The sequence below is a fragment of the Halodurantibacterium flavum genome (assembly GCF_042681825.1).
GTDB lineage: Bacteria > Pseudomonadota > Alphaproteobacteria > Rhodobacterales > Rhodobacteraceae > Halodurantibacterium > Halodurantibacterium flavum.
In genome coordinates this window covers 55,798-169,251 of the sequence record NZ_JBHUGH010000006.1, presented here as the reverse complement: position 1 = coordinate 169,251, position 113,454 = coordinate 55,798, and the positions used below count along the sequence as shown (strand labels likewise).

Here is a 113,454-nt window from a genome sequence, read left to right as displayed (position 1 = left end):
GCAGCGTCCTTGTGCCCGCCATGGTACAGCAAGAGGGGCTGGAAGCGCGCGTCGTCTATCACGGGCCCGTTCAGGCGCCGATCGCCGCCGGGCAGAAGGTCGCGGATCTGGTGGTATCGCACCCGGAGATGAACGAGTTGCGCATCCCGCTGGTGGCGGAAACCGCGGTGGAACGCGGCGGTTTCGTGGCGCGGTTGCGTACGGCTGCGACGGTGCTGTTCCATCGGGCTGCGGGTGGGGCGCTCAACGGATTGACCGGCAGCTGATGCCCGCGCCCGGACGCTTCATCACATTCGAGGGGATCGACGGTTCCGGAAAATCGACGCAGGCCCATGCGCTGTCCGAGGCGCTGCGCGCCGAGGGGCGCGACGTGCTGCTGACCCGTGAACCCGGCGGGTCCGAGGGGGCGGAGGAGATCCGCCGCCTGCTGGTGCAGGGCGATGCGGCCCGCTGGTCGGCGGAAACCGAGATACTTCTCTTTACCGCCGCGCGGCGCGATCATCTGGAAAAGACCATTGAACCCGCGCTGATCGCCGGGCGGACGGTGATATCCGACCGCTTTGCCGACAGCACGCGCATCTATCAGGGCGCGGCCCGGGCGGATCTGCGCGGCGTCGTCGATCAGTTGCACGACACGATGATCGGCACCGAACCGCATCTGACGCTGATCATCGATGTCGAACCGGCGGTAGCGCTGGCGCGCGGGCTAGCAAGAAACTCGGGCGAGGACCGGTTCGAGGATCTGGGTCTTGCCTTCCAGACGCGGCTCGCGACAGGGTTCCGCGCGCTGGCACGGGAATATCCCGACCGCTGCCACCTGATCGACGGCAACCGCAGCGTCCACGCAATTCAGGCGGAAATCCGGACGCTCGTCCGCGGGGCGCTGGCATGAGCGGGGCGGATGCCCCCCTGCCCGAACCCGACCGGATCGAAGGCGCCCCCCATCCGCGTGAAACGACCGCCCTTCTGGGCCAGGATGCCGCCGAGGCGCGGTTCCTTGATGCGCTGCGGCAGGGCCGGCTGCACCACGGCTGGCTGCTGACGGGTCCGCGCGGGGTGGGCAAGGCGACGCTCGCCTGGCGGATCGCGCGCGCCCTGCTGGCCGGTTCGTCGGGTGAGAGCCTCGACGTGCCGCCGGACCATCCGGTCGCGCGGCGCCTGCTGGCACAGTCCGAACCGGGGCTCTTCCTGCTCCGCCGGGCCTGGGACGCGGATAAAAAGCGGCTGAAGACCGTCATCACGGTGGATGAGGTGCGCCGGCTCAAGGGGTTCTTCAACCTTTCGGCGACCGAGGGCGGGCGCCGGGTCGTCATCGTGGATACCGCGGACGAGATGAACGTCAACGCCGCCAATGCCCTTCTCAAGGCGCTGGAGGAACCGCCCGCAGGCGTCACCATGTTGCTGGTCAGCCATCAGCCCTCGCGCCTCTTGCCGACGATCCGGTCGCGGTGCCGGGAACTGCGGCTGACGCGGTTGCACCCGCCCGAGATGGCGGCGGCGCTTGGGGCGGCCGGTGCGGAAACGGACGACATGGCCGCGCTCGCCGAGCTTGCCGACGGGTCGGTGGGCGAGGCGATCCGCCTGACGCAGCTTGACGGGCTTGCCACTTACCGCGCCCTGATCGCGCTTTTCGCGACGCTGCCGCGGCTGGACCGGCCACGGGCACTTCGGCTGGCCGAAACTGCCGCAGGCAGGGGCGCCGAACCGCAACTCGACCTGATGCTGACGCTGTTTGACCTGTTCCTGTCGCGTCTGGCCCGAACCGGCGTCATGGGCCCGCCCCGGACCGAGGCCGCCCCGGGCGAGGCAACCCTTCTGGCGCGTCTGGCGCCCGATCCTGCGGCGGGACGCGTCTGGGCGGACCTGCATCAGGCGCTCGGGGCACGGGCGCGGCATGGCAGATCGGTGAACCTTGACCCTGCCGCGCTTCTGCTGGATATGGTCCTGAAAGTGGATGAAACGGCGGCCCGCGTGACCGCCCCTGCGCAGGTCGGGGCCTGACCCGCTGCGCCAGACCAAAGGGCCGCGGATGACGTCAAGCAGAGCCGAAATCGTCGACAGTCACTGCCATCTCGATTTCCCCGAACTGATCGCCGACCTGCCAGAGATTCTCGCCCGTGCCAACACGGCGGGCGTCACGCGGATGGTAACGATCTGCACCAGCCTGCCGCGCGAACCGGAGGTCCGCGCCATCGCCGAGGCGCATGACCCGGTGTTCTACGCCGCAGGCACGCATCCGATGCGCGCGGCCGAAGACCCGCTTGCGCGCGTCGAGGATCTGGTCGCCCTGACCCACCACCCCAAGATGGTCGGCATTGGCGAGACGGGGCTCGACTACCATTACACGGCGGAGTCGAAGGCCATTCAGCAAGAGAGCCTGCGCATCCATATCGAGGCCGCGCGCCGGACCGGCCTGCCGCTGATCATCCATGCCCGCGACGCCGACGACGACATGGCGCGCATCCTGTCCGAGGAACATGCGGCGGGCGCCTATTCCTGCGTGATGCACTGCTTTTCCTCGGGTGCGGCGCTGGCCGAGACTGCCCTTTCGCTGGGCTTTTACCTGTCGATGTCGGGGATCGCGGCCTTTCCCCGCTCATCCGACCTGCGCGCGATCTTTGCCTCGGCGCCGCTCGACCGTATCCTTCTGGAGACCGACGCCCCCTATCTGGCGCCGCCGCCGCATCGGGGCAAACGGAACGAGCCGGCCTACACCGCCTTTACCGCCCGCACCGGCGCAGAGGTATTCGGTATCGACTATGACGCCTTTGCCCGCGCGACCTCGGCGAATTTCGACCGGCTTTTTGCCAAGGCCGCAGCCTGGCGGCCGGAATGACCGCGCGGCTCTCTGTCACCATCCTGGGCTGCGGATCGTCGGGCGGGGTGCCCCGGCTTGGCGGCCATTGGGGCGATTGCGATCCGAACGATCCGCGCAACCACCGCCGGCGCTGCTCGATCCTTGTGACGCGAGAGGAGAATGGCGCCGCGACCCGCGTGCTGATCGACACCTCGCCCGACATGCGGGCGCAACTGCTCGATGCGGGGGTCGGCGAACTTGACGGCGTGGTCTATACCCACGCCCATGCCGATCATGTCCACGGCATCGACGACCTGCGCCAGATCGTTTTCAACATGGAACGGCGGCTTGCGGTCTGGGCGGACGGGCGCACGCAGGATTCGCTCTTGTCGCGGTTCGGCTATGCCTTTGTGCAGCCGGCCCATTCGCCCTACCCGCCCATTCTGGACCTCAACACGATCGACGGCCCCTTTGCCGTGTCAGGCGCGGGGGGCGAAATCACCTTCCAGCCCTTCGAGGCCGGGCACGGATCGGTTCAGGCGCTGGGGTTCCGGATCGGGCCGGTCGCCTATCTGCCCGATGCCGTCACCATCCCCGAGGCGAGCTGGCCCCTGCTGAACGGCCTGGACTGCTGGATCGTCGATGCGCTGCGCCGCAAACCGCACCCGACCCACGCGCATCTGGACCTTACGCTGGACTGGATCGCCCGGGCGCGCCCCCGGAGGGCGGTGCTGACCAACATGCATATCGACCTCGACTACGCCACCGTGGCCGCCGAGACGCCCGATCACGTCTCGCCCGCCCATGACGGACTGACGCTGAGCTTCGATCTCTGACATGCAGGCGCTGATCCAGATCATCCTGCCTGTCTTTCTGGTCATCGGTTTCGGTTACGTCGCGGTCTGGCGCAAGCTTTTCAGCGATGCGGCGGTGGACGGGCTGGTCCGCTTTACCCAGAACTTCGCGATCCCCTGCCTGCTGTTTACCGGCATCTCGCAACTCGACCTCAGCCAGAATTTCGACTGGAAGCTGCTGACGAGCTTTTATTCCGGCGCGCTGATCGGGTTCATCACGGGGCTTTTGGGGGCGCGGTTCTTCTTTGGCCGCAGCTGGGAGGATGCCGTCGCCATCGGGTTTTGCGGGCTCTTTTCCAACTCGCTCCTCCTCGGCATCCCGATTGCCGAACGTGCCTACGGGACCGATGCGCTTGCGGTGAACTTTGCCATCATCGCGGTTCATTCACCCTTTTGCTATGCGATCGGCATCACTGCGATGGAGATCGCGCGTAACCGCGGCGGGTCCGTCCGCGGCCTGGTGCCCCGGGTGTTGCGGGCGATGTTCTCGAATGCGCTGGTGATCGCGATCGCCCTTGGCTTTGTCGTCAACCTTGGCGGCATCCCGCTGCCCGGCGTGATGTGGGACGCGCTGGGGCTGATGACGCAGGCGGCGCTGCCGGCCGCGCTCTTTGGACTGGGCGGCGTGCTTTATCGCTACCGACCCGAAGGCGACCTGCGCGCGATCCTCTTCATCGTCTCGGTCTCGCTGATCCTGCATCCGACGATCGTCTGGCTGATGGGCAACTGGCTGGGCCTTGACCGGGGGGCGTTGCGGGCGGCGGTGCTGACAGCGGCCATGGCACCCGGGGTCAACGCCTATGTCTTTGCCAACATGTATGGGGCCGCCCGGCGCGTCGCAGCTTCGGCCGTGCTTTTGGGGACGGCGGGGACGATCCTGACCGCCTGGGGCTGGATCGCCATTCTGGGCTGAGCAGTAACGCGGGCCTCAGGCCGGCGTTACCCCGCGCAGCCGCTCGGACCGGCGGCGCAGCAACTCGACCGTCGCCAGAAGCGCGACCGAGATCACCACAAGGATCGTCGCCACCGCAAGGATCGACGGGCTGATCTGTTCGCGGATCCCGTTCCACATCTGGCGCGGAATCGTCTGCTGGTCATGGGCGGCGACGAACAGCACCACGATAACCTCGTCGAACGAGGTAACGAAGGCAAAGAGCGCGCCGGAAACCACCCCCGGCGTGATCAGCGGAAGCTGGACCTTGAAGAAGGCGCGCACCGGCCCTGCCCCAAGGCTCGCAGCCGCCCGCAACAGCGAATGGTCGAACCCCATCAGCGTCGCGGTCACGGTGATGATGACAAAGGGGATGCCCAGGGTCGCATGGGCCAGGATGATGCCCGCATAGGTCCCCGCAAGCCCGGTGGCCGAGTAGAAAAAGAAGAGCCCCGTCGCCGTGATGATAATCGGCACGATCATCGGCGAAATGAGGATCGCCATGATCGGCTTGCGCCAGGGCATTTCAGGCCGCGCCAGCCCCAGCGCGGCAACCGTTCCCAGCACCGTCGCCAGCAGCGTCGAGAAGAAGCCGATGATCAGGGAGTTCTTGGCCGCGTTCACCCAGGTCGCGTTGCGCCAGACATCCGCCCACCAGGCTGCGTCGCGCGGCGCATTCGGGTTCTGCATCCCGAAGGTCAGCAGCCGGTCATACCATCGCAGCGAATACCCCTCGGGGTCGAGCGCGAGCATCCGCGCCGTAAAGGTGAAATAGGGCTCCACGTTGAAGGAAAGCGGGATGATCACAAGGATCGGCGCGATCAGGAACAGGAAGATCAGCGCGCAGAGGATGCGATAGGTCCAGTGCCAGATGCGTTCGAGCGGCGATGCGTAGATGGGCAGGGCCATGGCTTATCCCAGTTTCATGTTGTCGATGCCGACCAGCCGGTCGTAAAGCCAGTAAAGCAGCAGGACCGCGCCCAGCAGGATCGCGGCCAGCGCCGCCGCCAGCGACCAGTTGAGCGAGTTCTGCATGTGGAACGCGATCTGGTTGGAGATGAGCTGCCCCGTGGCACCCCCGACCAGCGCCGGCGTGATGTAATAGCCGATGGCGAGGATGAAGACGAGGATACAGCCCGCCCCGATCCCCGGCACCGTCTGCGGCAGGTAGATGCGGCGGAAGGTCGTCCAGCTGGTCGCCCCAAGCGACTGCGCCGCGCGGGCATAGCTGGGCGGGATGGTCTTCATCACCGAGTAAAGCGGCAGGATCATGAACGGCAGCAACACATGCGTCATCGCGATGATCGTGCCCGCCTGGTTGTACATGAGCGAAAGCCGTCCCGAATCCGATATGATCCCCAGCGCCACAAGGACGTTGTTGACCACCCCCTGCCCCTGCAACAGCACGATCCAGCTTGTCGTGCGCACCAGAAGCGAGGTCCAGAACGGCAGCAGGACAAGGATCATCAGAAGATTCGAGGTGCGCAGCGGCAAGCTCGCCAGAAGATGCGCGACCGGAAATCCGAGCATCAGGCAAAGGACCGTGATCGCCGCCGACAGGATGAAGGTCCGGACGAAAAGCTGTACATAGACCCGGCTCTGCGGATCGACCTGCACGATATTGCCGTCGAGATCGCGCTTGCGGTCGACCGAAGCGAGGTAGAAATTCGCGGTATAGGCATCCGAGGCCCCGCGCATCGCGGCCCAGATATCCTCTCGGCCCCAGGCCGCGTTCAGGTCGAGCAGCGCCTCGCGATAAGGGGGTTCGAGGTCCGCGGCGTTCCGCGCCGATGAGGTAAAGAGCGACCGTGTCCCCGGCACCTCATAGTTGATACGGGTGCCGGCAGAGCCCACGGTCCGGTTCGCCGCCGCATTGGCAAGATCGCTCGCGAGGGCGGCAAAGGCGGCCTCATCCGGGTCGGTGCCGGGCGGGTTTTCGTCGAACCATTGCACAAGTGCAGGCATGTTCGCGGCGAATTGCGTGTTGTGAACCGACCGAAACAGCATCTGCCCGATCGGCAGCAGGAAGGTCACGACGATGAACAGCACCAGCGGCAGCACCAGCGCCGCCGCCCGCATCTTTCTGCGCCGTGCTGAGCGCGCGAGCGCGAGCTTCAGCGGCGTTCCGTCGGCGGTCGTCAGGCCCGACCCGCGCCGGCCAGGGCCGGATCGCGCGGCGGGATCGGCGGGGGTGGGCATCGTCGCATCGGCCATGGTCGGGTCCAGTTCCATGCGCCGCTGGTCCGGCGCGGTCGTGATTTCCCGGGCACGGCGTTTACCACCCGCCCGGGTCATTGCTTCAGGTCCCCCGGCGCAAACGCGCAAGGGGGGCTGCGATCAGTTGGCCAGAAGCCATGCGTTGAACCGCTCGTTCAGTTCGGTGTCGCGGTCCACCCAGAACTCATAGGACGAGGCAAGCGCGTTCGTCATATTTTCCGGCGAGGTGGGCAGGTTCGGCGCCATCTCGGTCTCGCCATCGACCTGGAACACACCCACCAGCGGCGCCGAGGACTGGCGCGTCGGGCCATAGCTGATCCATTCGGCGGCACGGGCCAGCGGCTCGGTGCTGGTGGCGAAGGCCACGAATTGCAGCGCCTCTTCCATGTTCGGGGCACCGGTGGGGATCACGAGGCCTTCGGGCTCATAGACCTGACCGTCCCAGACGATCTCGAACGGGCGGCCTTCGCCCACGGCGGCGTTGAAGATACGTCCGTTCCACGCGATGGACATCACCACCTCGCCGTCCGCGAGCAGCTGCGGCGGCTGCGCCCCGGCCGACCACCAGACGATATCCGACTTGATGCTGTCGAGCTTGGCAAAGGCGCGCTCCAACCCTTCGTCGGTCGCAAGCAGGTCATAGACCTCGGCGGCCGGAACGCCATCGGCCATCAGCGCCATTTCCAGCGTGGCCTTGGGGTTGCGGCGCACGCCGCGCTTGCCCGGGAAGGCCTCGGTATCAAAGAAATCCGCGATGGTGGTCGGCGGATTGTCCGGGAACTGCGACGCGTCATAGGCGAAGATCGTCGAGAAGACATCCGTGCCGACCATGCATTCGGTCAGGGTGCCAGGCAGGAAATCCTCCTCGGCGGGGGTGCCGTCGGGCGCGGGTTCCAGCAACGAGATGTCGATCACCTCCAGCAGGCCCTCGTCGCAGAGCCGCACCGCGTCGGCATATTCGACTACCGCCACATCGACGGTGACGTTGCCGGCCTCGACCTGGGCCTTGATCGGGGTGGCCGGGTTATCCGCATCGACCGAGTTTACCCGGATGCCCGTCGCCTCGGTGAAGGGCTTGTGATAGGCCTCGACCTGGCTGCGGGTATAGTCGCCGCCCCAGCCGAGCACCGTCACCTCTTGCGCCGCGGCGGCGCCGCCCGCGATGATCGCTGTCGTTGCCAGCAATGCTCTGATCTTCATGGTCTTCTCCTGTTGGACTTGGTCTTGTTACCCGGCTGCCGCCTTGATGCGGCGCTGTTCTGTCTGCCGCATCAACCAGCGGCACCCTCGCATCCGCCACACCTGACGGCGCGGCCACCTTGTCTGTGCCGCGGGCCTATGCCGCATCGAGGGCACGGCAATCCTCGGCCAGCCAGCCGATGTTGAGCGTCTGCCCCGGCGAAAGCTTCGCCTGACCCACGCTGTTGCGGCATTTGATCACGAAATTGTCGTTGCCCGCGACCCGCAGGCGCGTGCGGAACATGTCACCCATATAGACGAATTCCAGCACCTCGGCCTGGATGGTATGCGCGCCGGGCGGCAGGCGCGCGGGCTGGAACTCGACCCGCTCGGGCCGGATCGAGATCACGGTACGTTCGCCCGGACGGCTGACATTGACCGGGGCGGCGTCGATCACCTCACCATTGGCCAGCCGGACGGTGCAGCGGGCCCCGTCGAGCGTTTCGACCACGCCTTCCAGCCGGTTGTTCTCGCCGATGAACTGCGCAACGAAGGAATTTTCGGGCCGTTCATAAAGCGTCTCGGGCGGGGCAAGTTGCTGGATGCGCCCGTCATTGAAAACCGCGATCCGGTCGGACATGGTCAGCGCCTCGCCCTGATCATGGGTCACATAGACGACCGTGACGCCCAGACGTTCGTGCAGATGCTTGATCTCGAACTGCATATGTTCGCGCAACTGCTTGTCGAGCGCGCCGAGCGGTTCGTCCATAAGCACCAGCTCGGGCTCGAAGACCAGCGCACGGGCCAGTGCGATACGCTGCTGCTGCCCGCCCGAAAGCTGCGCCGGACGGCGATTGGCAAAGGCGCCCATCTGAACCATGTCGAGCGCGCGCAGGATCTTTGCCTCGCGCTCGGACTTGCCAATCCCGCGCACCTCCAGCGGAAAGGCGAGGTTTTCCCCCACCGTCATGTGCGGAAAAAGCGCGTAGTTCTGAAACACCATCCCGATGCCGCGCTTGTGCGGCGGGATGTGGTTGATCGGCCGGCCGCCAAGCCGAATATCCCCATGGGTCGCGGTCTCGAATCCCGCAAGCATCATCAGGCAGGTCGTCTTGCCCGACCCCGACGGCCCCAGCATCGTCAGGAACTCGCCCTTGCCGATGCTCAGGTTCAGGTCTTTGACGACAAGCGTTTCGCCATCATAGCTTTTCTGCACATGATCAAACACGACGAACCCATCGCCCCGGTCGATCTGCGCCTCGATCTGCGCTGCGTCCTGCGCCACGTCGGTCTCCCCTTCTCGGTCGCGGTTATGGCCCGCGTTGGACTGACTAAAGCGAATGCCTGAAGATGTTGCAACTCACTTGTCTGATTTTGAGGCATCCGACTGTTCGGCCCCGGGCCGCGATCAAATTTTGCCCGAATTGGCGCTTCTTGCGGCAGAAATTGCCCGGGTGGCTTGCCCGGGGCCCAACCAGCCGCCCAAGCGTTCAACCGAAGGGCGAAACCGGCTCGGAATCACAAGCGCGACTGAGGCAGGGCGCGCAGCGTCAGCATACCGATAACTCGGCGAGAGGCCCGGTTCGCCCTACCGGAAGGCACCGGTAAAACACAGTGCGCCTGGTGACACTTCGCAGCAATATCTTCTTCTTTGAGTTGTGAATAGCATGATGTAGTGGAGATCGGGATTCGAGGGTCTGGGATGGCCAGGTGCCCCAGTCTCCCGGATCCTTGGCATCACATCAGGAGACAGCATGCAGCATGTGACGTTCCCGGATGTTACCGCCACGGTTTTGGCGGTCGCACCAGATTACCAGATCACAGCGCATCTGCATCGCGAGCCGACGAAAAAGGTCATAATTACGTTCAGCGCTATTAACGTCGGGAAATCGCAATTAGGTTTCGGCACCGAGTTTGCTTTAAAATCCGGCCACGATACTGTTTTCGTCGCACAGTCGAGGAAATCTCAGTATCAGGGTCTGAGCCTGGAGCAGTTCGCTGAGGCCGTGTCACCTGTGTTGGGCAACCGTGAGATTTTTACATACGGTTCGAGCTTGGGCGGGTACTGCGCGGTCTACTACGGCGGCATTATTAACGCTCGGATAATAGCCTCCGCGCCGCTGAACTCTGCTCATCCTTCGATCAAAGCCCGGAATTTTCGCGGCTTCAAGTTCAACCACATTGATATTATCGACGCACCCAAGTCGAGCTACTCACCGATCATACTGTTCGATCCGCATCGTCAGGTGGATAAGATGTTCATCGACCGGTGCATCCGGCCCGCCTATCCGGATGGCCAGTATTGCGAGTTTCCGTTTGCCGGGCACACGGTTCTGGAAACGATGCGAAATTGCGGAGTCCTCAAGGAATTCATATCCTCCATCCTCGAGACCGGCGTGGCGCCTGAGATAAAACTGCAGAGCGAGGGGAATTTCGTCTGGCACGCGGAGCGAGGCCAATATTTTCTTGCGCAGGGGCGATCGGAGGAAGCCGAGCAGGAACTTCGCAAGTCGCTGAGCATCGGTGTTTCGAGAATTGCTCTCGGCGGCCTGTTCAGGATCCTTTTAACTGACAAGCGGAAGGCAGAGATTTTGACCGTGCTTGTTGATGTTCTAAACAGGACGGAAAAGGGCGAGCGCGCTGGATTGTTCAAACCTCGGCTCAAGGATGAACTGAAGAGGGCTGGCGTAGACTGGGACCTTCTATCGTCCTGACATAATGGAAGGGACGACCCACATTTCTTAAGCCGGAGCGGCGGAACGCCAGAGTGGCCCAGGGATCTTGCAGGACAAGCGCCCGGGCGGACAGGCTTTTCGATAGCTTGGAGAGCCGCGCGACCTCGGCGCTACCGGAGGCGCCCCGTTCACGACTCTTTGCGTCACCCGTCATGGAAAAGAAGAGGGTGCCGGCGCGGGCGGTTCCATGGCCACCTGGTCGTCGCATAAGGACGGCGGCAGGTGTGGACGGTATCGTCCTGCGTAATGTCGCGGAAAGAAGCCGAGGCAGAGGTAAACGCAGCCACTACTCGCCGCGGCACCTGTCACGGCAGGCCGAGGCCATGACCGCTGAGATATGCTGAAGGTTCAGCGAACCGCGGCGCGATCAGCCATTTTCGACAATTTCCATTTAAACATGGTGGGTCGTGACGGACTCGAACCGCCGACATTCTCGGTGTAAACGAGACGCTCTACCAACTGAGCTAACGACCCGATGGGCGCTCTTTAGCGCGGGCCGAGGGGCCATTGCAAGGCCCCCCGGCGTTACAGGATCATCACAGGATCACTCGGCGCCGTTCAGTGAAAAGACGACCGTGGCGTTCACGGCAATCGTCACCTCGCCGGCCGCGACAGGCACGTCGCCCGCCGACATTGCGGATTCCATGCGGTAGAAGGGACGCGGCGGATCATAGGCCTCGGGCTCATAGATCGCGACCAGATCGCCGAGGCTCAGGCCCGCGGCCTCAGCATAGATTTCCGCCTTGCGGCGCGCGTCAACGATCGCGTTGCGGCGTGCCTCATCCTCCAGCGGCTGGGGGTCGGCGATGCCGAAGGACAGCCCGCCAAGCGTATTGGCGCCGCTCTCGATCACCTCATCCAGAAGCCCGCCAAGGCTTTCGAGATCGCGCACGCGGACAGTCACGTTGTTCTGCGCGATATAGCCGGTGATGCGCTGCTCTTCGCCATCCGAATAGTTCCAGCGTGGCGTCAGCACCAGACCCGAGGTCTGCATGTCGCGCGCCTCGATGCCTGCGGCTTCCAGCTGCGAGAGAACTGCGGCAACCTGGGTCGAGACATCGGCCATGGCGACGGCTGCCTCTGCATCCTCGGCGGTGACGCCTAGTGTGATCGTCGCCATGTCCGGCGCCGCATCCACCCGGCCCTGCCCGCTGACACGGATCTGGCCCTGCTGAAGCGCGGAGGCCGTCACATCCTGCGCCCACGCGCCCTGCGGCTGGACCGCAAGCGCCCCGAGTCCAAGCGCCACACCGAGGGCAAATGCTGAAAATCCGGGACGAACGGGACGCACCGTCCCCTTGAAGCTTGTCCCATTGAAAACAGTCATCGCACATCCTTTTCGTTCGTCGTGCTTCCTGCCATCAGACTTGCCCATATTTCGAGACGCTGCCAAGCCACTGAAACAAAAGCGCACAAGAACGTGCACCTGCACGCTGTCTCCTCGATGGCAAAGCCTGCCGGGCCGAAAGCCGCGCCCGGGCGATAGCGCGGGTTTTCATGTGCCCTCTCCTGCGGTAGGCTCGGAAAAACCAGTGCGGTCGGGGCCCAGACGCTCTGCCGCCCCTTCCGACCGAGCAGTGCATGAAACCCGATTTCGCCCTCTCCCTCTCGCCTGATGGCCTGAGCCTTCTGCAGCGAAGCCCACGCGGCTGGTTGCTGGTGGGCGAGGTGCCGCTGGACCACCCGCGCCTGCCGCAACGCCTACGCCGGTTGCGCCGGATCGCCATCGCGCTGGCAGGCCGTAAATTCACGACCAAGCTTGTGCTGCCCGGCGATCTGCTGCGCTTTGCGACGCTGCCGATCAGCGATCCCGCCGAAATCGCGAACCATATAGACGGGCTCACCCCCTATCCGCCCGAGGATCTGGTCTGGGACTGGGTTCGGACGGATGACGGACTGCGCGTGGCGTTGGTGGCGCGGGAATCTCTCGCGGAGGCAGAGGCTTTTGCCGCCGAACACGGACTTGCCCCGGCGGGCTGGGTCGCCCTGCCCGAAACCGACGGCCCATTTGAGAACGAACCGTTCTTCGGCCTGAGCGATGCCGGACGATCCGCCGGGCTGGCCGAGGATGTCCTGCGCGGGGACGAGCCGGCGCATATCGTCGGACGCGCCACCCTGCCCGAGGAATTCGCCCGGCAGGAAGCCCAAGCGGCCGCCAAGCGCGCCGGAAAGGCGCCCCGAGCCGCCGCCAGGGATCAACGGCACCAACCCGACACGGCAGCAAAAGCCCCGCAGGAGGTCGCGCCAGCAGGATCAGGCGGGCCGGCCGAAAAGGCAGGAACAGCCGCCCGCGAAAATCCGGTGACGACCGAGCCCGAAGCAGGCCCTCCGTCGGCGGAGAGACCGCAAAGCGATCCGCCCGCATCCCCAGACAGAGCCGCGGCGCGGCCCTTGGGCCCGGCTGACGCAGAGCCGGAAGCGGGGACAAAGCCCGGGACAGTCACCGAGGCAGAGGCCCGGCCCGCGCACAGTTCACCTGCCCCCGGCCCCGCGGCGGACGCGCCAGACGAACATGACGGCGCGACCATTGCCGGCGTTGCGGCCGAAGCGGCGCCGCAACCCGCCCCCGCCCCGCAACCGGCCCCGTCAGCGGCAGATGCGCCCTCAGTCGCATCCACCGAGCCACATCCTAGTTCCACGACCTCCGCGCCCGCTGCCAGGGACGATGCCGCCGCACCTTCGACCGGTTCTGCCGCGCCGCGTCCGGGCAGCTCCCGGGCAGGCATCCTCCCGGAGGATGAGCGTCAGCGCGTCGCCGCCGCGGTGCGCAGCGCTTCCCAGAAAACGACCCCGACGCGGACCGGACATGCGGAGACGCGGCAAGACAGTCCTGTGGTGGCCGCGCCAGGCACAATCCCTCTTTCGCCCAGCCCCAGCCTTGCGCGCAATCTTTCCGCCACGCGGCACGCAGAGAATGATGGTCTTCGACCCGAGGGGGTCACGACACCCCGGATAGCTATGCCGGATGCATTCGCGGATGTGCCCCGGTTCGAACCGGGCGAAACATCGCCCTCTGCGGCGGATGAGTCCTCGGGCAATGGCATCGAAATAGAGGCAATCCCGGATGCCGCGCCAAAAACCGGCCCCAGGATTCTGCGCACCGATACCGCACGACCGCCGCTTGTGGCGCAGCGCCCGGGCCCACACAGGCTGGACGGCACAGAAGGCGACCCGACGACGATCCCGGCGAGGGGCCAGGGGGCAGCCCTCGAGACCGGCCCCGAAACTGGCTCACGCGCATCGCGCACCGTACGGGACCCCTTTGCCGTGCAGGCGGCCCGCGATGCAGCCTCGTTGCGGGGCAATGCAGAACAGTCCGGGACAGACTTCGGGGTCTACGGCCGTCTTGGCAACAGCGGGCGCCGCGCGTCGCTTGGCCTTTTGGCGGTCGGGGCAGTGGTGCTTGTCCTGATCCTGCTCGTCTTCTGGTGGCTGACCGGATCGCGGCAAGACGCAAGGTTGCCGACAGACCCGGCAATCTCCGTTGTCGAGGGCGCATCAGAGACCGCCCTGGAAAACACGGATGCCGGATCGCAGGCCGTAGCTTCGGCCCCGACTGCGCCGCCCTTGGACCAGGATCCGAACGACGCTGACCTGAATATGACAGGCGCAATCGCCGATGAGGCCGCGCCTTATGCCAGCAGTCAGGAGCCGGACGCGCCCGATGTCGCAGATCAGACCCGGACCGCGGCCATGGTCGCCGACTTTCCGACCGACCAGCCGGAAAGCATGACAGCCGGCGCGCCGCCCCGCGGGCCTGTTCCGCCGGCACCGCAGCCTTTGCAGGCGCCCGCGCTGGCCGATGCGGCCCCGGCTGCGCCTGCTGTTCCCCCGAGCCCTGCCGAAGTTTCGGCCGCGCTGGCGGCGGGTGCCCGGCAGCACGCCGTCAACCTGATCGCAGCCGCCGGCGGTGCAACTGCGCTCGCCGAAGTTGAAACCCCGGTTGTCGCTGAGAGCATCGCAGATACCGCCGCCACAGAAACGCCCGCAGAAACGCCCCCAGAAACCACCACAGGCGAAGCGGAGAACGCTGGCGCGACGCTGTCGGCGGCAGCCCCGTCCCCCACGGCCGGCGAGGCGCCGGAAGAGGTAGCCACAACGCAGACGCAGGCCCTGTCCACCCCGGCCGAGCCGCTTGCCGAAGCCGCAGAGAGCACACCCGCCGCCGATCTTGAATTCACCCTGATCGATGGGCCGCCCCCCGTCATCCCGCCCGCCCGGCCCGAAAACCTGGTCCCGGAGGATGCGGCACTCGACCCCACAGCCGACCCCACGACCCAGGCCGGAACCGCCACTGCCGCCGTTACTGACGCCTCTCCGGTCCCGCTCCCCGCAATCCCCGGGATAGAGGATGCCGTAGCCAGCGCGGTTGCCGAGGCGGTCCGCGACGTGGCTGAGGTCACCGCGCCTGACGCACCCAGTGCTGCTGTTCTGGCCGCGTTCCGTCCCCGTCCCCGCCCGGCCATCGAAGGCGGAGCGCCGAGCCTCGTGACGCTGCCCGCTGCAGCGGATGCAAGCGCAGAGGCGGTCACCGGCCTTCCCGGGGATGAAGTTGTTGCCGGCGCTTTCAGTTTGTTGCCAAGGGCGCGACCTGCCGCATTCGCCGCTCTCGCGGCGCCCGATCTGGCAACCGATCCGACGCAGGCGGAAACGCCAGCCGCGCTCGACCCCGGTGCGACCGAGCTTGCCATCGCCGCCTCGCCCGTGCCGCTGATCCGCCCCGAGCGGCTGGCGGTGAGCAATGCGCCTCTGCCCCAGCCCCCCGCAGCACCGACGCCACAACCCCAGGCACAGCCCGAGCCGGCGCCGCAGGTGGCCGCAGCCCCTGTGCGCACGCCCGTCGACTCCGCCGCGGTCGAGGCTGCGCTGAACGCCGCCCTTGCCGCCCCCGCACCTGCGGCGGCCGCGCCCCTGCCGGAGGCCGATGACGAGCCGGAGATCACGACCGCAGCGCCCAGCCTGCCGACCTCTGCCTCGGTCGCGCAGCAGGCGACCGTCTCGCGGGCGATCAACCTGCGTCAGGACAACCTGATCGGCATTTACGGCACCGCTTCGAACCGGCGGGCGCTGGTGCGGACCTCACGCGGGCAGATGATGCAGCTTCGCGTCGGCGACCGCTATGACGGGGGGCAGGTCGCCGCGATAAACGAGCGCGAACTGCATTACATCAAGAACGGGCGCACCTTTGCCCTTGCGATGCCGCAGGGCTGACAGCCGGATTAACCTGGCCCGTCCGCCACGCCGGCCTCTGCAAAGGTCGCCATGCCGGAATGACAGGCGATCGCCGCCTTCAGCACACCAAGCGCGACGGCGGCCCCCGACCCCTCACCCAGACGCAGTCCGAGCGTCAGGACCGGCCGTTTTCCGAGCGCGCCAAGAAGCCGCGCATGGCCCGGCTCTTCGGACTGATGTCCCGCAATGGCGTGATCCAGCGCACCGGGCGCGATCCGTTCAAGCACCGCCGCCGCCGCCGTGCAGATGAACCCGTCGAGGATCACCGGAATCCGGTGACTGCGCGCGGCGGCAATCGCGCCTGCCATCGCGGCCAGCTCCCGCCCGCCCAGACGTCGCAGCGCCTCCAGCGGATCGAGAAGCTCACCCCGGTGTCGGGCCAGTCCCGCCGCCACCGCCGCCGCCTTGCGCGCCAAGCCCTCGTCATCGACGCCTGTGCCGCGCCCTACCCAGTCGCGGGGATTGCCGCCGAACATGGCCGCCGCCAGCGCCGCCGCCGATGTCGTGTTACCGATCCCCATCTCGCCGGCAATCACCAGATCAGCCGCCGGATCGACGGCGGCCCAGCCGAGCGACAGAGCCTCCAGAAGCTCGGCCTCGGTCATCGCGGGGCCTTCCGTGAAATCGCCGGTAGGGCGGTCGAGCGTGATCGGATGCACATCGATCCGCGCCCCGAAACACCGGGCGAGCTGGTTGATCGCCGCGCCGCCCGCGTTGAAATTCGCCACCATCTGCGCCGTGACCTCAGGCGGAAAAGCGGAAACGCCTTGGGCCGTCACGCCGTGATTGCCCGCGAAAATCAGAATCTGCGGCGCTTCGAGCTTCGGCCGCTCGCCCCGCCACCCGGCATACCAGATCGCCAGATCCTCCAGTTGCCCCAGCGATCCCGGCGGTTTCGTCAGCGATGCGTCCCGGCTGCGGGCGGCGTCCAGTGCGCCCGCGTCAACGGGCGGAAGCTGCCCCAGCGCAGCGCGGAACTCGGCCAGCGATTGAAACGGGGATCTGGTCATGGGGGCCTCTCGTTGATTTGCGCTGCCGCCTTGTTTAACCATCAGCGCAGCGGCGCAAAAGCAGAGAGGCGACAGAATGCGGATCAAAGCCGAAACGATGCAGCCGTCGGACGTGCTGGCGGCGTTGATGCTGCTGAGCCGGATACCGGTCTTCCGGAACCCGTCGGTCAACGCAGGACGCGGCGCCGGGGCCGCCTGGGCCTTTCCGCTGGCGGGATTCGTTCTCGGCTTCGGGGCGGCGCTGGCGGGGTGGCTCGCGCTTTGCCTCGGATGGCCGCCGGCGTTGGCGGCAGTGGTGATCCTTGGCGCGCAGGCCATGCTGACAGGCGCGATGCATGAGGACGGGCTGGCCGATTGCTGCGACGGGTTCTGGGGCGGCTGGACGCGCGCCGCGCGGCTGCGCATCATGAAGGACAGCCGGATCGGCACCTATGGCATGCTCGGACTGGGGCTGGTGACGCTGTTCCGCTGGGCCGCGCTGGTCACGATCCTCGAGACCGGGGCGATCTGGGCGCCCGTCATCGCGGCGGCGGTCGTGTCGCGCGTGCCGATGGTGGCGCTGATGGCCGGAATGCGGAACGCGCGCGGCGGCGGCCTTTCGCACAACGTCGGGCGCGCCGCCTCGGGGGCCGCCCTGATCGCGGCGCTGATCGGGCTTATCGCGCTGGTGCTGGCGGGCGGGCCGGTGATCGCGCCGCTCGCGCTGGTGGTGGCGGTCACGGTTGTGCTGGCGGTACTGGCGCAGGCCAAGATCGGCGGCCAGACGGGCGATGTGCTGGGCGCCTCGCAGCAACTGGCCGAGGCGGTGCTGCTTGCAAGCTTTGCCGCGGCTGTCACGCCCGGGCTCTAGCCTTTGAACAGCAAAAAACCGCAGCCCTGAGGCTGCGGCATAAAGCGATCCCATTCGGCCTCGGCGCCGACGCCTCAGGCGGCGCGGGAAACGAGCACCTCGTCCACGGCCTTCTGCGCGCCGGCCTCGTCGGTGCCGCTTACGGCTGCGACTTCGCGGGTCAGACGCTCCAGCGCCGCTTCATAAAGCTGACGCTCGGAATAGCTCTGCTCGCGCTGGTCGTCGCTGCGATGCAGGTCGCGGACCACCTCGGCGATCGACAGAAGGTCGCCCGAGTTGATCTTTTGCTCATATTCCTGCGCGCGGCGCGACCACATCGCCCGCTTGACCCGGGCCTTGCCCTTGAGCGTTTCAAGCGCCTTGCTGACCACATCCGGGGTAGAGAGCGAACGCATCCCGATCTCGGTCGCCTTGTGCGTAGGTACGCGCAACGTCATCTTGTCTTTCTCGAACGAGACCACGAAGAGTTCGAGGCTGATGCCCGCGATCTCCTGCTCTTCGATCGAGACGATCTTGCCCACGCCATGCGCAGGATAGACAACGAACTCGTTGGGACGAAACTCGGCTTTCTTGGTCTTGGTCATGCGGTCGCTTTCCTCACAGAGCCCTGCCGACCGCGACAAAAAAACCGCTACGGGGCGCATAACCCCGTATCCGGCCTTTGCAAACACGTTATAAAGCCGCAGATGGCAGTCTGCGGCGGCGGCAGCAGGCATCACGTTGGTTATCTTTGTGACAAGTGTATATCACAAATTAACAGCGAATCAAAGCGTCGCGTGAACGCCCCACCGGCCAGAGGCGCGGTCGATTCGCAAAGCGGCCATGCGTCAAACGCAGGCCGGGGAGAATCTTCAGCCGCCCTCGCCCGCGGCTTCAGAGAAATACTTCTCCAGCTTGCCGGTTTCGCCGTCGCGGTCCTTGGCTTCGGGCAGCGGGTCCTTGCGGGTCACGATCACGGGCCAGAGCTCGGAATACTTGCGGTTGAACTCCACCCAGTTTTCCATGTCGGGCTCGGTGTCGGGGCGGATCGCGTCGGCCGGGCATTCCGGTTCACAGACGCCGCAATCGATGCATTCGTCGGGGTGGATCACAAGCATGTTCTCCCCCTCGTAGAAACAGTCGACCGGGCAGACCTCGACGCAGTCGGTATATTTGCACGCGATGCAATTATCGGTGACGACGTAGGTCATGCGAAGCCTCTCTGACTGGAACCCGGGCGTTAGCTAGACCAGCGCCGGGGATCATTCAAGCCCGCCCGGTGCCAGAAAGACCAGCCGTCTCGTGACACCGCCCGCCGCCGGACGCTATTCTGAAAGCGGGGCGTCATCCGGAACGTTGGGGGCAGGAACATCGGGGGCCCGGACGTCGGCGTCGGAAACGTCAACCGCATGCGCCGGCGCGTCTAGATCGAAGTAAAGCGCCTGCGCCTCGGTTGCGGGGCCGCGTCGCATCCCCGTCGCTGCGACCTGCACGACGCGCACCCGTCCGCCCAAGGGAAAGGTCAGCACATCCCCTGCCCCGACATGCGCCGAGGTCTTGGCGACCGGCTGGCTGTTGATGCGGATCTTGCCCGTTTCAATGAAACGTGCGGCCAGCCCGCGCGTCTTGAAGAAGCGCGTGAACCAGAGCCATTTGTCCAGCCGGACCGTTTCACGCACAGGGTGCGGGGCTGGTCCGGGTCTTGCCACCTATTTCCGGTCCCGCAGGGCCGCAAGAACGGCAAAGGGGTTGTCGGGGTCGATCCGGTCCTCACGCGGGGGCCGGGCCGAAAAGCTGCGTGCGCCTTCCGGCTTGGACGGAGGCTTGCCCTTGCCCTTTTTGCCGGGGCGGTCGCCCTTGGGTCCGTCATGCCGGGGGCGATCACCCTGACCCTGGCCTTGGCCCTGGCCGGAGTCACGCCGGTTCTGGCCCTGCGATTGGCCCTGCGACTGCCCGTCGCGCGTTCCGCCCGACCGGTTGCCGCGACCCTGGGGCCGATCCCCGCGATTGCGGTTTTCGCGCGGGCGCGGCGCCCAGGTGAAGGTAAAGAACACTTCGGTCTCTGCCGCGATGGTCGCCTCGGCATCCGTCGAAGGTTCGGCAGGCGGGGTAGCGCCCGCATCCGCATCGACAACCGGGGTTTCGGCCGCAGATGCCTCTGGGCTCACCTCCTCGGCGGCAGGGGCTGCGGCGCCTTCGGTCGCGTCAACGTCAGCGGCTTCCGCCTGCGCTGCGTCCGTTGCATCACCGGCTGTGGCTGCGGGCTCGGGCTCTGCGACCGGTTTGATCTTCGCCCGCTCGCCCCGTTCGGCCTTGTAGCCCAGCCCCTGCATGAGGTCCGCGAACTGTTCCAGCGTCATGCCGGTGATCGAGAGCATCTCGGGTGTCGCCTCGAAACCGGCGCGGCTGTCCTTGGCGCGCAGAAGGTCCGCGAGCCGTTCCAGCATGTCGATCCGGATGGCGCGGGCCCCTGCGGGACGATAGCCGGCAAGGATGTAATGTTCCCGCGGAACCTCGCTCAGGTTCGGGATCGTCACCAGACCCGGCGGCGGGCTTTCGGGAAATTCCTGCAACCCCTGCGCCAGCGACCAGAGCACAAGACGCAGCCGGGTCGGCGCGGGTTTCAGCAGCAGCGGCAGGAAGATCGTGAACTGGCCAAACCGCAGCCCGTGCTTGCGCAAGACGCCCCGCGCGTCCTGATCGAGATCCTTGACCTCTTGCGTGACCTGATCGCGCGGCAGGATGCCCAGCGATTCAACCATGCGGAAGGCAAAGCCGCGGGCGAGGCCGGTCAGCGTCTCGTCCCGCTGCAGGTTCAGAAGCGGCTCGAAAAGCGCGTTCACCTTGCGGTCGATGAAGTGCTGCAGGCGGCGGCGCACCTTTTCGGCGACCTCGGGTCCGGCCTCTTCGTCGACAAAGGCCTCGACCTGCGGGCGCATCGCCTCGGGGCCTGGGATCAGCTTGCCCACCGCCTGCGTGCCCCACATGAGCCCGCCCTGTTCGGTAAAGTCGATCTCGGTATCCGGCGCGTTGTAGAAACGGTCGGCGCGCAGATGGAATTCGGGCCGGAGCGCCTGAAGGCTCGCCTGCCGCAGGGTGCGGGCCTCATCCGGGCTCGCGCTGGCATCCTGCCGGAACCGGAACCCTTCCAGACGGCCGATGAATTCGCCCTCAACCGTCACTTCGCCCTTGTCGTTCACCTCGGCCACGAGGGTCTCCTTCTGCTTCAACCGCCGCAACAGAATGCTTGTCCGCCGGTCAACAAATCGCTGCGTCAGGCGCGCGTGCAGCGCATCCGACAATCGGTCTTCTACAGCGCGCGTCTCGTTCCGCCAATGGGTTTCATCACCCGTCCAGCCCCGACGCTGCGCGACATAGGTCCAGGTGCGGATATAGGCGAGCCGCTTGGACAGCGCGTCGATATCGCCGTCTGTGCGGTCGATCCGTGCGATATTGCGCGCCAGCCAGTCGTCCGGCACCGGGCCGCCCTGCCGCAGGAACTCGAAGATCCGCGCCAGAAGCCCCGCGTGTTCCGTGCCCGAAATGCCACGGAAATCCGGAATTCTGCACACGTCCCACAGCAACCGCACCTCGTGGCCGGCGCTGACGGTGCCGCGAATCTCCGGCATCTCGGACAGGGTCTTGAGCGCCGTCAGATCGTCCGCGTCCCGCACCCGCGTCAGCCAGTCGTGATGCGTCTGCTTTTCCAGCGAGCCGATCAGCCGGTCCACAGAACCAAAGGCAAGATCCGCGTTGCGCCATTGCAGCTTGCGCACCGGCTCGAACCGGTGGTTCTCGATCGCGTCGATCACCTCTTCGGACAGGGGCCGGGCCTCGCCGGTCACGCCAAATGTGCCGTTGTTCATGTGCCGCCCGGCCCGGCCCGCGATCTGGGCAAGCTCGTTCGGGATCAGGGGGCGCATCCGCCGTCCGTCGAACTTGACGGTCGAGGAAAAGGCGACGTGGTTGATGTCGAGGTTCAGCCCCATCCCGATTGCATCGGTCGCGACCAGATAATCCACATCGCCGTTCTGATAGAGCGCGACCTGCGCATTCCGCGTCCGGGGCGACAGCGCGCCCATGACGACGGCACAGCCGCCTTTCTGACGCCGGATGAGCTCGGCGATGGCATAGACATTTTCAACCGAGAACCCGACAATGGCCGAACGCGGCGGCATCCGGCTGATCTTTTTCGACCCGGCCCAGCTCAGCTGCGACAGGCGCGGGCGGCTGATGAAGCTCGCCTTGGGCTCCAGCGCCGCGATTGCCCCGCGCATCGTGTCCGAGCCGAGGAAAAGCGTCTCGTGCAGCCCCCGCGCGTTGAGCAGCCGGTCGGTAAATACATGGCCGCGTTCGGGGTCCGCGCAAAGCTGGATTTCGTCAACGGCCACGAAATCCGCGCCGATCTCCAGCGGCATCGCCTCGACCGTGCAGACCCAGTATTGGGTGCGCTCCGGCACGATCCGTTCTTCACCCGTCACCAGCGCCACGACCGAGGGGCCGCGCTGCGCCACGATCCGGTCGTAGACCTCGCGCGCCAGCAGACGGAGCGGCAGCCCGATCACGCCGGTCCGGTGCGCCAGCATCCTTTCGATGGCATGGTGGGTCTTGCCGGTATTTGTCGGCCCGAGGACCGCAGTGACCCTCGACTGCGCGCGCATCACGTCTGGTTAGCCTTATAATGCCTGGCCCGAAACCTGACGTTCCAGATCCTCGATGGCCGTTTTTATATCCGGCTGATGCGGATGTATAGCACCGGCCGCGCGAAAGGCCGCCAGCGCGCGTTCGGGTTCGCCCAGTTCCTCCAGGATCACGGCAACGCCGGACAGGGCCTGAAAATGCCGGGGATTGAGTTCCAGGGCACGGCGCAGATCGGCCAGGGCCTCACCGGGGCGGTCCGAGAAATAGAACGCCTCGGACCGGGCATACCAGCCTTCCGCGAACTCCGGTGCATGATCGGTCAGCGCGGTCAGATGCTCGATCGCCTGCGGCCAGTCGCGCACCGCCATCGCGGCCCGCCCCCGCTGCAAAAGAAGGTCCGCGGCGGCCGAACCCGATCTGGACCATTCCTCGATCAGTTGCCGTTCAAGGCGGGGCCACATCGGCTGGTCGGGTTCCTGAAGCTCTGCCAGCAGGTCATCCACGCGGTCCGCACGGGCGACGCCTGCGCCCCCCGCGACGATAAGTGCCGCAACGACAAGATTGAGAAAGGCTACGCGAGTATCCATAACAGAACCGAATGTAGCGCAACCGTGCGAAATTGCGAGAGGGCGCGCGGTCAAACCAAAGGGATGAGACAGATGAGCGACGTGATCACCGGTGCCGTTGACGCACTGAACGAGAAACTGGGCGGCCGGGGCTTTGACGGGCTGGCCAAGTTCGTCATCCGCGACGAGGGCGCGGTGATGATCGACCAGTCGGGCGCGCGCGCCGGCGACGAAGAGGCCGACGTGACCCTGATCGCCAGCGAAGAGACCTTTCGCGGCATCCTCGACGGCGATGTGAACCCGACCACTGCCTTCATGATGGGCAAGCTGAAGGTCGAGGGGAACATGGGCCTTGCGATGAAGCTCGGGTCCGTCCTGAGCTGACGTGGTGACGCCCGCCCCGTTTCATGAGGACATCGCCGATGGTCCCCGGGGCGGGCGGGCCGTCTGGATCACGACCGGGGACGCGGCGCGGCTGCGGCTGGTTTTCTGGCCGCAGGGCGAGAAGGGCCGCGTCCTGATCCTGCCGGGGCGCAGCGAATATGCCGAGAAATACGGCCCCGTCGCCCGCGCCCTGGCTACGCACGGTTACGGCGCCGCGATCCCCGACTGGCGGGGACAGGGCCTTTCCGACCGCCTGATCGCCGATCCCCGGGCGGGACATATAGTTCATTTCTCACAGTATCAGAATGACTTGCAGGCGACGCTTGATGTTGTGAGAGAGCTTGACGGCACGCCGCCGACGCTGATGCTTGCCCATTCGATGGGTGGCGCGATTGGCCTGCGTGCAATGACCTCGGGGCTTGTCATGCGGGCTGTGGCCTTCAGCGCCCCGATGTGGGGTATCCGCATCTCGGCCCGGGCGCTGCCCATGGCCTGGGGGCTTTCGACGGCCGCAAGCTGGCTCGGGCGGCTGGGCCATCGCTACATCCCCGGCCGTGGCGGGCCCGACAACTGGCTGCGGGCCGAGATCTTCAACGAGAACACCCTGACCGGAGATCGCGAGAGGTTCGACTGGATGATCGCACAACTGGGGGCGCATCCCGAACTGGGTATCGGCGGTGCGACGCTCGGCTGGCTCAACGCGGCGCTACGGGAAACGGCGGCGCTGCGCCGCCTGCCATCGCCCGCCGTGCCCGCCTATGTCGCCCTGGGCAGCGAGGAACGGATCGTGTCGGACAGCGCGATCCGGGCCCGCGTCGCGCGCTGGCCCGGCGCCGTGCTGGAGGAATATCCCTCTGCCCGGCATGAGATCATGATGGAACGCCCGCACCTGCGCGACAGGTTCCTTGGCCATGTCGCGGCGCTGTTCGACGCCCATGTCTGAACGATCAGATCCGGATTCGCGTGAATCCGTCGCGCAGCGCGTCCGACCAGGCCTCTGACATCTGCGCGAATTGAGGATCGCCCGCCTCGATCCGCCGGCGGTCGCTCACCCGGCAGTCGTCGCGCCGGATCACCGCGAGATCGAGCGGCATCCCCACCGAAAGGTTCGACCGCAGCGTCGAATCCATCGAGAGAAGAACCGCCTTCTGCCCGTCCACGAGGCTTGTGGCCGGCGTCACCACCCGGTCGAGGATCGGCTTGCCGTATTTGTGCTCGCCGATCTGCAGATAAGGCGTGTCCTCGATCGCCTCGATGAAGTTCCCCTCGGGGTAGACAAGGAACATCCGCATCGCCCCGCCGCGCCGCTGCCCCGCGACGATCATCGAGGCCGTCGCGGCCTGTTTCATGCGGTTCATCTTGTCGGTGATCTCGGCGCTGACATCCGACAGGGTGCGGCCCACGATCTCGGCCACGGCGAGCATCGAATTCGCCCGAAGGATCGAGTCTGCCCCCTCGCCCTCGGGCGACTCGGCGGCCTCTCGCAGCCGGGCAATGGCGGTCTGCGTCACCGACAGGCTGCCCGCCGTCATGATGACGATGACCCGTTCGCCCGGGTCTTCGAAGGTGAACATCTTGCGATAGGTCGCGATATTGTCGACCCCCGCGTTGGTGCGGGTATCCGAGAGGAGGACCATCCCCTCTTGCAGCAAGAGACCCACGCAATATGTCATCCGTCACTCCCGGGATTCGGCCAGAAGGCCGACATTATTGCTGCGCCTGCTGCACCGCAACGGTCACGTCGAGATGTTCCTGCCCGCCGCCGCGCGCGGTCCCGCGGATCGGCGCGGCCTCTCTTGCGTCGAGGCCCGAGCCGAGCCGGATATAGCGCTCATCGGGGCAGCAGTTGTTGGCGGCATCGAACCCGACCCAGCCCAGCCCCTCTACATGCAGCTCGGCCCAGGCATGGGCGGCCTCATGCGGCACACCCTCGGCATCGGCGTGCAGATAACCCGAGACATAACGCGCAGGGATACCTTCGTTTCGCGCGATGGCCAAAAGGGCATGAGTATGATCCTGGCAGACGCCTGAGCCCAACGCCAGCGCCTCGGCGGCGGTCGTATGGGCGTCGGTTGTCGATGGGTCATAGATGATTGCCGCTGCGACCGCCGTCGCCAGCCTGTGCGCCCGGTCCAGCGGATCGCGCCCCGCCCGTGCTGCGTCCCGGCCGAGTTCCACAAGCGCCACATCGCAGCGCGTGACAAGCGTGTCGCGGAGATAGGCCATCGGCGGCACGGTTTCACGATAGCCACGCAAGACCCCGGCCAGATCCCGCGTTTCGACGGTGCCGGAAACGCGCACCTCGATCTGCGACACCGGGCCGGGCACCGAACAGCCCTGCACCCAGTCGCCCGCGCCATCGCGGAACCCACCGCCGGCAAGGGAATCACTGACCGAGATATCCCACGCGAGCACGCTCTGCCCCTCATACGAAGATGGCGTGAGCCGGTGGCTCTGGACCACGCCGCGCACCGGCAGGTCATAACGATAGGTCGTCACATGCTCGACCGTCAGGATCATCGGACATCTCCGCTCAGATAAGCCTCATGCACCAGCGCGGAGAGACCATCGACCTCGCGTATGAAGCGGGTCAGAAATTCGTGCAGCCCCTCATCAAACACATCGACGACCGAAAGTTCCGCCAGTTCACCCAGAAGTGTGCGCGCCCGTGACTGCGCCGGCGTGGTCCGGTCATAGCCGCGGGCCAGACGGTCGAGATGCGTGTTCATCCCCTGAACCGAGGCCATCAACGACCGCGGGCTTTGCGGGTTCAGGATCAGGAAATGCGCGATCTTGGCCGCCGTGACCTCGCCCCCATAGGCCCAGTGAAACGCGCGATGCGCCGAGAGCGCGCGCAAAAGCGTCGACCACTGGTAATTGTCCAGCCCCGATCCCACGAAATCGACCCGGGGCAGCAGGACATAGTATTTAACGTCCATCAGACGCGCCGTGTTGTCCGCACGTTCCAGAAAATAGCCGAGGTTCAGGAAATCGTAGCCGTCATTGCGCAGGAGCGTCGCCTCGATCGCACCGCGCACCATGGCGGAATGGCGCATCGTCCATTCGGTCAGCGTGCTCAGGTCCAGTTCCGACCGGGGGGTACGCTCCAGTTCGCGCATTTCCTGAAACGCGGTGTTGAGCGCGTCCCACATCTGCGTCGTCAGCGCCGTTCGCACGATCCGGGCGTTTTCCCGCGCCGCCGTGACGCAGGACGCAACCGAAGACGGGTTGTCACGGTCAAAGAACAGATAGCTCTCGATATTGCGCTGCACCGGATCGCCGTATTTGTGGGCAAAGCCGTCGGCGGTACCGCTGGCGCGCAGGATACTGTCCCATTCGCTGCGGAACCCGTGACCCGCATTGGGGATCAGCGCGATGCGGGCGCCGACCTCCAGCAGGCGCGCGGCGGTTTCGGCGCGCTCCAGATAGCGGGCGATCCAGTAAAGGTTGTCGGCGGTCCGGCTCAGCATGTCATCACTCCGCCAGCACCCAGGTATCCTTGACCCCGCCTCCCTGGGACGAGTTGACGACAAGGCTGCCTTCGGTCAGCGCCACCCGCGTCAGACCGCCGGGCATCAGCTCGATCCGTTCCCCCACCAGGCAATAGGGCCGCAGATCGACATGGCGCGGCGCGATGCCGTCGGCCACAAAGGTCGGGCAAGTCGAGAGCGCCAGCGTCGGCTGGGCGATGTAGTTGCCGGGATTGGCCGTGATCCGCTGGCGGAAGGCTTCGATCTGCTCCGAGGTGGCACACGGACCGACAAGCATCCCGTAGCCGCCGGAGCCATGGACCTCTTTCACGACCAGTTCGGGCAGGCGTTCCAGCACGTATTTCAGGTCGTCCCCGCGCCCGCATTGCCAGGTCGGCACGTTCTGCAGGATCGGCTCCTCGCCCAGATAAAAGCGGATCATCTCGGGCACGAAGGTGTAGATCGCCTTGTCATCGGCCACGCCCGCCCCCGGCGCCGAGGCGATCGTCACCCCGCCCGAGCGATAGACATCCATCAGGCCCGGCACGCCCAGCATCGAATCCGGGCGGAAACACAGCGGGTCCAGATAGGCATCGTCGATCCGCCGATAGATCACATCGACCCGGCGCGGGCCTTCGGTGGTGCGCATCCAGACATATTCGCCCTCGACGAACAGGTCCTGCCCCTCGACCAGCTCAACGCCCATGAGGTCGGCCAGAAAGCTGTGTTCGTAATAGGCGCTGTTGAAATGCCCCGGCGTCAGGATCACGATGGTCGGATCGCGGTCGCATTTCGCCGGCGCGACCGACACGAGCGTCCGGCGCAGCGCCGCCGGATAGCCGTCGACCGGCTCGATCCGGTTCTCGCGAAAGAGATCGGGGAACATCCGCATCATGATCTCGCGGTTTTCGAGCATGTAGCTGACGCCCGACGGGGTGCGGCAGTTGTCCTCCAGCACAAAGAACTCATCCCGGCCGGTCCGCACCAGGTCGATCCCCACCACATGGCTGAAGACGCCCCTCGGCGGCACGAAGCCCAGTGCCGCGCGCTCGAACGCCTCGTTGCAATAGACCAGCCGGGCGGGGATGCGGCCCGCGCGCACGATCTCGCCGCGACCATAGACATCCGTCAGAAAGGCGTTGAGCGCCCGCGCCCGTTGCCGGATGCCCCGTTCCAGTCGCCGCCATTCGTGATGGGTGAAGACGCGCGGGAACATGTCGAACGGGATGAGCCTGTCCGGATCGCCCCCTTCCCCGTAGACCGCGAAGGTGATGCCGATGCGGCGAAAGAGCGCCTCGGCCTCGGCCTGCTTGAGACTGCGAAGACTGTCGGGCATTGCCCGCATCCAGTCCTCAAGCCGCGCATAGGGGGAACGCACACCCCCGTTGTCGAACATTTCATTGAAATACTGCACGGGCTCTACCTGACGAATTTAACAGCATGTGAGCAAATGGCGGGCAGCCTGACAAGGGCGCCGATAGGTCATGTGCCGGGGTCGCGCGTTCCAGCCTCCGGATTAATCATTGCGCACAGGAATTCAGCAGCCCGTGCTCTGGCAGGGGCGCTGCCGCGTCCTATCATGCGCCTGATGGCAGTGCTTTCCTTTACCGATCGCGGCATTCATTGCCCGGCAGGCGATTTCTACATCGACCCGTGGCGCCCCGTGGACCGGGCGCTGATCACCCATGGCCATTCGGACCACGCCCGCCCGGGCCACAACCGCTATCTTTGCACCGATCTTGCCGCGCCGGTCATCCGCCACCGGCTGGGCGAGATCCGGCTGGAGACGATCCGCTATGGCGAGGCGCGGCGGATCGGCGATGCGACCGTCTCGTTCCACCCCGCTGGCCATGTGCCGGGTTCCGCGCAGATCCGGGTCGAGGTCGCGGGCGAGGTCTGGGTCGTTTCCGGCGATTACAAGCTGCACGCCGATGCGCTCTCGGACGCGTTCGAGCCGCTGCGCTGCCATGCCTTCATCAGCGAGTGCACCTTCGGCCTGCCGGTCTTTCGCTGGGAAGATTCGGCCCGTGTGTTGGGGCGGGTCGATGACTGGTGGGCCGCCAACCGGGCCGAGGGGCGGTTTTCGGTGATCGGGGCCTATGCCTTTGGCAAGGCGCAACGGCTGCTTGCCGGGGTGACGCCGTTGGGCCCGATCCTGACCCATGGCGCGGTCGAGGCCACGAACCGCGTGATGCGCGATCAGGGTCTGCCCTTGCCGGATACGGTGCAGGTCACGCCCGAGCTCGACCTGAAGGCCCATGCCGGGGCGCTGGTGATCGCGCCACCCTCGGCGCTGGGGGGGCCATGGATGCGCCGCTTCGGCCCCGTCTCGACCGCCTTTGCCAGCGGCTGGATGGCCCTTCGGGGGGTGCGGCGCAGGCGGGCGGCCGACCGGGGCTTCGTCATCTCGGACCATGCGGATTGGCAGGGGCTCAACGCGGCGATCCGCGAAACCGGCGCGGAGCGGGTTTTCGTGACCCATGGCTACACATCCGTCTTTCGCCGCTGGCTGGCGGAACAGGGCTATGACGCGCAGGTCGTCGCCACCGAGTATGAGGGCGAGGCGCTGGACCCGCCCGAGGTCGTCGAATGAAACGCTTCGCCTCGCTCTTCACCGCGCTGGACCGGACCACGCGCACCAATGCCAAGGTCGCGGCCCTTGCCGACTATTTCCGCGAGGCACCGGCGGAAGACCGGCTCTGGACCATGGCGCTTTTGTCGGGGCGGCGCCCACGCCGGGCGGTCAGCGCGACACAACTGCGGCTTTGGGCGGCGGAACGGGCGGGCATCCCGCTCTGGCTCTTTGAGGAAGCCTATCCGGTGGTGGGCGATCTGGCCGAAACCATCGCGCTTGTGCTGCCGCCGCCCGCGCGGGAAACCGACGCACCGCTGGCCCATTGGGCGCGGGTCCTGCTGGACATCGCCAATGCGCCAGAGGCCGAAAAGAAGGCCGTGATCCTCGATGCCTGGGACCGGCTGGACGAAACCGAAAGGTTCCTCTTCAACAAGCTCGTCACCGGGGGCTTTCGCATCGGGGTCAGCCAGAAGCTGATGACCCGGGCGCTGGCCGCCGCAACCGGGCAGGATGAGGCCGTTCTCGCCCATCGCCTGATGGGCGACTGGACGCCCCAGACCACCAGCTTTGCCGCGCTGGTCCTTGCGAATGACCCCTCGGCCGATCTGTCGAAACCCTATCCGTTCTGCCTCGCCCATGCGGTCGAGGGCGATCCGGCGGCGCTGGGGCCGGAGGCTGACTGGCTCGCGGAATGGAAGTGGGACGGCATCCGGGCGCAGCTGATCCGGCGCGGGGGCGAACATTACCTCTGGTCGCGGGGTGAGGAACTGATGACGGACCGCTTTCCGGAATTCGCGGCCCTGCGCGATTTCCTGCCCGACGGCACCGTGATCGACGGCGAGGTTCTGGCCTGGGGACAGGACATCCCCCTGCCCTTTGCCGCCCTGCAGAAACGGATCGGGCGCAAGACCGTGCCGAAGAAGCTGCTGGCCGAGGCGCCGGCGATGATGCTCGCCTATGACCTGCTGGAATGGGAGGGGCAGGACATCCGCAAGCAGCCCTTCTGTGAACGCCGGCGGCTGCTGGAGGGCGCGCTGGCATCGCTGCCGCCCGCGCTGCCGCTTCGCCCGTCGCCGCTGGTCGAGATCGCCGATTGGCAGGCGCTGGCCGAACGGCGGGCAGAGGCGCGCACCGAACTGGCCGAGGGGCTGATGCTCAAGCGCCGCAACGCCCCCTATCATGCGGGGCGCAAGCGCGGCGACTGGTGGAAATGGAAGCTCGACCCGCTGACCATCGACGCGGTGATGATCTATGCGCAGGCGGGCCATGGGCGGCGCGCGACGCTTTACACCGACTTCACCTTTGCCGTGTGGGACGGCCCCGACCTCGTGCCTTTTACCAAGGCCTATTCGGGTCTCACCGATGCCGAATTCAACCAGATCACGAATTGGGTCCGTCGCAACACGCTGGAACGGTTCGGCCCCGTCCGTCGGGTGAACCCCGAACTCGTGTTCGAAATCGCCTTCGAGGGCATTCAGGAAAGCACGCGCCATAAATCGGGGGTGGCGCTGCGGTTCCCGCGCATGGCGCGCTGGCGGCTCGACAAGCCCGCGTCCGAGGCGAACACCCTTGCCGATCTGCGCGAGATGCTGGCGACTTACGGCTAGGTGCCTTGCAGCCGGGCGACCCAAGGACATATGTTCAGGCGAACGCAAGAATGAGGTTTCCTGATGTTGTCCCACCTGCCCCGCCCCGTCTTTGACGCCAATGCCAGCGCCGGTGGGGGTCTGGGGCAACTGCCCGAGTGGGACCTGACCGACCTCTATCCCGCCCCCGACGCGCCCGAAGTTGCGCGCGACATGGAGTGGCTGGAAAAAGCCTGTGCCGATTTCGCCGCGGATTACGAAGGCAAGCTGGCGACGCTGGACGCGGACGGGATGCTCGACTGCGTCAAGCGCTATGAGGAAATCGACATCATCGCCGGACGGCTGATGTCCTATGCTGGCCTGCGCTATTACCAGAACACGATGGACAGCGAGCGTGCCAAGTTCATGGCCGATGCGCAGGACCGTATCACCACCTTCACCACGCCGCTGGTCTTCTTCAGCCTGGAATTCAACCGGTTGGAGGATGCACATCTGGAACGGCTGCTGGAAGCGAATGACGACCTCGCCCGCTACCGTCCGGTGTTCGAGCGGATGCGCGCCATGCGCCCGCACCAGTTGTCGGATGAGCTTGAACGCTTTCTCCACGACCAGTCCACCGTGGGCGCGGCGGCGTGGAACCGCCTGTTCGATGAAACGATGGCCGGGCTGACCTTTCAGGTCGTGGGCGAAACGCGGAACCTTGAGGAAACGCTGAACCTGCTGACGGACCCCGACCGTTCGCGGCGCGAGGATGCGGCAAAGGCACTGGCCGAAGTCTTTCAAAAGAACGTCCGGCTGTTCGCCCGCGTCCACAACACGCTGGCCAAGGAAAAGGAAATCAGCGACCGCTGGCGCAAGATGCCGACGCCGCAGACCGGCCGACACCTCTCGAACCACGTCGAACCCGAGGTGGTCGAGGCGCTGCGCAATGCCGTCGTCGCGGCCTACCCGAAGCTTTCGCATCGCTACTACGCGTTGAAGGCCAAATGGATGGGTCTGGACAAGCTGGAGGTATGGGACCGGAACGCCCCCCTCCCGATCGAAACGCCCAGGACCGTCGGCTGGGATGAGGCCCGGAAGCTGGTGAGCGACGCCTATGAAGGCTTCGATCCGCGCATGGCCGAACTGGCCGAGCCCTTTTTCACCAAGGGCTGGATTGATGCAGGCGTCAAGCCAGGCAAGGCGCCGGGGGCCTTTGCCCACCCGACGGTGACGACTGTCCATCCCTATGTGATGCTCAACTACATGGGCAAGCCGCGGGACGTGATGACGCTGGCGCATGAACTTGGGCACGGCGTCCATCAGGTGCTGGCGGCAGGCCAAGGTGAGCTTTTGTCATCCACCCCCCTGACGCTGGCGGAAACCGCAAGCGTCTTTGGCGAGATGCTGACCTTCAAGACGCTGCTGTCCCGCGCGAAAACCGAAGGCGAACGGAAGACCCTGCTCGCCGGCAAGGTCGAGGACATGATCAACACGGTCGTGCGCCAGATCGCCTTCTACGACTTTGAATGCAAGCTGCACGCCGCCCGGCGCGAGGGCGAACTGACCCCCGACGACATCAACGCGCTGTGGATGAGCGTACAGGCCGAAAGCCTCGGCGACGCGTTCAACTTCATGGACGGGTATGAGACGTTCTGGACCTATGTTCCGCATTTCGTGCACTCACCCTTCTACGTCTATGCCTACGCGTTCGGCGACGGGCTGGTGAACGCGCTCTACGCCGCTTATGAGGAAGGTCTGCCCGATTTTCAGGAGAAGTATTACGAGATGCTGAAGGCCGGCGGATCGAAGCACCACAAGGAGCTTCTGGCCCCCTTTGGCCTCGACGCAAGCGATCCGAAATTCTGGGACAAGGGCCTCAGCATGATCGCCGGCATGATTGATGAGCTCGAGGCGATGGGCTGAAACAGCCCCCCTCATCTGATCCATGAAACGAAAAAGGCCGCCACCCTGGGGGGATGGCGGCCAACTCGTTACGTTACACGCTTCAGAAGCTGAAGTTGACGCCTACACGAACGCTGTGGAAGTTCATCGTGGTAGCGGTTGTATAGCCGTTGGGGCCGGTCAGATCGTCGCGGCCCAGATCCACGTAGTTCCATTCGCCGCGGACCGACCAGTTGGGGTTATAGGCATATTCGACGCCCAGACCCGCGATCCAGCCGGTGCGCGACACGGATCCGTTGATATCGACCGGGCCTGCGCCGGGGCCGGAACCGGGGGTACCGGTCACGCTGTAATCATAGTCCCCGTGGGCCACACCACCCAGCGCATAAATCAGCAGGTCCGGACGGGCCAGAACACCTGCCGTCGCCTTGGCGGTGACAAGGTAGTTGAGGCTTACGTCGGAATCGACCCCGTCAACCGAGACATTGTCGCTGATATCGGTGCCGTCGAGGCCGAGTTCCCCACCCAGAACGAAGTTCTGGAACGGGAAGCGATAGCCCACATGCACGCCCCCGATAAAGCCTTCGGGTTCCAGCGTGCCGTAGTCGACCGGCCCTGTTCCCGGCTGGCGAAGTCCCACGATATCGTCCCCGGCGAAACCCCATCCGAGCGAGGCACCAGCATAGGGACCGGCAAAATAGGTGGCAACAGGGGCCACCACGACCGGCGCCGGCGGGGCGATGGTCGGTTCCATCGGCACGGGCGTAATACCACCAGCAAGTGCTGCTGCAGGCGAAATAAGCGTGGTTCCAAGGATTGCTGCCGCAACGCGGCCTTTGATCAAGTGCATCGGCATATTGTTTACTCCTGAATGCGGCCACACGGCCGCCCGGTATACTCACGAGATCCGGAATGGATCCCCTGCCAAGCTGTTTTCAAACCATGGCACAAAAAGGACGCGCGACCAACGAAACGGATCCTTCAGAACGGTTTTTCCCAACTCTTCTAGCCGCAGTGCAGCATTTTTAACACAACGTTAATCTTTGCATGAACTGCACATATTGAGCCGATTCTCCGCTCGATCAGGGGCTTATGGTTCCCGCACCCGGTTCCGACTGTCCGGCAGCCAGAATGGTGTCCAGCATACGTTGATTGGCCCTTGAATATTCCAGCGGGCAGGCAAACGACTCACCCCCCGTGGCGCGGGCGAATGCCTCGATCATCAGGCGGTACTGGTCGATGTTGGAATAATCCTCGACCACCAGCTGCCCGTCCTCACGCATCCAGTGCAGTTGCGTCGGCCCATAGACATTGGCATTGAACGGTGCCGTCAGGCGCAGCCAGCCGGTTTCGCCGTGAAAGACCATTTCCTGACGGGGCCGCAGGCGCATCCCGCAATAGAACGCCAGGCTGAAGCCGGGGAACTCGGCCCAGACGCGGGCCATCGCATCGATCCCCCCCTCCATCTCAAGCCGGGCCTCGACATGCATGGGCTCCGCGCCGCTGGCAAAACGCGCGCCGATGCAGGGATAAAGGCCGATGTCATAAAGACTGCCGCCGCCTGTTTCGGGGCGATTGCGGATATTCGCCGTATCGGTGTTGCGAAAGGTAAATGCGCCATCGACATGCCGCAGTGGGCCAATCGCCCCGTCGGCGATCAGCTCGCGCACCCGTTGCCATTGCGGATGATGCACGATCATGAAGGCTTCGGCGGCGAACCGCCCCGTTTCATCCCGCACTGCGATCAGCCTGTCGATCTGCTCGGCCTTCAGCGCGACGGGCTTTTCGCAGAGCACGTGCTTTCCCGCCCGCAGCGCGCGTTCCGTCCATTCGACATGCAGGTGGTTCGGAAGGGGGATGTAAACCGCGTCGATGGCATCGTCGGCCAAAAGCGCGTCATAGCCCTGATGAACCCGCAGGCCGGGGTAGCGCGCGACAAACGGTTCCGCCCGTGCAGGGTCAGAGGTTGCGATGGCGGCAAGGGCGTTGCCCTCGGCCTGATGGATGGCGGGGCAGACGAAATTGCGGGCAATACGGGCGGCGCCCATGACCCCCCAGCGAAGATGCGGCATCGTGTTCCTCCTCAAGAAGGGGAATGTTAGCGCAATCAGGGAAGGAGGCAAAGGGCGCACATACCCGGCAACGGCTTCCATCTGCTATTGCTGCCCAAAGCGCAGAACCGCGGGCCGCCCTGAATGAAAAGGGCGCGCAACCGAATTGCGCGCCCATGGAAGAAGGCCTTGGCCAGAACGATCAGGCGTTCGCCAGCATCCCCTTGTCACGCGCCAGTTCGCGCATCCGCTTTTGGAGCTTTTCGAACGCCCGCACCTCGATCTGGCGGATGCGCTCGCGGCTGACCTCATAGCGCGACGAAAGATCTTCGAGCGTGACCGGCTGGTCCTCCAGCCGCCGCTGCATGAGGATGTCCTTTTCGCGGTCGTTCAGAACGTCCATCGCCTGCAGCAGCAGCCCGCGGCGGGTTTCCAGTTCTTCCCGCTCGGCATAGTCGCCGGCCTGGTCGGCATCCTCGTCCTCCAGCCAGTCCTGCCACTGGCTCGCGCCCTCGCCATCGCTGCCGATCGTCGCATTGAGCGATGCATCGCCCCCCGACATCCGCCGGTTCATCGCGATTACCTCGTCCTCGGAAACCGAGAGATCGCGGGCGATCTGGGCGACATTCTCCGGGCGCAGGTCGCCCTCTTCCAGCGCTCCGATCTTGGACTTGGCCTTGCGCAGGTTGAAGAACAGCTTTTTCTGCGCGCTCGTGGTGCCGAGTTTCACAAGGCTCCAGGACCGCAGGATATATTCCTGAATGCTCGCCCGGATCCACCACATCGCATAGGTCGCGAGGCGAAAGCCCTTTTCCGGATCGAACCGCTTGACCGCCTGCATCAGGCCGACATTCGCCTCGGAGATCACTTCGGCCTGCGGCAGGCCATAGCCGCGATAGCCCATCGCGATTTTCGCAGCGAGCCGGAGGTGAGACGTCACGAGCTTGTGCGCCGCATCGGTGTCGTGATGATCGACCCAGCGTTTCGCAAGCATATATTCCTCTTCCGGTTCCAGCATCGGAAACTTGCGGATTTCCTGCAGGTAACGGTTCAGACCCTGTTCGGGGCTCGGTGCGGGAAGGTTGGTGTAACTGCTCATGCCTTTTGTCCCCCTCGTGACAAGCGCGTGACCGTGCGACGCGCGGGCCGCAGCCATGACGTCACAGTTTTAACATCAGATGTCCATTGAACGGAGCGGACTCCAGTTTTGTGTCAGGGCCTCACGCTTATGTGTGGTCAGGTGATCTTGATTGCCACCCCAGCGCACCCAGCAGCGCCTCGAAATCAGACGGCAGAGGCGCGGAAAACATCAGCCGTTCGCCGGTGACGGGATGGTCAAAGCCCAGTTCGGCCGCGTGCAGCGCCTGCCGGGGGAATCCGGCGATAGCCTCGGCAGCCGCGGTCCCCAGCGCCTTTGCCGGGGGTTTCCGGCGCCCGCCATAGACCGGATCGCCGACCAGCCCGTGCCCCGCATGGGCCAGATGCACCCGGATCTGATGGGTGCGTCCCGTTTCCAGCCAGCATTCCAGCAGCGCCGCGGCCGCCGGGTCACCGAACCGGTCGAGCACCCGGGCCCGCGTCACCGCATGACGCCCGCCCTGGAACAGCACCGCCTGACGCTGACGGTCGGTCTTGTGCCGGGCGAGTTGCGTCGTGATCTTGAGGATGTTGCCCGCCTCAAAGCTCACGCCCCGCACGCCCCTCAGCCGGGGATCGGCGGCGTCAGGCACCCCATGGCAAAGCGCGAGATAGCGGCGGTGGACGCTGTGACGTTCGAACTGCACAGCCAGCCCGTGATGCGCCCGGTCCGATTTCGCGACGACCAGCAGGCCCGAGGTCTCCTTGTCGATCCGGTGCACGATGCCCGGACGCCGTTCGCCGCCGATGCCCGACAGCGTATCGCCGCAATGATGCAAAAGCGCGTTCACCAGCGTCCGGTCGGGCGAGCCGGGCGCCGGATGCACCACCATCCCCGCGGGCTTGTCGATGACGATCAGGTCGTCGTCCTCCCAGATCACGGCCAGCGGGATGTCCTGCGCCACGGTTTCCACCGCCTCGGGTGCGTCGAGCGTGATGGTGATCACCTCGCCCTCGGCCACCCGCGCCTTGCCGTCGGTGATGACCTCGCCGCCCCGCGTCACCGCGCCATCGGCGATCAGCCGCGAAAGCCGCGACCGCGACAGGGCCGCCGCCTCTGGCACATCTCGGGCAAGCGCCTTATCAAGACGGTCGGGTGGGTCGGCGGCGATCGTCACCTGAAGCTGCGGCATGGATATCTCGATGACTGACAAGGACGCCCCCGGGCCTCTGCCCCGGGAACTCCGGTTTCTGAAACGGCTGGTCACGGCGCTGACCGGCGTGATGATTGCGGGGCTTTTAATCATCATCGTGCTGCTTGTCACCCGGCTGACGCAGATCCCCGAACAAGCGGGCATCGCCCTGCCAGAAACCATCGCCTTGCCGGAGGGCACGCGCGCCACGGCCTTTACCCAAGGCCAGGGCTGGTATGCGATCGTGACGGATACGGGCGAGATCCTGATCTACGATGCGCAAACCGGCGCGCTGCGACAGCGCATCGCTATCGAGTAGACCTAGCCTTTGTCACGGGTCCAGTAGGCGGCCACCTGCATCCGGTCGCGTGCGATGCCCCGGGTGCGCAGGTCGGCCCGGGCGGCGTCGGCCTCTGCCTTTTCCGCCGCGAACCAGACCGTGGCGCCATCGGGCAGCCCGGTTTCGCGCAGGGCCGCCACAAGATCCGGGACAACCCGCAGCAGGACGCCCGGCGGCGCCTTGATCGCCGCCACATCCTCGGGCGCGGCGCGCAGGCAGGCGATGCCGGTGGTTGCGCGGTCCGCGCCTTCCAGCATCCGGGCGATGGCGGGCAGCGCCGTTTCATCGCCAAAGAGGCCGAGCCACCCGCCCGACAGCGGCTCGCCGCCGCCCGGGCCGATCATGCCGACCTCGGTGCCAGGGGCGACGGTGGCGGACCAGTCTGTCGTCCGCCCGCCCTCATGCACAAAGATGTCGAGGTCCGCCCAGCCCGCCGCCGCATCCATCCGCCGGATGGTGTAGACCGGGCGATGCAGCCCCTCGGGCCAATGGGTGCGCCCGCGCGCGTCGATCCGCGGCCAGCCGGGATCGCCTGCCAGTGCAAAGACCAGCCGCACATGCATCCCGCCTAGGGCAAAGCGTGCGAGATCGGGCCCTTCCACCCTCAGCCGGCGGAAGTCGCGACTGATGCGCCGGCAGCCTGCGACGCGAAACAGGCTCAGGTTCGGGGCGGGCGCGCCTTCGTCCACGCTGTCCCAGACGGGGACACAGCCTGCCGCATCAAACGCATAGCTCGCCGCCTCTTGCAGGATGAAGAGCGTGCGCATGTCGGGCGCCTGCAACAGCAACCGTGCCCCTGCAAGCCGCAGGACACCGCCCCAAAGTTCAAGCTCCAACCCCGCCGCGGTATCGCGACAGGTCAGTTCATAGGCCGCCGCCTGCCGTTCAAGCGCCTCGCGGGCGGCATCGGGGCCAAGGCCGGGAAGAAGGGCGCTCACACTCTCGGTCATTTCGGCACCACCAGCGGGGTTCCCGCAACCGGATCGGGGATCACGACGGCCTCCAGCCCGAAGGCCGCCCGCAGCGTGTCAGGGGTGACGACCTCGGCGGGCGGGCCCTCGGCCAGAATCGCGCCCCCGGCCACCACCACCACATGATCGGCGAAACGCGCGGCCAGCCCCAGATCGTGGAGGACGGTGACGACGGTCCGGCCCCGCCCGGCCCGCAGCCGCTGCAACAGCGACAGAAGCTCCACCTGATGCGGCAGGTCAAGCCATGTGGTCGGTTCATCCAGCAGCAGGAGCGGCGTGTCCTGCGCAAGCGCCATCGCGATCCAGGCGCGCTGCCGCTGACCGCCCGATAGCGCCGAGAGGGGCCGCGCGCCATGCGCCGCAAGCCCCGTCACCGCCAGCGCATGGGCCACCGCGTCGCGGTCGGCGGGGCCAAGCCCGAACGGCCCGCGCCACGGCGCCCGCCCCCGCGCCACCAGATCGGCGACGCTGATCCCCTCGGGCGCGATGGGCGACTGCGGCAACAGCGCCAGCCGCCGCGCCACCTGCCGCGTGGGCAGGGCGTTGATATCGCAGCCCTCCAGCAGCACACGCCCCGCCATGGGCCGCAAGAGCCGCGCCAGGCCCCGCAGCAATGTGGACTTGCCGCAGCCGTTCGGCCCGATGATCGCCGTCATCTGCCCGGCAGGCAATCGCAGCGACAGCCGGTCGATCACCACCTTGCCGGCAAAGCCGAGCCGAAGATCCTGCGCTTCCAGCATCATATGCTGCCCCTCTCCATCTCTCGGGTCAAAAGCCACAGGAGGTAGGGCGCGCCCAGAAGGCCCGTCATCACCCCCAGCGGCAGTTGCACGCCCGGGACCGCGATCCGCGCCGCCAGATCGGCCAGCACGGTGACCGCCGCCCCCACCAGCGCAGCACCCGCCAGCGCCGCACCGCCCTGCCCGCCAAGCCGCCGCGCGACCGGCGCCGACAACAGCGCGACGAACGGAACCGGGCCCGCCACCGCGACCGCCGCAGCCGCCATCAGCACCGCCAGTGCCGCCAGCCCCGCGCGCGCCGCCGCGACCCGCGTTCCAAGCCCCGCGGCAAGGTCGTCGCCCAGTTCCAGCAGGCGCAAGGCCGGAGCAAGCCACAGAAGCAGCGGCACCAGCAGCCCAAGGCACAGCGCGATCTGCGCCGCATGTCCCCAGTTACGCGCCGCCAGCGAGCCCGAAAGCCAGCGCGAAATCTCGGCCGCCTGCTGCCCGTTCGCCCGGATCAGCAGGAACTCGGTCCCCGCCTGAAGCGTGATGGCCGCCCCGATCCCCACAAGGATCAGGCGCAGCGGCACAAGGCCCCCGCCGCCCGCAGCCAGCGCGCCCACCAGCAGCGCCGCCAGAATACCACCCATCGCGGCCCCCAGCGTCACCGACAACGCCGCGCCCCCAAGGAAGGTCAGCGTCACCGCGACGCCCAGCCCCGCCCCCGAGGTGAAGCCGAGCACGTCCGGCGCCGCGAGCGGATTGCGCAACAGCGATTGCAGGATCGCCCCCGACAGCCCCAGTGCGGCGCCAGCGAGCGCGCCCGTGACCACACGCGGGCCACGCAGGATGCGCACGAACATCTCGGCCGGGCCGCCGCCACCGGTCAGGCCCTGCCAGATCGCGCCCGGCCCCAGCGGCACATCGCCAAGCGCGACCCCTGCCAGCATCGCCAGCAACAGGATCACGGCAAGCGCCGCCAGCCCCCTGATGCCCGTGATGGTCATGCCCAGGCCCCCGGCCGCAGGCGCCGCACGATCAGGACAAAAAGCGGTCCGCCCAGGAGCCCCGCCATGGTGCCCAGCCGCAACTCTTCCGGGGCGATGACCAGCCGGCCCGCCGTATCCGCCAGCATGAGCAACACCGGCCCGAGAAAGAGCGCGAGCCACACACAGCCCCGCACCCCCGGCCCGGCCAGAAACCGCGCCAGATGGGCGACGGCAAGCCCCACGAAGGCCACCGGCCCAGCCACCACAACCGCCGCGCCGCAAAGCGCCGTGACTAAAAGCAGCGCGATCGCGCGGACCGCTCCGGGATGCGCACCCAGACCGCGCGCGGCGTCGTCACCCATGGCGAGCAGGTCGAACCGCCCCGCCGTCAGCAACGCCCCGGCCCCCGCGGCGGCGACGATACCGCCCATGAGCGCAAGCGGCCTCTCGCCCGCGCCGCTCAGCGCGCCGACCACCCAGAAGCGGTAGAGCTCCAGCGTCTCGTTCCGGGTGAGGACCATGCCGGAAATCGCCGAAACGAGCAGCGCATTGATTGCGACCCCCGCAAGCGCGAGCCGCGCCGGGCTGGTCCCGCCCTGGGTCACCTGCCCGCCACCGCCGAGCATGAAGACCGCGATGCTCGCCAGCGCGGCGCCTGGAAAGGCCAGAAGCGCAAGAAGCGCCGGATCGCCCAGGCGCCACAGGAACGACCCCGCCACCACCGCGAACCCCGCCCCCGCGCTGACGCCCAGAAGGCCCGGTTCGGCCAGCGGGTTGCGCGTGACCGCCTGCATCAGGACGCCCGCCATTCCCAGCCCCGCCCCGGCGATCAGCGCGGCCCAAAGACGCGGCAGCCGGATCGCCGTGACTGTCAGATGCGCCGGATCGCCCGGATCGGGCGTCACGAGGGCCGCCCAGACCTGCGACAGCGGAACGCTGCGCGCACCAAAGGCCAGCGCCATCAGCGCCGCGCCGCAAAGCGCCGAAAGCAGCAGGAGGGTCAGCATCGAAAGCCGCATCCGTCAGTCCCGGGGCGCAAGCCCGGCCGCCACGGCAGACGGAACCGGCGTCGCCGGGTCGCCATCGACCGCGGCCTCTATCTCGGGGATCAGCCGGTCGAGCGCGTAAGGCAGGCTCAGCAGCGTCGCATGGCCCAAGGCGCCCGCCAGCATTCCGTCGGCGTGGATTTCCCGCCCCTCCTGATGCGCGCGCAGCCCCTGACGCAGCGCAAGCGAGCGGATGCCTGACCCATCGTCCTGATCGCCGATCCAGACCAGCAGGTCGGTGTCGAGGACCGAGAGATCCTCGGGCGAGAAGCTGGTGTAGAACTCGGCCCCGCTTGCGCTGTCGATCGCCGCAGGCGTGACGAAACCAAGCGCGTTCAAGAGCCCCGTGCGTGAATCGCTGGACCGGAACGCCCCCGGGACCCCCGCCCAGGCATAGGCCGCCACCGCCGTCATTCCCTGCCAGTCCGGGTGGGCGGCGCGGATGTCGGCGATGCGGGCCTCCAGCGCGGCAAGCTGTTCCTCGGCCTGCGTCAGACGGCCCACGGCCCGCGCGGTGGTCAGGATCTGCACCTGCCAGGGCGTACCGAAGCTGCCATAATGCGCCTCGGACGCGATGGTCGGCGCGATCTGCGACAGAACTGCGTATTCCTCGGCGGTGATGCCCGAGGAGATCGCGAGGATGAGATCGGGCGAAAGCGCCGCCACCTGTTCCAGCGACACCTCGCCCCGCAGGACGACCGGATTCGCATCGCCGAGTACGGCCTCGGCCCAGGGCCAGACGCCCCGCGGCGTGTCGCCATACCAATGGCGCAGGCCCACCGGCACGATCCCCAGCGCGAGCAGGTTGTCATGTCCCACATAGCCGATCGATACGACCCGCTGGGGCCGTTCGGGCACCACGGTTTCGCCATAGACATGGGGGAAGGTCTGCGGAAACTCCTGCGCGGCCGCCAGACCGGCAGATGCAAGGACGGCAAGCGCCAGCAAAAGAGGGCGCAGGACACTGAAGACAACGGCAAGCGACATGGCGCGAACGCTCCGGGCGCGGGAAACGCGGTGGGACGAAAACGCTGGCGAATGGCTTGCGCGGGATAGCCCCCTTGTTTCGCCCCCGGCCCCGCATGTCAAGGCCAAGGTGCCGCCTCCTGCCGTTGTGAAAAGGCCCCGCCGGGGCGGGGCCTTTCGTCACTCGGCCGGTTGCGCCGCAAGTCGGGCGCGGCTTCGCGCCATGGTGGCGATCACCGCCGCGGCCCAGATCACCGCCGCCAGCCACCAAAGCCCGCCATGGATGAAGGCCATCCCGATCAGACCCGCCTGCACCACGTAATAGGCCATGGGAATAAGGGTCTTGCGGATCAGATCGCCCTCTTTGTCGGTCAGGCCGACTGTCGCCGAGGCCGCAACGACGTTGTGCACGCAGATCATGTTGCCTGCCGCCCCGCCGACGGCCTGAAGCGCCACGACCACGGTGATCCCCGCCAGTTCCAGCCCGATCCCCTGCGCGGTCGAGAACTGGAACAGCGCGAACATCATGTTCGACACCGTGTTCGACCCCGCGATGAAGGCGCCAAGCGCACCGACCAGTGGCGCAAAGAACGGCCATGCCTCGCCGGCTGCGGCGGACATGCCCTGTGCCAGCGTGATCGGCATCGACGCAAGCCCGTTCCCGCCCGAGTTGATGAAGACCTGCACCATCGGCACGGCAAGCAGCAGCGCCGGGGCGGCCGCGCTCATCGTGCGGGCGGAAATCGCGAAGGCCCGGCCATAGTCGCGCCCCCGCATCCGGAACAGCACGACCGAAATCAGCGATGCAAGGATCATCACCGTCCCCGGCGAATAGAGGAACTGTGCCGAGGCGTTGATCCCCGACCCGAAGATGTCGCGCAGCGCCAGCGTCGTGTCCGGCCCGGTAAGCCAGGCCTTGAGCGGCTGGACCGTCCGCGTCAGCACCAGCAGCACCGCCACGATGACATAGGGCATCCACGCCGTCAGCAGCGAGATCTCGCGCCGCGCAGGCTGGCCATGGGGGGCGATCTCCGCCTCGGCCGTGTCAGGCTCGACCGTGCCCTGCCAGTCCGAGCCCCATTGCGCGCGGGGCGGGAAATCGAACCGGTCCTGTGGCAGGAACAGCCCCGCCCGGGCCGAAGGCACGACGATCAGAAGCCCGATCAGCCCGCCCAGCAGCGACGGAAACTCCGGCCCCAGAAGATGCGCGACCGCGACATAGGGCACGGTAAAGGCGAGCCCCGCAAAGAGCGCGAATTTCCAGACCCTGAAGCCTTCGGCAAAGCTGCGGCTGGCACCGAAGAACCGCGTCAGCATCCCCACCATGATCAGCGGGATCAGGATGCCGATCAGCGCGTGAATGATCGAGACGGTCCCCGCCACCACCGGCACATATTCGGCGACCGAGGCGACCCCGGCCCCCGTGACGGCATCGCCCGAAAGCCCGGTGCCGATCCCCACCAGCATCGGCGTTCCCACCGCGCCAAAGGAAACCGGGGTCGACTGGATGATGAGCGCGACCATCACCGCCGCCATCGCCGGAAAGCCGATCGCCACCAGCAGCGGCGCGGCCACCGCCGCAGGGGTGCCGAAGCCCGACGCGCCCTCGATCAGCGACCCGAACAGCCATGCGATGATGATCGCCTGAATGCGCCGGTCCGGCGAGATGTCGGAAAACCCGCGCTTGATCGCCCGGATCGCGCCGGATTCCTGCACCGTGTAAAGCAGCAGGATCGCGCCGAAGACGATGTAAAGCAGCGTGATCGCCGTCACGAGGCCGTTGACCGTCGCCCCCCGATCCGTTCCGGCGCCGTGCCCCAGAGCACGAGCGCAAGCAGAACCGTTACAACATAAGCCGCCAGCATCGACAGCTTGGCCGACCAGCGCATCACCACAAGCAGCAGGAACACCACCGCCACGGGCATCAGCGCCGCGAAAAACATTACTCCCTGGGACATGCCCCTCTCCTCCACACTCCTCCAGGTCCCGCATCTGGTAAGAAAACAGAACCAGATTCCACCTTTCCCGAGTTTGGGGCGCAGGTCACGAAAAAAATCCCGCAGCGGTTGATTGCTGCGGGATCTGTCGGGTCTTTGCCAGGAGACGGGCTCAGGCGGTTGCGGTTGCCCCGTCGGGCGAGGCCGGCGCGCGCCGGAACAGGCGGCGGATGCGCGCGCCCACCCGGTCGCCCAGCACCAGAAGGCAGGGCGTCAGCACCAGCGTCAGGACCGTGGCGACGGTAAGGCCACCGGCGATGGCCGTGGAAAGCTCGGTCCACATCTGCCCCGAGGGTGCGCCAAAGGTGATATTGCGCGAGAAGAAGTCGATATTCATCCCGAGCACCATCGGCAACAGCCCCAGCACCGTCGTGACCGAGGTCAGAAAGACCGGCCGCAGACGCAGCGCGCCGGTGCGCAGCGCCGCCTCGACCGCGTCATGGCCGCGCCCGCGCATCTCGTTATAGGTGTCGATCAGAACGATGTTGTTGTTGACCACGATCCCGGCCAGCGCGATCACCCCGATCCCGCCCATCACGACACCAAACGGCTGCCCCGTGATCATCAGCCCCAGGAACACCCCCGCCGTCGAAAAGACGATGGCCGACATCACCAGCACCGCCTGATAGATGCTGTTGAACTGCGTCACCAGCGCCATCAGCATCAGGAAGATCGCGCTGAGGAAGGCGATGCCCAGAAAGGCTGCGGCCTCGGCCTGATCCTCGGCCTCGCCGCCAAAGCTGATCATCACGCCTTCCGGCGGCGGGTTGTCCCGGATCGCGGCCTGTAGCTGCGCCATCTGGTCGGCGACCAGCAAACCTTCCTCCACGCCCGCGTCGATGGTGACGGCGCGCTGCCCGTCGATCCGGGTGATGATGCCGGTCCGGGGCGCCGGTTCCAGCGTCACGAAGTTGCGGATCGGCACAAGCCCCACCTGCGTGTTCAGCCGCAGATATTCCAGCCGTTCCAGATTCCGCTGGTCCGATGGAAAGCGGACGCGGATATCGACCTCGTCCGTGGCCTCGCCCGGGCGGTATTCGGCCAGCTGCAATCCGGTGGTCAGCATCTGGACCGCCTGCCCCAGCGTGGTCGTATCGGCACCGTAGCGCGCGGCCTCGGTCCGGTTGACGGCAAGGCGCCATTCGACGCCGGGGCGCGGCAGGTTGTCGTCCACATCGGTAAAGCCGCCGATCTGATCCATCGCCTGCCGGATGCCCTGAGCGGTGGCCAGAACCTGCTCGGTCGGGCCGGTCAGGCGCAGTTGCACCGGCCGGCCCTGCGCCGGTCCGCTGTCCTGTTCCTGGATCTGGATCTCGATCCCCGCGATGTCGGCGGTGCGCTGGCGCACCTCTTCCATGATCGCGGCGGCGGTGCGGCGCTCGTCCCATGGCAGGAAGTCGAGCTGCAGCACCCCGATCGTATCCTGCGACTGGTTCGTCCCGCCGCCCTGCGCGATGGTGCGGGCATAGATGTACTCGATCCCCTCGACGCCGGTTACACGTTCCTCGACGCGGCGCACCAGCGCATCCTTTTCCCAGATCGACAGGTTATCGCGCGAGGTGATCTGCACCTGCGCCATTTCCGGTTCCTGCGAGGGGAAGAAGGTGGTGCCGTGCCCCGTCAGGCCATAGGCCGTATAGGTCGCGATCAGCAGCACCACCGCCGTCAGAAGTACCTTCCCCGGATGGCGCAGGAGCCGCGAGAGGATGCGGACGTAACGCGCGCTCGCGCCTTGCAGATCGGCCAGATCGCCCTCTTCGGCGGCACGTTCGGCGGCAAGGTTCGCCCCGGCATTCGCCTTGCGCCGCCCGATCACACCGCCCAGCACGGGCACAAAGATCAGCGCCATGGCAAGCGACGCCGACAGGGTGATGATGACGGTGATGGGCAGGAACTTCATGAACTCGCCCACGATCCCGGTCCAGAACAGGAGCGGGAAAAACACCGCAAGCGTCGTCGCGGTCGAAGCGATGATCGGCCAGGCCATGCGGCGCGCAGCCTCGGAATAGGCTTCGCGCGGGGATGCGCCCTCGCTCAGGCGGCGGTCGGCCAGTTCGATCGTCACGATGGCGCCGTCCACCAGCATCCCCACCACGAGGATCAGCGAAAAGAGCACGATCATGTTCATGGTGTAGCCCATGACATACAAGATCGCGATGCCCGCCAGGAACGACCCGGGGATCGCGAGCCCCACAAGGATGCCCGACCGCACGCCCAGCGCCGCGATCACCACCACCATCACGAAGAGGATCGCCGAGACCACGTTGTTCTCGAGGTCCGAGAGCAGCGTCTCGATCTGTTCGGATTCGTCCTGCAGAAACGTCACCTCGACCGTTTCCGGCCATTGGGTCTGCGCCTGGGCCATCGCCGCACGCACGCTGGCCACGGTGTCGATGATGTTGGCGCCGACGCGCTTGGTCACCTCCATCGCGATGGCCGGTTCGCCGTTGATGCGGGCAAAGCCCTCCGGGTCCTCGAAGGTGCTGCGCACGATGGCGATGTCGCCCAGCGTCACCACGGCGCCGTCCTGCACCATGACGGGAATGTCATGCACGTCCTGCAGCGTCTCGATCACGCCCGGAACGGTGATTGTCAGCCGCCCCGCGCCCGTGTCGATGGCGCCCGCGGCGACCAGCCGGTTGTTGCGCTGGATCTGGTTCAGCAACTCCTCGAACGAGAGGTTGTAGCTGTCGAGCGCGACCGGGTCGATCAGGACCTCGACCATCTCGTCGCGCTTGCCGCCCAGATCGACCTCAAGGACGCCGGGCAGCGACTCGATCCGGGTCTTCATCTCATCGGCCATGGCGATCAGCGCGCGTTCCGGCACGGGACCCGAGACCATCACGGTAAGCACGGGGAACAGCGCGGTGTTCATCTCCCGCACCACGGGTTCGTTCGCGCCGGACGGCAGATCATTCTGCGCGATGTCCACCGCGTCCTTGACGTCGTCCAGCGCCTGCGATGCGTCACCGCCCGCCTCGAATTCGAGGATGATGTTCACATAGCCGTCGGCGGCGGTCGAGGTCATTTCCCGCAGGCCCTCGACCGACTGAAGCTGCGTTTCCAGCGGGCGCAACAGCAGCCGTTCGCCGTCATCGGGCGAAATGCCTTCATAGCTGACCGAGACATAGACCACGGGGATCTGGACCTCGGGCATGGATTCCTTGGGGATCGCGCCCCAGGACAGAACGCCGGCAGTCAGGATCATCACCAGCGCGATCAGGATCGTGCGCGCATGGTCGAACGACCAGTTGATGAGCCCCCTCATTGCCCCGCCCCCGCCGACTGCGTATCCGCCGAAAGGCCCGGCGCCCGGGCGCAGAGGCTTTCCGGCAGGCCGGTTTCATCGAGCCCCGATCGCGGGACCGGCACGCCCGACGCAGACCCCGCCTCGGACAGGCGCACCCGGTCGCCATCCTGCACGAAACCCTGCCCGATGGTGATGACCCGCGCCGCCTCGGGCAGGCCCGAGACCCAGAGTCCGGCCGCCTCGGCGCGCACGATCTCCACCTGATGGAATGCCACGATCCCCGCCGCATCGGCCGTCTTGACCCCCAGTTCGCCCGAAGTGCCAAGCGACAGGATCGCCGGCGAGACGAAATGGGCGGAAACGGTTTCGGTCGGAATGACCACCTCGGCGCTGATGCCGGACGGAATTTCCCCCTCGGCGTTCGCGGTCCGGACCTCGACCGCAAAGGTGCGCGTGGCGGAATCGGCAGCCGCCGCGACAAAGCAGACGAGCCCGCGTTCCGTCTGGCCGGTGGCATAGCGCACCTCGGCCACGCGACCGGACTGGATGCGGGCGCGGTCCATCTGGCTCACACGGACGATGGTGCGCAGCGGCGCGTTCTCGACAATCGTGATGACGTCCGTTCCGGCGCCCACATATTCGCCCACCTCGGCGGCGATATCATCGACCTGCCCGGGGAAGGGCGCGCGCACCAGCGTGTCGTCGATCTGTTCCTCAAGCCGGGCAACCTCTTCGCGCGCCGATTGCAGCAGTGTCTCCAGCTCGCGCAGTTGCGCGGCGGTGGAATAGCCGCTCTGTTGCAGCCGCAGTTGCGCGTCATAGTCGCGTTGCCGCCGGTCCAGAACCGCCTCGGCCTCGCGCAGACGGCTGTCGAGCCCTTCAAGCGTCATGCGAAAGACGGGTTGGCCGGCCTCCACGCGCTCACCCCGGTCCACGAGAATTTCCGCGACCCGGCCGGCGCTCTGACTGCGCGCCGGGGCGGTGCGGAAGGCCATGACGTCGCCCTGCCCGCTCACGAACAGCGGAACCTCCTGTGCGCGGAGCGTCGCGACCTCGACCAACGGAACACGGGTTTGTGCCTGCTGCGGCGCTACCGCCGCGCTCGGTTCACCAAAGAGGATGCCGGACGCCATCCAGCCGGCCGCGCCGAGCGCCAGGATACCCGCTATGGCAATGGAAGAACGCGACATCAGAAACCCCTTATGCAGAACTGGTCTTCAGTAACCGGCGGACACTTGGAAAAGCCGGTATCCGCGCCATATTGTAATTTGAATTCGAATTGCAATATGAGCGATTGTGAAATTTCTGACAGGACCCGGATGAACCGTCACGCACCGCCCCTTACTGAAACCGCTACCCGCCGCGCCGACGGGGCCGCCACGCGCGCGCTGCTTCTCGATGCGGCCGGGTTGGTGATCGCCGAAAAGGGCGTCGAACGGGCGACCGGGAAGGAGATCGCCGAACGCGCGGGCGCAAGTTCCAACGCGATCAACTATCACTTCGGCGGGATGGAGGGGCTCCATACCGAGGTTCTTCTGGCGGCCCATGAAAACCTCGCATCCTTTGACGTGCTGTCGGATATCCTTGAGGGCGGCGGGTCGGCCGAGGACAAGATGCGCCAGTTCATCCGGCTGGTCGTTTCGGCAACCTTTGTCCCGCAGGGCCATGACTGGGCGCTGCCGGTGCTGACGCGCGAACTCGTGTCGCCGACGCCGGCGGGGAACGCGCTGCGTGAATGTCAGTTGCTGCCGAAAAAGCAGATCATCGAACAGATCGTGGCTCAGGCCGTCGGCCGACCGCCCGAAGACCCGCTGGTTCACCGCGCAAGCTTTTCCGTCTTTGCCTCCATCGTGATGCTGCTGATCTCGTCGCATGAAAGCCGCGCCCAGTTCTTTCCCCATATCGGCGAAGGCGCCGAGGCGGTGGAGCCGATGACCGATCACGTCCACCGTTTTGTGATGGGCGGGCTCGCCGCGATCCGGCAAGACGGCTAGGCCAGGACCGCTAGGACGGCGCGATGCGGGCGGGATGCGGCAGGATCTCACCCTCGGCCGCGCCGTGAAGGCCCGCGGCATTCGCCTCATCCGTGTCGATATGCATCTCGGTCACCGCCACGGGGGACACACGGACCAGCGTGCGCGCAAAGGTCACCTCGCGCCCCGGCGATCCAAGCTGCACATCGACCACATCCCCATCCGCCAGACCCAGCCGCGCCGCGTCCGCCGGGTTGGTGTGGATATGGCGCGCGGCGATGATCAGGCCGTCAGTCTCATGCGTGCCGGCCGGGCCGATCAGGCGCAGGTGCGGCGTATCCTGCAGCCGCCCGCTGTCACGGACCGGCGGGTCGAGCCCAAGGGCAAAGCTGTCGGTGCGTGACACTTCGACCTGCACCCGGTCCCGTAGCGGCCCGAGGATGGCGACCCGTTCCAGACGCCCGCGCGGCCCCTCCAGCGTGACCCGTTCCTCGGCCACCCAATGGCCGGGCTGGCGCAACGGACAGGCCGGGCGCAGGACATGACCGGCCCCGAAGAGCGCCGCCACCGCCGCCGCGTCCAGATGCACATGACGGGCCGAGACGGCGACGGGGATCACCGCGGGGCCCGGCGCCGGGCGGGCAAGATGGCACGCGGTTTCCTGCGCGATCATCAGCTGTTCGGCCGTTTCTGTCACGAGAACCCTGACCCTTGACCCGTAGGCCTGTATCTGCGGCGCGGCGCCATCCGACAGGTCGACGGCAAGGTTGCGGTCCTGATCCAGATGCAGCCCCAGAAAGCCCAGCCCGTCGCAGATCCGCCGCCGCATGGAGGCCGAGTTTTCGCCGATGCCGCCCGTGAAGACCACCGTGTCGAGACCACCCATCGCCGCGGCATAGGCGCCCAGATACTTGCGGGCGCGATAGGCGCAGACCTCGATCGCAAGCTGGGCGGCGCTGTCGCCGGCCTCGGCCCGGGCCTCGACCTCCTGCATGTCCGAAACGCCTGCAAGCGCCAGAAGCCCGCTCTCGCGGTAGAGCGCATCTTCCACCTCGGCGGCGGAAAGACCGAAGCGCCGTTCGAGAAAGCCGAAAAGCCCCGGGTCGACATCGCCGGACCGGGTACCCATCACCAGCCCTTCCAGCGGTGTCAGGCCCATGGAACTGTCGATGCTCTCGCCGTTCAGGATCGCACAGGCGCTGGCGCCATTGCCCAGATGCAGGCTGACCAGCCGCAGGTCGCGCAGCGGTTCGCCCAGTTCCGCCGCCGCGCGCTCGGCCACATATTTGTGCGAGGTTCCGTGAAACCCGTAGCGGCGCATCCCTGCATCCCGCCACGGCGCGGGGATCGCATAGGTGGTGGCGCGGGGTGGGTTGGTCAGGTGAAAGGCCGTGTCGAACACGGCCACCTGCGGCAGGCCGGGCCAGGCCGCCATCGCCGCGCGCATCCCGGCCAGCCCCGCCGGGTTGTGCAAGGGTGCCAGTGGCGTCAGCGCCTCGACCTCTGCCAGAAGCGCGTCATCGACACGTGCGGGGTCGGTGAACCGCGCCCCGCCATGGGCGACGCGGTGCCCGACCGCGTCGGGCGCGCCTAGCCCCTCGGCCCCGAGCAGGGCGGGCACGGCGGCGATCACAGCCGGGATATCGGCATGGTCCAACGCCTCTTGCCGGGTGCCCTTCGGCCCGGTGATCCGCGCCACGCAGCGCCCGCCCCCGAACCGGTCGAACGTCGCCTTGAGCCGCTGATGGCTGGTCATCCCGATATCATGCACCCCAAGCTTGAGGCTGGAGCTTCCCGCATTGAACACAAGCACCCGCATCAGACCGCCCCCTTTTCGCGCCCGCGCATCGCCCCGAGGGCCCCGCGCACAGCCTTGTCGATTTCCAGCACCAGAAGCAGCGCCACCCCCGCCGCCACGCATTGCACCAGCTGCCAAAGGCCAAGCGGACGCGTTTCGAACAGCGTCTGCGCCAGCGGCAGATAGGTAAAGCCGAGTTGAAACAGCGTCACGACGGCGATTGCCACCAGAACCGCCGGCGTCCCCCGCACCCCCGCAACCGTCATCGACGCGCCCAGCCGGTAGCGCACGGAAAAGAGATAGAACACCTCCATCGCGACCAGCGTATTGACCGCCATCGTCCGCGCCACGGCCTCATCCGCACCGCTGCGCAGCGCCAGTTCGAACTGCCCGAATATCCCCGCCGCAAACAACGCCGAGACAAGGACGATCCGCCACAGGACGAAGCCGGACAGGATCGGCGTGTCGGTCCGGCGGGGCGGTTGCTGCATGACCTGGGGCTCGGGCCGCTCGAATGCGAGCGCCATGGCAAGGCCCACCGAGCTGACCATGTTGACCCACAGGATCTGCAACGGCGTGATCGGCAGCGTGAGCCCCAGCAGCACCGCAAGGATCAGGCTGATGCTCTCGCCTCCGTTGACCGGCAGCACGAAGGTGATGACCTTGCGCAGGTTGCCATAGACGGTCCGGCCTTGGCGCACGGCCTCGGCGATCGAGGCAAAGTTGTCGTCGGTCAGCACCACATCCGCCGCCTCGCGCGCGGCCTGCGACCCCTTGTGCCCCATGGCGATCCCGATATCCGCGCGCTTGAGCGCGGGAGCGTCGTTCACGCCGTCGCCCGTCATGGCCACCACCGCGCCGTTCGCCTGAAGCGCCTCGACCAGCCGCAGCTTGTGTTCCGGGCTGGTGCGGGCAAAGACGCTTACGCCGGTCACGGCGGAACGCAGCGCGGCATCGTCCATCAGGTCCAGATCGGCACCGGTCAGGACATGGCCAGGGGCGTCGAGACTGATCTGGCGGGCAATTGCGGCGGCGGTCCCCTTGTGATCGCCGGTGATCATGCGCACCGCGATCCCCGCCGCCCGGCAGTCCGCGACAGCGCGGATCGCCTCGGGTCGCGGCGGGTCGATGAACCCCGCCAGCCCCAGTAGCACAAGTCCCCCCGCGATATCCTCATGCCCGAGCCCTGCCCCGGCATGAGGCTTTCGCGCCAATGCGAGCACGCGCAGACCCTCGGCCGCGATCTCATCGGCGCGATCCGCCCAACAGGCCGGATCGAACGGTGCCTCTCCTTCTCCGGTCTCGACCGCTCCGCAACGCGCGAGCACCTGTTCGGGCGCGCCCTTGACCAGAACCATCCCGTCCGACGCCACCGCCATGTAGCGATAGCGGGCATCGAACGGAATCGTCGCCCCCGCCACCGGACGCGCCGCCGGATCAAGGCCCAGCCGTCCCGCAAGCGCGAGCAGCGCGCCCTCCATCGGGTCGCCCTCGGTTCGCCAGCCACCCGGGCCGGGCTTGATCTCGGCGCTGTTGCAACCCGCCGCCACCCCCGCGATGGCGCGCAGAAGATTGTCCGGCGCGGTGACCTGCCCGTCCTTGATCACCCGGCCTGCAGGGTCATAGCCCTCGCCCTCCAGGCCGTAGCGGCCCGCCGCGGTTTCCAGCACGGTCACCATCATCTCGTTCCGCGTCAGCGTCCCGGTCTTGTCGCTGCAGATCGTCGTCACCGCTCCGATCGTCTCGATCGCCGGCAGCCGGCGCACGATGGCGTGGCGCCGCGCCATGGCCTGCACCCCGATGGCGAGCGTCACGGTCAGGATCGCCGGCAGCCCCTCGGGGATCGCCGCCACGAAAAGCCCGACGACGATCATGAAGGCATCGGCGAAATCCATGCCCCGCCCCAGCGTGGTAAACGCCAGCACCGCCGCAGCGACGGCCATGACCGCAAAGGTCAGGACGCGGGCAAGCTGGTCCATCTGCCGCACAAGGGGCGTCGTCAGACGTTCGACCCCCGACATGAGACCGCTGATACGGCCGATTTCCGTCGCGGCGCCGGTGGCGACCACGACGCCCGTGCCGGTGCCTTCGGAGACGAGCGTCCCGGAAAAGACCATCGCCCGCCGGTCGCCCAGAGCGGCATCGGCGGCAACCGGCGTCACGTCCTTGGGGGCCGGAACGGATTCCCCGGTCAGGATCGCCTCATCCACCCGCAGCGCGGCCAGCCCGACCAGCCGCAGATCAGCGGGCACCTTGTCGCCCGCCTCGATCAGGACGATGTCGCCGGGCACCAGATCGGCGGCGGGCACGACCTGCCGCCGCCCGTCGCGGCGCACCGCGGCCTCTTCCGCCAGCATCCCGCGCAGGGCGGCAATGGCCTGTTCGGCCCGCCCCTCCTGTATCAGGCCGAAGACGGTGTTGAAGATCACGACGGCAAGGATCACCCCCGTATCGAGCCAATGGCCCAGCAGGGCGGTGATCGCCGCCGCCACGATCAGCGCGAGGATCAGGAGGTTGTTCACCTGCCGCAGCAACCGCCCGATCAGCCCCGGGCGGGGCGGTTCCGGCAGGCGGTTCGGCCCCGTCTCACGCAACCGGGCCGCCGCTGCCTCGGCGCTCAGGCCACGTTCCTCGGTGTCCAACGCCGCAAGAACCTCGTCCGTCGGGGCGGCCCAGGGGGTTTCCAGCGACATGTCCCGGCGCATATCAGGGCGCCGTGTAGCCGCCATCGACCAGATGATAACTGCCTGTGATAAAGCTCGCCCGGTCCGACAAAAGGAAGAGCGTCAGCGCCGAGACTTCTTCGGGTGTCCCGATCCGGCCCATCGGGTGCATCCCGGCAAGCGCATCCAGCATCTCTTGCGAGAGATTCTTTGACAGAAGCGGGGTGTTGATGAAGGCCGGCCCGACGGAATTCACCCGCACGCCCTTTTGCGCATATTCCATCGCAGCCGTCTTGGTGAGGCCAAGAACCCCGTGCTTCGCCGCGACATAGGCCGCCGAATTCGCGAACCCGACGCTGCCGAGGATCGAGGACATGTTGACGATCGCGCCGCCGCCCGCAGCCTCCATCGCCGGGATCTGGTAGCGCATCCCGTAAAAGACGCCGTTGAGGTTCACGTCGATCACCTTGCGCCAGCCATCGGCCGGATAGTCGCCCACCGGCGCCGAGGGTCCGCCGATGCCGGCATTGTTGACCGCAAGATGAAGCCCGCCACCCTGCTCCACCGCGGCCTTGACCAGCCGCTCGGCATCCTCGGCACGCGACGCATCCGCCGTGACCGCGATGGCGCGGCCGCCTGCGGCTGTGATGCCGTTCACGACGTCGGACAATGCGGCCTCGTCCAGATCGCTTGCCACGACAAAGGCGCCGCTCGCCGCCATTTCCTCGGCGATGACGGCCCCGATGCCCGAGGCGGCGCCGGTAACGATGGCGGTTCTTCCCGAAAAATCGAAGCGAATGGTCATGCGTCCTCTCCTTTGTCCGTGGCGGCAGGGTTGCCGCCCTTTGTCCGAGTGGATCGCATGGGGCGGCATCGTCGCGCCTTGATCGACATCAAGAAAGAGACGGGAAGAGGAGAATGTTCCGGAAAAGCGGGTCCGGCAGTGCGGTGAACTGCCCTGAGCCCTGAGCCCTGAGCCCTGAGCCCTGAGCCCTGAGCCCTGAGCCCTGAGCCCTGAGCCCTGAGCCCTGAGCCCTGAGCCCTGAGCCCTGAGCGGGATGGTCCAGTCACGATGCCGCCGCAAGGGGCGGCATCGCGTTATTCTCAGCCCAGCTTTCGCAGGTAGGTCCAAGTGGGCACGTTGGCATTGCGCGCGACGCTGAACGCCTCGGCATCGCCGAGATATTCGAAACCGGCATTGGTCAGGACGCGGGCGGAACCGGGGTTGTCCTGAAAGACCTGCGCGAACATGGTCTTGTTTCCCAGCGGGTTCGCCGCGACGATGGCCTGTACCGCCTCGGACGCATAACCGGTGTTCCAGACCGCGGGGGCGACCCAATAGCCGATCTCTGCCTGATCGCGATCGAGCCGGGAAAGCGAGATCAGCCCCAGAAGTTCGGCGCCCCCCGCGCCCGAGGCGTCCATCGCCCAGACGGCCTGCGCGCCATTACCCGACATCGCCCGGCCTACGAAGGCCGAGGCCGCGCCCGGCGGATAGGGATGCGGGATCGAGGTGGTCTGCTGCGCGACGCGCCGGTCCGAGGCATACATGGAGATAAGACCCTCATCCGAGCGACGCAGCGGCCGCAGCAAAAGCCGGTCCGCGACGACGACCGGCAAGCCGGTCCCGATCTGGGTATCCATTATCGTCATGCCTTCCCTCCCTCGGCATCACGGCCCCGTTCTGCGGCCACGCGCCCTTCCCTCAAGTAAAAATGGTCTTTCAACGGCCCTTGCGCAAGGCGCGCCCGGCCATGTTCGTCTGTCCTTCTACGTCCCATCTGGTTAACGTCCGGCTAAGCGGCGTGTCGGAATTGACCCGCCGAAACGAAACGGGGGACCGGCTTTGCAGCCGATCCCCCGATACATGAACTTTGTAAAGGTTCGGCTTACTCCGCAGCCTCCGCAACCGGGAGGACCGAGATAAAGGTGCGGCCCTTGAGGCCCTTGTGGAAGGTTACCTGACCTTCGGTCACGGCAAAGATGGTGTGGTCGCGGCCCATGCCGACGCCCTCACCCGGCCACCACTTGGTGCCGCGCTGACGCACGATGATGTTGCCCGAGACCGCAGCCTGGCCACCATAAAGCTTTACGCCAAGACGGCGACCGGCAGAGTCGCGACCGTTCCGGGATGAACCGCCTGCTTTCTTGTGTGCCATATCGCGTTACTCCTGAGCTTCGGCCGTTTCGGCCGCGGGTTTCTTCTTTGCCGCGCGCTTGGGCTTTTCGGCAGCTTCTGCGCCAGCCTCGACCTTGGACTCTGCCTTGGCAGCGGCGGGTTTCGCAGCCTTGGCCTTGCCATCGGCAAGAATGCCGGTGATCCGCACCAGCGTCAGTTGCTGGCGGTGGCCCTTGGTGCGCTGCGACGAGTGCTTACGGCGGCGCTTGACGAAATGGATGACCTTTTCGCCCTTGATCTGGTCGATGACCTCGGCCTCGACCGCCGCGCCGGCCACAAGGGGGGCACCCACGGTCAGGTCGTCACCGCCGAGCATCAGAATCTCTTCGAACCGGATCGTGTCACCGGCATTGCCAGCAAGCTTTTCCACGCGCAGAACGTCGCCCGCCTGCACCCGGTATTGCTTGCCGCCCGTCTTGAGGACCGCGAACATCGGCCTTTTCCTTCTTTTCCCCGCGTCCTGTGGCCCCCTTTCGGGTGTTTGACGGCCCTTCGGCCTGCCTCGGACGGCGCGCCCTTTCGGGCGAATACAAAAGTGCCCGCCGCAGCCCCATGCCACGTCAGGAGGCCGCTATATCGGGGAAAGAGGCCGCGCTGTCAAGCGACGTCGCGGCCCGATCCGCCGGTTTCCGATCAGATATCCTGCGCCGCAAGCACACGGGCCGCCGCAATCCCCAGATCGCGGGAAATCGCGAGGAAGACGTCATCGAAGGCGGCAAACAGCGCGCGTGTCATGCGCCGCCCTGCGGCACTTTCGGCGAAGGTCACGTAATCCTCCAGCGCCTCATCAGGCAGCGGGCCATAGGCGAGGATCAGGAAGGCGTAAAGCCATTCCTCGGTCTCGGCGCGGATCACCTCTTCCTGCGACCAGACATCGGCCAGCATGTCCTGTTCGGTCAGCGCCTGATCGAAGGCACCGCCATCGGCAAGCCCCATGTAAAAGGCAAGGTTCGCATTCAGCGCCCCCTCCACATTCGCCTCGACGAGGTCGCCGGCCGCGACAAAGCGGTCGATCAGCTCGATTCTTGGGCCGCCATCGTCCCACATCAGCTGCGCGCGATCGCGGCTTTCGGCCTCGACATCCGTGTCGAGCATCGCCTGACGGGCGGAAACCTCCAGCTCCACCACCTGGCGGCCCATGTCCGACGCAAAGAACGCCGTCATGTCCGGCACAAGGGGCGAGGCGTCGAGCTCCGCCGTAAAGCGATCCATGATGCGGCTTTCCATCCGCGCCACGTCATAGATTTCCGAGACCGCGTCTTCCCAGCGTGCGGCGACCTGCGGCGGGAACCATTCCGCCCCGATCTCGGCGCCGTGGCCCAGACCCTCCTCGCGCAGGATGACGGTGAGTTCCGGAAGGCGCAGCAGGGCGGCAAGCTCCTGCACCTCGGCCTGCCGGTCTTCCTGCGCATGGGCCATCCCCGAGGCCATTCCCGAGGCAAGCACCATGGCAACGGCCACAGGGCGGAGGAAAGACATCGACGGGATCATGACGTGGCTCGCATTGAACTGATACTCCTCTCCATCCGCCCTTTATCCATGCCGCACCGGCAACTGCACAGTGCGTTCGCAGCCCATCGCATTTAAGTGAACGATCCGCCACCACCATTCAAAGGCAGAAACCGTCGCGGGCGCGGCATGTTCCCCGGTGGATTTGCGAAGGATATGCGGGGCGATCCTGCATACACCTTCACCCGCACGATTGACGCGGGCTGCGGCATCGGGCAAGCGGTGCCCATGCTCACCATACGCGACATCACCTATTCCGTCGAAGGCCGCCCCCTGTTCGAGGGCGCCGGCGCCATGATCCCCACGGGCCACAAGGTCGGCCTTGTCGGACGCAACGGCGCCGGCAAGACGACGCTGTTCCGCATCATCCGGGGCGAACTGGCGCTGGAAGGCGGAGAGATCTCGCTGCCCGCCCGCGCCCGCATCGGCGGCGTCGCTCAGGAGGTGCCGTCATCCGGGACCTCGCTGATCGACACGGTGCTGGCCTGCGACACCGAACGCGCCGCTCTGATGGCCGAGGCCGAAAGCGCCACCGACCCCAGCCGCATCGCCGAGATCCAGACCCGGCTTGCCGATATTGACGCCTGGTCGGCCGAGGCGCGCGCCAGTTCGATCCTGCGTGGGCTCGGCTTCGAGCCCGAGGACCAGTTGCGCCCCTGCTCGGATTACTCGGGCGGCTGGCGGATGCGCGTCGCGCTGGCTGGCGTCCTTTTCGCGCAGCCCGACCTGCTGCTGCTGGACGAACCGACGAACTATCTGGACCTCGAAGGCGCGCTCTGGCTCGAAAGCTATCTGGCGAGATATCCCCATACGGTCATCATCATCAGCCATGACCGGGGCCTCTTGAACCGGGCGGTCGGCGCGATCCTGCATCTGGAGGACCGCAAGCTGACGCTTTACCAAGGCGGCTATGACACATTCGCCCGGACGCGGGCGGAACAACGCGCCGTCCTTGCCGCCGAGGCCAAGAAGCAGGAAACCCGGCGCGCGCATCTGCAAAGCTTCGTGGACCGGTTCAAGGCCAAGGCCTCCAAGGCGCGGCAGGCCCAGAGCCGGGTCAAGATGCTGGAAAAGATGACGCCGATCACCGCGCCGGAAGAGGCCGCAAAACACGTCTTTACCTTTCCCGAACCCGAAGAGCTTTCACCGCCCATCATCGCGCTCGAGGATGTGGATGTGGGCTATGACGGCCGGGCGGTGCTGCGGCGGCTGAACCTGCGCATTGACCAGGACGACCGCATCGCCCTTCTGGGCCGCAACGGCGAGGGGAAATCGACGCTGTCCAAGCTGCTGGCCGCCAAGCTCGAAACGATGGGCGGGCGCATCGCGCGCAGCAGCAAGCTGCGGATCGGCTATTTCGCGCAGCACCAGGTAGACGAACTGCATCTGGACGAAACGCCGCTTCAGCACATCATGCGCCAGCGCCCCGGTGAGGGTCAGCCGAAACTGCGCGCCCGGCTCGCGGGCTTTTGCCTGATGGCGGCACAGGCGGAAACCGAGGTCGGGCGGCTTTCGGGCGGGCAGAAGGCGCGGCTGTCGCTGCTTCTGGCGACGCTCGACGCGCCGCATCTCCTGATCCTCGACGAACCGACGAACCACCTCGATATCGAAAGCCGGGAGGCGCTGGTCGAGGCGCTGACCGGCTATTCGGGCGCGGTGATCCTTGTGAGCCACGACATGCATCTGCTCAGCCTCGTGGCGGACCGGCTGTGGCTGGTCAAGGGCGGCGCCGTCGCCCCTTATGAGGACGATCTGGAAACCTATCGCAAGTCGCTGCTGCAATCCGAGGAGCCGGCCCGCGCGGCCAAGCCCAAGCCCGAGAAGAAACGCGCCAGCCGGGACGAGATGCAGGCCCTGCGCGCCGAGGTCCGCAAATGCGAGGACCGGCTGGAAAAGCTGAACGGGATGCGGGACAAGCTGGCGAAAAAGCTCGCCGACCCCGAGCTTTACGAGCCGTCGCGCATCGGCGAGATGGAGACCTGGCAAAAGAAATACGCCGAGGTGATGGACGGTCTCGACCGGGCGGAGGCGCTCTGGCTCAAGGCGCAGGAAAAGCTGGAAGAGGCGGCGGGCTGAAACGGGGCTGATCGTCGGGCCCGGCGTCAGGGGAACGCGATCCGCCCGGGCTGTTGTCCAACCTGATCGCTCAGCCCGACCGCAGGCCCGCTGACAGGACCGGCCCGCCCGTGCAGACATCACCGCCGATACCCCGCAGGGAATACGGGCCCGGGCGTGGCGGGGGCTCGACGCCCACGCCACGCCCCATCGCGCCGCACCTAACGTCGCACCTGGACAGGAAAGATGATGGATACCGCCTTTCTCATCACTGCCTTCGTCGCGCTCTTCGTGGTCATCGACCCGATCGGCCTTGCGCCGCTCTTCATCGCGCTGACCCGCGGCATGACCGCCCGCGCCCGGATCGCCATCGGTATCCGGGCCTGTCTGGTCGCGATCGGGCTTCTGACGCTCTTCGGCCTTGCGGGCGAAGGGTTGCTGAACTTCATCGGGATTTCCATGCCCGCCTTCCGCATCGCGGGCGGGATACTCCTTTTCCTCACCGCGCTCGACATGCTGTTCGAGCGGCGGACCGAACGGCGCGAGGGGCGCAGCACCCCCGCCGACGATCCGTCGGTCTTTCCGCTCGCCATGCCGCTGATCGCGGGTCCGGGCGCGATGGCGACGATGATCCTGCTGGCCGGGCAGACCTCGGGCGGAATCGACCTCTTTGCGGTACATCTGGTCATGGTCGCGGTCGTCGCGCTCTGCTTTCTGCTCTTTCTGCTCGCGGGCCCGATGGAGCGTGCGTTGGGACGGACGGGAACGCTGGTCATCACGCGGCTTCTGGGGATGCTGCTGGCGGCGCTGTCGGTGCAATTCGTGATCGACGGCCTGCGTCAGGCGATCTGATCCGCACGCGACCGCAGGAAGCGGATGACAGCCGCACCGCGCTGCCCTACATCTTCCGCAGGAGGGCTGCGCATGGCGGGCGAGAACACGGCACGGTTGATCTATCTTGTGCTGCTGCTGGCCGCGATCGGCGGCTATGTTCTGCTGGCCAACCGGCGGCAGATAGGCCAGATGGCCCAGCAGGCGGCGATCTGGCTGATGATCATCGTAGGCCTTGCCGCCGCCTGGCAGCTGTGGTCCGACACGCAGAACAGCGCGCGGATGCAGCAGATGGCCATCATCGACCCCGAAAGCGGCCAGATTGAGGTGCCCCGGGCCTGGGACGGGCATTACTACCTTACCGTCGCAATCAACGGCGTGCCGCTGCGCTTTCTCGTGGACACCGGCGCAACCGAAGTGGTGCTCAGCGCCAAGGACGCCCGCGCCGCCGGGTTCTCACCGGCCAAGCTCAACTATTACGGGCAGGCCCGGACCGCGAACGGAGTGGTGCGCACGGCGCCCATTCGTCTGGAGCGGGTAGAACTGGCGGGGCATGTGGAAACCAACATGTCCGCCTGGGTGAACGAGGGTGAGATGGAGACCTCGCTGCTGGGGATGACGTATCTCAGCCGCTTTGCCCGGATCGAGATCACGCGCGACCGGATGATCCTCAGCCGCTAGCGCTTTCCGCCTTTTTCTGCCAGCGGCCATCCTCTTCGGCCCAGTATTGCGCCGCCACCCCTGCCCCGGCAAGGTCCCGCCATTGCCCCCGCGCATGGTCGAGCGCGGCCGCATCATTCCCGTCGAACATGACCCAGACCCGGTCGAGCGACTGAACCTCCTCCGCGGTCACGACCGCACCGTCGACCGACATCACGCAGTTCGCGCCGTTCGGACGGTCCACCCCAAGCGTCAGAAGCACGGGCTGGTCCGCGTCATGCGGGCCGCCCGCAAGGCCATGGGGCAGAAAGCCGTCCTCTGCCCCGAGCCAGAGCCGCTGGTCCAGCCAGTTCAGCCGGTCCGCGTCGGTCCCCCGCACCGCGACCCGCCAGCCGGTGGCCAGCGCCTTTTCCAGCAGCATGGGGGCCACGGCCTCCAGCGGCGAGCGGGTCAGGTGGTAGAACAGCGCGGGCATCAGCCCCCGCTTTTCTCGAACTTGTCGCGGATCAGCCGGTCAAGCGCGCGCACGCCCCAGCCCGTGGCGCCCTTGGGCGCAAAGGTGCTGTCGCCGGTCAAAAGCGCCACGCCCGCGATGTCGACGTGAATCCACGGGGTTTCCGGTTTGACGAAGCGTTGCAGGAACTGCGCCGCGGTGATCGAGCCCGCAGGCCGCCCGCCGGTGTTCTTGATATCGGCCACACGCGACTTGATCAGCTTGTCATAGCTTTCGCCCAGGGGCATCCGCCAGGCGCCCTCCCCCTCGGCCGTGGCGGCCTTGAGGAACGCGTTGCACAGCGTATCGTCATTGGAGAAGACGCCGGCATTGTCGTGCCCAAGGCCGATGATGATCGCCCCGGTCAGCGTGGCAAGGTCGATCATGCCCACCGGATTGAACCGCTCCTGCGCGTACCAGAGCACATCTGCGAGGACGAGCCGCCCCTCGGCATCGGTGTTGATCACCTCGATCGTGTCGCCCTTCATCGAACGCACGACGTCGCCGGGCCGCTGCGCGCGGCCGTCCGGCATGTTCTCGACCAGACCGACCAGACCCACGACATTCGCCTTTGCCTTGCGCAGCGCAAGCGCCCGCATGACGCCCGCGACGACGCCCGCGCCGCCCATGTCCATCGTCATGTCTTCCATGCCGGCCGCCGGCTTGATGGAAATGCCGCCGGTGTCAAAGACGACGCCCTTGCCCACCAACGCAAGCGGCGCCTCGTCGCCACCGCCCTGCCACTGCATCACGACGACCTTGGACGGGCTTTCCGAGCCCTGCCCCACGCCCAAGAGCGCCCGCATCCCGAGCTTTTCGAGATCGGCCTCTTCGAGGATCTCGACCTCCAGCCCCAGTTCCTGCATTGCGGCGAGACGTGCGGCGAAATCGTCGGTGGTCAGGATATTCGCAGGCTCGTTCACCAGATCGCGGGTAAAGAACACGGCCTCGGCCAGCGCGGCCATGGGCTTGGCTGTGGCGGCGACCTCTTCGGGCTTGTCGGCCATCAGCGTGACGGTGCCAAAGCCCTTTTTCTCGCCGGTCTTGTGGTCGGTGAAATCATAGGCCCGCAGCGCAAGACCATAGGCGATGTCGGCCGCGCGGGGATGACCGCCAGCCACCAGCAGGACCGGATCGGCGCCCATCGCACGACCCACGGCGGCCCCGGCGCGGCGTGCCTCATCGACCGTCGCGCGGCGCGGCAGCTTGACGATCTGCAGGGCCTTCGCCGCCAGTCCCGCCGGCCAGGCAAGTTCCTGCGTGTCGCCAGGCTTGGCCTTTTCCCAGTCCTCGGATGCCGCCAGTCGCGCGGTCGCGCCGCGCGTCAGGCGGTTCAGGCGGCGGAAAGCCGAGCCTTCGGACAGGACGACGACGCGCCCTTCAAATCCTGCGATTGCATCAAGGTCGGTTTCGGTGAAGTTGATCGTAACTGGTGTGGTCATTGCATCCTTCCCGTCTTTGCGCAGACCCTAGCCCCGCCCCTGCGGATTGACCAGATTAGAGTTTTCCCCGCCAAAGCTTTGGGCTACGGTCCCCGCCACCTGAAGACCACCAGAAGACCCCCGGGGAGATACCGCGCGCATGTCGAGATTCGACAGATACATGCTGTCGCAGCTGATGGTTGTGTTCGGCTTTTTCGCGCTGATCCTCGTTTCGGTCTATTGGGTGAACCGGGCCGTCGCACTGTTCGACCAGCTTCTGGGGGACGGGCAGACGGCGCTGGTCTTTCTGGAAATCAGCCTGCTGACGCTGCCGAATGTGGTGCGGCTCGTGCTGCCGGTGGCGTCCTTCGCGGCGGCGGTGTTCGTCACCAACCGGCTTTCGGGCGACAGTGAACTTGTGGTGATGCAGGCGACCGGCTTTTCCAGCTACAGGCTGGCGCGGCCGGTCGTGATCTTCGGGCTGATCGTCGCGGCGATGATGTCGGTCCTGACGCATTACCTCGTCCCCGCCAGCCGGACCGAGCTTGCCGAGCGGCAGGGCGAGATCGCTGAGAACATCACCGCCCGCCTGCTGACCGAGGGACAGTTCCTTCATCCCTCCGAAGGCATCACGCTCTATATCCGCGAGATCTCGCCCGAGGGAGAGTTGCGTGACATCTACCTGTCCGATGCCCGCGACCCGCGCGCCCGTGTCACCTATTCCGCCCGGGCGGCCTATCTGCTGCGGGGGGAAAACGGGCCGATGCTGGTGATGGTCGACGGGATGTCGCAGAATCTCCGGGCCGAGGGACAGCGCCTCTACACCACCCGGTTCGACGATCTGGCCTATGACATCAGGGCGCTGGTCACCTCGGGCAGCCGGGGACGGCTCGATGCGCGGGAACTGCCGACGACCGCGCTCTTCAATCCCGACCCCGCGATGCTGGAGGCGACGGGCCAGAGCCGCGCCTTTTTCCTGCATGAGGGTCACAGCCGGTTCGCCCAGCCGATGCTGGCCGCCGTAACGGCCGTGGTGGGCTTTGCGACGCTGCTGCTGGGCGGGTTCAGCCGGTTCGGGATCTGGCGGCAGATACTGGCCGCCGTCGTCCTTTTGATCATGGTGCAGATGGTGGCGAACACGACCTCGGGCATGGCGCTGCGGGACGAACGGCTCGCGGCGCTTGCCTGGGTCCCGGTGATCCTTGGCGGAGCGGCAGCTTTCGTGATCCTGTGGCTTTCGGCGCGGTCGCGCATCGTCTGCCACACGACCCCGGGCGCGGGCCCCGGCACGGGCGGCGGAGAACCTGCATGACGCTCGAACGCTATTTCGCCCGGCGCTTTCTGAACGCCTTTCTCATCGTGCTGGGCGTCTTTCTGGGGATGATGCTGCTTCTGGACATGGTGGAACAGATCCGCCGTCTTGCAGGCCGAGCCCCCGGTCTTGGCCCCGCGCTCGAACTTGCGGCGCTCAATGCGCCCGAAGGCGTTTACCGCATCCTGCCGCTGATCGTCATCCTGTCCTCGGTTCTGATGTTCCTGGGGCTCGCCCGCAGCAGCGAGCTTGTGGTGACGCGCGCGGCCGGCATTTCGGCGCTGCGCAGCCTCATATCGCCGGTTGTCACGGCCCTTGCACTGGGCGTTCTGGCGGTCGCGGTCTTCAACCCGCTGGTTGCGGCGACGTCGAAACGCTATGAACTGCGGGCGGGGCAACTGACCGGCAACGATGCGGTCCTGTCGATCAGCCGCGAAGGTCTCTGGCTGCGGCAGGGCGGGCCCGAGGGGCAGACCGTGATCCGCGCCGAACGCGCGAGCCTGGAAGGCACCGAGCTATACCGCGTCACCTTCCTCTCCTTCTCGCCCGAAGGCGGGCCTGCGCGGCGGGTCGAGGCGGCAGAGGCCCGTCTGGGCCGCGGCGTCTGGCATCTGACCGATGTAAAGGAATGGCCGCTCGACAGCGAGAACCCGGAGCGCGACGCCCGGCGGATCGAGGCGCTGGACCTGCCCACCGATCTGACGCTGGATCAGATCCGCGACAGTTTCGGCACGCCCTCGGCGATCCCGATCTGGGATCTGCCGTCCTTCATCGCGCAGCTTGAACGGGCGGGGTTTTCGGCCCGCCAGCACCGGGTCTGGTTCCAGATGGAACTTGCCCTGCCGCTGCTGATGGCCGCGATGGTGCTGATCGGCGCGGGATTTTCCATGCGCCCGCCCCGGCTGGTCCGGTCGGGGCCTTTGGTCCTGATGGCGCTGCTGGCGGGGCTGGGCATCTTTTTCCTGCGCAACTTCGCACAGGTGCTGGGTGAGAACGGCCAGATCCCCGTCGCCTTGGCTGCATGGAGCCCGCCGCTGGCCGCCGTCCTGCTGGCACTTGGCCTGCTTCTGCATCTGGAGGAAGGATGAAGACCCTTCGCGCGCTTGCCCTTGGCGCCCTGCTGGCCCTGCCCATACCCGCGCCTCTCCTGGCCCAGGGGGTTCCGGCGACGCTGATCGCCGACCGGATTTCCGTGGCGGGCGACAACATGCTGATCGCCGAGGGCGCGGTCGAGGTGCTTTATGAGGGGCGGCGGATGCGGGCGAGCCGGATCGCCTATGACCAGTCGACCGGGCAGCTTGCCATCACCGGGCCGATCACGCTGGTCGACCCCGAGAGCGGCGTGATCCTTGTGGCCAGCGAGGCCGAGCTTTCCGACGATCTGCGCGACGGTATCCTTTTGGGCGCGCGGATGGTGCTGGACCGGCAGTTGCAGCTTGCCGCCCGCAGCATCGCCCGGCGCGAGGGGCGTTATACCGAGCTTGACCGGACGGTCGCGTCCTCTTGCCAGGTCTGCGCCGCCAACCCGACACCCTTGTGGGAAATCCGCGCCGCGCGGGTGGTGCATGACGAGCTGGAACGGCAGCTTTACTTTGACCGGGCGCAGTTCCGGGTGATGGGCATCCCGGTCGCCTATATCCCCCGCCTGCGCCTGCCCGACCCGACCGTAGAACGCACGAGCGGTTTCCTTGCCCCACGGTTCCGTACCACGAACACGTTGGGATGGGGGGCAAAGGTTCCCTATTTCCTGACGCTCGGCGATCACGCGGACCTGACGCTTACGCCTTATCTGTCCTCGGGGCGGACGCGGACGCTCGACTGGCGCTACCGGCAGGCGGTGCGCGGGGGCCAGTTCAGCTTTGAGGGCGCGTTTTCGGACGACAACCTGAGCCCCGACCGCCTGCGCGGCTATATCTTCGGCTCGGGGCGGTTCGACATGCCGGCGGGCTATGTGCTCAGCTTCGGGATCGAGACCGTCAGCGACAGCTATTACCTGCAGGACTATGACATCTCGGATCAGGACCGGCTGACGAGCTTTGTGGCGCTCAACCGGACGCGGCGCGATGAACATTTCGGGGCACGCGTCCTGCATTTTCGCTCGATCCGCGCCGGCGAGATCAACGCCGAACAACCCACGGTCGTCACCGAGCTTGACTGGCAGCGGCGCCTCGACCTCTGGGGCGGGATCGCCACGGGCCGGTTCAATGCGCATACACATTACCGCCCCTCGGCCGCAGATATTACCGGACGCGATGTCGCCCGCGCCAGCGCCAGCGCCGAGTGGCAGCGAAGCTGGGTTCTGCCGAACGGGATGGTCGCGACCACCGCCGCGCAATCGACATTTGATTTCTACGCCCTGCGGCAGGACAGCACGATGGAGAGCCCCCAGGGCCGCGCGACCCCTGCCGTGGGGGTCGAGCTTCGCTGGCCCTGGATGCGGAACGATCCAAACGGCGTCACCCATGTGATCGAGCCCGTCGTCCAGATCGTCGGCAGCCGCGTCACCAGCCGCAACCTGCCGGATGAGGACAGCGTCCTTGTCGAACTCGACGAGGGCAATCTTTTCGCACTCGACCGTTTCCCGGGCTGGGACCGCAACGAGGACGGGGTGCGCGCCAATGTCGGGCTGAGCTATACCCGCATCGATCCCTCGGGCTGGCAACTCGGCCTTGCGGTGGGGCGGGTGATCCGGATGAACCAGCGCAGCCAGTTCCCCGACGGATCTGGGCTGAACGCGACGCTTTCGGACTGGCTTGTGGTTGCCGACCTCACGAATTTTTCGCTGGGCGGGCGGGGCACCGTCAGCATTACCAATCGCGCACTCTTTGATGAAGGGCTGAGCTTCAGCCGGAACGAGTTGCGGCTTTTGTGGGATGCGGGGCGGCTCGATCTCGCCACCTCCTACCTGCATCTGCAACCCGATGCCGATCAGGGGCGCGACCGGGCGGTGCAGGAATGGGCGCTCGATGCCGCCTGGCGCGTCACCGCGAATTGGGAAGCGCAAGCGAACTGGCGCTATGACTTTGAGGCCGATCAGGCACAGCGCGCCGGTGCCGGACTCAGATGGCGGAACGAATGTGTGACGGTCGATCTTTCCCTCTCGCGCCGGTTCACATCCTCGACTAGTGTGAGGCCGACGACGACTTTCGGCCTTTCGGTCGATCTGATCGGCTTTGGCACCGGTCAGGCGGGGGCCCGTAGCCGGGCCTGCGCCCTGTGACCGGACCCGCGTGGTCGTGACGTGAAAGACCGGTCAAGCCGGCAAAGGACAAGAACGGGACGAGATGATGCGCCTCACCACCCTGCTTTTCGCCGCGGCCGTTGTGGCCGCCCCTCTTGCGGTCACTCCGTCGGCCGCGCCCGCCCAAGGCATGTTCGACACAAGGCTGCAGGTGAACGACCGGATCATCACCAACTATGAAGTGACGCAGCGCGCCCGTTTCCTAGATGTCCTGAACACCAGCGGCGATCTTGAGGCGCTGGCCCTTGAGGCGCTGATCGAGGACCGGCTGCGCCTTGACGCCGCGGCCGCCTATGGTGTCACCGCGACCGAGGAACAGGTCCGCGCGGGCATGAACGAATTCGCCGGCCGCGCCGGAATGGATGCCGACCAGTTCATCGCGGCGCTTGCAAGCGACGGCATCGACGCGGCCACGTTCCGCGATTTCGTCGAGGCGGGGCTTTTGTGGCGGGAAGTCGTGCGGCAGCGCTTTGGCAACCGCATCGGCCAGATTACCGAGGCTGATATCGACCTTGCTCTCTCTGCCAGTTCGCAGCAGCGGGCGCTGCGCATCCTTCTGTCGGAAATCGTGCTGCCCGGCACGCCGGAATGGATCGACCAGACCGGCCCGCTCGCTGACGAACTCAGCGCCTCGATCCGCAGCGAGGCCGAGTTCGCCGAGGCCGCGCAGCAATACTCGGCCTCTCAGTCGCGCGAGGCCGGCGGCCGGATCGACTGGCTGCCGCTTGCCAACCTGCCGCCCGCGATCGCGGACATGTTCCGCAACATGAGCCCCGGCCAGGTGACAGAACCGCTCTATCTCGGCAATGCCATCGTGATCTTTCAGTTGCGCGCCCTGGCCGAGGAACCGGCGCCCCCGCCCAGTGCCGTGACAGTGGAATACGCGCAGTTCCTCATCCCCGGCACAGGACCCGAGGCGCAGGCCGAGGCCGCGCGCATCAATGCCAGCATCGACACCTGCGTCGATCTGAACCGCATCGCCGCCGGGCTGCCGCAGGATCAGTTGACCTTCACCACCCAATCCATGCCCGAGGTCCCGCAGGATATCGGGCTGGAACTTGCGCGGCTCGATGCCAACGAAAGCTCGGCGCGGCTGACGCGGGGGAACGCGACGGTCTTCCTGATGCTCTGCAGCCGCCGTGCCTTTGCCGGTGAGGCGCCCACCCGTGCGCAGGCACGCGAACAGGTCGTCAACCAGCGCCTCAACGGCTTTTCCGACATCCTGCTGGACGAGCTGCGCGCCAACGCGTTCATCCGATGAACCGCGCGCCCATCGCGCTCACCTGCGGGGAACCCGCGGGCATAGGGCCGGAAATCGCCGCCGCCGCCTGGGCGACCCTTGGCGCGCGGCTGCCGTTCTTCCTGATCGGTGACCCCACCCACCTGCCCGCCGGTACGCCCTGGCGAGAGATCGTGCATCCCGAGGATGCGCTGCATGTCTCGGCCAGCGCGCTGCCGGTTTTGCGCCATGACTTCCCCGCCCCGGCTCGCCCCGGCCAGCCCGCGCCGGAAAACGCGGCGGCCGTGATCGAGGTGATCGCCCGCGCGGTGCAACTGGTCGAGGGCGGAGCGGCCTCGGCCATCTGCACGGCCCCGATCCACAAGAAGGCGCTCAAGGACGGGGCCGGTTTCGCCTATCCCGGCCATACGGAATATCTGGCAGCCCTTGGCGGCGTGCACCGGGTCGTGATGATGCTCGCCTGCCCGGACCTGCGGGTGGTGCCGACGACGATCCACATTCCCCTGTCCGAGGTGCCCACGAGCCTGACGCCCGCCCTTCTTTCCGACACGCTGCGCATCACCCATGCGGCGCTGATCCGGGATTTCGGGATCGAAAGCCCCCGTCTGGCGGTCACAGGCCTCAACCCCCATGCGGGCGAAGGCGGCGCCATGGGTCATGAGGAGGCCGAGGTAATCGCGCCGGTCGTCGCCGCGCTGCGGGCCGAGGGCATGGCGATCAGCGGCCCCCATTCCGCCGACACTATGTTTCATGCGGCAGCCCGGCGCAACTATGACGCGGCGATCGCGATGTATCACGATCAGGCGCTGATCCCGATCAAGACGCTCGACTTCGCGGGCGGGGTGAACGTGACGCTCGGCCTGCCCTTCATCCGCACCTCGCCTGACCATGGCACCGCCTTCGACATCGCGGGCCAGGGCGTGGCGGACGCGACAAGCCTGATCGCCGCGCTGCGGATGGCCGATGAGATGGCCCGATCCAGGGCCGCCCATCACCGGACGGGCGACAGGGGATGAGCGCGATCGACGGCCTGCCGCCCCTGCGTGCGGTGATCGCCGAACACGGGCTGAGCGCGAAGAAGCAACTCGGTCAGAACTTCCTGCTGGACCTGAACCTGACCGCCAAGATCGCGCGGCAGGCGGGTGATCTGTCCGGCGCAGATGTGCTCGAAATCGGCCCCGGCCCCGGCGGGCTGACGCGCGGCCTTCTGGCCGAGGGCGCGCGCCGGGTGCTCGCCATCGAAAAGGACGCCCGCTGCCTGCCGGCGCTGGCGCAGATCGCCGGAGCCTATCCCGGCCGGCTTGAAGTCATCAATGCCGACGCGCTGGAGCTTGACGTCACGGCCCATCTTTCGCCCCCGATCAAGGTGGTGGCGAACCTGCCCTATAACGTGGGGACGGAACTTTTGCTGCGCTGGCTCACGCCCGCGGAGTGGCCGCCCTTCTGGCAGAGCCTGACGCTCATGTTCCAGAAAGAGGTGGCAGAGCGGATCGTCGCGCGCCCGGGGTCGAAGGCCTATGGGCGCCTTGCGCTTCTGGTGCAATGGCGGGCCGAAGCGCGGGTGGTGATGACCCTGCCGCCCGAGGCATTCACGCCCGCACCCAAGGTCCATTCCGCCGTGGTCCACATCACCCGGCGCGACCGGCCGCTTTTTCCGGCCGACGAAAAGATCCTCGCGCGGCTTACCGCGGCCGCCTTCAACCAGCGCCGCAAGATGCTGCGTTCAAGCCTTCGGGGGCTGTCGCCCGACATCGAGGCGCTGTTGCAGGAGGCGGGGATCCCCCCCACCGCCCGGGCCGAAGAGATCGATCTGGAAAGGTTCTGCACGCTGGCGCGGCTTTTGGCACCGGCCACCGCCGGGTAAGCTCGGGGGCTGACTTCAGGCCGAGGATTGCGGGTATTGCGACAGCCCGTCGCCGATCTCGTAATAGTCGCCCTTGTCGGCGACGTAGATATGAACGCCCGGCGTCAGGCCGCTCGGCTGGTCAAAGCTGCCAGCGGCAATGTCGACCGAGGATCCGCCCTCTTCCTTCCAGAAAAGCGTCGAGCCGCAGCTGCGGCAAAAACCGCGCCGCCCCGTTTCCGATGAGGCGAACCAGACGAGATTTTCTTCGCCGCTGATCGTTACATCCGTCGCCGCCACGGCGGCAGAGGCGAGATAATGCCCCGTCTGGCGCCTGCACTGGCTGCAGTGGCAAAAATAAACCGGCCCCACAGGGCCGGTCACGCGATATGAGATCGCGCCGCAGAGACAAGCGCCGGTTTTCGTTTCGGGCATTCGCCTGTCTCCCTTTGTGGTCCCATTCACTCGGCGGCGGATTTCTTCTCGCCCTCGGCCTTGGGTTTGCGGGTGTAGCGGCGCTTCGGCTTTTCGGCGGGTGTCGCTGGCTCTGCCGGTGCAGCGGGGGCGTCCCCGCCGGCCTCGGCTTCACCCGGCGCATCGAACAGCGCCGGCTGATCCTTGGGCGCAGAACGGCGGCGATTGCGCGACGGCGCAGGCGACGCTTCGGCCTGCGGCGCGGCAACGGTGCTTTCGCGTTCCGGTGCTGCCTCTGGCGTCTCGACGAGGGTAGAGCCCCCTTCGTCCGCAGCCACCTCGATCACCGCGTTGGCATCGGGCGTTTCGGGCGGGTTTGTTTCAGCCGGGCTTTCCGGGCGGTATCCGTGCTGACGATTGCCGTGATCGTCACGGTTCTGGTCCTGCCGGTTGCCCTGATGGCCGCCTTGCGGGTTCTGGCGATTGTCGTGGCGCTGGTCGGAATTGCGGTGCTCATGGCGCCCGTTCCCGTTCGACTGGCCATTCGACTGGCTGCTGCCACTGCCGTCACGATCCTCATCATCGCGGCGCTGGTCCTGACCCTGCCCCATCTCGCGCTGCGCCTCGCCCAGCATCCGCAGGTAATGTTCTGCATGCTGAAGGAAGTTCTCGGCGGCGACGCGGTCGTTGGAGAGCTGCGCGTCGCGGGCAAGGATAAGGTACTTGTCGATAATCTGCTGCGGCGTTCCGCGAACCTTGCCCTCCGGCCCCGACGAATCGAAGACGCGGTTGACGATATTGCCCATCGAACGCGGGCGGTTCGACTTGGAACGCGAGCGGGACTTGGATGATCTCATGTTTTCGTTTGTCCAGCCTTGGAAAAGGGCTTGCGCAGAGGATGCGGCATCAAGTGCCGTGCCGCCATCCGATGATCCGCGCGAATTTGGGCTTACCAGTGCGGGAACCAGCCAAAGGCATCGTTCCCGTCACAGGGTTGAATAAGCACGCCGGTCGAAGCGACACAAGGGGGAAACTGCATCATTTCCCCGGGAAGCGGCTTTTTGCACCCGTGAAAAAGATATGTGGCGCGAATGCCGCGCGTCAAGACCCCCGGGCTGCCGCAACCACACGGTCACGACCATCCAGATCGGGCAGGATGGTGATCCCGGCCAGCCCGGCCGCCTTGAAGATTTCGGCAACATCTGCCCCTTGGGCCGCGCCGATCTCGACCATCAGGCGGCCGCCGGGTTCCAGATATTCCCGGACCCGCGCACCGATCCGCCGATAGGCATCAAGGCCGTCCCCCCCGGGCGTGAGGGCCAGATGCGGCTCCCATGCACGAACCTCGGGGGAAAGTTTTTCCATTTCGGTGATAGTGATATAAGGGGGATTTGAGACAACAAGATCAAATCGGCCGCTAACGTCTTCAAACCAATCGGAAACCAGAAACTCGGCGCGTGCCTCCAGACCCAGGCGGCTGGCATTGTCGCGTGCCACCTCCAGCGCCGGGACCGACAGATCGACGCCAGTGCCCGTGGCATCCGTTTCGGCCAGCAGAGACAACAGTATGGCCCCCGATCCGGTGCCGAGATCGAGCACCCGGCTGAACGGCTGTTCTAGCGCTGCAGCGACAAGTGTTTCGGTTTCCGGCCTCGGATCAAGCACATCAGGGGTGACGCGGAACCGCCGCCCGAAGAAGTCGCGCCAACCGATGATCTGCGAGACCGGCTGGCGGCGGCACCGCGCCTCAACCGCCGCCGCAAACCGATCCGCCGCGCCTTCCGGCAACGGGTCGTGCAGGGCAAGTGTCAGGCGGTCCGCCTCGATCCCCAGCGCATGCGCCAGCAGGATTCGCGCGTCACGCGGCGCGCCTTCAACCCCGGCCTTGCGAAGCTGCGCAATCGCAGCGGGCAAGAGGTCGGCGGCCCTCATGCCTCCATCTCGGCCAGCCGGGCGGCCTGATCATGGGCGACCAGCGCGTCGATCACCTCGGTCAGGTCGCCCTGCAGGATCGCGTCCAGCCGATAGAGCGTCAGGTTGATCCGATGGTCGGTCATCCGCCCCTGGGGGAAATTGTAGGTGCGGATGCGTTCCGACCGATCGCCCGAACCCACCTGCGCCTTGCGGTCAGCCGAGCGCGCCGCGTCTGCGCGGCTGCGTTCCATGTCAAAGAGGCGGGCGCGCAGCACCTGCATGGCGATGGCGCGGTTCTGGTGCTGGGATTTTTCCGAACTCGTGACGACAAGGCCGGTGGGAATATGGGTGATCCGCACGGCCGAATCCGTGGTGTTGACGTGCTGGCCGCCCGCGCCGCTTGCGCGCATCGTGTCGATGCGGATATCGGCGGGGTTGATCTCGATATCCACCTCTTCGGCCTCGGGCAGGACGGCGACCGTCGCGGCCGAGGTGTGGATACGGCCGCCGCTTTCGGTCTCCGGCACGCGCTGAACGCGGTGCACACCGGATTCGTATTTCAGCCGCGCAAAGACCCCCTCGCCCTGCACGCTCGCGATGGCTTCCTTGACGCCGCCAAGCTCGGTCTCCTGATATTCGATCATCTGGAACCGCCAGCCCTGCGCCTCGGCATAGCGCTGATACATCCGCAGAAGGTCGCCAGCGAACAGCGCGGCCTCATCCCCGCCCGTGCCGGGCCGGATCTCGATGATGGCGGGGCGGGCGTCGGCGGCATCCCGGGGCAGAAGCGCAAGCCGCAGCGCCTGTTCCAGTTCGGGCTGACGGGCGCGCAGGCGGGGCAACTCCTCCTCGGCGAGGGCGCGCATCTCGGGATCGGCCAGCATCGCCTGCGCATCCGCCAGATCGCCCAGCAACTGGCGATAGGCCGCGATTTCGGCGACCACCGGCTTCAGTTCGGAATATTCGCGGCTGAGTGCCGCGATCTCGGATGGCGCGGCGCCCTCCGAAAGCTTGGCCTCCAGAAACTGGAAGCGGCGGGTGATCTGATCGAGTTTGTCCAAGGGAACCATGGCCGGGGCTTGGCCTATCGTCCCCGCCCCGTCAAGGGGCAGCACCCCACCCGCCCCGTCAAGGGGCAGCACCCCGCAAACGATGGCAGTAAAGGCAGATCAGTTCATGGGCCACATGCGCCCCCATGATCGCCGTCACGCCCGTCGTGTCATAGGGGGGCGAAACCTCGACCACATCACCGCCAACCAGGCGGATGCCCGCCAGATCGCGCAGCATATGCGCCGCCTGCGCGCTGGTCAGTCCGCCCCAGACGGGCGTTCCGGTGCCCGGGGCAAAGGCCGGGTCCAGCGCGTCGATGTCGAAGGTCAGGTAGGTGGGGCGGTCGCCGACGATTTCGCGCACCCTTGCCACCGTCGCGGCGACGCCGGTTTCGTGAACGATGCGGGCGTCGATGATGTGAACGCCCATCGTGTCGGGGTTGTCGGTGCGTATCCCGATCTGGACCGAGGTCGCGGGGTCCACCAGCCCTTGCCGGATCGCCTTGTACATGAAGGTGCCATGGTCGATCCGGGTCATGTCGTCATCGACCCAGGTGTCGCTATGGGCGTCGAACTGGATCACCGAGAGCGGCCCGAACTTTTCCGCATAGGCGCGCAGGATCGGCAGCGTGATGAAGTGGTCGCCCCCAAGCGTCACCGTGCCTGCGCCGGCCGCAAGGATCGTGCGGATATGCGCGGTCACCCGGTCCGGAAAGGCGGGCACATTGGCATAGTCGAACGCAAGATCGCCGTAATCGACGATGTTGAACAGCTCGAGCGGGCTGAACCCCCAGCCATAGGGCGCATCGAAAGGCTGGAGCGCCGACGCCTCGCGGATCGCCCGGGGGCCAAAGCGGGTGCCGGGACGATGCGTCACCGCCTGGTCGAACGGAATGCCCGTCACCGCAAGATCGACGCCGCTCAGGTCCTTGGTATAGCTGCGGCGCAGGAAACTCGTCGCGCCCCCAAAGGCATTTTCATAGGCGAGCCCGCGCTGCCCCTTGCGGGTAAAGGCGCTGTCGACCTCGGTGCTTGCATCTTCCAGCGCCATGGCGTCTTCCTGTCTTCGCATCAATTCTGTGCATCAATCCGCGGCAGATTAACGGCCGCCGCCCAAAGTGCCAATGGACCCCATGCACCTTTACGAACCCGAAGCTTATGATCCGCGCTGGCCTGACAGTCACTGGGCGGCAACCGTCGAACTTCCGCCACCCGTCGGGCCTTTGACCGGCGAAAGCCGCACCGATGTCGCGGTGATCGGCGCAGGCTATGCGGGCCTCTCGGCGGCGCGCGAATTGGCGCGGCGGGGCTTGTCGGTCACGGTCGTTGACGCGGCGCAGCCGGGCTGGGGCGCCTCGGGGCGAAATGGCGGCTTCTGCTGCATGGGCGGCTCCAAGCTGAGCGATGCGCAGATCGCGCGGCGTTTCGGTCTGCCCGCGGCCCGGGCCTTTCGCCGCTTTCAGCGCGAGGCTGTCGAGCATGTGGCCGAGACCCTGCAAACCGAGGGAATAGACGCCGATCAGGGACCCTGGGGCGAATACCTGCTGGCCCACAGGCCCTCGGCCTATCGCGCGCTTGTCGCCGGTGCCACGGAACTGCGGGACATCTATGACGAGGCCCCGCGCCTGATCCCGCGCGAGGAACTGGCGGGACACGGTATCTCGCCTCACGGGTTTCACGGCGCGATGCTGAACCCTGTGGGCTTTCCGCTGCACCCGCTGAAATATGCGCTGGGGCTCGCGCGGGCGGCGCAGGCGGCCGGCGCCGTTCTGCATGGGGACAGCGCCGTCACCGGCATGATGCCGGACGGGACAGGCTGGCGGATGGTGACGGCCCAGGGGGTGCTGCGCGCCCGCCGCGTGCTGATCGCCACCAACGGCTATAGCCGCGAGGATCTGCCGGGCTGGATCGGCGGACGGCTGATGCCGGTCATCTCGGCGATCTTCGTCACGCGCCCCCTGACCGAGGCGGAACGCGACGCGCAGGGCTGGACGACCCGCAATATGAGCTTCGACACGCGCGACCTGCTGCATTACTTCCGGCTGCTGCCCGACAACCGCTTCATGTTCGGGATGCGCGGCGGGCTCAGCGCGCGGCCGCGCGCGCTGGAGCGGCTGCATGACGAGGCCGAGCAGCATCTTGCCGCGCTCTTCCCTGCCTGGGCGGGGATCGAGGTGGAACGGCACTGGTCGGGGCTCGCCTGCCTGACGGGCAGCCTTGCGCCCTATGCCGGGCCGGTTCCGGGGATGGAGGGGGTCTTTGCCGCCCTTGGCTGGCACGGCAACGGCGTTGCGGCGGCCAGCCTGACCGGCCACCGCATCGCGTCCGAAATAGCGCAGGGCGGCGCCGGCAAAGACGCCACCCTGCCCGAGGTCATGCGGCGTATCCCGCCCCGCCTGCCGTTCCCCGCCTTTCGTCGACGGGCCTTGGGCGTGACCTACCGGCTCTTGTCGCTCAAGGACGGGCCGCTGCCGCGCTGACGGCCGGCCCGTCCGCCTTTCCACACCCGGTCAGCCGCGACCAAGCCGACGCAGGACAATCGCCGCAAGCCGGAAGGCGAGCGGGCTGACCACGGTTGCAAGGGCGAAAGCCAGCGGCCAGACCATCAGGAAGGCGCGGATCCAGTGGGTCAGCCAGTCCAGCGTCGGGCCGAACTGCAACAGGCTGAAAAGGCCGCTCATCGTCAGCGCCATCATGCCGGACATGAAAAGTTGGCCGAGAAGGATATGTTGTCTGCTCAAAGCAAGCTCCTGAACAATCGGGGAGCCAAGCAGCAAAGCTCAGCCCCGAAGATGGGTTGAGCCGTGGGTTCGCGTTAACGACTAATTCCCGTGATCCGACAAACGCCAGTTGCACAGTGACCGGAATGACCTGACCGGCCTATCATTTTTCGGCATAACGCCCTTATCACGCGGACGGCAACACTTCAACCGCGAGGCGGCATGTCCCCGCACACGCCTGCGGGTACGTCTCGCGCGAGGGGATCGTCTGCCTCAGGCACGGGCTGGTGCAGGCATCGCGGGGCGAAGCCGGATCGCCGTGCCGCGCCCGGGCACCACGCGAACCCGACGCCACCCTGTGATCGCAAAAACAGGCCACAGCCCACGACGCCGCCTGAATGCAAAAAAAGCCCCCCGCCGCTTGGCAGGGGGCCCCTGATCCGTCCGGATCGCCTGGGATCAGGCGGCTTCCGAGATGAACTTTACCGCATCGCCGAAGGTCTGGATGGTCTCGGCGGCGTCATCGGGGATCTCGATGCCGAACTCTTCCTCGAAGGCCATGACCAGCTCGACCGTGTCGAGGCTGTCGGCGCCCAGATCGTCGATGAAGGACGCGTTTTCCGTGACCTTTTCCTCTTCGACACCGAGGTGCTCGACGACGATCTTTTTCACGCGATCAGCGATATCGCTCATGTTCATTCCTCATTCGTTTCGCGGGAGGCATCCCGTCTCAGTTGTCCCTTGCCCCTCGGGGCGGTTCTGACCCCCACCCTTGCGGAAACAGGGGCCACGACCAGCGCGGGCAACGCCCCCGGCTCAATCAGCGCCGCCTATAGCATAGTCTTTACCAGAGGCAAACGCTTTCGACCCGGAGGAATCCCCCCCCGGATCAGATCATGGCCATGCCGCCATTCACATGCAAGGTGGCACCCGTGACATAGGCCGCCTCGGGGCTGGAAAGATAGAGCACCGCCGCCGCAATTTCGCGCGGCTCGCCCATGCGGGCAGCAGGAACCTGCGTCAGGATCCGGGCCTTCTGCTCTTCGTTCAGCTTGTCGGTCATTGCCGTGGTGATGAACCCGGGCGCGACGGCGTTTACCGTGATTCCCCGGCTCGCGACCTCATAGGCGAGGCTTTTGGACATGCCCACCACCCCGGCCTTTGCGGCCGCATAGTTGCCCTGCCCCGGATTGCCGGTCGCGCCCACAATGGACGAGATATTCACGATCCGGCCCCAGCGCGCCTTCATCATGCCGCGCAGAACGCCGCGGCACAGGCGGAAGGTCGCCGTGAGGTTGACGTCAAGCACGCTCTGCCATTCCTCGTCCGACATCCGCATGAAGAGGTTGTCGCGGGTGATCCCTGCATTGTTGATGAGGATATCGACGCTGCCCATGGCCGCGGCCGCCTCCTTCGGCAGCGCCTCGACGGCCTCAGTATCCGAGAGGTTGCAGGCCAGCACATGGGCCCGCCCGCCCAGTTCCGCCGCCAGCTCCTCCAGCGGAGCGGTGCGGGTGCCCGAGAGCGCGACCGTCGCGCCCGCGCCATGCAGCACGCGGGCGATTTCCGCGCCGATGCCGCCCGAGGCGCCGGTGATGAGGGCATTCTTTCCGGTAAGATCGAACATGATAGCTCCTGTCTTTGACCGTCAGCCCTTGGCTGCGGCGATATCCTCGGGGGTGCCGATGGCGCGGGTCGTGGCGTCCCTGGCGATGCGTTTGACCATGCCCGAAAGGGCCTTGCCCGCGCCGATCTCCCAGAACTCCGTCACGCCCTGCCCGGCCATCCACTGGACCGACTCGCGCCAACGGACGGAACCCGTGACCTGTTCCACCAGCAGCGTGCGGATCGTTTCCGGGTCGCTCACCGCCTCGGCGCGGACATTCGCGACCAAGGGCACCGCGGGCGCCTGAATGGCCACATCCGCCAGCGCCCGGGCCATCGCATCGGCGGCGGGCTGCATCAGGACACAGTGAAAGGGCGCCGAGACGGGCAGCAGCAGCGCACGCTTGGCCCCCCTGGCCTTGGCGATGTCGAGCGCGCGTTCCACCGCCTCCCGGTGTCCCGACACCACGACCTGTGCCGGATCGTTGTCATTCGCGGCCTGACAGACCTGCCCCTCGGCGGCCTCGGCGGCGACGGCAGCGGCGGTGTCGAAGTCGAGCCCCAGAAGGGCGGCCATAGCCCCCTGCCCGACCGGCACGGCCTCTTGCATGGCGCGGCCCCGGATGCGCAGCAGACGTGCCGTATCGGCCACGCTGATCGCGCCCGCCGCCGCCAGCGCCGAATATTCCCCCAGACTGTGCCCCGCGACAAAAGCCGCCTCGGTCACGGCGAACCCTTCGGCCTCCAAGGCACGCATCGCCGCAAGCGAGGTCGCCATCAGCGCCGGCTGCGCATTGGCGGTCAGCGTCAGATCGTCGGCGCTGCCTTCCCAGATCAGCGCGGAAAGCTTTTCCCCCAGCGCCTCGTCCACCTCGTCAAAGATCGCCCTTGCGGCGGGATAGGTCTCGGCCAGGCTGCGGCCCATGCCGATGGTCTGCGCCCCCTGCCCGGGGAATATGAATGCGCGGCTCATGCGTCCTCCTGCTTGGGGGCATGCTGCCCCGTCCGGTGCGCCCCGTCTAGCGGCTGGGGCGCAGGCGCGCAATCGTCGCGGGTTTGTGAGGCAGGCGGCCGCGCACAGGGCTTGTGCGCCCGGCCGCGTTTTCTGCAGATGCAGCATTGCCTATTATAATCCACGAGTTTCCCATCAGCCTTATCCCGCCGGAGGCAACATGACCCCGACCAACGTCACGACACTTGGCAATACTGTGCAGGATTTCGGCGCAGTCGCCCGGACCTTTCACTGGTTGACCGCGCTCTTGATCCTCACAGCCTTTCCGCTGGGGTTCATCGCCGAGAAATGGCCGATGGCGAACGAGACAGAGCTCGCAACCAAGGTCGCGCTGTTCTCACTGCACAAGACACTGGGGGTTGCTGCGTTTCTGGTGGCGCTCTTGCGTATCCTCTGGGCGCTGACACAACCGAAGCCCGCCCCCCTGCACCCCGACCGGCGTGCAGAGACCCTGGTGGCCGATATCGTCCACTGGGCGCTTTACCTGTCCTTGATGCTCGTGCCGCTGACGGGCTGGGTGCATCACGCGGCGACAACCGGATTCGCACCGATCTGGTGGCCGTTCGGGCAAGGCCTGCCGTTTGTGCCGCAGGACGAAACGGTGTCTGCGGTGGCCGGCGCATTGCACGGCGTGTTCATCTGGATCCTGCTGGCGGCAATTGTGCTGCATGTGGCAGGCGCGCTGAAACATCACCTGATCGACCGCGATGCGACCTTGCGGCGGATGCTGCGCGGCGGCTTTGTCGCTGCACCTGCGACCGCGGCGCGTCACGGGCTGGCCCCGGCACTTGCCGCAGTGCTGATCTATGTCGCCGCGAGTGCCGGCGCCTTGGCGCTGATGCGGCAGGACAATGTGATGACCGCGCTTGGCCCGGTCGAAACAGGTTGGCAGGTGGAGGACGGAACCCTTGCGATCACCATCCGCCAGATGGGTGCCGAGGTCACCGGCAGCTTCGAGAGCTGGACCGCCGCGATCACCTTTGACGAAACGCTCATCGATGGCAGCCATGGCCGCGCCGACGTCCAGGTCGCGATCGAGAGCCTCCGCCTCGGCTCGGTCACGGCACAGGCGATGGGGGCCGATTTCTTCGACGCAGCCAATCACCCCACGGCGCGGTTCGAGGCCGATATCCTGCCCGATGGCCCTGACGGTGATTCCTATGTGGCGCGGGGCACGCTCGACCTGCGCGGCGTGACGGTGCCGGTCGATCTGCCCTTCACGTTGCGGATCGACGGCGACCGCGCCGAGATGGAAGGCGCCCTCACGCTCGACCGGATGGCCTTTGGCATCGGCGCCAGCCAACCGGCCGAGGGGACGCTGGGCCATGCCGTCGTGGTCGATGTGACGCTGACAGCCACGCGCACCGACTGAGGCGGAGCCCTTCAGGGCTCCGGCACCTCATAGGTCGCGACGCCGGCGCGGATCTCGGGCGGCAGGTCGTCCATGCGCAGCATGTAGGTGTGGATCGAAAAGATCACCGCGCCCGTGACCGGCAGACGCAGCAGGCACTGCCGTTCACTGCGCAGGAAGGGTTTTGGCCCAAGGGTTCTGCGGCGGCGCAGGTCTTCCAGTTGCGGCGCAAAAAGCCGGGGATGTTCATAGGGCAGGATATTGGCGCGCCACAGCGGCCGGTCCACCTGTATGCCGTCGAACAGACGCTGCACCCGCCGCGCGATCCCCTCGTCATAGTCCGGAACCGGCACATGGATCGAGGTCAGCGGGCGCATCAGCTTTTCCGTCAGCGTCCACCCCGACGGGAAACAGAGGATCGCGCCGGTCAGCACATGTTCATCGCCCTGTTTCTGCAGGATGCAGAAATCCTCCTGGCAGAGCCGCCCAAGTGTCAGAAGCGGCGCCTGCCGGTCGACCGGCACGGCGACCCCGTCGGGGCGCATGATCACATCCGATCCCGAGAACCCCAGCCGGGGCAGATGCGTCAGCACAAGGTCCAGCAGTTCCGCCGCCGCATCTGCCGCCACGGGGTTCAGCGCATGAACCGGTGCGCCCGAGGCGATCAGGTGGTCCCGCTGCGCCATCTGCCCGGCATAGGCGTCATCGATCTGCAGCCAGTCAGCCGGATCGAGCGGCTGCGTCCCCGGCAGGCGCCGCGTATGGGGCGCGGCCCAAGGCGCGACCGGCAACCGCGTCTGAAAGACCGGCCCCATCGCGCCCTGATCCGCACGTTCCGTCATTTCAGCGGCGGCTTGCCAAGATGCTTGCGCAACCGCGACGGCGTTGACTTCTTGCGATCCTTGTAGGGGTTCTGGTCCGCCTGACTGCGCAAGGTCATCCGGATGGGGGTACCCGGCATGTCAAAGGCGTCACGCAGCCCGTTGACCAGATAGCGGGTATAGCTGTCGGGCAGCTTTTCCGGATGCGAACACATGACCACGAAGCCCGGTGGCCGGGTCTTGACCTGCGTCATGTAGCGCAGCTTGACCCGTCGGCCGCCCGGCGCGGGTGGCGGATGCGCCTCGGTCATCGCGCTCAGCCACTGGTTCAGCTTGGCGGTGGTGACGCGGCGGTTCCAGACCTCATGCGCCTTCATAACCGCCTTGTGCAGCCGGTCGAGCCCCCGCCCCGTCATGGCCGAGACCGTGACCATCGGCGCGCCGCGCAACTGCGGCAAGAGCCGTTCGAACATCTCGCGCAGCTCAGCAAGCTTTTCCTGCTTGGCTTCTTCCAGATCCCACTTGTTGACGGCGACCACCACCGCGCGCCCTTCGGTTTCGGCGAAATCGGCGATGCGCAGGTCCTGCTGCTCGAACGGTATCTCCACATCCAGGAGGACGACCACGACTTCGGCAAAGCGCACCGCCCGCAGCCCGTCCGAGACCGAAAGCTTTTCGAGCTTGTCCTGAACCTTGGCCCGCTTGCGCATCCCCGCCGTGTCGAAGATGCGGACGGGCGTGCCCTCCCACTCTGTCCGCAGCGAAATCGCATCGCGGGTGATCCCGGCCTCGGGGCCGGTCAGCAGCCGGTCCTGGCCGATGATCTTGTTGATGAGCGTGGATTTTCCGGCGTTGGGCCGGCCGATCACCGCGATCTGCAGCGGTTTCGCATCGGTCGGAACGCGTGGCCCGTCCTCTTCGCCGTCCTCCACATCGACATCGGTTTCGGGCGCCGTCGCTGCGGCCCGCTCGTCGAACGCATCGGCAAGGGGGCGCAGGCGCTGATAAAGCTCCTCCATCCCCTCGCCATGTTCGGCCGACAGGGGCACGGGCTCGCCCAGACCCAGCGAATAGGCCTCCAGCATCCCCGCCTCGCCCGCCCGGCCCTCGGCCTTGTTGGCGGCAAGGATCACATGCGCATTCTTGCGCCGCAGGATCTCGGCAAAGATTTCGTCGGTTGGCAGAACCCCGGCGCGGGCATCGACCAGGAACAGGCAGATGTCGGCCATCTCGACCGCGCGTTCGGTCAGGCGGCGCATCCGGCCCTGAAGGCTGTCATCGGTCGCATCCTCCAGCCCCGCGGTGTCGATGACGGTAAAGCGCAGGTCGCCCAGCCGTGCCGCGCCTTCGCGCAGGTCGCGCGTGACGCCGGGCTGGTCGTCGACCAGCGCCAGCTTCTTGCCGACAAGGCGGTTGAACAGGGTCGACTTGCCCACATTGGGCCGCCCGACGATGGCAAGGGTAAAGCTCATGACGCCCTCCGGAAGGGTTGAAGCGGTTGCCCTTACACCGGTTCGGCCTCAGCGGAAAGCGTGAAGCTGCCCGTTGCGGCCGACCACATACATCGTGCTGCCCGCGACAATCGGGTTCGCGGCGGCCCCGCCCGGGATTTCGACCTGCGACAGAAGCGCGCCGTTCAACGGGTCAAAGCTGCGCAGCGCCCCGTCGTTCGATGCAAGCCACAGCCGCCCGCCCGCCAGAACCGGGCCGTAATGCGCCACGATCTCGTTGCGGCGGCGTTCCCGCTCGGTCAGGAAATAGGGCAGATCGACGGCCCAGATGCGGCCCCCCGTCGCGGCATCCAGCCGGACAAGCTGCCCCTCATCCGACACGAGGAAGAGCGAATCGCCCGCCGGCCAGACGGGGCCATAGGCGCCTTCGCGCGCGGTCCAGCGGGTCGTGCCGTTGTCGAGGTCGAGCGCCATCACCCGCCCCGAGGCATTGCCCACATAGACCGTGTTGCCCTCGATCACCGGGTCGCCCGTGATGTCGGTCACGGTCGCCCAGGCGCGGCCGGGACGCGTGCCTGCGACCGTCGTCGACCAGAGCCTGCTGCCGCTGCCCGGCAGCACCGCGATCAGTTCGTTGCTGGAATAAGGGAGCAGCGCCAGCCGTTGCGTGACCGCAGGCGCCGCACCCCCCAGAAAGCCCGCCGTGCTGGGCGTGCCCGAAACCTGCCAGCGTTCCCGGCCCGTCGCGGCATCAAGCGCCCAGGCGGTGTTGTCGGTCGCGACCACATAGACGGTTCCGTCCGCAACAGTCGGCGGCGCGGTCACCGGCGCCGCAAACCGCTGGGTCCAGAGCTCGGCCCCCGTCGCGGCATCCAGCGCGACCAACCGACCAAAGGCCGTGGCCACAAAGAGCCGCCCGTCCGCCGCCGCCAGCGCACCGCCCGAAACCCGGGCTGCCGCCTCGGCCGGGGGCGTCATGTCCCGCGTCCATAGGGTCGCGCCGTTCAGCCCCGTCGCCGTGACTGTCGCCCGCGCGTCGAGCGTAAAGACACGTCCGCCCGAAAGCACCGGATCGGCGGTAATGCGGAACTGGCGGTCTTCGCCCTGACCGACAGGGGCCGACCAGATCCGTTGCGGCTGGGTCGAAAAGGCCGGATGGGCGATGCGATGGGCGGGGCTCCCGCCGCGCTGCGCCCATTCCGCGTTGACCACCGGCGCGGTCAGCGAGAGCGGGCGCATCGTGTTGATCTCGGGAGCCACGAGTTCCTGCCCGTCGCGGAGCGACACACGCTCACCCGGCAGGGGGGGGTCCTCCTGGCTGCAGGCCGCCAGCACACACATCACGGCGCAGAGGCCGAAACCCTGTATCCGCTTCACCGCCTGTCCCTTCCTCTTGCACCCGCTTTGCGGGTCTTTGGTCATCTGCGCAGCCGACATGAACCCTGCCATCGGATCAGCCTGCTGCCTCGGGCGACGCGCCCAGAACCACCATCAACTGTGTCACGCGCCGGCGCAAGTTCGCCGTCAGCCCGGGGTCTTCCATAAGCTCTCGCAGGATCGCCACGGCCCCGTCGGTATCGCCAGCCTCTACGCGCAGAAGCGCGCGTTGTTCCAGCGCCAGCGGGCGGAAGGGCTGGCCGGGCTGCGCCAGCGACTGAAGCGTCGCCTCGCGTTCGTCGGCAGGCAGGTCGGCCCCGCCCAGAACGACGCGCTTGAACATCGCAAGCTGGCGATAGCTCGCCGGCAGGGACCCGTCGTCGGCCACGACCTGAAGCGCGGCCAGCGCCGCTTCACGGTCATCCGCGGCGACGCGTTCACCTGCCTCGATCAGGTTCAGGATGCCGTCCTGACGTCCGCTTGCCGGAATTTCCCCAAGCGCCTCGGCCCGGGCGGCGGGGGTTTCGTGCAGCATGGCGGCCAGCACCGCATCCCCAAAGGCGCGTGCGGCAGCGCGGTCCTGCGCCCTTTGCCACTCGGTCCAGGCGGCGTAGCCCACCACCGCAAGCACGCCCAGAACGATGATCCAGCCATAGCGGCGCAGAAAGGCATAGAAACGCTCGCGCCGGACCTCTTCCGTCACCTCGTTGATGAATGTGTCCGAATTGCTCACGCCATCCTCCGCCGGAAACCGGCCCTGTCTTACACATAAGGGGCGCCACTTGCCAAGCCCGCCCCGATCCGCACGCCCTATCGGTCGGCCAGATCCGGTTCACCCATCTCTGCCCCGGCGGCGGAAAGCGCATCGGGCGCCGAATCCGCTGCGACGCCCTCTGTGGCGCCCTCTGTGGCACCCTCTGCGGCTTCCGGCTCGGTTTCCTGCCGGCGCCACATGGTAGCATAGCGCCCGCCCTGCGCCAGCAGCGTTTCATGCCGGCCCTGTTCCGCGATCCGCCCGTTTTCCAGCACCACGATCACATCGGCATCCACCACGGTCGAAAGCCTGTGCGCGATCACCAGCACCGTCCGCCCCTCGCCCATCCGTTGCAGGCTGCCCTGAATGTCACGCTCCGTCTCGCTGTCGAGCGCGCTCGTCGCCTCATCCAGCAGCAGGATCGGCGGGTCCTTGAGCAGCGTGCGCGCGATGCCCACGCGCTGTTTCTCGCCGCCGGACAGCTTGAGCCCGCGTTCGCCCACCCGCGTCTCGTACCCTTCGGGCAGCGAGAGGATGAAATCGTGGATATGCGCCGCCCGGGCGGCGGCCTCGATCTCGGCCTTGCTCGCGCCGTCCCGGCCATAGGCGATGTTGTAGCGGATCGTGTCGTTGAAAAGGACCGTATCCTGCGGCACCACCCCGATTACCGCGTGCAGGCTGTCCTGCGTCACATCGCGTACATCCTGCCCGTCGATCCGCAGCGTGCCGCCCGTCACGTCGTAGAACCGGAACAAGAGTCGCCCGATGGTCGATTTGCCCGCGCCGGAGGGGCCGACGATGGCGACCTTCTGCCCGGGCGCAACCTTCAGCGTCAGCCCCTTCAGGATCGGCCGCGCGGCGTCATAGCCGAACTCGACCGCATCGAATTCCACGGCCCCGCCCATGACGCGCAGGGGGCGGGCATCGGGGCTGTCCCGCACCTCTGCCGGCTGGTCGAGCAGCGTGAACATCGCGCCCATGTCCACCAGCGCCTGCCGGATTTCCCGGTAGACCGTGCCCAGAAAGTTGAGCGGCATGGTGATCTGGATCATGTAGGCGTTGACCATGACGAAATCGCCGACGGTCAGCACCCCCTGCTGCACACCCGTTGCGGCCATCACCATCACCGCCACCAGCCCCGCGGTGATGATCAGCGCCTGCCCGAAGTTCAGCAGCGCGAGCGAATAGTTGGTGCGGATCGCCGCCGCCTCATACCCCTCCATCGCGGCGTCGTAGCGCGCCGCCTCACGGCCTTCCGCGTTGAAATACTTGACGGTCTCAAAGTTGAGCAGGCTGTCTATGGCCTTCTGGTTCGCATCCGTGTCCTGATCGTTCATGATCCGCCGGATCTTTACCCGCCATTCCGTCACCCGGAATGTGAACCAGACGTAGAGCGCGATGGTCACCACCACCACCGCAAGATAGCGCAGGTCGAAAAGCCAGACGAAGACGGCGCAGATCAGCGCCAGTTCAAGCGCCAGCGGCCCGATCGAAAAGATCAGGAACCGCATGAGGAAATCGACGCCCTTGACCCCGCGTTCGATGATGCGCGACAGGCCGCCCGTCTTGCGCGTGATGTGGTATCGCAGGGACAGGGCGTGGATATGGCGAAAGGTCTCCAGCGCGATCCGGCGCAGCGCGCGCTGGCCCACCCGAACAAAGATCACGTCGCGCAATTGCTGAAAGCCCGCGTTCAGAAGCCGCGCCGCCCCGTAGGCGAGCGTCAGGCCCACCGCGCCGAGGGCGAGTTCCCACCCGGTACCCTCGCCCGCGAGCATGTCCACCGCGCCCTTGAAGAAAAGCGGCGTGGCCACGGCGATCAGCTTTGCCGCCACCAGCGCGACCAGCGCCCAGACGATCCGGCGCCGCGCCCATGCCTCGCCCCGGGGCCAGAGATAGGGCGCCACGCGGACAAGCACCCGCCGGGCGGACTGACGTTCGGCAAGATCGGCCGGATCGGGGGCGGTCGTGGGCGAAAGGCGGCGCATCTGGGTTCCTTCTTGGCCCGCAGACTAGCCGCCCACGCCGCCCGACGCCAGCCCGGGCCGAGCGATCGCCCCGTTGGCGCCCGCCTGCAGGCGCGGGTTATCCTGTCGGGATCGGCGTGCGATCCGCCTGCGGGTTCAAAGCGCCGGTTACTCGGCCGTCGTTTCCTCGGGAAAGGTGAAGACCTGTCCCGGGTAAATCAGATGCGGGTTCCGGATCTGGTCGCGGTTCGCCTCATAGACGCGGACGTATTCGATCCCGCGACCATAGCGTTCGCGTGCGATACCCCAGAGCGTGTAACCCGGCTGAACGGTCACGACCTGCACCGCCACGCCATCGGCGGCGGCCGTTTCAAGCTCGGCGGCGAGCCGGGCGAGATCCTCGGGTTCGTCGCGCTGGAACGGGGTCTCGAACCGCGAGACGACCTGACCTTCGGGCGAGAGTTCGTCGACGCGGAGCGTATAGAGCCCGCTCGCCACATCCGGCAGCTGCCCCTCCCACTGGCCGTCCGGCCCGACCGGCAGGGTCGCCGTTTCGCGGTTGTCGAGGTAGAGCCGCACATGCCCCTCGCCCGTGGCGCGGCCGGCCAGTTGCACCTCACCCGCAGCGTCATAGCCGATCGTGTCGATCACCACGTTGGGCGCGGGTCCGTCGGACAAGAGGCGCACGCCTTCGTCATCGGCCATGAGAAGCGCAGGCGCGACAGCCTCGCCGGAATCCGCCACAGCGACAGGGTCTGCCGCGGCCCCGGGCATCGTATCCCCGGGGGCAGGCACGGCCGCGCTGGTGTCGGCGGCAAGTTCGACGGCCTCTGCCTTATCCTCCGCGGGAGTGGCGGGCGCTTCTGCGGCTGTGAGGGACCCGGGATCGGCGGGCGCCGTCGCCAACGCATCGCCCGCCCCGGCGGACGGCGGGGCATCCCCGGCTGCGGGGGTCGCCGCGATCTGTTCCGGCGAGGGGTCGACGGCTGCTGGTTCGGGCGCCTCGGTCGCTGCCGCCTCGGCCAGCCGCGGTGCCTCGGGCTCCGCTGTGTCCGGCCCGCTGGTTTCATCCGCGCTCATCAGGGCGAGCGGGGCGCTATCCTCTGCCCCATCTGCGGGTTCAAGGGCGGCCAGTCGCGGCGCGATGATGATCGACTGGCCGGCCATCACCGGATCGTCGCCCTCGGGACCGGCGGCCATGGTCAACACGCGCGGATCGGAGGATGGCGGCAGGTCGAACATCGCCACGAAGGCACCGCCGGAATTGGCTGTGGCCCGGGCGACCTCGGCCCCGTCCACGATCACCGACACCTCGGCCCCGGGCGCGGCGCTGCCGGCGACAATCGTGCCGCCGTCCGGGCTGTGGCGCACCGTGTCGAACCGGGGCGGCTGCGGTGCTTCGTCAGCGGTCTCATCCGGTTCGGGCGCTGGAACGGCCATCGCCACGGTATCGGGCGTCGCATAGGAGGGCGCATCGGCCACCACCGCCTGCGGCGGGTCGAGCGGCGGACGCGCCATCCCGTACCAGAGTGCGACCGCCACGACCGAAAGCCCCGCCCCACCGGCTGCGGCCCCCGCGATCAGCGGCCAGCGCGCTGCCCCCGATTTTGCGGCCCCAGATGTCCCGGCCCCGGCCTTTCCGGTGTCAACAGCGGTTTCTTCGCTCAATTCCGTCCTCGATCAATAGCTTTGGCAGTCTTCTGGCACCAATCATACCAGCATTTCGGCAAACCCGGGAGAAAAGGAACGACGGCCCCGCCGCCCCCTCTCTTGAGCCTGTCAACAAGGGCCGATAACAGGGGGCAAATCAACCAGAAACACAGCGGGACCGACCACATGAGCGACGCGACCGAGCCGAAACATTCGATCTGTGTCTATTGTGGCTCACGTAACGGGGCGGACCCGGCGTTCCGTGAGGCCGCGATCGCACTTGGCGACTGTCTTGCCGCGGAAAACTGGCGGCTCGTCTATGGGGCCGGCGACGTCGGCCTGATGGGTGAGGTCGCGCGGGCCGCCCAGACCGCGGGCGGGCAGACATTCGGCGTCATTCCCACCCATCTGCTGGCGCGGGAACAGGGGCGGCGCGACCTGTCGCGGCTTGTCATCACCGAAAACATGCACGAACGCAAAAAGGTGATGTTCATGAATTCGGATGCCATCGTGGTGCTGCCGGGCGGCGCCGGGACGCTGGACGAGTTCTTTGAGGTGCTGACCTGGCGCCAGATCGGCCTGCATGAAAAGCCGATCTTCCTTCTGAACACCAACGGCTACTGGACGCCGCTTACCGCGCTGATCGATCATGTGATCGCGGCGGGCTTTGCCGAACCCGACCTGCGCGCGTCCGTGGGGCTGGTGCCGGATGTGCCCTCGGCCATGACGGCGCTGCGTGTGGCGCTGGACGGTGCAGCGGTGACCGCGGGGGCACGCGCATGAACCGCATCAGCCAGCCGCTGCATGATCCGGCCTTCGTCCAGAACCCCTATGGGTTCTACGACCGCGCCCGGACGCTGGGGCCGCTGGTCTGGTGGGAGGAATACGGCATGACCTGCGCGGTCAGCCACGCGGCGGTGAACCAGATCCTGCGCGACCGTCGCTTTGGGCGGGAAGAGCCCGAGGAACTGCGCCGCCCCCTGCCCGCCCATGTCGCGCCCTTCTATGCGGTCGAGGCGCATTCGATGCTGGAGCTCGAACCGCCCCGCCACACCCGGCTGCGGGGCCTTGTGCTGCGGGCCTTCACCTCGCGCCGGATCGCGGCGCTCGCGCCCGAGATCGAGACGCTGAGCCATGCGCTGATCGACCCGCTGCCGCAGGACTTCGACCTGCTGCCGGTCTTTGCGCAGAAACTGCCCGTGATCGTCATCGCCCGTCTGCTGGGCGTGCCCGAGGAGATGTCAGACCAGCTTTTGCACTGGTCGAACGCCATGGTGCGCATGTATCTGGCCGACCGCCACCGCGCGACCGAGGATGCCGCCGTCGCCGCCACCGTGGCCTTTGTCGATTTCCTGCGCAGCTATGTCGAGGAACGGCGCCGCCGCCCGGCCGACGACCTGATCACCCATCTGATCGCCGCCGAGGAAGGGGGCGAGAAACTCTCGACCGATGAACTGATTACCACCTGCATTCTGCTGTTGAACGCGGGCCATGAGGCGACGGTCCATTCGCTCGGCATCGCGGTCAAGACGCTGCTGGAAACCGGGACCGGCGCGGAATGGCTGGCGCCCGACCGCGTCGAGGACACGATCGAGGAATGTCTGCGCCACGACCCGCCGCTGCATCTTTTCCAACGCATCGCCTATGAGGATATCGAGGTGATGGGCCATGTGTTCCACCGGGGCGACCGGGTGGCGTGCCTGTTGGGTGCCGCGAACCGTGACCCGGGGATGTGGAACGAACCGCATCGGTTCAACCCGGGCCGCCCGCGCAAGACCAACCTTGCCTTCGGCAGCGGGCTGCATTTCTGCGTGGGTGCCCCGCTTGCGCGGCTGGAACTGCAGATCGCGCTGCCGATCCTTTTCGCGCGGCTTCCGGGCCTGCGCCTTGCGGCCGCGCCGGAATATGCCGACACCTATCATTTCCACGGGCTGACCGCGCTGCACCTGCGGCGCGATTGACGGTCAGAGCGGCAGGAGCGTCGTCGACTTGATCTCTTCCATCGAGAGGAGCGCGGTGACGTTGAAGATCCGGACCTCGGAAATCAGCGCCTGATAGAAGGTGTCATAGGCACGGGCATTCGCCACCCGCACCTTGAGGATATAGTCGATCTCTCCGGCGAGGCGGTGGGCCTCCAGCACCTCGGGGCGTGCACGCAGCGTCGCAAGGAATTTCTGCTGCCAGACCGTGTCATGTTCGCTGGTGCGGATGAGCACGAAGAAACACGCATCGAGCCCCAGCGATTCCGGGTCGAGGATGAAGGTCTGCCGCCCGATCACGCCCGCGTCCCGCATCTTGCGGATACGGTTCCAGACCGGCGTCTTGGACGACCCCACCTTGCGCGCGATTTCGTCCAGCGACTGGCCTGCATCCTCCTGCAGTTCAGCCAGAATTTTCCGATCCATGTCGTCAAGCCGGACAGTCATTCCGATCTTTCCCCATTTATGGAACAAGGGCACTACATCCCCGCTCATACGGAACAAACTTCCTTATCCGCAAGGGCATATGGCGCATCCGGGGGAAAATATCCTAGATTGGTGGGTGAAAACAGCCAAGCCGCCACCGCACCGGGCCAAGCCAGAGGGTTCGCACCGCATGAAGCACTTTCCGATCTTCCTCAACGTCGAGGGCCGCCGCATCGTCGTGGCGGGCGGTGGTGACGCGGCAATTGCCAAGCTGCGGCTTCTGCTGAAGACGGAAGGGCGGATCACCGTCTTTGCCGAAGACCCGGCGCCCGAGATCGAGGCATGGGCCGAAGCGCGGCGCCTGACGCTCCACCGCCGCGCCTTCAGCCCTGGCGATGCGCTCTGTGCGTCGCTCGTCTATGCTGCGGCCGAGGATGACGCCGAGGATGCGCGCGTGGCCGCCATCGCCCGGGCCGAAGGCGCGCTGGTCAACATCGTCGACAACCTGCAGGACAGCGCCTTCATCACGCCCGCCATCGTCGACCGCGACCCGGTCGTGGTGGCGATCGGGACCGAGGGTGCGGCCCCGGTTCTGGCGCGCAAGATCAAGGCCGATCTGGAGGAACGCCTGTCGCCGGTCCTTGGCACCCTGACCCGGATCGGCAAGGCCTTTCGCCGCGCGGCCGACGTCCTGCCGATGGGCCGCAAGCGCCGCGACTTCTGGGCCGCCTATTACGATACCGAGGGTCCCCGCGCCTTTGCCGAGGGCGGCAAGGAGGCATTGCGCCCGACGCTGGAGCGGCTGCTCGACCGGCACCTGAACGCGGCCACCCGCGAGGGTCACGTGGCCATCGTCGGCGCCGGGCCGGGCGATCCGGAGCTTCTGACGCTCAAGGCACGGCGCCTGCTGGATGAAGCCGACGTGGTGATCCATGACGGTCTGGTCACGCCCGAGATCCTTGAACTCGCCCGACGCGAGGCTCTCTTGATCTCGGTCGCCAAAGAGGGGTTCGGCCCCTCGACCCCGCAGGCGGAAATCAACCGGCTGATCGTCGAGCATGGGGCATCCGGCGCGCAGGTCGTGCGGCTCAAGGGCGGCGATCCGGGCGTCTTTGGGCGGCTGGACGAAGAGATCGAGGCGCTGGAGGCCGCGGGCGTCAGCTGGTCGCTGGTGCCGGGGCTGACCTCGGGCGCGGTTGCGGCGGCGGCCATCGGTCAGGGTCTGACGCGACGGGGCCGCAATGCCTCGGTCCGCATCCTGACGGGCCATGACATGCAGGGCTTTGCCGATCACGACTGGCGCAGCCTTGCCACCACGGGCGAGGTCGCGGCGATCTACATGGGCAAGAAATCCGCCCGCTTCATCCAGGGCCGCCTGCTGATGCATGGCGCCACCCCCGAAACGCCGGTGACGGTGGTCGAAAACGTCTCGCGCCCCGACCAGCGCGTGATCCCGGCCACGCTTGCCACCCTGCCGCAGGCCGTCGCGGACGTGCCCGGCCCCGCGATCCTGCTTTATGGCCTTGCCCCCCGGGCGCAGGCCGCCACCCTTGCCGAACTGAAAGAGGCCGCACAATGAGCCGTCGTTTCACCCCCAAGGTCGTTACCGCCAACGCGCTTCTGGAAGGCGATGTCGTCTATCTGACCGAGGATGACCGCTGGACGCGCCATCACCATGAGGCCGAACTGATCGAGGACGAGGCGCACGGAACGCTGCGCCTTCTGCACGCGCAGGGGCAGCCGCATCTGGTGGTGGGGCCCTATCTGGCCGATGCCGTCGCAGGCGAGGCCGGTCCCGAACCCGTCCATTTCCGCGAGGTGTTCCGCACCCGCGGCCCGTCGAACTATCCGCACGGCAAGCAGGCCGAGGCCGCGGGCTGAGCGAGGAGAAGAGTCAGATGTACAGCTACAACGAATTCGACGAAGCCTTTGTCCGTGAGCGCGTCGCCCAGTTCAGCCAGCAGGTCGCCCGCCGGATCGACGGCAGCCTGACCGAGGATGAGTTCAAGCCCTTCCGGCTGATGAACGGGCTCTACCTTCAGCTTCACGCCTACATGCTGCGGGTGGCGATCCCCTATGGCACGCTGAACAGCGCCAAGATGCGCCAGCTTGCCTATATCGCGGAACGCTGGGACAAGGGCTATGGCCATTTCACCACCCGGCAGAACATCCAGTACAACTGGCCGAAACTGCCGGACGTGCCCGCGATCCTGAACGCGCTGGCCGATGTGGGGATGCACGCGATCCAGACATCCGGCAACTGCGTCCGCAACGTGACCGCCGACCACTTTGCCGGTGCCGCCGCGGATGAAATCGCCGACCCGCGCCCGGTAGCCGAGCTTCTGCGCCAGTGGTCGACCGACCACCCGGAATTCCAGTTCCTGCCGCGCAAGTTCAAGATCGCCATCACAGGCAGCCCCAATGACCGCGCGGTGACCCGCGCCCATGACATCGGGCTGCGGATGGTGCGCAATGCGGCGGGTGAGCCGGGCTTCGAGGTCATCGTGGGCGGCGGCCTTGGCCGGACGCCGATGATCGGCAAGGTGGTGCGGGAGTTCCTGCCCAAGGCCGACCTGCTGCCATATGTCGAGGCGATCCTGAGCGTCTACAACTCGTTCGGGCGGCGCGACAACAAGTACAAGGCCCGCATCAAGATCACCGTGCATGAAACCGGGCTGGACAAGATCCGCGAGATGGTCGAGGCCCGCTTTGCCGAGATCCGGCCCCAGTTCAGCGGCGTCGATCAGGAGCTTCTGGCGGACATAGAGGCCGCCTTTGCCCCGCCGCAGTTCCGCAATGCGCCGGTCGATGCCTATGAGGACTTCTACAAGGCCGACCCGGTGTTCCGCGCCTGGGCCGACACGAACCTGACGCAGCACCGCAACGACAGCTATGCGATCGTGACCATCAGCCTCAAGGCGCATGGCGCGACGCCGGGCGACGCAACGGCCGAACAGATGCGCGTGATGGCCGATCTGGCCGAACGCTATGGCCATGACGAGTTGCGCATCAGCCATGAGCAGAACGTGATCCTGCCGCATGTCCATAAATCGGACCTGCCGGCGGTTCATGCGGCGCTTTCCAAGGTCGGGCTGGCCACGGCGAATGTCGGGCTGATTTCCGACATCATCGCCTGCCCCGGCATGGACTACTGCGCGCTGGCAACCGCCCGGTCGATCCCGGTGGCGCAGCAGATCGCGCAGCGGTTCGACGAGTTGAAGCTGGAGCATGACATCGGGCCGCTGAAGCTCAAGATCTCGGGCTGCATCAATGCCTGCGGGCATCACCATGTGGGCCATATCGGGATCCTGGGGCTGGACCGCGCCGGCGTCGAAAACTACCAGATCACGCTGGGCGGCGACGGCACCGAAACCGCCGCTGTCGGTGAACGTGCCGGTCCGGGCTTTGCCTATGACGAGATCGTCCCGGCCATCGAGCGCCTTGTTGGCGCCTATCTGGAACATCGCGAGGGGCGCGAGGAAACCTTTCTCGAGGCCTATCGCCGTCTGGGACCGGCACCGTTCAAGGCGGCGCTTTACCCCGGGGAAAGCGAACAGGATGCCGCGTGACACCACACTCGCCCCGGTCGCCGAGCGGGTCGCCGACCTGAACCAGCGGTATCGCCACCATGCAGCGGTGGCGGTGTTGGAACATGCGCTGAAGGACCCGCAGGTCGGGCGCATCGCGCTCGTCTCCTCGTTCGGGGCGGAATCGGTGGTGCTGTTGCACATGATCTCGGTCATGGCGCCGGAAACGCCGGTGCTCTTCATCGACACCGAGATGCTGTTTCCCGAAACGCTCGCCTATCAGACCGAGGTGGCGCACAAGCTTGGCCTGACGGATATCCGCACGATCCGCCCCAGCCGCACGGCCATCGCTGCGCGCGATCCGGACGGGTTGCTGCACCAGACCGATCCGGACGCCTGCTGCGCCTTTCGCAAGACGGAACCGCTGGAACGGGCCCTGGGCGACTTCGACGCCTGGATCACCGGGCGCAAGCGGTTTCAGGGCCAGACGCGCCAGACGCTCGACTTCTTCGAGGCCGAGGGCGATCTGCGCATCAAGGTCAATCCGCTGGCGCACTGGACGCGGGACGACCTGCAGGACTATATCGTCAACAACCGCCTGCCCCGGCATCCGCTGGTGGCCAAGGGCTATCCATCGATCGGCTGCGCACCCTGCACCAGCCCCGTGAAGGACGGCGAGGACCCGCGTGCGGGCCGCTGGCGCGGGCAGGAAAAGGAAGAGTGCGGCATCCACTTCATCAACGGCAAGGTCGTGCGCGGCCCCCTGCCGAAAAATCAGGAGGACAGCGCCGCATGAGCGTGATCGTCACCGACGAGGGGTTTCGCCCCGACGACTGGACCGGCGGCTTTGCCGTCCCCGGCGAACGAACGGGTCATCAGGCCCTCGACCTGGCCGAGGATACGGAACCCGAAACGCTGCGCGACCAGCTGGCCGGGGTGGAACTGATCCGCGTGGCCTTTCCGGGCTTTGCCAACGGGCGCGGCTTTACCATCGCCCGCTGGCTGCGCACGATGGGCTATCGCGGACGGCTGCGCGCGGCCGGGCATCTGCTGGCAGACCAGTATGCGATGGCGCGCCGCGTCGGCTTTGACGAGGTCGAGATCAGCGACGAGCTTGCCGCCCGCCAGCCCGAGGATCAATGGCAGTTCCGCGCCGACTGGCGTGCCCATGACTATCAGTCGCGGCTGCGCGGCAACGCGGCCCCTTTTCCCCGCAACGCCTGACCGCTAAATGTGATCTGAACAGAGGACGGGGCGACGCGCGCCTCGATTGGACATGAACGAACAGACCGCCCTGAAGACGGACGCAAAACCGGCCGTCAAGACCCTGCCAGACGCCCAGACCGTGACCGCCGTGCGTCACTGGACGGGCGATCTTTTCTCGTTCCGCGTGACGCGCCCGCAATCGCTGCGCTTCCGGTCGGGAGAGTTCGTGATGATCGGCCTGCTCAAGGACGACGGCAAACCGCTCTTGCGCGCCTATTCCATCGCCTCGCCGTCCTGGGACGATGAACTGGAGTTCTATTCGATCAAGGTGCAGGACGGCCCGCTGACCAGCCGGCTGCAGCATATCCAGCCGGGCGACCAGATCATCCTGCGCCCCAAGCCGGTGGGCACGCTGGTTCTGGACGCGCTGCTGCCGGGCAAGCGGCTGTGGCTCTTTGCTACCGGCACCGGCATCGCCCCCTTTGCCAGCCTGATCCGCGACCCGGAAACCTATGAACGGTATGACGAGATCATCCTCACCCATACCTGCCGCGAGGTCGCCGCGCTCGACTATGGCCGGGAACTGGTCGAGGAGACGCTGAACCACGAGTTCATCGGCGAGGAAGCCCGCGCCAAGCTGCGCTATTTCCCGACCACCACGCGCGAGGAAAGCCCGCAGATGGGCCGCATCACCGACCTTTTGCGTTCGGGCGAGGTGTTCGAAAAGCTGGGCATCCCGCCGATCAACGCCGAAACCGACCGCGGCATGGTCTGCGGCTCGCTCGCCTTCAACATGGAGATCAAGGAGATCCTCGAAGGTTATGGCCTGCGGGAGGGCGCGAATTCCGAACCCGCCGAATACGTGGTGGAAAAGGCATTCGTGGGCTGAGGGACACGGCCCACCCGGTTCCGCTTGTCGCCTGAATGAGAAAGCGCCGCAAAAATCGTCTGCGGCGCTTTCATTTTCGCTGTCCGACGCGGTCCTGGGTTACCGGGTCCGGGGTTACCGGGCCCGGGGTTACTGGCCCAAGGCGCGGCGCAACTGATCCAGAACCGCCTGGCGGGCCACGGGGTCGTTCTGCGCCTGATCGAGCGCCGTGCGCAGCGAGTTGCGCAGCATCCCCGGCACCGGCGCGGCCTCGATCCGGGCGAGAATATCCTCCTGCGTCAGGTCCGACTGATCCCAGCTTGTAAAGGTCGCAGCGGTCGCGTCGGGCTGGGTCGGCTGGGCGGCGGCGCCCTCATCCGACAGTTCGGCGGCTGCTTCGGCGGCCTCGGCTGCGGCATTCGCGGCCTCATCCGCCGCACGTCCGGCAGCCTCGGCGGCAGCGTCGGCCGCCTGGCTGACCGCGCGCACTGCGGAATCGATTGCCTGCGCGGCGGCATCGGCAGCGGCGTCGGCCGCATCGGCGGCCGCTTCGGCGGCGGCGGTGGCCTCGGTCTCGCCCGCGGCGGCCTGGGCTGCGGCGGCTTCTTCCTCGGCGGCACGGGCGGCAGCCTCGGCCTCGGCGGCAGCCTCTTCGGCGGCGGCGGCCTCGGTCTCCGCGATCGCGCGTTCCGCCGCCAGCGCATCAGAAGCGCGGCGCTGTTCCTGCGCGTCCCAGACATAATAGCCGCCCGCCGCGATCGCGACGAGGATCGCCAGCATCCCCACGATCTTGTTCATGCACTTCCCCAATCTGCCAGTCTTTTGCTTATGGCCCTCCTAATGGCAGAAAATGTCGAAGATGCAAAGCTGCGCGGGTCTCGCGGGACCCTGCGGCCCCTTTCCGGGTTGAAAGACGCTCAAGCGAAGTTTATTTTCCGCGCCACGAACCATGTCAGAAGGATTGACGCCATAGCCCGCAGACCCCACAACGCCCCGCCGACACGCGACACCGGCCCCCGTATCAACGATCGCATCCGTGCACCCGAGATCCGTCTCATCGGTGCGGATGGCGAGAATGTTGGGGTGGTGACTCCGGCGCGGGCCCTTGCCATGGCCGAAGAGGCCGGGCTTGATCTGGTCGAGATTTCCCCGAATGCCGAGCCCCCGGTCTGCAAGATCATGGATTTCGGCAAGTTCAAGTATGAACAGCAAAAGCGAGAGGCCGAGGCCCGCAAGAAGCAGAAGATCATCGAGGTCAAGGAGATCAAGTTCCGTCCGGGAACCGATATCCACGACTATGAGGTCAAGATGCGCTCGGTCGTGAAGTTTCTGGAAGGCGGCGACAAGGTCAAGATCACGCTGCGGTTCCGCGGACGTGAAATGGCCCACCAGCAACTGGGGCTGGAGCTTTTGAACCGTGTCGCGGCGGATATCGCCGAAATCGGCAAGGTCGAGAACATGCCCAAGCTGGAAGGCCGTCAGATGGTCATGATGATCGGCCCGCGCTGAGCGGCACCGCCTGATGCCATTCCGAACCCCCGCTCCGGCGGGGGTTTTGTTTTGGCTGGGCTGTTTCAGGCGGGCATGGCGCGGGCGATCCCGCAGCTGTCCCGTCTTTCCGTGACCGGCTTTGGGCAGGGACAAGGTCTCTGGTTCTTGGCGGAAGCCGATGGCCAGGGCATCTGCCCCTAGGGCCGTCGTGCGGAGGGACGGCGCAGTCCTGCGCCCGGCGCGCCCGTGCGATCAGTAACGCTGCGCCTCTGACTGAACCTGTTCGGCGAAACAGGCGTCGATATCCGACAGCCGCGCCAGCATCGCCGGCCGCATCCGGGCCGAGGAACCCAGGAGCACGCGCCGCAGCAGCGCCGCCTGCCCGCGCGGACTTTCGGCAAAGCGTTCCGTATCGACCAGCGCTTCGGCAGGGCTGCCCTGCGACATCACCAGCAGCGGGTCGGCCAGCGCGCGGGCCGCCGCCTGCGCACAGGCGGGCGCGGTGGCACCGCAGCGCGCCGTGCAGAAAATCGCGATCGGCCGCGTCTCTGCCGCCGTCATCAGCCAGTCGGCAAGCGCCGCCGGGTCCGAGGGCTCGCCCATCAGGTCGCGCTGCGGGTCGCCCTCGGGCAGGGACATGATTTCCTCGGTCAACCGCGCGAGGTGTTCGGGCTTGCCCGCCCATTCCCGCCAGATGAAATAGCGCAGCGCGTGCGGGTAATGCGGATCGTCGGCAAGTTCCGCGAACCCCCGCCTTTCGCGCGCGGCAATGGTGATCGCCGCCGCCCGGGCCGCGCGGCCCTCACCCAGCGCCGAGAAACCGCCAATGACAGAATGGGGTGTATCGACGGCCCAGGTCGCCTGCCAGTGTTCCGCGAGCGGCGAGCTTCCGGCCGCCGCGTGAATCCAGCTATGGCCCGAGATTCCGCCGCTGTCGCGCATCATCGGCACCCGTTCACGCCGGGGCAGTCGCGCAAGCCACGGCCCCTGCAGTTCCGGCGACTTGTCGATCAGGGCCAGGAGGATCTGCGCCGCCGTGTTCCCCCCGCGGGCAAGCTCGGCCAGCGCCGGCAGGGCGGTTTCCTCATCATCGGCAAGCCAGGCCTCCAGCGCCTCTTGAAAGGCGGGATCGTTCTGGCCGGGCACGGCAGGGGTCGGCACGGCGGGGCTTTGCACGGGGATTGACACAGGGGCGGGCTGTACCTGTGATGCGGGCTGGGGCGGATCGGCAGGCATCGGGGTGTCCTGCGCCCAGAGGGGTCGCAGCGAAACAGTCATGAGCAAAAGCAAACCCGCCAGTCGGATCATGCCTATCTCCCGGTCGCGTGCGGCGATGCCGCGTTCCTGTCCCAAGGGCCCGGCAGGGCCCGCTCTGGGGTCAGACCATAAGGTTAAGGTCCCGGGATCGCTGCCCCGATCCCTCCGCCGCACCCATGCGCCGTCGACCTCAACCTGTGGCATCACCTTGATCGCTGACGACCCTAGCGTGCAAGGGCGCGATTGTCACCGTCTGAGTTGTCCTGCCCTTCCTTGCATCGCTTTTGCGGCGATGACAAGCAAGCAATTGTAAATCAAAGGTGATCTTCCCCGGCCTCACGCGGGCGCGGGCGCGAGGGGATTTCCTTCAGGAGCCCGCCCAGACCCATCCGCGCGATGTCCTCGTCCCCGACCGTCAGCCCGCAGGCGAGCCGTTCCAGCACCAGATCGGCCCCGTTGAGCGCAGGGGAACGTGCGCAACCGGGCAGTCCGATCACGGGACGCGCACCCAGATGACCGTGAAACAAGAGGTTCCCGGGATCGACCGGCATCCCGAAGCGCACCACCACGCCGCCCGCCGCCCGCAGTGCCGACGGGGCCGTATCGGCCGGATCAGATGTCGCGGAACCCGTCAGGATCAGCAGCATCTCTCCGGGCAGTTCCGACAGCGCCTGCGCCAGCGGCGGCACGTCATGGGGAACGACGCGCAGGCCCGTCAACTCGATCCCCAGACGCGCAAGGCGCGCCGCCACCGACCGCCGGGCCTTTTCCGCAAGGCGCGCAGGCTGGCCCGGCACCTCGGTCAGCACCAGCGCCGCCGTCCGCCGCTGCACCGGCTGCACGCGCAGGGCCCCCGCAAGCCCCGCCTCGGCACGCCCGATCAGCGCCCCGGGCACCGCATAGGTGATGATCTTGATCGTCGCGACCATCGTGCCGGGCGCCACCCGCGCGTAAGGCGCAAGCGTCGCCAGCGTCACCTCGGGGTCAAGCGCGTTGAGCGCGTGTATCCGCGCCGCATCCGCCAGAACGACGCCCGGCACCGTTGCATGAAGGTTCACGCGCCCCGCGCTTGCCGGGGAAATCCGCAGGAACGACGCGGCCGGATCAGGGACGAGCGCCGTGGCAAGGCGCGCGGCGGCCTCGTTTTCCGGCAGGTCGCCGGGTGATGGACGGGCGACGATCACCTCGGTCAGGCCGGCGCCGGCAAGGGCCGCGACATCGGCCGGGTCAAGCACGCGCCCCTTGGGCAGCGACCTGTCGCCCGCGCGCTGCGAATGACCCAGGATCATGCCAAGCGCGGCGGCGACGGGAACGGGACCGAACTCCATGCCTCAGCCCTGCCGCAGTCGCGCGGTCATCTCGGCCAGGATCGAGATCGCGATTTCCGAGGGCGTCCGCGCCCCGATGGCCAGCCCGACAGGCGCATGAAGCCGCGCAAGATCAGCCTCGGTCAGACCGGAGGCGCGCAGACGTTCGAGTCGTTTTGCGTGGGTGCGGGTCGAGCCGAGCGAGCCGACGTAAAAGGCCTGTGACCGCAGCGCCACCTGCAGCGCCGGATCGTCGAGCTTGGGGTCATGGGTCAGCGTGACGATTGCCGTGCGCGGGTCCGGGGCCTGCGCCTCCATCGCCTCATCCGGCCAGAGCTCGAGGATCGTCTCGCCGCGGAACCGTTCGGCGGCGCCAAAGGTCGCGCGCGGGTCGATGATCACCGGGTCATAGCCCGCCATCCGGGCCATCGCGACCAGCGGCTGCGCGATATGCACCGCCCCCACCACGATCAGCCGTAGCGGCGGATTATGGACCGCGATGAACCAGTCCCCCTCGACCCCCGCCTGATCCGAGGCCATGCGCGCCGCGATCGCCGCGCCAAGTTCGGCATCCCCCGGCCCCGAAAGCCGGGTTTCCCAGGTCGAGAGGTTGACCAGATGCGCCACCGCCCGGCGCGCGGCCCGCGCCGCGACCAGGGCTGCAAGGTGATCCTCGGGCAAGGCGGTGCCGACAGGCTCGATCAGGATGCGGATCGTCCCCCCGCAGGCAAGACCCACGGCGAAGGCGTCTGCGTCGCTCACGCCGAACTCGATCACCCGCGCGCGGCCCTCGTTGCGGGCGTCGGCGGCCTCGTGGATCACCGCGCCCTCGACACAGCCACCCGAGACCGACCCCATGATGGCGCCGTCGCCCGCCACCACAAGCTGGCTGCCCGCCGGGCGCGGCGCACTGCCCCAGGTCTGGATAACCGTCGCGATCGTGGCCCCCCGCCCCGAACGGTGCCAGTCGAGCGCGATTTCCGGAATGCTGTCGTGATCCATCTGGCCCCTCCGATCCCGGAATATGGCGTGGCGGGCGGGTCAGCACCAGTCCCCCCGGAAACCCGGACCGGAACTCACACCAAAACGAGGACAGGAAAACGCCGTGGGAGGGGAGTCCCACGGCGCAGGGGTCCCGGTCAGATCCGGGTGGAAAGGTGCGTGGCGGCACCGGCAGCGAACTGCCGGGGGAACGTGCCGCGCGGGGGAACGGCCCGGCGCCTTTCATGAAAAAACTGATGCACCCGGAAGACGGCCCCGTGCCTTGATCTGGATCAACCGGGGGCCGGGCCTTTTCGCCGGCGATACAAAAGCTGCATCTGCCGAAACAGAAAGCCCGCCCCCGACAGGGGCGGGCCAAGGGTTCGCGAAAGCCTCAGCGGTTGTTCAGGAGCCAGGTGATCCGACGTACCGCAACACGACGGTTGGCCTGTTCGGCGGCTTGCGTCTGCACTTTCAGGAACCGCTCGCCATAGCCCTGCACCACCAAGTTTTCCGGCGGCACCCCGAAATACTCGGTCAGGGCGAGCGCGACCGATTCCGCGCGCCGGTCCGAAAGGGCGAGGTTGTAGCTCGCGCTGCCGACGGCGTCGGTATGGCCCTCGATGAGGAAGATCTCGCGCGGGTTCTCGGCGATCATCTCCTGCATCAGGCGGCCGATCTGCACCAGCTTGCGTGCCTCCGACGTCCGCACGACACTCGATGCCGTCTCGAACGTGATCGGATCGGTCGAGATTTCGGGCGCCAGTTCGCGCAGTTCCCGGGTTTCCCGGACCTGCCGCAGGCTGAAGGTCCGTCCGAGATCCTGCGCCTCGGCCTCGGCCAGCAGGGCGCGCAGCATCGCGGTATCGGTGCGCTCGGTCACGCGGACCTCACCGATCCGGGGCGGCGGCAGGCGGCTCACGTCGACCGGCGCATAGCGCTGCGTGTCATCGATCAGCCGGACGGTCTCGCCGTTCGGTTCGCGACGCTCACGCCACAGGACGCGGCCGGTAGCGTCGCGGACGGTGATGATCTGCGACCCGTCCTGACGGTCAAGAACCGTGCGGGTGGAGCCGTCATTATAGCGTTCGACGCGCTCGGTGCTGCCGGGCTGACGGATCAGCGCGTCGTCATCCTTCCAGACGGCGAGGTTGCCATCGCCGCGATCCACAACGACCCGGTCGCCGGAATTGGCCACGACGCGGTTGTTGCCGACCAGCATCCCCACGGCCACGGCGCCGAGCGCCAGAAGCCCCGCCTGTTCGAGCCGCGTCAGACCGCGCCGCTCTTCCTCGCGTTGCGCCTGCGGGCTCGACAGGGTGACGATGCGGCTGTCGAAATCCTCGGCCGAAGACCGGCTGTTCTCGCGGGTCAGGACCTGCTCGATCACGTCGGCGGGGGCAAGATCGCCTGCACCTTCGCCCTGCTGGGTCGCCAGCAATGCGGCCAGTGCCGCACCTGCGGCGGTCGCCGTCGCAGTCCCGTCAGCCGGTTCGGTGGTTTCGGCCTGTTCGGTCGTCTCGCCCTCGGCAGCGGGGTCGGTTTCGACCGCCTCTTCCTCCGATTGCAGCGCAAGCGCGCGGGTCAATGTGTCAACAGCGCCCGCGACCTCCGGGTCCTCCAGCAGACGCTGCACGCGGGCATCATCCTCGGCCGTCGGCTGGGGCGAGGCTTCGAGCGGCGCCTCGACCGTTTCCGGGGCCTCGATCACCTCGGGCGCCTCGGTGCCTTCGGGCAGGGCTTCGAATTGCTCGACCTCTTCCGCGATGGCCGGGTCGGTTTCGGTTGCTTCCGTATCCGTGGCTTCCGTTTCGGTGGCTTCGCCTTCGGTCGTCTCTTCCGTGGCTTCTTCTTCCACGCCAAGCTCTTCCGGAGTGACGGGCGGCGTCACCTCTTCAGGATCGGCCGGGGCTTCGCCATCGGCTTCGCCTTCCGCATCCTGGATCGCCTCAAGCGTCAGGGGCTGCTCGCCCTCTTGCCCGGCGTCTTGTTCTGCGTCCTGTTCACCCTCCTGTTCGGGGGCCGGACCGGATTGCGTTCCCTCGGCGCCCGCCTCACCGGCAGGGGCTTCGCCCGCGGGTGCTTCCTCGGTGACGTCATCGGCAGGCGTGATCTCGACCTCCGCCTCCATGTCCGCCTCGCCCTCGGCTTCAGGCGCCCCTTGGGGCGCCTGCTGGATCTCGGGTTGCTCGATTTCCGGTTGCTGGGGCTCCGGAATTTCCGGCTCCGGCGTCGCCGGTTCGGGGATCTCCGGTTCCGGCAGGTCCGGCTCGGGCGCCTCGGTCGGGGTCACCGGCTCGATATCCGGCTGGTCGGGGGTTTCGTCCGGAACCTCGGCGGGCGTGTCCCCCGGGATTTCCGGGTCGCCCTCGAGGATCGCGTCGCAACCTTCCAGGTCAGGCGCCTCCAGGCACAGTTCGCGGCGCAGCTCGGCGTCCTCGCCATTGCCGCCCTCGACGGCCTGGCCGAAGCCCATGGTGGGCTGCATGAGAGACAGCGACAGCGTAAGCGCCGTGGTGGCCCGGAAAGGCGATCTTGAAATGCGGGATCTGGGCATCAATGTTCCTCGGGTGTTAAGGTGGGGCCCCACCTTCGGGACCGCCGTTGACGCAGTTATATTCTGCTGAACGCCCAGATCTTCATCAGGTTTCAATGACGCTGCTTCAATGCGTCGTTATTTGTGTTTCAGCCCCCCCTCCTCAGTAGCCGAGTTCCGTAAAGATCAGCACGGCCGGGTTGCGCCGCGATCCGTCGTAGGAGCCGATCCAGATGTCATAAAGCCCTTGTTGCGGGGCATCAAAAACGATGGCGGAATTCGTGCCTCGATAGTCGTCGTTGTAATACCAGGACCCGTCCGGGGCGTTGACCAGCAGCACCGTGTCGGCAGAGCCGGATTCCACCGCGATGGTGAGCCGCGAACTGCTGCCGTGCCAGTAGAGGTCGAAGTCGGGGCGCGTGGTGACATATCCCGCCCAGCCATAAGCGCCGCAATTCTCGATCCGGTGGGTACCGCCCGCGGTGACGCGATAGCTGGTCGGGTCAGGCAGGAATCCCGCGTCAAGGCTGATCGTGCCGAAATGCGGCTGGCCCTGCCAGTCGGGACAGGCCATTGCGGGAACGGCCGCAAGCGCGGCCACGACAGAGATGGCAAGGCAAGTGAACTTCATTGCAGATCCTCCCCCTGAGGCGCTGCCATCACGGCGATGGCACGCGACAAGAAGATGCTGCGCCTCGGCGGGCAATCCGTCAGTCACGCAATCGTGACCGGAGCGATTGACAGCGGGGAATTCGGAAACGCGCTTTCCAGAAGGGCGTCAGCCCTCCGGGCAGGCCCAGACGGCGAGCGCGGGGTCAAGCCGGGGGTGGCGCATCTCGGTCCCGGGGGCGATCCCAAGCAGGTTCGCGCCCCCGCCATTGATCTCCAGCACCATCAGGATGTCCTCGCCGCCTTCGATCGGCGTTTCGTCCAGCGGGATCGCATTACTGTGGACATGGGCGACGACACCGCGTTCATCGACGAAGATCATGTCAAGCGGGATGAGCGTGTTGCGCATCCAGAAGGTCGCGCTTCGGGGCCGGTCATAGATGAAGAGCATCCCCGCGCGTTGCGGAAGGGAGTCGCGGAACATCAGCCCCTGTGCGCGGGTCGCATCGGTGTCCGCGATTTCGACGGTAAATCGGGCCTCGCCCCATGGGCCGCGCAGATCGACACGGTCGGGGCGGCAGTCGGCCAGTGCCGGTGCCGCGACCAGCACGCCGAGGATCAGCGCAAGCGCACGCATCATTGGGCGTTCGCCCGCACCGCCGTTTCCCAGGCCAGAATCTCGATCGCCATGCGCCCCCGCTTGCCTTCCATCACACGCAGGCAGATTGCCTCGCCCGGGGGCAGGTCGGCAAGCCCGGATCGGCGCAAGACCTCTATATGGACGAACACATCTTCGGGACGGCCGAAACAGTTCGCAAAGCCGAAGCCCTTGGCCTTGTCGAACCATTTGACGCGGGCCGGTTCGAGAGGAAGCCCACGGATGGCTTCCGCGGTCAGTTCATCCATGTCCTCGACCAATCCGGGCACAGGGGCGCCAACCACCGGCTCGATTTCCAGCACCTCGACCGCCTGCGCGCCGCGCCCGGTCATCTGTGTGGCAACGACGACCCGCGCGCCGTCGGCAATCGAACTTTGCCCATAGTTGCGAAGGACATTCGCGTGCAACAGGATGTCCGGCCCGCCCTCGTCCGACAGGATGAACCCGAAACCCTTGGACGGGTCGAACCATTTCACCCGACCGCTTATCCTCTGCAGGGCGGAAAAATCGTTCTCACTCATAACTTCATCTTTATCAGGGGGTTCCGCATCCCCTTTCAGATGCCGCGATAGCACATTTCTGCGCAAGCGCGAAAAAGGCCAGGCAGACGAAAGAGAAAGCCATATCCTTTTTTTCAAATCTTTTTCATGGTGATAGACGGTCAACCTGCCACGGCGCATCGGGGGCATCCCTGTGCCAGCGAAAACGATCATGCAACCGAAAGGCGCCATCGGCCCAGAATTCCATCTCCAGCGGCCGAATTCTGATTCCCCCCCAGAAGGGCGGGCGCGGCGGGCTCATGCCGAACTCGGCGGTGCGTCGGGCCACCTCGGTCATCAGTTCCATCCGCGATCCGATCACCTGCGACTGCGCCGAGGCCCAGGCCCCCAGCCTGCTTTTAAGCGAGCGCGAGGCGTAATAGGCGTCGGCCTGCGGCCCCTCTTCGCGTTCGGTGATGCCCCGGACCCGGATCTGGCGACGCAGGCTTTTCCAGTGCAGAACAAAGGCCGCCTTGCCGGTCGCCGCGATTTCCTCGCCCTTGCGGCTGGTGTAGTTGGTATAGAAGACAAAGGTGTCGCGCTCGATCTCTTTCAGCAGGACCATCCGCGCATTGGGCAGCCCCTGGGCATCGACCGTGGCCAGCGCAATGGCGTTGGGGTCGTTCGGCTCCGACTGCTCTGCCTCGGCCAGCCAGTTTCGCGCGATCTGGAAAGGGTCTTCGCCGGCAAAGATGCCGCTGCGGTCTGACATGTGGTCCTCGGCTCGTTTGATCACCTGTTGCGCCGCAACACTAGCGGCACGCCCCGCAGAGTCGAGCCAGTCTTGATGCGCCCCGGCCTTTGGCCTAATGCTCGCTGCCATCACCGACGGCAGGAGCAGCGCATGTCACTGAAATTGATGGAAGGCAAACGCGGGCTGATCATGGGACTTGCGAATGACAAGTCGATCGCCTGGGGAATTGCCAAGGCGCTTGCCGACCAAGGCGCCGAGCTTGCCTTTTCCTATCAGGGTGAGGCGCTGCTGAAGCGCGTACAGCCGCTCGCCGCCTCCATCGGCGCGACCGAGATGGTTGAATGCGACGTGGCGAACGAGGCGTCGCTCGATGCGCTGTTCGCCCGGCTGGAAGAGGTCTGGGGCAAGCTCGATTTCGTGGTGCACGCCATCGGCTTTTCCGACAAGAACGAACTGCGCGGCCGCTATGTCGACACGACCGCGGCCAATTTCCGCACCACGATGGATATCTCGGTCTATTCCTTCACCGCCGTCGTGCAGCGCGCCAGCCGCATGATGACCGAAGGGGGATCTTGCCTCACGCTCACCTATTACGGGGCGGAAAAGGTCATGCCGCATTACAACGTGATGGGGGTGGCCAAGGCGGCGCTGGAGGCGTCGGTGATGTATCTGGCCGAGGATCTGGGCAAGGACGGTATCCGCGTCAACGCGATCAGCGCCGGCCCGATCAAGACCTTGGCCGCGAGCGGGATCGGCGATTTCCGTTACATCATGAAGTGGAATGAGTTGAACAGCCCCCTGCGCCGCAACGTGACGCAGGAAGAGGTGGGCAAGTCGGCGCTGTTCCTTCTGTCCGATCTCGGCTCCGGCACGACGGGCGACGTCCTGCATGTCGATGCGGGCTATCACGTCGTGGGGATGAAGGCGGTGGACGCCCCCGATATCGACGCAACGAAGAAAGAGGGCTGAGCCATGGCCGCCGACCGTCTGCCGCATGAAAAGGGCTTTCACGTCAGCTGGGACCAGATCCATCGCGATGCAAGGGCGCTTGCCTGGCGGCTGGACGGTCAGGGGCCGGACAATGGCAACTGGCGTGCGGTCGTCGCGATCACGCGGGGCGGCATGGCCCCTGCGATGATCGTCAGCCGTGAACTGGACATCCGCACCGTCGATACGATCAGCGTGAAGTCCTACAACAAGCAGGAACAGTCGGAGCCCGTCGTCATCAAGGCCCCGCAGGCCGAGATCATGGGCGACGGCACCGGGATCCTGATCGTCGACGATCTGGTCGATACCGGCAAGACGCTGGAACTCGTGCGCAGGCTTTACCCCAAGGCGCATTTCGCCACCGTCTATGCCAAGCCCAGCGGCAAGCCGATGGTGGACACCTATATCACCGAGGTCAGCCAGGACACCTGGATCTTCTTCCCTTGGGACATGGCGCTGCAATATGTCGAACCCTATCGCGGGGCCGACTGACGCGATGGCGCTGCCGCTCAACCCCCATATGGCGCGGACAGCCATGCCCCCGGTCATGGAGGCGCGCCGCTGGCTGGCCGAGGCGCGTTTCACGCCCGACCGCCCCCTCATCAACGTGAGTCAGGCGGCGCCGGTCGATCCACCGCCCCTGCCCCTGCGCGAGGCCTTGGCCGAGGCCGCGCTGAACGACCCCGACGCGCATCTTTACGGCCCCGTGCTTGGCCTGCCAGACCTGCGGGAAGAGATCGCGCGCCAGTGGTCGGCGGCCTATGGCGGCGGGATCGCGCCCGCGCAGGTCGCGATCACCTCGGGCTGCAATCAGGCTTTCGTGGCGATCATGGCGACGCTCGCCGCCGCGGGGGATGAGGTCATCCTGCCGACGCCCTGGTATTTCAACCACAAGATGTGGCTCGACATGCAGGGCGTGACGGCGGTTCCGCTGCCCACGGGGCCGGATCTGTTGCCCGACCCTGATCGCGCTGCCGCTTTGATCACCGCGCGCAGCCGTGCCATCGTGCTGGTCAGCCCGAACAATCCCGGCGGGGCGGAATACCCGGCAGAGACCCTGCGCGCCTTCTTTGAACTCGCCCGGTCCCGCGGAATCGCCCTGATCGTGGATGAGACCTATCGCGACTTCGACAGCCGCGTGGGCGCCCCGCACGACCTCTTCGCCGATCCGGACTGGGCAGGAACGCTGATCCACCTCTATTCCTTTTCCAAGGCATACCGGCTGACAGGGCATCGTGTGGGCGCGATCGTCGCTGATGCCGGCCAGCTTGCAGAGGTCGAAAAGTTCCTCGACACCGTGGCGATCTGCCCGAACCAGCTTGGCCAGCGCGGCGCGCTCTGGGGGATGCGGAACCTCGGCCAATGGGTCGCCGGCGAACGCGCCGAGATCCTCGACCGCCGTGCGGCGATCACGCAAGGCTTCCCGCGTCTCAATGGCTGGCGCCTGCTGGGCTGCGGTGCCTATTTCGCCTATGTGGAACATCCCTTCGCGGAAGGGTCCGACGCCCTCGCGCGGCGCATGGTGCATGAGGCTGCGGTGCTCATGTTGCCCGGGACGATGTTCATGCCCGGCGACGATCCGGCCGGGCAGCGCCAGTTGCGCGTCGCATTCGCCAATATCGACCGGGCGGGCATCGCACAGCTCTTTGACCGGCTGGCGGGGCTGACGGGCTGAGGGTCGCACAGGAACGGCTTGCCCCGCTGCCCCGGACCCCTTAGACAACGGCAAAATCCGGCGGAAGGAAGGACCGACATCATGAAGGGGGCCAAGGGCAAGGGCGCGAATATCGCGGTATGGATCATCCTTGGGCTGCTGATCATCGGCCTTGCGGGTTTTGGCACCGGCGGCTTTACCGGCCAGACCCGTGCCATCGGTTCGGTCGGCGACCGGGAAATCACGGTCAATGAATATGCCCGCGCCCTGCAGCAGGAGATCCGCGGGTTTGAATCCCAGATGGGTCAGGCCATGAGCTTTCAGCAGGCCGAGGCGCTGGGGATCGACCGTGCCGTGCGTGAACGTCTGGTCGCGCTGGCGGCCATCGACAATGAGGCAGAACGCATGGGCCTCTCGGTCGGCGACGAAGCCGTGCGCGACGAACTGCTTGCCATTCCGAACTTTCGCGGCCTCGACGGCAGCTTTGACCGTCAGTCCTATCGCTTTGCCCTGCAACAGCTTGGGATGAACGAAGGCGAGTTCGAGGAGCAGTTGCGCCGCGATGTCACCCGCTCGCTGCTGCAGGCGGCGGTGGTCGGCTCGGTCTCGGCGCCCGACAGCTATACCGAGGTTCTGATCGGCTATATCAACGAACGCCGCGCACTGACCCATCTGCGCCTTGCGGCCCGCGATCTGGAAGCGGCCCCGCCGGAACCGGACGAGGCGACGCTTCAGGCCTGGTTCGACGAGAACGCCGCCCGGTTCACCCGGCCCGAAAGCCGGCAGGTCACCTATGCCTGGCTCACGCCCGAGATGATGCTCGACGCGGTCGAGGTCGATGAGGCCGCGCTCCGCACCGCCTATGAGCAGCGCATGTCGGAATTCGTGCAGCCCGAACGCCGGCTGGTCGAGCGGATCGTCTTTGGCACCGACGAAGAGGCCACCGAGGCGATGGCCCAGATCGAGGCTGACGAAGACGCGTTCGAGGACATCGTGACCGAACGCGGGCTCAGCCTGATGGACGTGGACATGGGCGACGTGACCGAGACGCAGCTCGGGGCCGCCGGCCCCGAGGTCTTTGCGCTGGAGGGTCCCGGCGTGGCCGGCCCCTTGCCCAGCGAATTCGGCCCGGCGGTCTACCGCGTGAACGCGATCCTGTCGGCGCAGAACATCGGCTTTGAAGAGGCGCAGGAGGCCCTGCGCGACGAGTTGGCGCTGGACCTGGCGCGGCGGGAAATCACCGTGCTGGTCGAGGATGCCGACGACCTTCTGGCGGGAGGTGCGACGATCGAGGATCTGGCCGCCGAGACGCCGATGGAACTGGGTCAGATGACCTGGACCGAGGGCGCGACCGACGACATCGCCGGCTATTCCAGCGTCCGGGCCGAGGTCGCGCGGCTTGAACCCGGCGATTTTGCCGATGTCCTGGTGCTGGAGGATGGCGGTATCGCCGCCCTGCGCGTCGATGAGGTGACACCCGCCGCCGCCCCGCCGCTGGAGGAGGTGCGCGACGAGGCGCTTGCCGCGTGGCAGGAACAGGAGGCCCTGCGCCTTGTCGCCGAACAGGCCGAGGAGATGCGCCAGCAAATCGCCGATGGCGCGACCTTCCAGTCCTTCGGCTATCCGGTTCAGATCGTCGAGGCCGCCCATCGCGACGGCGGGGTCGAGAACCTGCCGAACGCCCTCATGGCCGAGGTCTTTGCCATGGACGAAGGTGAGGTCCGGGTGCTGCGCAGCCCCACCGCCGTGCATCTTGTGCGGGTTGAACGCGTCTATGAAGCCGAGCTTGCGGCATCGGAGGCGAACGGGCTTCGCAACGCCGTGGTGACCGAGCTGACGCAGGGCATGGTGCGCGATGTCTACGACCTCTTTGCCAATGCGCTGATGTCCGAGGCCGGCATCCGCATCAACGAAACCGCCGTGAACGCGGTTCATACGCAGTTCCGCTGAGATGACGATGACGCCTTCGTTCGAGGAATTCGCCGCCGGCTGGGAGGCCGGGCAGAACCAGCTCGTGCTGACGCGGCTTGCGGCGGATCTCGACACGCCCGTCTCGCTGATGCTCAAGCTCGCCGAGGCGCGCAAGGACACGTTCATGCTGGAAAGCGTGACGGGCGGCGAAGTGCGCGGCCGCTATTCGGTCGTCGGCATGAAGCCGGACCTGATCTGGGAATGTCGCGGCACCGAAAGCCGGATCAACCGGCAGGCGCGGTTCGACGAAAGCGCGTTCGAGCCACAGGCAGGCCACCCGCTGCAAACGCTGCGCGACCTGATCGCCGAAAGCCGCATCGAGATGCCCGACGATCTGCCGCCGATCGCGGCGGGTCTCTTCGGGTTCCTCGGCTATGACATGATCCGTCTGGTGGAACGTCTGCCCGACGTGAACCCGGACCCGCTGGGCCTGCCTGACGCGGTTCTGATGCGGCCCTCGGTCGTGGCGGTGCTTGACGGGGTAAAGGGTGAGGTGACGCTCGTGTCCCCCGCCTGGGTATCCTCTGGCCTCTCGGCGCGGGCGGCCTATGCGCAGGCGGCCGAACGTGTGTCGGACGCGCTGCGCGATCTGGAACGCGCCATGCCCGGAACCTCGCGCACCCTGGGGGAGGCCGCGGCGGTGGGCGAGCCGGTGTCGAACTTCACCAAGCCGGGCTATATGGCCGCCGTCGAGAAGGCCAAGGAATACATCCGCGCCGGCGACATCTTTCAGGTGGTGCCCGCGCAGCGCTGGACGCAGGATTTCCCGCTGCCGCCCTTTGCGCTTTATCGCAGCCTGCGCCGCACCAATCCATCGCCCTTCATGTTCTTCTTCAACTTCGGCGGCTTTCAGATCATCGGCGCAAGTCCGGAGATCCTTGTGCGGCTGCGCGACGGCGAGGTGACGATCCGGCCCATCGCCGGAACCCGGCCCCGTGGCGTAACGCCCGAGGAAGACCGCGCGCTGGAGCTTGACCTGCTCGCGGACCAGAAGGAACTTGCCGAACATCTCATGCTGCTCGATCTCGGGCGCAACGATGTGGGCCGTGTGGCGCGGGTCGGCACCGTGCACCCGACGGAAAAGTTCATCATCGAGCGCTACAGCCATGTGATGCACATCGTCTCGAACGTCGTGGGCGAACTTGCCGAGGGCGAGGATGCGCTTTCGGCGCTGCTGGCGGGGCTGCCGGCGGGCACCGTTTCGGGCGCGCCCAAGGTCCGCGCGATGGAGATCATCGACGAGTTGGAACCGGAAAAGCGCGGAGTCTATGGCGGTGCGGTCGGGTATTTTTCCGCCAATGGCGAGATGGACATGTGCATCGCGCTGCGCACGGCCGTTCTCAAGGACGAAAAGCTTTATATTCAGGCCGGGGGCGGCGTCGTCTATGACAGCGACCCCGAGGCGGAATGGCAGGAAACCGTGAACAAGTCGCGGGCGCTCATGCGGGCCGCCGCCGATGCCGGACTGTTCGTGCGGCGCGGAAACGGCTGACCCTTGCGCGGTCGGCGCCCCTGCCGGATGCTGGCCGCATGACGCTGACGATCCGCCCCGCAACGGTGGCCGATGCCGGTATCCTCGGCGGGCTCCACCTGACCACATGGAACGAGACCTATCCGGGTCTGCTGGGCGCCGCGGAACTGCGGTCCCACAGCCATGCGTCGCGGCGGGCGATGTGGGACAGCATCCTGTCGCACCCGCGCCCGCCGCGTGTCCTGATCGCCGAAGAGAGCGAGCCCTGCGGGTTCGCCGCCCTGCGTGGTCAGGATGATGGCGAACTGCTGGCGCTTGGCTATGACGGGGAAATCGCCGCGCTCTATCTGCTGGCCCGGGCGCAGGGGCGCGGCATCGGGCGGCGCCTGTTCGCAGCGGGCCGCGCGGCGTTATGCGAAGCGGGGCGGTCGAACCACGCGCTCTGGGTGCTGGAGGGGAACCATCGCGCCATCGGCTTTTATCGCGCGATGGGCGGCA

General features: G+C 66.7%; 103 protein-coding genes, 1 tRNA gene and 1 pseudogene (2 of these 105 cut by a window edge). 42 read left to right on the top strand and 63 right to left on the bottom strand.

Annotation, left to right across the window (positions count from 1 at the left end):
• The 6 genes in view from ACFSGJ_RS09335 to ACFSGJ_RS09310 are tightly spaced (at most 28 nt apart) and all read left to right on the top strand, a layout consistent with a single transcriptional unit that may run on beyond the window.
• On the top strand, positions 1-266 hold the 3' portion of the coding sequence (locus ACFSGJ_RS09335) for a D-alanyl-D-alanine carboxypeptidase family protein (protein ID WP_390261012.1). Its footprint begins 937 nt before the window's first position; the window shows 266 of its 1,203 coding nt (coding positions 938-1,203); its start codon lies beyond the left edge, outside the window; its stop codon occupies positions 264-266.
• Positions 266-892, top strand: a complete 627-nt coding sequence (tmk, locus tag ACFSGJ_RS09330; RefSeq protein WP_390261011.1) for a dTMP kinase — start codon at positions 266-268, stop codon at positions 890-892. The genes ACFSGJ_RS09335 and tmk overlap by 1 nt, the downstream gene beginning before the upstream one ends.
• Complete coding sequence (locus ACFSGJ_RS09325; protein WP_390261009.1) at positions 889-2,001, top strand: DNA polymerase III subunit delta'; 1,113 nt, start codon at positions 889-891, stop codon at positions 1,999-2,001. The genes tmk and ACFSGJ_RS09325 overlap by 4 nt, the downstream gene beginning before the upstream one ends.
• Positions 2,002-2,029: 28 nt before the next feature.
• Complete coding sequence (locus ACFSGJ_RS09320; RefSeq protein WP_390261007.1) at positions 2,030-2,836, top strand: TatD family hydrolase; 807 nt, start codon at positions 2,030-2,032, stop codon at positions 2,834-2,836.
• Positions 2,833-3,633: an MBL fold metallo-hydrolase gene (locus ACFSGJ_RS09315; protein WP_390261005.1), complete on the top strand. Its 801-nt coding sequence runs from the start codon at positions 2,833-2,835 to the stop codon at positions 3,631-3,633. Before ACFSGJ_RS09320 ends, ACFSGJ_RS09315 begins: the two co-directional genes overlap by 4 nt.
• 1 nt (position 3,634) lies before the next feature.
• Positions 3,635-4,564 carry an AEC family transporter gene (locus tag ACFSGJ_RS09310; protein WP_390261003.1) on the top strand — a complete coding sequence of 310 codons (930 nt, stop codon included), beginning with the start codon at positions 3,635-3,637 and terminating at the stop codon, positions 4,562-4,564.
• Between the two features lie 15 nt (positions 4,565-4,579).
• On the opposite strand, the gene ACFSGJ_RS09305 is transcribed toward ACFSGJ_RS09310, so the two are convergent.
• From ACFSGJ_RS09305 to ACFSGJ_RS09290, 4 genes are all read right to left on the bottom strand, one after another.
• On the bottom strand, positions 4,580-5,491 hold the full coding sequence (locus ACFSGJ_RS09305; RefSeq protein WP_390261001.1) for an ABC transporter permease: 912 nt from the start codon (positions 5,489-5,491) through the stop codon (positions 4,580-4,582).
• Positions 5,492-5,494: 3 nt separating this feature from the next.
• Positions 5,495-6,796 (bottom strand): ABC transporter permease, encoded by a 1,302-nt coding sequence (locus ACFSGJ_RS09300; RefSeq protein ID WP_390261198.1) that lies wholly within the window; start codon positions 6,794-6,796, stop codon positions 5,495-5,497.
• 123 nt (positions 6,797-6,919) lie between these two features.
• The gene (locus ACFSGJ_RS09295; protein ID WP_390260999.1) at positions 6,920-7,999 is read right to left on the bottom strand and encodes an ABC transporter substrate-binding protein; all 1,080 of its coding nucleotides are present in this window, start codon (positions 7,997-7,999) and stop codon (positions 6,920-6,922) included.
• 136 nt (positions 8,000-8,135) lie between these two features.
• Positions 8,136-9,263 (bottom strand): ABC transporter ATP-binding protein, encoded by a 1,128-nt coding sequence (locus tag ACFSGJ_RS09290; protein ID WP_390260997.1) that lies wholly within the window; start codon positions 9,261-9,263, stop codon positions 8,136-8,138.
• Positions 9,264-9,732: 469 nt separating this feature from the next.
• Here ACFSGJ_RS09290 and ACFSGJ_RS09285 point away from each other — a divergent pair, with 469 nt between their 5' ends.
• Positions 9,733-10,692 (top strand): hypothetical protein, encoded by a 960-nt coding sequence (locus ACFSGJ_RS09285; protein ID WP_390260995.1) that lies wholly within the window; start codon positions 9,733-9,735, stop codon positions 10,690-10,692.
• A 419-nt stretch (positions 10,693-11,111) separates the two neighbouring features.
• Here ACFSGJ_RS09285 and ACFSGJ_RS09280 read toward each other — a convergent pair.
• A tRNA-Val gene (locus ACFSGJ_RS09280) sits at positions 11,112-11,187 on the bottom strand.
• A gap of 70 nt (positions 11,188-11,257) precedes the next feature.
• On the bottom strand, positions 11,258-12,040 hold the full coding sequence (locus tag ACFSGJ_RS09275; protein WP_390260993.1) for an SIMPL domain-containing protein: 783 nt from the start codon (positions 12,038-12,040) through the stop codon (positions 11,258-11,260).
• Between the two features lie 254 nt (positions 12,041-12,294).
• Here ACFSGJ_RS09275 and ACFSGJ_RS09270 point away from each other — a divergent pair, with 254 nt between their 5' ends.
• Entirely contained in the window at positions 12,295-15,924 is a 3,630-nt protein-coding gene (locus ACFSGJ_RS09270; RefSeq protein ID WP_390260992.1) for a hypothetical protein, read from the top strand.
• An 8-nt stretch (positions 15,925-15,932) separates the two neighbouring features.
• On the opposite strand, the gene cobT is transcribed toward ACFSGJ_RS09270, so the two are convergent.
• Positions 15,933-16,955: a nicotinate-nucleotide--dimethylbenzimidazole phosphoribosyltransferase gene (gene cobT, locus ACFSGJ_RS09265; protein WP_390260991.1), complete on the bottom strand. Its 1,023-nt coding sequence runs from the start codon at positions 16,953-16,955 to the stop codon at positions 15,933-15,935.
• Between the two features lie 76 nt (positions 16,956-17,031).
• On the opposite strand from cobT, the gene cobS reads away from it, so the two are divergent.
• Positions 17,032-17,805: an adenosylcobinamide-GDP ribazoletransferase gene (gene cobS, locus ACFSGJ_RS09260; protein ID WP_390260989.1), complete on the top strand. Its 774-nt coding sequence runs from the start codon at positions 17,032-17,034 to the stop codon at positions 17,803-17,805.
• 74 nt (positions 17,806-17,879) lie between these two features.
• On the opposite strand, the gene ACFSGJ_RS09255 is transcribed toward cobS, so the two are convergent.
• The 5 genes from ACFSGJ_RS09255 to ACFSGJ_RS09235 form a co-directional block, all read right to left on the bottom strand.
• Complete coding sequence (locus tag ACFSGJ_RS09255) at positions 17,880-18,389, bottom strand: CarD family transcriptional regulator (protein ID WP_390260987.1); 510 nt, start codon at positions 18,387-18,389, stop codon at positions 17,880-17,882.
• A gap of 267 nt (positions 18,390-18,656) precedes the next feature.
• Positions 18,657-18,995 carry a ferredoxin FdxA gene (fdxA, locus tag ACFSGJ_RS09250; protein WP_390260986.1) on the bottom strand — a complete coding sequence of 113 codons (339 nt, stop codon included), beginning with the start codon at positions 18,993-18,995 and terminating at the stop codon, positions 18,657-18,659.
• Positions 18,996-19,109: 114 nt separating this feature from the next.
• Positions 19,110-19,493, bottom strand: coding sequence for an RNA-binding S4 domain-containing protein (locus ACFSGJ_RS09245; protein ID WP_390260984.1), 384 nt, complete (start codon positions 19,491-19,493; stop codon positions 19,110-19,112).
• Positions 19,494-22,445 carry a helicase-related protein gene (locus ACFSGJ_RS09240; protein WP_390261197.1) on the bottom strand — a complete coding sequence of 984 codons (2,952 nt, stop codon included), beginning with the start codon at positions 22,443-22,445 and terminating at the stop codon, positions 19,494-19,496.
• A 15-nt stretch (positions 22,446-22,460) separates the two neighbouring features.
• Complete coding sequence (locus ACFSGJ_RS09235) at positions 22,461-23,012, bottom strand: tetratricopeptide repeat protein (protein ID WP_390260982.1); 552 nt, start codon at positions 23,010-23,012, stop codon at positions 22,461-22,463.
• Between the two features lie 72 nt (positions 23,013-23,084).
• Between ACFSGJ_RS09235 and ACFSGJ_RS09230 the strand changes: the two genes are divergently transcribed.
• Positions 23,085-23,375, top strand: a complete 291-nt coding sequence (locus tag ACFSGJ_RS09230) for an SCP2 sterol-binding domain-containing protein (protein ID WP_390260980.1) — start codon at positions 23,085-23,087, stop codon at positions 23,373-23,375.
• A gap of 1 nt (position 23,376) precedes the next feature.
• On the top strand, positions 23,377-24,318 hold the full coding sequence (locus ACFSGJ_RS09225) for an alpha/beta fold hydrolase (RefSeq protein ID WP_390260979.1): 942 nt from the start codon (positions 23,377-23,379) through the stop codon (positions 24,316-24,318).
• A gap of 4 nt (positions 24,319-24,322) precedes the next feature.
• Here ACFSGJ_RS09225 and ACFSGJ_RS09220 read toward each other — a convergent pair whose 3' ends face one another.
• Genes ACFSGJ_RS09220 through ACFSGJ_RS09205 form a run of 4 tightly spaced genes read right to left on the bottom strand, consistent with a single transcriptional unit; the run spans position 24,323 to position 28,241 of the window.
• Positions 24,323-25,048 carry an Ntn hydrolase family protein gene (locus ACFSGJ_RS09220; RefSeq protein ID WP_390260978.1) on the bottom strand — a complete coding sequence of 242 codons (726 nt, stop codon included), beginning with the start codon at positions 25,046-25,048 and terminating at the stop codon, positions 24,323-24,325.
• A 34-nt stretch (positions 25,049-25,082) separates the two neighbouring features.
• A complete protein-coding gene (locus tag ACFSGJ_RS09215) occupies positions 25,083-25,895 on the bottom strand; it encodes a transglutaminase family protein (RefSeq protein ID WP_390260976.1) in 813 nt (270 codons plus the stop codon).
• The gene (locus ACFSGJ_RS09210) at positions 25,892-26,845 is read right to left on the bottom strand and encodes an alpha-E domain-containing protein (RefSeq protein ID WP_390260975.1); all 954 of its coding nucleotides are present in this window, start codon (positions 26,843-26,845) and stop codon (positions 25,892-25,894) included. Before ACFSGJ_RS09210 ends, ACFSGJ_RS09215 begins: the two co-directional genes overlap by 4 nt.
• 4 nt (positions 26,846-26,849) lie before the next feature.
• A complete protein-coding gene (locus tag ACFSGJ_RS09205; protein ID WP_390261195.1) occupies positions 26,850-28,241 on the bottom strand; it encodes a circularly permuted type 2 ATP-grasp protein in 1,392 nt (463 codons plus the stop codon).
• Between the two features lie 192 nt (positions 28,242-28,433).
• Between ACFSGJ_RS09205 and ACFSGJ_RS09200 the strand changes: the two genes are divergently transcribed.
• From ACFSGJ_RS09200 to ACFSGJ_RS09190, 3 genes are all read left to right on the top strand, one after another.
• Positions 28,434-29,438, top strand: coding sequence for a ligase-associated DNA damage response exonuclease (locus ACFSGJ_RS09200; protein WP_390260973.1), 1,005 nt, complete (start codon positions 28,434-28,436; stop codon positions 29,436-29,438).
• Positions 29,435-31,027, top strand: a complete 1,593-nt coding sequence (locus ACFSGJ_RS09195; RefSeq protein ID WP_390260972.1) for an ATP-dependent DNA ligase — start codon at positions 29,435-29,437, stop codon at positions 31,025-31,027. The genes ACFSGJ_RS09200 and ACFSGJ_RS09195 overlap by 4 nt, the downstream gene beginning before the upstream one ends.
• Before the next feature lie 63 nt (positions 31,028-31,090).
• Entirely contained in the window at positions 31,091-32,911 is a 1,821-nt protein-coding gene (locus ACFSGJ_RS09190; RefSeq protein WP_390260970.1) for a M3 family oligoendopeptidase, read from the top strand.
• Positions 32,912-32,993: 82 nt separating this feature from the next.
• On the opposite strand, the gene ACFSGJ_RS09185 is transcribed toward ACFSGJ_RS09190, so the two are convergent.
• The 4 genes from ACFSGJ_RS09185 to ACFSGJ_RS09170 form a co-directional block, all read right to left on the bottom strand.
• Positions 32,994-33,746 (bottom strand): outer membrane protein, encoded by a 753-nt coding sequence (locus ACFSGJ_RS09185; RefSeq protein ID WP_390260968.1) that lies wholly within the window; start codon positions 33,744-33,746, stop codon positions 32,994-32,996.
• Positions 33,747-33,972: 226 nt separating this feature from the next.
• Positions 33,973-34,962 carry a Gfo/Idh/MocA family protein gene (locus ACFSGJ_RS09180; RefSeq protein ID WP_390260967.1) on the bottom strand — a complete coding sequence of 330 codons (990 nt, stop codon included), beginning with the start codon at positions 34,960-34,962 and terminating at the stop codon, positions 33,973-33,975.
• A 181-nt stretch (positions 34,963-35,143) separates the two neighbouring features.
• Positions 35,144-36,040, bottom strand: a complete 897-nt coding sequence (rpoH, locus tag ACFSGJ_RS09175; protein ID WP_390260965.1) for an RNA polymerase sigma factor RpoH — start codon at positions 36,038-36,040, stop codon at positions 35,144-35,146.
• Positions 36,041-36,167: 127 nt separating this feature from the next.
• The gene (locus ACFSGJ_RS09170; protein WP_390260963.1) at positions 36,168-37,211 is read right to left on the bottom strand and encodes an RluA family pseudouridine synthase; all 1,044 of its coding nucleotides are present in this window, start codon (positions 37,209-37,211) and stop codon (positions 36,168-36,170) included.
• Positions 37,212-37,221: 10 nt separating this feature from the next.
• Between ACFSGJ_RS09170 and ACFSGJ_RS09165 the strand changes: the two genes are divergently transcribed.
• A complete protein-coding gene (locus tag ACFSGJ_RS09165; protein ID WP_390260962.1) occupies positions 37,222-37,530 on the top strand; it encodes a DUF6476 family protein in 309 nt (102 codons plus the stop codon).
• 2 nt (positions 37,531-37,532) lie between these two features.
• Here the strand turns inward: ACFSGJ_RS09165 and ACFSGJ_RS09160 are convergent, their stop codons facing one another.
• From ACFSGJ_RS09160 to ACFSGJ_RS09120, 9 genes are all read right to left on the bottom strand, one after another.
• Positions 37,533-38,501 carry a siderophore-interacting protein gene (locus tag ACFSGJ_RS09160; RefSeq protein WP_390260960.1) on the bottom strand — a complete coding sequence of 323 codons (969 nt, stop codon included), beginning with the start codon at positions 38,499-38,501 and terminating at the stop codon, positions 37,533-37,535.
• Complete coding sequence (locus ACFSGJ_RS09155; protein WP_390260959.1) at positions 38,498-39,265, bottom strand: ABC transporter ATP-binding protein; 768 nt, start codon at positions 39,263-39,265, stop codon at positions 38,498-38,500. The genes ACFSGJ_RS09160 and ACFSGJ_RS09155 overlap by 4 nt, the downstream gene beginning before the upstream one ends.
• A complete protein-coding gene (locus ACFSGJ_RS09150; protein ID WP_390260957.1) occupies positions 39,262-40,251 on the bottom strand; it encodes a FecCD family ABC transporter permease in 990 nt (329 codons plus the stop codon). The genes ACFSGJ_RS09155 and ACFSGJ_RS09150 overlap by 4 nt, the downstream gene beginning before the upstream one ends.
• Positions 40,248-41,252 carry a FecCD family ABC transporter permease gene (locus tag ACFSGJ_RS09145; protein WP_390260956.1) on the bottom strand — a complete coding sequence of 335 codons (1,005 nt, stop codon included), beginning with the start codon at positions 41,250-41,252 and terminating at the stop codon, positions 40,248-40,250. Before ACFSGJ_RS09145 ends, ACFSGJ_RS09150 begins: the two co-directional genes overlap by 4 nt.
• 3 nt (positions 41,253-41,255) lie before the next feature.
• Complete coding sequence (locus tag ACFSGJ_RS09140) at positions 41,256-42,266, bottom strand: ABC transporter substrate-binding protein (RefSeq protein WP_390260954.1); 1,011 nt, start codon at positions 42,264-42,266, stop codon at positions 41,256-41,258.
• Positions 42,267-42,425: 159 nt separating this feature from the next.
• On the bottom strand, positions 42,426-44,018 hold the full coding sequence (locus tag ACFSGJ_RS09135; protein WP_390260953.1) for an L-lactate permease: 1,593 nt from the start codon (positions 44,016-44,018) through the stop codon (positions 42,426-42,428).
• Positions 44,015-44,203: a hypothetical protein gene (locus ACFSGJ_RS09130; RefSeq protein ID WP_390260951.1), complete on the bottom strand. Its 189-nt coding sequence runs from the start codon at positions 44,201-44,203 to the stop codon at positions 44,015-44,017. Before ACFSGJ_RS09130 ends, ACFSGJ_RS09135 begins: the two co-directional genes overlap by 4 nt.
• 151 nt (positions 44,204-44,354) lie before the next feature.
• On the bottom strand, positions 44,355-47,510 hold the full coding sequence (locus ACFSGJ_RS09125) for an efflux RND transporter permease subunit (protein ID WP_390260950.1): 3,156 nt from the start codon (positions 47,508-47,510) through the stop codon (positions 44,355-44,357).
• Positions 47,507-48,682: an efflux RND transporter periplasmic adaptor subunit gene (locus ACFSGJ_RS09120; protein ID WP_390260948.1), complete on the bottom strand. Its 1,176-nt coding sequence runs from the start codon at positions 48,680-48,682 to the stop codon at positions 47,507-47,509. The genes ACFSGJ_RS09125 and ACFSGJ_RS09120 overlap by 4 nt, the downstream gene beginning before the upstream one ends.
• 129 nt (positions 48,683-48,811) lie before the next feature.
• Here ACFSGJ_RS09120 and ACFSGJ_RS09115 point away from each other — a divergent pair, with 129 nt between their 5' ends.
• Positions 48,812-49,486 carry a TetR/AcrR family transcriptional regulator gene (locus ACFSGJ_RS09115; protein WP_390260946.1) on the top strand — a complete coding sequence of 225 codons (675 nt, stop codon included), beginning with the start codon at positions 48,812-48,814 and terminating at the stop codon, positions 49,484-49,486.
• Between the two features lie 10 nt (positions 49,487-49,496).
• Here the strand turns inward: ACFSGJ_RS09115 and ACFSGJ_RS09110 are convergent, their stop codons facing one another.
• The 7 genes and pseudogenes from ACFSGJ_RS09110 to ACFSGJ_RS09080 all read right to left on the bottom strand — a co-directional run bounded on the left by ACFSGJ_RS09110 (position 49,497) and on the right by ACFSGJ_RS09080 (position 57,584).
• Positions 49,497-51,284 carry an acetate/propionate family kinase gene (locus tag ACFSGJ_RS09110; protein WP_390260944.1) on the bottom strand — a complete coding sequence of 596 codons (1,788 nt, stop codon included), beginning with the start codon at positions 51,282-51,284 and terminating at the stop codon, positions 49,497-49,499.
• Positions 51,284-53,968, bottom strand: coding sequence for a cation-translocating P-type ATPase (locus ACFSGJ_RS09105; protein WP_390260943.1), 2,685 nt, complete (start codon positions 53,966-53,968; stop codon positions 51,284-51,286). Before ACFSGJ_RS09105 ends, ACFSGJ_RS09110 begins: the two co-directional genes overlap by 1 nt.
• 1 nt (position 53,969) lies before the next feature.
• Positions 53,970-54,731 carry an SDR family NAD(P)-dependent oxidoreductase gene (locus ACFSGJ_RS09100; protein ID WP_390260941.1) on the bottom strand — a complete coding sequence of 254 codons (762 nt, stop codon included), beginning with the start codon at positions 54,729-54,731 and terminating at the stop codon, positions 53,970-53,972.
• 299 nt (positions 54,732-55,030) lie between these two features.
• Entirely contained in the window at positions 55,031-55,579 is a 549-nt protein-coding gene (locus ACFSGJ_RS09095; protein ID WP_390260940.1) for a GNAT family N-acetyltransferase, read from the bottom strand.
• 236 nt (positions 55,580-55,815) lie between these two features.
• Positions 55,816-56,085, bottom strand: coding sequence for a 50S ribosomal protein L27 (gene rpmA / locus ACFSGJ_RS09090; RefSeq protein ID WP_390260938.1), 270 nt, complete (start codon positions 56,083-56,085; stop codon positions 55,816-55,818).
• A gap of 72 nt (positions 56,086-56,157) precedes the next feature.
• A pseudogene (gene rplU, locus ACFSGJ_RS09085) lies at positions 56,158-56,538 on the bottom strand (50S ribosomal protein L21); the annotation flags it as partial.
• 200 nt (positions 56,539-56,738) lie between these two features.
• A complete protein-coding gene (locus tag ACFSGJ_RS09080; RefSeq protein ID WP_390260937.1) occupies positions 56,739-57,584 on the bottom strand; it encodes a hypothetical protein in 846 nt (281 codons plus the stop codon).
• Between the two features lie 258 nt (positions 57,585-57,842).
• On the opposite strand from ACFSGJ_RS09080, the gene ACFSGJ_RS09075 reads away from it, so the two are divergent.
• The 3 genes from ACFSGJ_RS09075 (at position 57,843) to ACFSGJ_RS09065 (ending at position 61,181) form a co-directional block, all read left to right on the top strand.
• Complete coding sequence (locus ACFSGJ_RS09075) at positions 57,843-59,690, top strand: ABC-F family ATP-binding cassette domain-containing protein (RefSeq protein ID WP_390260935.1); 1,848 nt, start codon at positions 57,843-57,845, stop codon at positions 59,688-59,690.
• Between the two features lie 225 nt (positions 59,691-59,915).
• A complete protein-coding gene (locus ACFSGJ_RS09070; protein WP_390260934.1) occupies positions 59,916-60,521 on the top strand; it encodes a MarC family protein in 606 nt (201 codons plus the stop codon).
• Between the two features lie 72 nt (positions 60,522-60,593).
• Positions 60,594-61,181, top strand: coding sequence for a retropepsin-like aspartic protease family protein (locus tag ACFSGJ_RS09065; RefSeq protein WP_390260932.1), 588 nt, complete (start codon positions 60,594-60,596; stop codon positions 61,179-61,181).
• On the opposite strand, the gene ACFSGJ_RS09060 is transcribed toward ACFSGJ_RS09065, so the two are convergent.
• Both ACFSGJ_RS09060 and ACFSGJ_RS09055 read right to left on the bottom strand, forming a co-directional pair.
• Complete coding sequence (locus tag ACFSGJ_RS09060; RefSeq protein WP_390261193.1) at positions 61,171-61,638, bottom strand: DNA polymerase III subunit chi; 468 nt, start codon at positions 61,636-61,638, stop codon at positions 61,171-61,173. The genes ACFSGJ_RS09065 and ACFSGJ_RS09060 overlap by 11 nt on opposite strands.
• Positions 61,635-63,095, bottom strand: coding sequence for a leucyl aminopeptidase (locus ACFSGJ_RS09055; protein ID WP_390260930.1), 1,461 nt, complete (start codon positions 63,093-63,095; stop codon positions 61,635-61,637). Before ACFSGJ_RS09055 ends, ACFSGJ_RS09060 begins: the two co-directional genes overlap by 4 nt.
• A 139-nt stretch (positions 63,096-63,234) precedes the next feature.
• Here ACFSGJ_RS09055 and lptF point away from each other — a divergent pair, with 139 nt between their 5' ends.
• The 6 genes from lptF to rsmA all read left to right on the top strand — a co-directional run bounded on the left by lptF (position 63,235) and on the right by rsmA (position 70,731).
• Complete coding sequence (gene lptF / locus ACFSGJ_RS09050; RefSeq protein WP_390260928.1) at positions 63,235-64,386, top strand: LPS export ABC transporter permease LptF; 1,152 nt, start codon at positions 63,235-63,237, stop codon at positions 64,384-64,386.
• The gene (lptG, locus tag ACFSGJ_RS09045; protein ID WP_390260927.1) at positions 64,383-65,474 is read left to right on the top strand and encodes an LPS export ABC transporter permease LptG; all 1,092 of its coding nucleotides are present in this window, start codon (positions 64,383-64,385) and stop codon (positions 65,472-65,474) included. The genes lptF and lptG overlap by 4 nt, the downstream gene beginning before the upstream one ends.
• Positions 65,471-67,606, top strand: coding sequence for an LPS-assembly protein LptD (locus tag ACFSGJ_RS09040; protein ID WP_390260925.1), 2,136 nt, complete (start codon positions 65,471-65,473; stop codon positions 67,604-67,606). The genes lptG and ACFSGJ_RS09040 overlap by 4 nt, the downstream gene beginning before the upstream one ends.
• Positions 67,607-67,670: 64 nt before the next feature.
• Positions 67,671-68,888, top strand: coding sequence for a peptidylprolyl isomerase (locus ACFSGJ_RS09035; RefSeq protein WP_390260923.1), 1,218 nt, complete (start codon positions 67,671-67,673; stop codon positions 68,886-68,888).
• Entirely contained in the window at positions 68,885-69,883 is a 999-nt protein-coding gene (gene pdxA, locus ACFSGJ_RS09030) for a 4-hydroxythreonine-4-phosphate dehydrogenase PdxA (protein ID WP_390260921.1), read from the top strand. The genes ACFSGJ_RS09035 and pdxA overlap by 4 nt, the downstream gene beginning before the upstream one ends.
• Positions 69,880-70,731, top strand: a complete 852-nt coding sequence (rsmA, locus tag ACFSGJ_RS09025; protein WP_390260919.1) for a 16S rRNA (adenine(1518)-N(6)/adenine(1519)-N(6))-dimethyltransferase RsmA — start codon at positions 69,880-69,882, stop codon at positions 70,729-70,731. The genes pdxA and rsmA overlap by 4 nt, the downstream gene beginning before the upstream one ends.
• 15 nt (positions 70,732-70,746) lie before the next feature.
• Here rsmA and ACFSGJ_RS09020 read toward each other — a convergent pair whose 3' ends face one another.
• The 5 genes from ACFSGJ_RS09020 to speB all read right to left on the bottom strand — a co-directional run bounded on the left by ACFSGJ_RS09020 (position 70,747) and on the right by speB (position 75,138).
• Positions 70,747-71,145, bottom strand: coding sequence for a GFA family protein (locus ACFSGJ_RS09020; RefSeq protein WP_390260918.1), 399 nt, complete (start codon positions 71,143-71,145; stop codon positions 70,747-70,749).
• Between the two features lie 26 nt (positions 71,146-71,171).
• Positions 71,172-71,981 (bottom strand): DUF4167 domain-containing protein, encoded by an 810-nt coding sequence (locus ACFSGJ_RS09015; protein ID WP_390260916.1) that lies wholly within the window; start codon positions 71,979-71,981, stop codon positions 71,172-71,174.
• 244 nt (positions 71,982-72,225) lie between these two features.
• A complete protein-coding gene (gene prmC, locus ACFSGJ_RS09010) occupies positions 72,226-73,056 on the bottom strand; it encodes a peptide chain release factor N(5)-glutamine methyltransferase (RefSeq protein WP_390260914.1) in 831 nt (276 codons plus the stop codon).
• A complete protein-coding gene (gene prfA / locus ACFSGJ_RS09005; RefSeq protein WP_390260912.1) occupies positions 73,053-74,108 on the bottom strand; it encodes a peptide chain release factor 1 in 1,056 nt (351 codons plus the stop codon). The genes prmC and prfA overlap by 4 nt, the downstream gene beginning before the upstream one ends.
• 58 nt (positions 74,109-74,166) lie before the next feature.
• Entirely contained in the window at positions 74,167-75,138 is a 972-nt protein-coding gene (gene speB, locus ACFSGJ_RS09000; RefSeq protein WP_390260911.1) for an agmatinase, read from the bottom strand.
• Between the two features lie 73 nt (positions 75,139-75,211).
• On the opposite strand from speB, the gene ACFSGJ_RS08995 reads away from it, so the two are divergent.
• Positions 75,212-76,567, top strand: a complete 1,356-nt coding sequence (locus ACFSGJ_RS08995; RefSeq protein ID WP_390260909.1) for an NAD(P)/FAD-dependent oxidoreductase — start codon at positions 75,212-75,214, stop codon at positions 76,565-76,567.
• A gap of 30 nt (positions 76,568-76,597) precedes the next feature.
• On the opposite strand, the gene ACFSGJ_RS08990 is transcribed toward ACFSGJ_RS08995, so the two are convergent.
• From ACFSGJ_RS08990 to fabD, 4 genes are all read right to left on the bottom strand, one after another.
• Positions 76,598-76,828: a DUF2798 domain-containing protein gene (locus tag ACFSGJ_RS08990; RefSeq protein WP_390260908.1), complete on the bottom strand. Its 231-nt coding sequence runs from the start codon at positions 76,826-76,828 to the stop codon at positions 76,598-76,600.
• Positions 76,829-77,266: 438 nt separating this feature from the next.
• Positions 77,267-77,500, bottom strand: a complete 234-nt coding sequence (locus tag ACFSGJ_RS08985) for an acyl carrier protein (protein ID WP_002719616.1) — start codon at positions 77,498-77,500, stop codon at positions 77,267-77,269.
• Positions 77,501-77,696: 196 nt separating this feature from the next.
• Entirely contained in the window at positions 77,697-78,434 is a 738-nt protein-coding gene (fabG, locus tag ACFSGJ_RS08980; protein WP_390260906.1) for a 3-oxoacyl-[acyl-carrier-protein] reductase, read from the bottom strand.
• Between the two features lie 21 nt (positions 78,435-78,455).
• Positions 78,456-79,385, bottom strand: a complete 930-nt coding sequence (gene fabD / locus ACFSGJ_RS08975) for an ACP S-malonyltransferase (protein WP_390260904.1) — start codon at positions 79,383-79,385, stop codon at positions 78,456-78,458.
• Between the two features lie 199 nt (positions 79,386-79,584).
• On the opposite strand from fabD, the gene ACFSGJ_RS08970 reads away from it, so the two are divergent.
• On the top strand, positions 79,585-80,796 hold the full coding sequence (locus ACFSGJ_RS08970) for a cytochrome b/b6 domain-containing protein (RefSeq protein ID WP_390260902.1): 1,212 nt from the start codon (positions 79,585-79,587) through the stop codon (positions 80,794-80,796).
• An 11-nt stretch (positions 80,797-80,807) separates the two neighbouring features.
• Here ACFSGJ_RS08970 and ACFSGJ_RS08965 read toward each other — a convergent pair whose 3' ends face one another.
• The 6 genes from ACFSGJ_RS08965 to ACFSGJ_RS08940 form a co-directional block, all read right to left on the bottom strand.
• On the bottom strand, positions 80,808-81,617 hold the full coding sequence (locus tag ACFSGJ_RS08965; protein ID WP_390260900.1) for a heme-dependent oxidative N-demethylase family protein: 810 nt from the start codon (positions 81,615-81,617) through the stop codon (positions 80,808-80,810).
• Positions 81,614-83,068: a ribosome biogenesis GTPase Der gene (der, locus tag ACFSGJ_RS08960; protein WP_390260898.1), complete on the bottom strand. Its 1,455-nt coding sequence runs from the start codon at positions 83,066-83,068 to the stop codon at positions 81,614-81,616. Before der ends, ACFSGJ_RS08965 begins: the two co-directional genes overlap by 4 nt.
• A gap of 48 nt (positions 83,069-83,116) precedes the next feature.
• A complete protein-coding gene (locus ACFSGJ_RS08955) occupies positions 83,117-84,424 on the bottom strand; it encodes an outer membrane protein assembly factor BamB family protein (RefSeq protein ID WP_390260897.1) in 1,308 nt (435 codons plus the stop codon).
• 76 nt (positions 84,425-84,500) lie between these two features.
• Positions 84,501-85,157, bottom strand: a complete 657-nt coding sequence (locus tag ACFSGJ_RS08950; RefSeq protein WP_390260895.1) for a tetratricopeptide repeat protein — start codon at positions 85,155-85,157, stop codon at positions 84,501-84,503.
• A 77-nt stretch (positions 85,158-85,234) separates the two neighbouring features.
• On the bottom strand, positions 85,235-87,166 hold the full coding sequence (locus ACFSGJ_RS08945) for an ABCB family ABC transporter ATP-binding protein/permease (protein WP_390260894.1): 1,932 nt from the start codon (positions 87,164-87,166) through the stop codon (positions 85,235-85,237).
• A 147-nt stretch (positions 87,167-87,313) separates the two neighbouring features.
• Positions 87,314-88,813 (bottom strand): LysM peptidoglycan-binding domain-containing protein, encoded by a 1,500-nt coding sequence (locus tag ACFSGJ_RS08940; RefSeq protein ID WP_390260892.1) that lies wholly within the window; start codon positions 88,811-88,813, stop codon positions 87,314-87,316.
• Between the two features lie 168 nt (positions 88,814-88,981).
• Between ACFSGJ_RS08940 and ACFSGJ_RS08935 the strand changes: the two genes are divergently transcribed.
• Together ACFSGJ_RS08935 and ACFSGJ_RS08930 are read left to right on the top strand one after the other, a co-directional pair.
• A complete protein-coding gene (locus tag ACFSGJ_RS08935) occupies positions 88,982-89,578 on the top strand; it encodes an LOG family protein (protein WP_390260890.1) in 597 nt (198 codons plus the stop codon).
• Entirely contained in the window at positions 89,575-90,756 is a 1,182-nt protein-coding gene (locus ACFSGJ_RS08930) for a cytochrome P450 (protein WP_390260888.1), read from the top strand. Before ACFSGJ_RS08935 ends, ACFSGJ_RS08930 begins: the two co-directional genes overlap by 4 nt.
• A gap of 3 nt (positions 90,757-90,759) precedes the next feature.
• Here the strand turns inward: ACFSGJ_RS08930 and ACFSGJ_RS08925 are convergent, their stop codons facing one another.
• Positions 90,760-91,221: an Lrp/AsnC family transcriptional regulator gene (locus ACFSGJ_RS08925; protein ID WP_390260886.1), complete on the bottom strand. Its 462-nt coding sequence runs from the start codon at positions 91,219-91,221 to the stop codon at positions 90,760-90,762.
• A gap of 169 nt (positions 91,222-91,390) precedes the next feature.
• Here ACFSGJ_RS08925 and cysG point away from each other — a divergent pair, with 169 nt between their 5' ends.
• From cysG to ACFSGJ_RS08895, 6 genes are read left to right on the top strand one after another with little or no spacing between them, the layout of a single operon-like run.
• Entirely contained in the window at positions 91,391-92,779 is a 1,389-nt protein-coding gene (gene cysG, locus ACFSGJ_RS08920; RefSeq protein WP_390260884.1) for a siroheme synthase CysG, read from the top strand.
• A complete protein-coding gene (locus tag ACFSGJ_RS08915; protein WP_390260883.1) occupies positions 92,776-93,081 on the top strand; it encodes a DUF2849 domain-containing protein in 306 nt (101 codons plus the stop codon). The genes cysG and ACFSGJ_RS08915 overlap by 4 nt, the downstream gene beginning before the upstream one ends.
• A gap of 17 nt (positions 93,082-93,098) precedes the next feature.
• A complete protein-coding gene (locus tag ACFSGJ_RS08910) occupies positions 93,099-94,769 on the top strand; it encodes a nitrite/sulfite reductase (protein WP_390260881.1) in 1,671 nt (556 codons plus the stop codon).
• A complete protein-coding gene (locus tag ACFSGJ_RS08905) occupies positions 94,759-95,523 on the top strand; it encodes a phosphoadenylyl-sulfate reductase (RefSeq protein ID WP_390260880.1) in 765 nt (254 codons plus the stop codon). Before ACFSGJ_RS08910 ends, ACFSGJ_RS08905 begins: the two co-directional genes overlap by 11 nt.
• On the top strand, positions 95,520-95,951 hold the full coding sequence (locus tag ACFSGJ_RS08900; RefSeq protein ID WP_390260878.1) for a DUF934 domain-containing protein: 432 nt from the start codon (positions 95,520-95,522) through the stop codon (positions 95,949-95,951). Before ACFSGJ_RS08905 ends, ACFSGJ_RS08900 begins: the two co-directional genes overlap by 4 nt.
• A gap of 52 nt (positions 95,952-96,003) precedes the next feature.
• Positions 96,004-96,822: a ferredoxin--NADP reductase gene (locus ACFSGJ_RS08895; protein ID WP_390260876.1), complete on the top strand. Its 819-nt coding sequence runs from the start codon at positions 96,004-96,006 to the stop codon at positions 96,820-96,822.
• Between the two features lie 129 nt (positions 96,823-96,951).
• Here ACFSGJ_RS08895 and ACFSGJ_RS08890 read toward each other — a convergent pair whose 3' ends face one another.
• Positions 96,952-97,599 (bottom strand): hypothetical protein, encoded by a 648-nt coding sequence (locus ACFSGJ_RS08890; protein ID WP_390260875.1) that lies wholly within the window; start codon positions 97,597-97,599, stop codon positions 96,952-96,954.
• 30 nt (positions 97,600-97,629) lie between these two features.
• On the opposite strand from ACFSGJ_RS08890, the gene infC reads away from it, so the two are divergent.
• Positions 97,630-98,310, top strand: a complete 681-nt coding sequence (infC, locus tag ACFSGJ_RS08885; RefSeq protein ID WP_465262127.1) for a translation initiation factor IF-3 — start codon at positions 97,630-97,632, stop codon at positions 98,308-98,310.
• Between the two features lie 234 nt (positions 98,311-98,544).
• On the opposite strand, the gene ACFSGJ_RS08880 is transcribed toward infC, so the two are convergent.
• The 8 genes from ACFSGJ_RS08880 to pdxH form a co-directional block, all read right to left on the bottom strand.
• A complete protein-coding gene (locus ACFSGJ_RS08880) occupies positions 98,545-99,600 on the bottom strand; it encodes a hypothetical protein (RefSeq protein ID WP_390260874.1) in 1,056 nt (351 codons plus the stop codon).
• A 263-nt stretch (positions 99,601-99,863) separates the two neighbouring features.
• Positions 99,864-100,877, bottom strand: a complete 1,014-nt coding sequence (locus ACFSGJ_RS08875; RefSeq protein ID WP_390260873.1) for a molybdopterin-binding protein — start codon at positions 100,875-100,877, stop codon at positions 99,864-99,866.
• 3 nt (positions 100,878-100,880) lie between these two features.
• Complete coding sequence (locus ACFSGJ_RS08870; protein WP_390260871.1) at positions 100,881-101,858, bottom strand: XdhC family protein; 978 nt, start codon at positions 101,856-101,858, stop codon at positions 100,881-100,883.
• Between the two features lie 373 nt (positions 101,859-102,231).
• Positions 102,232-104,394 carry an OmpA family protein gene (locus tag ACFSGJ_RS08865; RefSeq protein WP_390260870.1) on the bottom strand — a complete coding sequence of 721 codons (2,163 nt, stop codon included), beginning with the start codon at positions 104,392-104,394 and terminating at the stop codon, positions 102,232-102,234.
• A 142-nt stretch (positions 104,395-104,536) separates the two neighbouring features.
• On the bottom strand, positions 104,537-105,004 hold the full coding sequence (locus ACFSGJ_RS08860; RefSeq protein ID WP_390260868.1) for a peptidase S1: 468 nt from the start codon (positions 105,002-105,004) through the stop codon (positions 104,537-104,539).
• Between the two features lie 147 nt (positions 105,005-105,151).
• On the bottom strand, positions 105,152-105,622 hold the full coding sequence (locus ACFSGJ_RS08855; RefSeq protein ID WP_390260866.1) for a DUF192 domain-containing protein: 471 nt from the start codon (positions 105,620-105,622) through the stop codon (positions 105,152-105,154).
• Positions 105,619-106,161 carry a cold-shock protein gene (locus ACFSGJ_RS08850; RefSeq protein ID WP_390260865.1) on the bottom strand — a complete coding sequence of 181 codons (543 nt, stop codon included), beginning with the start codon at positions 106,159-106,161 and terminating at the stop codon, positions 105,619-105,621. The genes ACFSGJ_RS08855 and ACFSGJ_RS08850 overlap by 4 nt, the downstream gene beginning before the upstream one ends.
• A gap of 124 nt (positions 106,162-106,285) precedes the next feature.
• Complete coding sequence (gene pdxH / locus ACFSGJ_RS08845; RefSeq protein ID WP_390260864.1) at positions 106,286-106,891, bottom strand: pyridoxamine 5'-phosphate oxidase; 606 nt, start codon at positions 106,889-106,891, stop codon at positions 106,286-106,288.
• Between the two features lie 132 nt (positions 106,892-107,023).
• On the opposite strand from pdxH, the gene fabI reads away from it, so the two are divergent.
• The 6 genes from fabI to ACFSGJ_RS08815 all read left to right on the top strand — a co-directional run.
• On the top strand, positions 107,024-107,842 hold the full coding sequence (fabI, locus tag ACFSGJ_RS08840; RefSeq protein ID WP_390260862.1) for an enoyl-ACP reductase FabI: 819 nt from the start codon (positions 107,024-107,026) through the stop codon (positions 107,840-107,842).
• A gap of 3 nt (positions 107,843-107,845) precedes the next feature.
• Positions 107,846-108,352, top strand: coding sequence for a xanthine phosphoribosyltransferase (gene gpt, locus ACFSGJ_RS08835; protein ID WP_390260861.1), 507 nt, complete (start codon positions 107,846-107,848; stop codon positions 108,350-108,352).
• A 4-nt stretch (positions 108,353-108,356) separates the two neighbouring features.
• Positions 108,357-109,535, top strand: coding sequence for an aminotransferase (locus tag ACFSGJ_RS08830; RefSeq protein ID WP_390261190.1), 1,179 nt, complete (start codon positions 108,357-108,359; stop codon positions 109,533-109,535).
• A gap of 81 nt (positions 109,536-109,616) precedes the next feature.
• On the top strand, positions 109,617-111,464 hold the full coding sequence (locus ACFSGJ_RS08825; protein WP_390260859.1) for a peptidyl-prolyl cis-trans isomerase: 1,848 nt from the start codon (positions 109,617-109,619) through the stop codon (positions 111,462-111,464).
• Between the two features lies 1 nt (position 111,465).
• Positions 111,466-112,977: an anthranilate synthase component I gene (trpE, locus tag ACFSGJ_RS08820; protein ID WP_390260857.1), complete on the top strand. Its 1,512-nt coding sequence runs from the start codon at positions 111,466-111,468 to the stop codon at positions 112,975-112,977.
• Between the two features lie 38 nt (positions 112,978-113,015).
• On the top strand, positions 113,016-113,454 hold the 5' portion of the coding sequence (locus ACFSGJ_RS08815) for a GNAT family N-acetyltransferase (protein ID WP_390260855.1). The gene runs 107 nt beyond the window's last position; the window shows 439 of its 546 coding nt (coding positions 1-439); its start codon is at positions 113,016-113,018; the stop codon falls past the right edge of the window.

Coding starts and splice junctions, on each gene's coding strand:
- tmk (WP_390261011.1), top strand. CDS start 266: ATGCCCGCGCCCGGACGCTTCATCACATTCGAGGGGATCGACGGTTCC.
- ACFSGJ_RS09325 (WP_390261009.1), top strand. CDS start 889: ATGAGCGGGGCGGATGCCCCCCTGCCCGAACCCGACCGGATCGAAGGC.
- ACFSGJ_RS09320 (WP_390261007.1), top strand. CDS start 2,030: ATGACGTCAAGCAGAGCCGAAATCGTCGACAGTCACTGCCATCTCGAT.
- ACFSGJ_RS09315 (WP_390261005.1), top strand. CDS start 2,833: ATGACCGCGCGGCTCTCTGTCACCATCCTGGGCTGCGGATCGTCGGGC.
- ACFSGJ_RS09310 (WP_390261003.1), top strand. CDS start 3,635: ATGCAGGCGCTGATCCAGATCATCCTGCCTGTCTTTCTGGTCATCGGT.
- ACFSGJ_RS09305 (WP_390261001.1), bottom strand. CDS start 5,491: ATGGCCCTGCCCATCTACGCATCGCCGCTCGAACGCATCTGGCACTGG.
- ACFSGJ_RS09300 (WP_390261198.1), bottom strand. CDS start 6,796: ATGGCCGATGCGACGATGCCCACCCCCGCCGATCCCGCCGCGCGATCC.
- ACFSGJ_RS09295 (WP_390260999.1), bottom strand. CDS start 7,999: ATGAAGATCAGAGCATTGCTGGCAACGACAGCGATCATCGCGGGCGGC.
- ACFSGJ_RS09285 (WP_390260995.1), top strand. CDS start 9,733: ATGCAGCATGTGACGTTCCCGGATGTTACCGCCACGGTTTTGGCGGTC.
- ACFSGJ_RS09275 (WP_390260993.1), bottom strand. CDS start 12,040: ATGACTGTTTTCAATGGGACAAGCTTCAAGGGGACGGTGCGTCCCGTT.
- ACFSGJ_RS09270 (WP_390260992.1), top strand. CDS start 12,295: ATGAAACCCGATTTCGCCCTCTCCCTCTCGCCTGATGGCCTGAGCCTT.
- cobT (WP_390260991.1), bottom strand. CDS start 16,955: ATGACCAGATCCCCGTTTCAATCGCTGGCCGAGTTCCGCGCTGCGCTG.
- cobS (WP_390260989.1), top strand. CDS start 17,032: ATGCGGATCAAAGCCGAAACGATGCAGCCGTCGGACGTGCTGGCGGCG.
- ACFSGJ_RS09255 (WP_390260987.1), bottom strand. CDS start 18,389: ATGACCAAGACCAAGAAAGCCGAGTTTCGTCCCAACGAGTTCGTTGTC.
- fdxA (WP_390260986.1), bottom strand. CDS start 18,995: ATGACCTACGTCGTCACCGATAATTGCATCGCGTGCAAATATACCGAC.
- ACFSGJ_RS09240 (WP_390261197.1), bottom strand. CDS start 22,445: ATGCGCGCGCAGTCGAGGGTCACTGCGGTCCTCGGGCCGACAAATACC.
- ACFSGJ_RS09235 (WP_390260982.1), bottom strand. CDS start 23,012: ATGGATACTCGCGTAGCCTTTCTCAATCTTGTCGTTGCGGCACTTATC.
- ACFSGJ_RS09230 (WP_390260980.1), top strand. CDS start 23,085: ATGAGCGACGTGATCACCGGTGCCGTTGACGCACTGAACGAGAAACTG.
- ACFSGJ_RS09220 (WP_390260978.1), bottom strand. CDS start 25,048: ATGACATATTGCGTGGGTCTCTTGCTGCAAGAGGGGATGGTCCTCCTC.
- ACFSGJ_RS09215 (WP_390260976.1), bottom strand. CDS start 25,895: ATGATCCTGACGGTCGAGCATGTGACGACCTATCGTTATGACCTGCCG.
- ACFSGJ_RS09210 (WP_390260975.1), bottom strand. CDS start 26,845: ATGCTGAGCCGGACCGCCGACAACCTTTACTGGATCGCCCGCTATCTG.
- ACFSGJ_RS09205 (WP_390261195.1), bottom strand. CDS start 28,241: ATGTTCGACAACGGGGGTGTGCGTTCCCCCTATGCGCGGCTTGAGGAC.
- ACFSGJ_RS09200 (WP_390260973.1), top strand. CDS start 28,434: ATGGCAGTGCTTTCCTTTACCGATCGCGGCATTCATTGCCCGGCAGGC.
- ACFSGJ_RS09195 (WP_390260972.1), top strand. CDS start 29,435: ATGAAACGCTTCGCCTCGCTCTTCACCGCGCTGGACCGGACCACGCGC.
- ACFSGJ_RS09190 (WP_390260970.1), top strand. CDS start 31,091: ATGTTGTCCCACCTGCCCCGCCCCGTCTTTGACGCCAATGCCAGCGCC.
- ACFSGJ_RS09185 (WP_390260968.1), bottom strand. CDS start 33,746: ATGCCGATGCACTTGATCAAAGGCCGCGTTGCGGCAGCAATCCTTGGA.
- ACFSGJ_RS09180 (WP_390260967.1), bottom strand. CDS start 34,962: ATGCCGCATCTTCGCTGGGGGGTCATGGGCGCCGCCCGTATTGCCCGC.
- rpoH (WP_390260965.1), bottom strand. CDS start 36,040: ATGAGCAGTTACACCAACCTTCCCGCACCGAGCCCCGAACAGGGTCTG.
- ACFSGJ_RS09170 (WP_390260963.1), bottom strand. CDS start 37,211: ATGCCGCAGCTTCAGGTGACGATCGCCGCCGACCCACCCGACCGTCTT.
- ACFSGJ_RS09165 (WP_390260962.1), top strand. CDS start 37,222: ATGACTGACAAGGACGCCCCCGGGCCTCTGCCCCGGGAACTCCGGTTT.
- ACFSGJ_RS09160 (WP_390260960.1), bottom strand. CDS start 38,501: ATGACCGAGAGTGTGAGCGCCCTTCTTCCCGGCCTTGGCCCCGATGCC.
- ACFSGJ_RS09155 (WP_390260959.1), bottom strand. CDS start 39,265: ATGATGCTGGAAGCGCAGGATCTTCGGCTCGGCTTTGCCGGCAAGGTG.
- ACFSGJ_RS09150 (WP_390260957.1), bottom strand. CDS start 40,251: ATGACCATCACGGGCATCAGGGGGCTGGCGGCGCTTGCCGTGATCCTG.
- ACFSGJ_RS09145 (WP_390260956.1), bottom strand. CDS start 41,252: ATGCGGCTTTCGATGCTGACCCTCCTGCTGCTTTCGGCGCTTTGCGGC.
- ACFSGJ_RS09140 (WP_390260954.1), bottom strand. CDS start 42,266: ATGTCGCTTGCCGTTGTCTTCAGTGTCCTGCGCCCTCTTTTGCTGGCG.
- ACFSGJ_RS09130 (WP_390260951.1), bottom strand. CDS start 44,203: ATGTCCCAGGGAGTAATGTTTTTCGCGGCGCTGATGCCCGTGGCGGTG.
- ACFSGJ_RS09125 (WP_390260950.1), bottom strand. CDS start 47,510: ATGAGGGGGCTCATCAACTGGTCGTTCGACCATGCGCGCACGATCCTG.
- ACFSGJ_RS09120 (WP_390260948.1), bottom strand. CDS start 48,682: ATGTCGCGTTCTTCCATTGCCATAGCGGGTATCCTGGCGCTCGGCGCG.
- ACFSGJ_RS09115 (WP_390260946.1), top strand. CDS start 48,812: ATGAACCGTCACGCACCGCCCCTTACTGAAACCGCTACCCGCCGCGCC.
- ACFSGJ_RS09110 (WP_390260944.1), bottom strand. CDS start 51,284: ATGCGGGTGCTTGTGTTCAATGCGGGAAGCTCCAGCCTCAAGCTTGGG.
- ACFSGJ_RS09105 (WP_390260943.1), bottom strand. CDS start 53,968: ATGCGCCGGGACATGTCGCTGGAAACCCCCTGGGCCGCCCCGACGGAC.
- ACFSGJ_RS09100 (WP_390260941.1), bottom strand. CDS start 54,731: ATGACCATTCGCTTCGATTTTTCGGGAAGAACCGCCATCGTTACCGGC.
- ACFSGJ_RS09095 (WP_390260940.1), bottom strand. CDS start 55,579: ATGACGATAATGGATACCCAGATCGGGACCGGCTTGCCGGTCGTCGTC.
- rpmA (WP_390260938.1), bottom strand. CDS start 56,085: ATGGCACACAAGAAAGCAGGCGGTTCATCCCGGAACGGTCGCGACTCT.
- ACFSGJ_RS09080 (WP_390260937.1), bottom strand. CDS start 57,584: ATGTCTTTCCTCCGCCCTGTGGCCGTTGCCATGGTGCTTGCCTCGGGA.
- ACFSGJ_RS09075 (WP_390260935.1), top strand. CDS start 57,843: ATGCTCACCATACGCGACATCACCTATTCCGTCGAAGGCCGCCCCCTG.
- ACFSGJ_RS09070 (WP_390260934.1), top strand. CDS start 59,916: ATGATGGATACCGCCTTTCTCATCACTGCCTTCGTCGCGCTCTTCGTG.
- ACFSGJ_RS09065 (WP_390260932.1), top strand. CDS start 60,594: ATGGCGGGCGAGAACACGGCACGGTTGATCTATCTTGTGCTGCTGCTG.
- ACFSGJ_RS09055 (WP_390260930.1), bottom strand. CDS start 63,095: ATGACCACACCAGTTACGATCAACTTCACCGAAACCGACCTTGATGCA.
- lptF (WP_390260928.1), top strand. CDS start 63,235: ATGTCGAGATTCGACAGATACATGCTGTCGCAGCTGATGGTTGTGTTC.
- lptG (WP_390260927.1), top strand. CDS start 64,383: ATGACGCTCGAACGCTATTTCGCCCGGCGCTTTCTGAACGCCTTTCTC.
- ACFSGJ_RS09040 (WP_390260925.1), top strand. CDS start 65,471: ATGAAGACCCTTCGCGCGCTTGCCCTTGGCGCCCTGCTGGCCCTGCCC.
- ACFSGJ_RS09035 (WP_390260923.1), top strand. CDS start 67,671: ATGATGCGCCTCACCACCCTGCTTTTCGCCGCGGCCGTTGTGGCCGCC.
- pdxA (WP_390260921.1), top strand. CDS start 68,885: ATGAACCGCGCGCCCATCGCGCTCACCTGCGGGGAACCCGCGGGCATA.
- rsmA (WP_390260919.1), top strand. CDS start 69,880: ATGAGCGCGATCGACGGCCTGCCGCCCCTGCGTGCGGTGATCGCCGAA.
- ACFSGJ_RS09020 (WP_390260918.1), bottom strand. CDS start 71,145: ATGCCCGAAACGAAAACCGGCGCTTGTCTCTGCGGCGCGATCTCATAT.
- ACFSGJ_RS09015 (WP_390260916.1), bottom strand. CDS start 71,981: ATGAGATCATCCAAGTCCCGCTCGCGTTCCAAGTCGAACCGCCCGCGT.
- prmC (WP_390260914.1), bottom strand. CDS start 73,056: ATGAGGGCCGCCGACCTCTTGCCCGCTGCGATTGCGCAGCTTCGCAAG.
- prfA (WP_390260912.1), bottom strand. CDS start 74,108: ATGGTTCCCTTGGACAAACTCGATCAGATCACCCGCCGCTTCCAGTTT.
- speB (WP_390260911.1), bottom strand. CDS start 75,138: ATGGCGCTGGAAGATGCAAGCACCGAGGTCGACAGCGCCTTTACCCGC.
- ACFSGJ_RS08995 (WP_390260909.1), top strand. CDS start 75,212: ATGGACCCCATGCACCTTTACGAACCCGAAGCTTATGATCCGCGCTGG.
- ACFSGJ_RS08985 (WP_002719616.1), bottom strand. CDS start 77,500: ATGAGCGATATCGCTGATCGCGTGAAAAAGATCGTCGTCGAGCACCTC.
- fabG (WP_390260906.1), bottom strand. CDS start 78,434: ATGTTCGATCTTACCGGAAAGAATGCCCTCATCACCGGCGCCTCGGGC.
- fabD (WP_390260904.1), bottom strand. CDS start 79,385: ATGAGCCGCGCATTCATATTCCCCGGGCAGGGGGCGCAGACCATCGGC.
- ACFSGJ_RS08970 (WP_390260902.1), top strand. CDS start 79,585: ATGACCCCGACCAACGTCACGACACTTGGCAATACTGTGCAGGATTTC.
- ACFSGJ_RS08965 (WP_390260900.1), bottom strand. CDS start 81,617: ATGACGGAACGTGCGGATCAGGGCGCGATGGGGCCGGTCTTTCAGACG.
- der (WP_390260898.1), bottom strand. CDS start 83,068: ATGAGCTTTACCCTTGCCATCGTCGGGCGGCCCAATGTGGGCAAGTCG.
- ACFSGJ_RS08945 (WP_390260894.1), bottom strand. CDS start 87,166: ATGCGCCGCCTTTCGCCCACGACCGCCCCCGATCCGGCCGATCTTGCC.
- ACFSGJ_RS08935 (WP_390260890.1), top strand. CDS start 88,982: ATGAGCGACGCGACCGAGCCGAAACATTCGATCTGTGTCTATTGTGGC.
- ACFSGJ_RS08930 (WP_390260888.1), top strand. CDS start 89,575: ATGAACCGCATCAGCCAGCCGCTGCATGATCCGGCCTTCGTCCAGAAC.
- ACFSGJ_RS08925 (WP_390260886.1), bottom strand. CDS start 91,221: ATGACTGTCCGGCTTGACGACATGGATCGGAAAATTCTGGCTGAACTG.
- cysG (WP_390260884.1), top strand. CDS start 91,391: ATGAAGCACTTTCCGATCTTCCTCAACGTCGAGGGCCGCCGCATCGTC.
- ACFSGJ_RS08915 (WP_390260883.1), top strand. CDS start 92,776: ATGAGCCGTCGTTTCACCCCCAAGGTCGTTACCGCCAACGCGCTTCTG.
- ACFSGJ_RS08910 (WP_390260881.1), top strand. CDS start 93,099: ATGTACAGCTACAACGAATTCGACGAAGCCTTTGTCCGTGAGCGCGTC.
- ACFSGJ_RS08905 (WP_390260880.1), top strand. CDS start 94,759: ATGCCGCGTGACACCACACTCGCCCCGGTCGCCGAGCGGGTCGCCGAC.
- ACFSGJ_RS08900 (WP_390260878.1), top strand. CDS start 95,520: ATGAGCGTGATCGTCACCGACGAGGGGTTTCGCCCCGACGACTGGACC.
- ACFSGJ_RS08895 (WP_390260876.1), top strand. CDS start 96,004: ATGAACGAACAGACCGCCCTGAAGACGGACGCAAAACCGGCCGTCAAG.
- ACFSGJ_RS08890 (WP_390260875.1), bottom strand. CDS start 97,599: ATGAACAAGATCGTGGGGATGCTGGCGATCCTCGTCGCGATCGCGGCG.
- infC (WP_465262127.1), top strand. CDS start 97,630: ATGGCCCTCCTAATGGCAGAAAATGTCGAAGATGCAAAGCTGCGCGGG.
- ACFSGJ_RS08880 (WP_390260874.1), bottom strand. CDS start 99,600: ATGATCCGACTGGCGGGTTTGCTTTTGCTCATGACTGTTTCGCTGCGA.
- ACFSGJ_RS08875 (WP_390260873.1), bottom strand. CDS start 100,877: ATGGAGTTCGGTCCCGTTCCCGTCGCCGCCGCGCTTGGCATGATCCTG.
- ACFSGJ_RS08870 (WP_390260871.1), bottom strand. CDS start 101,858: ATGGATCACGACAGCATTCCGGAAATCGCGCTCGACTGGCACCGTTCG.
- ACFSGJ_RS08865 (WP_390260870.1), bottom strand. CDS start 104,394: ATGCCCAGATCCCGCATTTCAAGATCGCCTTTCCGGGCCACCACGGCG.
- ACFSGJ_RS08860 (WP_390260868.1), bottom strand. CDS start 105,004: ATGAAGTTCACTTGCCTTGCCATCTCTGTCGTGGCCGCGCTTGCGGCC.
- ACFSGJ_RS08855 (WP_390260866.1), bottom strand. CDS start 105,622: ATGATGCGTGCGCTTGCGCTGATCCTCGGCGTGCTGGTCGCGGCACCG.
- ACFSGJ_RS08850 (WP_390260865.1), bottom strand. CDS start 106,161: ATGAGTGAGAACGATTTTTCCGCCCTGCAGAGGATAAGCGGTCGGGTG.
- pdxH (WP_390260864.1), bottom strand. CDS start 106,891: ATGTCAGACCGCAGCGGCATCTTTGCCGGCGAAGACCCTTTCCAGATC.
- fabI (WP_390260862.1), top strand. CDS start 107,024: ATGTCACTGAAATTGATGGAAGGCAAACGCGGGCTGATCATGGGACTT.
- gpt (WP_390260861.1), top strand. CDS start 107,846: ATGGCCGCCGACCGTCTGCCGCATGAAAAGGGCTTTCACGTCAGCTGG.
- ACFSGJ_RS08830 (WP_390261190.1), top strand. CDS start 108,357: ATGGCGCTGCCGCTCAACCCCCATATGGCGCGGACAGCCATGCCCCCG.
- ACFSGJ_RS08825 (WP_390260859.1), top strand. CDS start 109,617: ATGAAGGGGGCCAAGGGCAAGGGCGCGAATATCGCGGTATGGATCATC.
- trpE (WP_390260857.1), top strand. CDS start 111,466: ATGACGATGACGCCTTCGTTCGAGGAATTCGCCGCCGGCTGGGAGGCC.